84 protein-coding genes, 1 tRNA gene, 1 pseudogene and 2 riboswitches are annotated in these 86,967 nt (G+C 58.9%); of the genes and pseudogenes, 54 read left to right on the forward strand and 32 right to left on the reverse strand.

Annotation, left to right across the window (positions count from 1 at the left end):
- Window positions 1-119: 119 nt before the first annotated feature.
- The 4 genes from GOX66_RS17555 to GOX66_RS17570 are packed head-to-tail and all read right to left on the reverse strand — an operon-like array spanning window position 120 to window position 3,858.
- A complete protein-coding gene (locus tag GOX66_RS17555; RefSeq protein ID WP_170764047.1) occupies window positions 120-1,154 on the reverse strand; it encodes a TRAP transporter substrate-binding protein in 1,035 nt (344 codons plus the stop codon).
- A gap of 51 nt (window positions 1,155-1,205) precedes the next feature.
- Window positions 1,206-2,525 carry a TRAP transporter large permease gene (locus GOX66_RS17560; protein ID WP_170764048.1) on the reverse strand — a complete coding sequence of 440 codons (1,320 nt, stop codon included), beginning with the start codon at window positions 2,523-2,525 and terminating at the stop codon, window positions 1,206-1,208.
- A complete protein-coding gene (locus GOX66_RS17565; protein WP_336509499.1) occupies window positions 2,522-3,106 on the reverse strand; it encodes a TRAP transporter small permease subunit in 585 nt (194 codons plus the stop codon). Before GOX66_RS17565 ends, GOX66_RS17560 begins: the two co-directional genes overlap by 4 nt.
- Window positions 3,103-3,858, reverse strand: a complete 756-nt coding sequence (locus GOX66_RS17570; protein ID WP_170764049.1) for an N-formylglutamate amidohydrolase — start codon at window positions 3,856-3,858, stop codon at window positions 3,103-3,105. Before GOX66_RS17570 ends, GOX66_RS17565 begins: the two co-directional genes overlap by 4 nt.
- A 136-nt stretch (window positions 3,859-3,994) precedes the next feature.
- Between GOX66_RS17570 and GOX66_RS17575 the strand changes: the two genes are divergently transcribed.
- Together GOX66_RS17575 and GOX66_RS26320 are read left to right on the forward strand one after the other, a co-directional pair.
- Window positions 3,995-4,882 carry a MurR/RpiR family transcriptional regulator gene (locus GOX66_RS17575; protein WP_170764050.1) on the forward strand — a complete coding sequence of 296 codons (888 nt, stop codon included), beginning with the start codon at window positions 3,995-3,997 and terminating at the stop codon, window positions 4,880-4,882.
- Between the two features lie 77 nt (window positions 4,883-4,959).
- Window positions 4,960-5,715 (forward strand): annotated as a pseudogene (locus tag GOX66_RS26320) (hypothetical protein); the annotation flags it as partial.
- Between the two features lie 7 nt (window positions 5,716-5,722).
- On the opposite strand, the gene GOX66_RS17585 reads toward GOX66_RS26320, so the two are convergent.
- Window positions 5,723-6,397 (reverse strand): TIGR04283 family arsenosugar biosynthesis glycosyltransferase, encoded by a 675-nt coding sequence (locus GOX66_RS17585; protein ID WP_170764051.1) that lies wholly within the window; start codon window positions 6,395-6,397, stop codon window positions 5,723-5,725.
- A gap of 73 nt (window positions 6,398-6,470) precedes the next feature.
- Here GOX66_RS17585 and ygfZ point away from each other — a divergent pair, with 73 nt between their 5' ends.
- Both ygfZ and GOX66_RS17595 read left to right on the forward strand, forming a co-directional pair.
- Complete coding sequence (gene ygfZ, locus GOX66_RS17590; protein ID WP_170764052.1) at window positions 6,471-7,208, forward strand: CAF17-like 4Fe-4S cluster assembly/insertion protein YgfZ; 738 nt, start codon at window positions 6,471-6,473, stop codon at window positions 7,206-7,208.
- A 106-nt stretch (window positions 7,209-7,314) separates the two neighbouring features.
- Window positions 7,315-8,259 carry an ABC transporter transmembrane domain-containing protein gene (locus GOX66_RS17595; protein ID WP_170764053.1) on the forward strand — a complete coding sequence of 315 codons (945 nt, stop codon included), beginning with the start codon at window positions 7,315-7,317 and terminating at the stop codon, window positions 8,257-8,259.
- Window positions 8,260-8,316: 57 nt separating this feature from the next.
- Here GOX66_RS17595 and efp read toward each other — a convergent pair whose 3' ends face one another.
- Window positions 8,317-8,880 carry an elongation factor P gene (gene efp, locus GOX66_RS17600; RefSeq protein ID WP_170764054.1) on the reverse strand — a complete coding sequence of 188 codons (564 nt, stop codon included), beginning with the start codon at window positions 8,878-8,880 and terminating at the stop codon, window positions 8,317-8,319.
- Between the two features lie 218 nt (window positions 8,881-9,098).
- Between efp and GOX66_RS17605 the strand changes: the two genes are divergently transcribed.
- Window positions 9,099-9,419, forward strand: a complete 321-nt coding sequence (locus GOX66_RS17605) for a DUF6280 family protein (protein ID WP_037310273.1) — start codon at window positions 9,099-9,101, stop codon at window positions 9,417-9,419.
- A 66-nt stretch (window positions 9,420-9,485) separates the two neighbouring features.
- Here the strand turns inward: GOX66_RS17605 and GOX66_RS17610 are convergent, their stop codons facing one another.
- The gene (locus GOX66_RS17610) at window positions 9,486-10,055 is read right to left on the reverse strand and encodes a cobalamin biosynthesis protein CobQ (RefSeq protein ID WP_170764055.1); all 570 of its coding nucleotides are present in this window, start codon (window positions 10,053-10,055) and stop codon (window positions 9,486-9,488) included.
- Between the two features lie 61 nt (window positions 10,056-10,116).
- Here GOX66_RS17610 and GOX66_RS17615 point away from each other — a divergent pair, with 61 nt between their 5' ends.
- The gene (locus GOX66_RS17615; RefSeq protein ID WP_170764056.1) at window positions 10,117-11,574 is read left to right on the forward strand and encodes a cobyric acid synthase; all 1,458 of its coding nucleotides are present in this window, start codon (window positions 10,117-10,119) and stop codon (window positions 11,572-11,574) included.
- Between the two features lie 3 nt (window positions 11,575-11,577).
- Here the strand turns inward: GOX66_RS17615 and GOX66_RS17620 are convergent, their stop codons facing one another.
- From GOX66_RS17620 to GOX66_RS17630, 3 genes are all read right to left on the reverse strand, one after another.
- The gene (locus GOX66_RS17620; protein ID WP_170764057.1) at window positions 11,578-12,360 is read right to left on the reverse strand and encodes a hypothetical protein; all 783 of its coding nucleotides are present in this window, start codon (window positions 12,358-12,360) and stop codon (window positions 11,578-11,580) included.
- 74 nt (window positions 12,361-12,434) lie between these two features.
- Window positions 12,435-13,856, reverse strand: a complete 1,422-nt coding sequence (locus tag GOX66_RS17625; protein WP_170764058.1) for a TolC family outer membrane protein — start codon at window positions 13,854-13,856, stop codon at window positions 12,435-12,437.
- A gap of 95 nt (window positions 13,857-13,951) precedes the next feature.
- Complete coding sequence (locus tag GOX66_RS17630; protein WP_170764060.1) at window positions 13,952-14,605, reverse strand: protein-L-isoaspartate O-methyltransferase family protein; 654 nt, start codon at window positions 14,603-14,605, stop codon at window positions 13,952-13,954.
- A 228-nt stretch (window positions 14,606-14,833) separates the two neighbouring features.
- On the opposite strand from GOX66_RS17630, the gene GOX66_RS17635 reads away from it, so the two are divergent.
- Window positions 14,834-14,907: transfer RNA gene (locus tag GOX66_RS17635), tRNA-Cys, on the forward strand.
- A 43-nt stretch (window positions 14,908-14,950) separates the two neighbouring features.
- Here the strand turns inward: GOX66_RS17635 and GOX66_RS17640 are convergent.
- Complete coding sequence (locus tag GOX66_RS17640) at window positions 14,951-15,907, reverse strand: NAD(P)-dependent oxidoreductase (protein ID WP_170764062.1); 957 nt, start codon at window positions 15,905-15,907, stop codon at window positions 14,951-14,953.
- A 115-nt stretch (window positions 15,908-16,022) separates the two neighbouring features.
- Here GOX66_RS17640 and GOX66_RS17645 point away from each other — a divergent pair, with 115 nt between their 5' ends.
- The 8 genes from GOX66_RS17645 (at window position 16,023) to cobJ (ending at window position 25,256) form a co-directional block, all read left to right on the forward strand.
- Window positions 16,023-16,907: a LysR substrate-binding domain-containing protein gene (locus tag GOX66_RS17645; protein ID WP_170764064.1), complete on the forward strand. Its 885-nt coding sequence runs from the start codon at window positions 16,023-16,025 to the stop codon at window positions 16,905-16,907.
- Between the two features lie 72 nt (window positions 16,908-16,979).
- Window positions 16,980-17,188, forward strand: a riboswitch (cobalamin riboswitch).
- A 94-nt stretch (window positions 17,189-17,282) separates the two neighbouring features.
- Window positions 17,283-17,657, forward strand: coding sequence for a DUF1636 family protein (locus GOX66_RS17650; protein WP_170764066.1), 375 nt, complete (start codon window positions 17,283-17,285; stop codon window positions 17,655-17,657).
- A gap of 4 nt (window positions 17,658-17,661) precedes the next feature.
- Complete coding sequence (gene cobW, locus GOX66_RS17655) at window positions 17,662-18,717, forward strand: cobalamin biosynthesis protein CobW (RefSeq protein WP_170764068.1); 1,056 nt, start codon at window positions 17,662-17,664, stop codon at window positions 18,715-18,717.
- A 6-nt stretch (window positions 18,718-18,723) separates the two neighbouring features.
- Complete coding sequence (gene cobN, locus GOX66_RS17660; RefSeq protein ID WP_170764071.1) at window positions 18,724-22,017, forward strand: cobaltochelatase subunit CobN; 3,294 nt, start codon at window positions 18,724-18,726, stop codon at window positions 22,015-22,017.
- The gene (locus GOX66_RS17665) at window positions 22,014-23,141 is read left to right on the forward strand and encodes a cobalamin biosynthesis protein CobG (RefSeq protein WP_170764073.1); all 1,128 of its coding nucleotides are present in this window, start codon (window positions 22,014-22,016) and stop codon (window positions 23,139-23,141) included. Before cobN ends, GOX66_RS17665 begins: the two co-directional genes overlap by 4 nt.
- On the forward strand, window positions 23,141-23,770 hold the full coding sequence (locus tag GOX66_RS17670) for a precorrin-8X methylmutase (RefSeq protein WP_170764075.1): 630 nt from the start codon (window positions 23,141-23,143) through the stop codon (window positions 23,768-23,770). Before GOX66_RS17665 ends, GOX66_RS17670 begins: the two co-directional genes overlap by 1 nt.
- Entirely contained in the window at window positions 23,767-24,495 is a 729-nt protein-coding gene (locus GOX66_RS17675) for a precorrin-2 C(20)-methyltransferase (protein ID WP_170764077.1), read from the forward strand. The genes GOX66_RS17670 and GOX66_RS17675 overlap by 4 nt, the downstream gene beginning before the upstream one ends.
- Window positions 24,492-25,256 (forward strand): precorrin-3B C(17)-methyltransferase, encoded by a 765-nt coding sequence (cobJ, locus tag GOX66_RS17680; RefSeq protein WP_170764079.1) that lies wholly within the window; start codon window positions 24,492-24,494, stop codon window positions 25,254-25,256. The genes GOX66_RS17675 and cobJ overlap by 4 nt, the downstream gene beginning before the upstream one ends.
- Here cobJ and GOX66_RS17685 read toward each other — a convergent pair.
- Window positions 25,247-25,978 (reverse strand): cobalt-precorrin-6A reductase, encoded by a 732-nt coding sequence (locus GOX66_RS17685; RefSeq protein ID WP_170764081.1) that lies wholly within the window; start codon window positions 25,976-25,978, stop codon window positions 25,247-25,249. The genes cobJ and GOX66_RS17685 overlap by 10 nt on opposite strands.
- Here GOX66_RS17685 and cbiE point away from each other — a divergent pair.
- The 9 genes from cbiE to GOX66_RS17730 all read left to right on the forward strand — a co-directional run bounded on the left by cbiE (window position 25,977) and on the right by GOX66_RS17730 (window position 32,822).
- Window positions 25,977-27,176 carry a precorrin-6y C5,15-methyltransferase (decarboxylating) subunit CbiE gene (cbiE, locus tag GOX66_RS17690; protein WP_170764083.1) on the forward strand — a complete coding sequence of 400 codons (1,200 nt, stop codon included), beginning with the start codon at window positions 25,977-25,979 and terminating at the stop codon, window positions 27,174-27,176. The two genes, GOX66_RS17685 and cbiE, sit on opposite strands and share 2 nt — an antisense overlap.
- Window positions 27,173-27,541 carry a cobalamin biosynthesis protein gene (locus tag GOX66_RS17695; RefSeq protein ID WP_170764085.1) on the forward strand — a complete coding sequence of 123 codons (369 nt, stop codon included), beginning with the start codon at window positions 27,173-27,175 and terminating at the stop codon, window positions 27,539-27,541. Before cbiE ends, GOX66_RS17695 begins: the two co-directional genes overlap by 4 nt.
- A complete protein-coding gene (cobM, locus tag GOX66_RS17700) occupies window positions 27,538-28,332 on the forward strand; it encodes a precorrin-4 C(11)-methyltransferase (RefSeq protein ID WP_170764087.1) in 795 nt (264 codons plus the stop codon). Before GOX66_RS17695 ends, cobM begins: the two co-directional genes overlap by 4 nt.
- Window positions 28,325-29,641 (forward strand): cobyrinic acid a,c-diamide synthase CobB, encoded by a 1,317-nt coding sequence (locus tag GOX66_RS17705; RefSeq protein ID WP_170764088.1) that lies wholly within the window; start codon window positions 28,325-28,327, stop codon window positions 29,639-29,641. The genes cobM and GOX66_RS17705 overlap by 8 nt, the downstream gene beginning before the upstream one ends.
- Window positions 29,638-30,366, forward strand: a complete 729-nt coding sequence (cobA, locus tag GOX66_RS17710) for a uroporphyrinogen-III C-methyltransferase (protein ID WP_170764090.1) — start codon at window positions 29,638-29,640, stop codon at window positions 30,364-30,366. The genes GOX66_RS17705 and cobA overlap by 4 nt, the downstream gene beginning before the upstream one ends.
- A complete protein-coding gene (cobF, locus tag GOX66_RS17715; protein WP_170764092.1) occupies window positions 30,359-31,102 on the forward strand; it encodes a precorrin-6A synthase (deacetylating) in 744 nt (247 codons plus the stop codon). The genes cobA and cobF overlap by 8 nt, the downstream gene beginning before the upstream one ends.
- Before the next feature lie 43 nt (window positions 31,103-31,145).
- Window positions 31,146-31,353: riboswitch (cobalamin riboswitch) on the forward strand.
- Window positions 31,354-31,389: 36 nt separating this feature from the next.
- Window positions 31,390-31,560, forward strand: a complete 171-nt coding sequence (locus tag GOX66_RS17720) for a CbtB domain-containing protein (RefSeq protein ID WP_170764094.1) — start codon at window positions 31,390-31,392, stop codon at window positions 31,558-31,560.
- Window positions 31,561-31,564: 4 nt separating this feature from the next.
- Window positions 31,565-32,263 (forward strand): CbtA family protein, encoded by a 699-nt coding sequence (locus GOX66_RS17725; RefSeq protein ID WP_170764096.1) that lies wholly within the window; start codon window positions 31,565-31,567, stop codon window positions 32,261-32,263.
- Window positions 32,264-32,327: 64 nt separating this feature from the next.
- The gene (locus tag GOX66_RS17730; RefSeq protein ID WP_170764099.1) at window positions 32,328-32,822 is read left to right on the forward strand and encodes a hypothetical protein; all 495 of its coding nucleotides are present in this window, start codon (window positions 32,328-32,330) and stop codon (window positions 32,820-32,822) included.
- On the opposite strand, the gene GOX66_RS17735 is transcribed toward GOX66_RS17730, so the two are convergent.
- Window positions 32,819-33,163: a DUF1636 family protein gene (locus GOX66_RS17735; protein ID WP_174822784.1), complete on the reverse strand. Its 345-nt coding sequence runs from the start codon at window positions 33,161-33,163 to the stop codon at window positions 32,819-32,821. The genes GOX66_RS17730 and GOX66_RS17735 overlap by 4 nt on opposite strands.
- Before the next feature lie 140 nt (window positions 33,164-33,303).
- On the opposite strand from GOX66_RS17735, the gene GOX66_RS17740 reads away from it, so the two are divergent.
- The 7 genes from GOX66_RS17740 (at window position 33,304) to mdoH (ending at window position 42,798) form a co-directional block, all read left to right on the forward strand.
- Entirely contained in the window at window positions 33,304-33,762 is a 459-nt protein-coding gene (locus tag GOX66_RS17740) for a DUF302 domain-containing protein (protein WP_170764101.1), read from the forward strand.
- Window positions 33,763-33,841: 79 nt separating this feature from the next.
- Window positions 33,842-35,461: a thiamine pyrophosphate-binding protein gene (locus GOX66_RS17745; protein ID WP_170764103.1), complete on the forward strand. Its 1,620-nt coding sequence runs from the start codon at window positions 33,842-33,844 to the stop codon at window positions 35,459-35,461.
- Entirely contained in the window at window positions 35,448-36,632 is a 1,185-nt protein-coding gene (locus tag GOX66_RS17750; RefSeq protein ID WP_170764105.1) for a CaiB/BaiF CoA transferase family protein, read from the forward strand. The genes GOX66_RS17745 and GOX66_RS17750 overlap by 14 nt, the downstream gene beginning before the upstream one ends.
- 181 nt (window positions 36,633-36,813) lie before the next feature.
- Window positions 36,814-38,184, forward strand: coding sequence for a tetratricopeptide repeat protein (locus GOX66_RS17755; RefSeq protein ID WP_170764107.1), 1,371 nt, complete (start codon window positions 36,814-36,816; stop codon window positions 38,182-38,184).
- A gap of 32 nt (window positions 38,185-38,216) precedes the next feature.
- Entirely contained in the window at window positions 38,217-39,434 is a 1,218-nt protein-coding gene (locus tag GOX66_RS17760; protein WP_170764109.1) for an OpgC family protein, read from the forward strand.
- The gene (locus GOX66_RS17765; protein WP_170764111.1) at window positions 39,431-40,930 is read left to right on the forward strand and encodes an OpgD/OpgG family glucan biosynthesis protein; all 1,500 of its coding nucleotides are present in this window, start codon (window positions 39,431-39,433) and stop codon (window positions 40,928-40,930) included. The genes GOX66_RS17760 and GOX66_RS17765 overlap by 4 nt, the downstream gene beginning before the upstream one ends.
- On the forward strand, window positions 40,927-42,798 hold the full coding sequence (mdoH, locus tag GOX66_RS17770; protein WP_170764113.1) for a glucans biosynthesis glucosyltransferase MdoH: 1,872 nt from the start codon (window positions 40,927-40,929) through the stop codon (window positions 42,796-42,798). Before GOX66_RS17765 ends, mdoH begins: the two co-directional genes overlap by 4 nt.
- Here mdoH and GOX66_RS17775 read toward each other — a convergent pair whose 3' ends face one another.
- On the reverse strand, window positions 42,799-43,614 hold the full coding sequence (locus GOX66_RS17775) for a CE1 family esterase (RefSeq protein ID WP_170764114.1): 816 nt from the start codon (window positions 43,612-43,614) through the stop codon (window positions 42,799-42,801). It lies immediately after the preceding gene.
- Window positions 43,611-44,072 (reverse strand): rhodanese-like domain-containing protein, encoded by a 462-nt coding sequence (locus GOX66_RS17780; RefSeq protein ID WP_170764115.1) that lies wholly within the window; start codon window positions 44,070-44,072, stop codon window positions 43,611-43,613. The genes GOX66_RS17775 and GOX66_RS17780 overlap by 4 nt, the downstream gene beginning before the upstream one ends.
- A 235-nt stretch (window positions 44,073-44,307) precedes the next feature.
- Between GOX66_RS17780 and GOX66_RS17785 the strand changes: the two genes are divergently transcribed.
- From GOX66_RS17785 to selD, 7 genes are read left to right on the forward strand one after another with little or no spacing between them, the layout of a single operon-like run.
- Window positions 44,308-47,178 (forward strand): monovalent cation/H+ antiporter subunit A, encoded by a 2,871-nt coding sequence (locus GOX66_RS17785; RefSeq protein ID WP_170764116.1) that lies wholly within the window; start codon window positions 44,308-44,310, stop codon window positions 47,176-47,178.
- Window positions 47,178-47,537 (forward strand): Na+/H+ antiporter subunit C, encoded by a 360-nt coding sequence (locus GOX66_RS17790; RefSeq protein ID WP_170764117.1) that lies wholly within the window; start codon window positions 47,178-47,180, stop codon window positions 47,535-47,537. Before GOX66_RS17785 ends, GOX66_RS17790 begins: the two co-directional genes overlap by 1 nt.
- Window positions 47,534-49,078 carry a monovalent cation/H+ antiporter subunit D gene (locus tag GOX66_RS17795; RefSeq protein ID WP_170764118.1) on the forward strand — a complete coding sequence of 515 codons (1,545 nt, stop codon included), beginning with the start codon at window positions 47,534-47,536 and terminating at the stop codon, window positions 49,076-49,078. Before GOX66_RS17790 ends, GOX66_RS17795 begins: the two co-directional genes overlap by 4 nt.
- Window positions 49,078-49,575: a Na+/H+ antiporter subunit E gene (locus tag GOX66_RS17800; RefSeq protein ID WP_170764119.1), complete on the forward strand. Its 498-nt coding sequence runs from the start codon at window positions 49,078-49,080 to the stop codon at window positions 49,573-49,575. Before GOX66_RS17795 ends, GOX66_RS17800 begins: the two co-directional genes overlap by 1 nt.
- The gene (locus tag GOX66_RS17805) at window positions 49,572-49,841 is read left to right on the forward strand and encodes a K+/H+ antiporter subunit F (RefSeq protein ID WP_170764120.1); all 270 of its coding nucleotides are present in this window, start codon (window positions 49,572-49,574) and stop codon (window positions 49,839-49,841) included. Before GOX66_RS17800 ends, GOX66_RS17805 begins: the two co-directional genes overlap by 4 nt.
- A gap of 7 nt (window positions 49,842-49,848) precedes the next feature.
- Entirely contained in the window at window positions 49,849-50,235 is a 387-nt protein-coding gene (locus GOX66_RS17810) for a Na+/H+ antiporter subunit G (protein WP_170764121.1), read from the forward strand.
- 5 nt (window positions 50,236-50,240) lie between these two features.
- The gene (gene selD, locus GOX66_RS17815) at window positions 50,241-52,400 is read left to right on the forward strand and encodes a selenide, water dikinase SelD (RefSeq protein WP_170764122.1); all 2,160 of its coding nucleotides are present in this window, start codon (window positions 50,241-50,243) and stop codon (window positions 52,398-52,400) included.
- Here selD and mnmH read toward each other — a convergent pair.
- Together mnmH and GOX66_RS17825 are read right to left on the reverse strand one after the other, a co-directional pair.
- Window positions 52,391-53,443: a tRNA 2-selenouridine(34) synthase MnmH gene (gene mnmH, locus GOX66_RS17820; protein ID WP_170764124.1), complete on the reverse strand. Its 1,053-nt coding sequence runs from the start codon at window positions 53,441-53,443 to the stop codon at window positions 52,391-52,393. The genes selD and mnmH overlap by 10 nt on opposite strands.
- A 44-nt stretch (window positions 53,444-53,487) precedes the next feature.
- Window positions 53,488-54,153, reverse strand: coding sequence for an SOS response-associated peptidase (locus GOX66_RS17825; protein WP_170764126.1), 666 nt, complete (start codon window positions 54,151-54,153; stop codon window positions 53,488-53,490).
- Between the two features lie 55 nt (window positions 54,154-54,208).
- Here GOX66_RS17825 and GOX66_RS17830 point away from each other — a divergent pair, with 55 nt between their 5' ends.
- Entirely contained in the window at window positions 54,209-55,861 is a 1,653-nt protein-coding gene (locus GOX66_RS17830) for a tetratricopeptide repeat-containing sulfotransferase family protein (RefSeq protein WP_170764127.1), read from the forward strand.
- A gap of 62 nt (window positions 55,862-55,923) precedes the next feature.
- Here the strand turns inward: GOX66_RS17830 and GOX66_RS17835 are convergent, their stop codons facing one another.
- On the reverse strand, window positions 55,924-57,501 hold the full coding sequence (locus GOX66_RS17835) for a bifunctional metallophosphatase/5'-nucleotidase (RefSeq protein WP_170764128.1): 1,578 nt from the start codon (window positions 57,499-57,501) through the stop codon (window positions 55,924-55,926).
- 108 nt (window positions 57,502-57,609) lie between these two features.
- Between GOX66_RS17835 and GOX66_RS17840 the strand changes: the two genes are divergently transcribed.
- The 3 genes from GOX66_RS17840 (at window position 57,610) to arsC (ending at window position 59,529) form a co-directional block, all read left to right on the forward strand.
- Window positions 57,610-57,948, forward strand: a complete 339-nt coding sequence (locus GOX66_RS17840) for a DUF952 domain-containing protein (protein WP_170764129.1) — start codon at window positions 57,610-57,612, stop codon at window positions 57,946-57,948.
- A 184-nt stretch (window positions 57,949-58,132) separates the two neighbouring features.
- Window positions 58,133-59,191 (forward strand): quinone-dependent dihydroorotate dehydrogenase, encoded by a 1,059-nt coding sequence (locus GOX66_RS17845; protein ID WP_170764130.1) that lies wholly within the window; start codon window positions 58,133-58,135, stop codon window positions 59,189-59,191.
- Window positions 59,188-59,529: an arsenate reductase (glutaredoxin) gene (arsC, locus tag GOX66_RS17850; protein WP_170764131.1), complete on the forward strand. Its 342-nt coding sequence runs from the start codon at window positions 59,188-59,190 to the stop codon at window positions 59,527-59,529. Before GOX66_RS17845 ends, arsC begins: the two co-directional genes overlap by 4 nt.
- On the opposite strand, the gene GOX66_RS17855 is transcribed toward arsC, so the two are convergent.
- The 3 genes from GOX66_RS17855 to GOX66_RS17865 are packed head-to-tail and all read right to left on the reverse strand — an operon-like array spanning window position 59,526 to window position 61,788.
- Window positions 59,526-60,842, reverse strand: a complete 1,317-nt coding sequence (locus GOX66_RS17855) for an MATE family efflux transporter (protein WP_170764132.1) — start codon at window positions 60,840-60,842, stop codon at window positions 59,526-59,528. The two genes, arsC and GOX66_RS17855, sit on opposite strands and share 4 nt — an antisense overlap.
- 6 nt (window positions 60,843-60,848) lie before the next feature.
- On the reverse strand, window positions 60,849-61,367 hold the full coding sequence (locus GOX66_RS17860; RefSeq protein ID WP_170764133.1) for a PaaI family thioesterase: 519 nt from the start codon (window positions 61,365-61,367) through the stop codon (window positions 60,849-60,851).
- Window position 61,368: 1 nt separating this feature from the next.
- Window positions 61,369-61,788 (reverse strand): PaaI family thioesterase, encoded by a 420-nt coding sequence (locus GOX66_RS17865; RefSeq protein WP_170764135.1) that lies wholly within the window; start codon window positions 61,786-61,788, stop codon window positions 61,369-61,371.
- Window positions 61,789-61,904: 116 nt separating this feature from the next.
- Here GOX66_RS17865 and GOX66_RS17870 point away from each other — a divergent pair, with 116 nt between their 5' ends.
- The 8 genes from GOX66_RS17870 (at window position 61,905) to GOX66_RS17905 (ending at window position 69,882) form a co-directional block, all read left to right on the forward strand.
- Window positions 61,905-62,273: a MerR family transcriptional regulator gene (locus tag GOX66_RS17870; protein ID WP_170764137.1), complete on the forward strand. Its 369-nt coding sequence runs from the start codon at window positions 61,905-61,907 to the stop codon at window positions 62,271-62,273.
- A 291-nt stretch (window positions 62,274-62,564) separates the two neighbouring features.
- Window positions 62,565-62,966 carry a MerR family transcriptional regulator gene (locus tag GOX66_RS17875; RefSeq protein WP_170764139.1) on the forward strand — a complete coding sequence of 134 codons (402 nt, stop codon included), beginning with the start codon at window positions 62,565-62,567 and terminating at the stop codon, window positions 62,964-62,966.
- 46 nt (window positions 62,967-63,012) lie between these two features.
- Window positions 63,013-64,794 carry an acyl-CoA dehydrogenase C-terminal domain-containing protein gene (locus tag GOX66_RS17880; RefSeq protein ID WP_170764141.1) on the forward strand — a complete coding sequence of 594 codons (1,782 nt, stop codon included), beginning with the start codon at window positions 63,013-63,015 and terminating at the stop codon, window positions 64,792-64,794.
- A 54-nt stretch (window positions 64,795-64,848) separates the two neighbouring features.
- The gene (locus tag GOX66_RS17885; protein WP_005981899.1) at window positions 64,849-65,061 is read left to right on the forward strand and encodes a hypothetical protein; all 213 of its coding nucleotides are present in this window, start codon (window positions 64,849-64,851) and stop codon (window positions 65,059-65,061) included.
- Between the two features lie 276 nt (window positions 65,062-65,337).
- Window positions 65,338-65,976 (forward strand): glutathione S-transferase family protein, encoded by a 639-nt coding sequence (locus GOX66_RS17890; RefSeq protein WP_170764143.1) that lies wholly within the window; start codon window positions 65,338-65,340, stop codon window positions 65,974-65,976.
- A gap of 11 nt (window positions 65,977-65,987) precedes the next feature.
- Window positions 65,988-67,199: an acetyl-CoA C-acetyltransferase gene (locus GOX66_RS17895; RefSeq protein ID WP_170764145.1), complete on the forward strand. Its 1,212-nt coding sequence runs from the start codon at window positions 65,988-65,990 to the stop codon at window positions 67,197-67,199.
- A complete protein-coding gene (locus GOX66_RS17900) occupies window positions 67,199-67,684 on the forward strand; it encodes a cupin domain-containing protein (RefSeq protein ID WP_170764147.1) in 486 nt (161 codons plus the stop codon). The genes GOX66_RS17895 and GOX66_RS17900 overlap by 1 nt, the downstream gene beginning before the upstream one ends.
- The gene (locus GOX66_RS17905) at window positions 67,681-69,882 is read left to right on the forward strand and encodes a 3-hydroxyacyl-CoA dehydrogenase NAD-binding domain-containing protein (RefSeq protein ID WP_170764149.1); all 2,202 of its coding nucleotides are present in this window, start codon (window positions 67,681-67,683) and stop codon (window positions 69,880-69,882) included. The genes GOX66_RS17900 and GOX66_RS17905 overlap by 4 nt, the downstream gene beginning before the upstream one ends.
- 61 nt (window positions 69,883-69,943) lie before the next feature.
- Here the strand turns inward: GOX66_RS17905 and GOX66_RS17910 are convergent, their stop codons facing one another.
- Window positions 69,944-70,681, reverse strand: coding sequence for a Hint domain-containing protein (locus GOX66_RS17910; protein ID WP_237212661.1), 738 nt, complete (start codon window positions 70,679-70,681; stop codon window positions 69,944-69,946).
- A 360-nt stretch (window positions 70,682-71,041) separates the two neighbouring features.
- Complete coding sequence (locus tag GOX66_RS17915) at window positions 71,042-71,977, reverse strand: DMT family transporter (protein WP_170764151.1); 936 nt, start codon at window positions 71,975-71,977, stop codon at window positions 71,042-71,044.
- Window positions 71,978-72,124: 147 nt separating this feature from the next.
- Here GOX66_RS17915 and GOX66_RS17920 point away from each other — a divergent pair, with 147 nt between their 5' ends.
- Entirely contained in the window at window positions 72,125-73,141 is a 1,017-nt protein-coding gene (locus GOX66_RS17920) for a hypothetical protein (RefSeq protein WP_170764153.1), read from the forward strand.
- Between the two features lie 6 nt (window positions 73,142-73,147).
- Here the strand turns inward: GOX66_RS17920 and upp are convergent, their stop codons facing one another.
- The 7 genes from upp to GOX66_RS17955 form a co-directional block, all read right to left on the reverse strand.
- Complete coding sequence (gene upp, locus GOX66_RS17925) at window positions 73,148-73,780, reverse strand: uracil phosphoribosyltransferase (protein WP_170764155.1); 633 nt, start codon at window positions 73,778-73,780, stop codon at window positions 73,148-73,150.
- Complete coding sequence (locus tag GOX66_RS17930) at window positions 73,777-74,763, reverse strand: adenosine deaminase (RefSeq protein WP_170764157.1); 987 nt, start codon at window positions 74,761-74,763, stop codon at window positions 73,777-73,779. The genes upp and GOX66_RS17930 overlap by 4 nt, the downstream gene beginning before the upstream one ends.
- Window positions 74,760-75,971, reverse strand: a complete 1,212-nt coding sequence (locus tag GOX66_RS17935; protein WP_170764159.1) for a phosphopentomutase — start codon at window positions 75,969-75,971, stop codon at window positions 74,760-74,762. Before GOX66_RS17935 ends, GOX66_RS17930 begins: the two co-directional genes overlap by 4 nt.
- Window positions 75,968-77,275: a thymidine phosphorylase gene (locus GOX66_RS17940; RefSeq protein ID WP_170764161.1), complete on the reverse strand. Its 1,308-nt coding sequence runs from the start codon at window positions 77,273-77,275 to the stop codon at window positions 75,968-75,970. Before GOX66_RS17940 ends, GOX66_RS17935 begins: the two co-directional genes overlap by 4 nt.
- A 4-nt stretch (window positions 77,276-77,279) precedes the next feature.
- On the reverse strand, window positions 77,280-77,672 hold the full coding sequence (locus GOX66_RS17945; RefSeq protein WP_170764163.1) for a cytidine deaminase: 393 nt from the start codon (window positions 77,670-77,672) through the stop codon (window positions 77,280-77,282).
- 104 nt (window positions 77,673-77,776) lie between these two features.
- Window positions 77,777-78,874, reverse strand: coding sequence for a cupin domain-containing protein (locus GOX66_RS17950; protein WP_170764165.1), 1,098 nt, complete (start codon window positions 78,872-78,874; stop codon window positions 77,777-77,779).
- Complete coding sequence (locus GOX66_RS17955; protein ID WP_170764167.1) at window positions 78,843-79,541, reverse strand: hypothetical protein; 699 nt, start codon at window positions 79,539-79,541, stop codon at window positions 78,843-78,845. The genes GOX66_RS17950 and GOX66_RS17955 overlap by 32 nt, the downstream gene beginning before the upstream one ends.
- A 184-nt stretch (window positions 79,542-79,725) precedes the next feature.
- Here GOX66_RS17955 and GOX66_RS17960 point away from each other — a divergent pair, with 184 nt between their 5' ends.
- From GOX66_RS17960 to GOX66_RS17970, 3 genes are all read left to right on the forward strand, one after another.
- Window positions 79,726-81,999 carry an NADP-dependent malic enzyme gene (locus tag GOX66_RS17960; RefSeq protein ID WP_170764169.1) on the forward strand — a complete coding sequence of 758 codons (2,274 nt, stop codon included), beginning with the start codon at window positions 79,726-79,728 and terminating at the stop codon, window positions 81,997-81,999.
- Between the two features lie 276 nt (window positions 82,000-82,275).
- Complete coding sequence (prpE, locus tag GOX66_RS17965; protein WP_170764171.1) at window positions 82,276-84,165, forward strand: propionate-CoA ligase PrpE; 1,890 nt, start codon at window positions 82,276-82,278, stop codon at window positions 84,163-84,165.
- Between the two features lie 94 nt (window positions 84,166-84,259).
- Window positions 84,260-85,699, forward strand: a complete 1,440-nt coding sequence (locus GOX66_RS17970; protein WP_170764173.1) for an amidase family protein — start codon at window positions 84,260-84,262, stop codon at window positions 85,697-85,699.
- Between the two features lie 261 nt (window positions 85,700-85,960).
- Here the strand turns inward: GOX66_RS17970 and GOX66_RS17975 are convergent, their stop codons facing one another.
- The gene (locus tag GOX66_RS17975) at window positions 85,961-86,722 is read right to left on the reverse strand and encodes an NAD kinase (RefSeq protein ID WP_237212662.1); all 762 of its coding nucleotides are present in this window, start codon (window positions 86,720-86,722) and stop codon (window positions 85,961-85,963) included.
- 56 nt (window positions 86,723-86,778) lie between these two features.
- On the reverse strand, window positions 86,779-86,967 hold a 189-nt coding region (locus GOX66_RS25640), incomplete at its 5' end, for a hypothetical protein (RefSeq protein WP_214652683.1).

Genomic DNA, 86,967 nt, shown 5'->3' on the forward strand with positions numbered 1-86,967 from the left:
CAAACCAAAACCGTATCAACCAAACCCGCAGTAAACTGCGACTTCAAATCGTCGAGAGTCATATCAGCCTCATTCCCCAGTTTTCAGGGCAGGCGTAACCGCCCGCCCTGTGTCTTGAATTAGCCGTAGCGGTAAGGCCGACCGGCCTTGAGCATTTCGGCGTTGTAGCGCTTGAAGATGTCCACAACTTTAGCTTTGGTCTCGGATTCCGCCGCGATTTCGTCCCAGAACTTCACTGCGGCCTGTTCAACGGTCGCCCATTCTTCGTCCGGGATGGTTGTCAGTTGCATCTTGGTGCCATTGACACGCAGGTTGGCCTCGCCACCCCAGTACCACCACTGGCGGTAGTAATGGGACTGATCGCAGCAAACCTTGAACAGGGTCTGAAGATCCTCGGGCAGTTCGTTCCAGCGATCCATGTTGGCAAAGAAGTGACCGGCCCAAGCACCCGACACGTTATTGGTCAGGAAGTAGTTGGTCACGTCAGCCCAGCCAACGGTGTAGTCTTCGGTGATGCCCGACCATGCGATGCCATCCAGCTCGCCGGTTTGAACAGCGACTTCGATGTCTTCCCATGGCAGAGTGACCGGCACGACGCCGAACTGGCTGAGGAACCGGCCAGCTGTCGGGAAGGTGAAGATGCGTTTGCCCTTCATGTCTTCCAGCGAGTTGATCGGGTCCTTGGTGGCAAAGTGGCACGGATCCCATGCACCGGCGCTGATGTGCTTGACGCCGACCTTGGAATATTCCTCGTCCCAGATCTCGTTCAGGCCCCACTGATTGAACAGTACGGGCACGTCCAGAGAATAGCGCGAGGCAAAGGGGAAATAACCGCCGAACACGGTGACTTCGGTCGGCGACGCCATCGAGTCATCGTCGGATTGCACAGCATCGATGGTTCCCTTTTGCATGGCGCGGAACAGTTCTCCAGTCGGAACCAGTTGATCGGCGTAGAACAGCTCGATCTGCATACGGTCACCAGCGATCTTATTGAACATCTCAATCGCCGGGTCGATCACGTGTTCAGCCAGTGCCGGACCAGCGTAGGTCTGCATCCGCCATGTGATCGTGCTCTGCGCCAGAGCAGGCGCAGCCAGGGGCGCGGCTGCAACGCCCACCCCGGCTGTTTTCAAAAACTTACGTCTTGTCGTCATGTTAATCTCCTCTCCATTTAAGTTTGCGTGCCCGTTCACTGGGCATTCTTGTTAATTTCCATAAACATAACCGGGCAGCCAAAGGGCGATTTCCGGGACTGCCATTATGATAATCAGGGCCAGCACCATCACGCCGACAAAAGGGATGATCGAGCGGTAGATGTCCTTCAACCCGATCTCGGGCGGGGCCATCGCCCGCATCAGGAACAGGTTGTAGCCGAAGGGCGGCGTCATATAGGCGATCTGCGTTGTGATCGTGTACAGCACCCCATACCAGATGAGGTCGAAGCCCAGCGCGCCAACCAGCGGCACATAAAGTGGAGCGACGATGACCAGCATTGCGGTGTCGTCCAGAAACGTGCCCATGACGATAAAACTCAGCTGCATCAGGATCAGGATCATCCACGGCGAGAGACCCAGCTGCTCGGTGAACAAGTTCTCGATGGCTTTCACCGCACCCAACCCGTCGAACACGGCCCCAAAGCCCAGCGCGGCAAGGATGATCCACATGAACATGCAGGAAATCGCCAGCGTCTGCTTGGTGCAGTCCTCGAATATCTTCCACGTCATCCGACGTTTGATGACCGATACGACAAGGGCGGTCAGCGCCCCGATGGCCGAGCTTTCAACCAGCGACGTCCAGCCATTCACAAACGGCACCATCATCGCGGCAAAGATGATCAGCGGCAGTGCCCCTGCCCCCAGCAGCCGGATTTTCTCGGCCCGGGGCACCTCATGTGCGTCTTCCATCGCAGGCCCGAGTTCGGGCTGAATGCGGCAGCGGATCCAGATGTACAAGATGAACAGACTGGCCATCAACAGGCCGGGAAGGATACCCGCCAGCCACAACTGCCCGACCGGTTGACGTGCGATCATGGCATAGAGCACCAGAACCACAGAGGGCGGCACGAGAATCCCCAAGCTGGACCCCGCTTGAATGACTCCTGTCACCATGATCTTGTCATAACCACGCCGTAGAAGTTCCGGCAAAGCAATCGTCGCACCAATGGCCATGCCCGCAACGCTGAGTCCGTTCATGGCTGAAACCAGAACCATCAGGCCGATGGTGCCGATGGCCAACCCGCCATTCACCGGCCCCATCCAAACGTGGAACATCCGGTACAGGTCATCAGCCAGACGGCTCTCGCTCAGCACATAGCCCATGAAGATGAACATCGGCAGCGTCAGCAGCGGGTACCACTTCATCAACTTCATCGCCGCCGAGAACGTGATGTCCTGCCCGCCCGTACCCCACAGAGCCAGCGCAGCAATGGTTGCAACAGCGCCGATCGCGCCAAAGACACGCTGTCCGGTGAACAGCATCAGCATCATCAGAGCGAACATGAAGATGGCGATAAATTCCTGGCTCATGCCCGCCGCACTCCGATCTCCTGCCCGTTGATCCGGGCTATGTCTTTGAAAAATTCCGAGATCGCCTGCAGCAACATCAGGAAGAAACCGAACACCATGATGGTCTTGACCGGCCAGATATAAGGGCGCCATGCGGTCGAAGAGCGTTCCAGCCGTCCGATTTCCTCGCTGCCCGTCAGCAGGCCGATGAAATATGACACAGGCTCGTCGCCCCAATACCCCAGGCTATAGGCGGTTGATCCCAGTCCTCCATAGAACAGGACGCCCAGATAGAGGATCAGCAGGATAACTGTGAAGGCGTCGAACCAGGCTTTCTTGTGCGGGCTCCAGTTGTGGTAAAACAGGTCCATCCGCACATTCGATCCCAGCTGGATCGAATAAGGCCCGCCCACGATGTAATAGGTCACCATCGCGAACTGCGCCATTTCCAGCGTCCAGAGCGATGGCAGGAAAAAGGTCTTAGAGACTGAGGACCACAGCAGGATCCCCATCATCACGAACAGTCCCCACATCATCACCCGGCCAATCCTGTAGTTGACCGCGTCGACGACCCGCACGTATGTCGCCATCGCTTTGATCACACTGCTTCCCTTTCCCGAAGTCCCGCCAAAGTCCGGTCGATCCACGGAACAAGACACTCAGCCATAGTACTCTGTTGCTCGGGCGTGCGGATCAGATCGTTGCGAATTTCGATCATCACGTTCAGCAGCCCATTAGGCAACGCCTGTGTGTCCAGCGTATGCGCTACTCCGTCTTTGGCTGAGTACGGCTCGTTCAGGCGAGTATCGAATTGCAGTTCAGAGGGCGCTTCTTTCATCATCGCCAACGCGAACCGATCGTCGTGACCATGCAAAAGGCCCAGTTCAACCTCTCGTTTTTGACCAAGATAGGTTGGCGTAAAGCTGTGAATTGTAACCATCAGCGCCAGCGAGTCGCGGTGTTTACCAACCAAGCCGGACAGGGTTTGGGTAAAGGGTACGTAAATGCTTTCGACCCGCCTCAGGCGCTCTTCCGGCGACAAATCTACATTAGCGGGGATTATGTAGTGTTCGCTTTTGGAGGGCATGGCACCTGATGCCTCAGGTGGGCGGTTACAATCATAAACCAACCGCGAAACCCCGCCATAAACCAGAGGTGCTGACATACGGTTTGCCATCAGTTTTGCCACAGCCAAGGCCCCCGGATCCCACGCGATGTGGCTTTCCAGCGCGTCCGTCGTTAGCCCCATGTCCCCCAGAAAACCTGGGATGCGTTTAGACGCATGTTCACACACCAACACGACCGAAGGTGTGTCGCCGGATCTGTCCGTGTGAACAACTGTTCCAATGTCCAATGTGCCGCCCTGCGATTCCCCGAAACACGTTGTGGAAAAATTTCCACACGAAGCATTCACCTGTCAATAATTTTCCTGTACAAATTGCATCACCCTTGTTCAGCGTGAAAAAATTTTCACACTGCGCATAGAGCAGATGCAGGAGGACCAATTGGTGCGGGTAACGGACAGACTGCTGGCCCAGCGGGAAATGATGACACCGTCCGAGCGGCAACTGGTCAGCGTCCTGCTGGACGACTACCCCATGGCGGGCCTTGGCAGCATCACCGAGTTGGCCAGCGCGGCCTCGGTTTCGACAACTACCGTCGCCCGGATGCTGCAGAAAACCGGTTTCGACGGCTATCCTCAGTTTCAGGCTGCCCTGCGTAGTGAAGTCAAAGAGATGATCTCGGGGCCTGTCGCCAAGCGTGACCTCTGGCAGAACGACTTGCCGGAAGAGCATATCCTGAACCGGTATTCCCAGCAGACGCTCGCCAATCAGAAGCGAACCATTGATGAGGTCGACCCGGCGGAATTTGACAGCTTTTGCAACCTGCTCTGTGATCCCGACCGGCGCATCTTCATAACCGGGGGACGCATCACCGGCACCTTGGCGCAGTACCTTTACCTTCACTTGCAAATGATCCGCCCCGATGTCCGCCTGCTGCCCTTTGCGGCGTCCTGGACCCATGACCTGCTGGATATCCGCAAGAATGACGTTCTGATCGCCCTGGACGTGCGCCGTTATGAAAACTCAACCCTGCTGATCGGTCAGCTGTGCCACGAACGAGAGGCCGAGATCGTGCTGTTCACCGATCAGTGGCGCTCGCCGATTCACCGGCTGGCCAAACATACCTTCGCCGCGCGTATCGCCGTTCCGTCCGCGTGGGATTCCATGGCGTCCATTCTGGTGCTGATGGAATGCGTCATCGCCGAGGTGCAGGAACGACTTTGGGATTCAGTGAAAGAACGGACCGATGAGCTGGAACAAGCCTTTGACCGGACCAAACTATTCCGGAAATTTGGCCAAAGCTCGGGATCTTAACGCCTTTCAGCAGAAGAAAGGTACAACTGCACGTGAGGAGTGTTGCCAGCACGCAGGCGGGCGGTCACTTTGGTGTCATGACATTTGTAACCGAAAACCAGCTACTCTTGCTGATCCTGTTCTTTCTGATCGGGTCGGTCGGCACTGCGTTTCTGTTTCGAAAACCGGCGGGGCACCGGGCGTGGAAGCTGGCTGATCTGGTCTGGGTCGTTCTGGGTGGGATTGGCGCGCTGGTGGCGGTGTTGGCCGGGCTTTATACGTCTGACAGTTCGCGGCTGGACCGGCAGATCGACGTGGCCTATGCCGCGACGCTGGCCTTTGATCGGGACGCCGCGCGGTTTCGTCTGAGGTTTTGCGATCCGGCCTATGATCCTGACACGGCCGTTTTGTGCGACAAGGTCGAGTTTCTGTCTGCCTCGACCGCCAGCAACGCCGACCTGCCCCTGTTCATTGCCGTGACCAACGAGGTCGCGCCCCTGCAAGGGCTGCAATTCCTGTTCGGGCGGCAAGCGAAAGAAGAACAGGACGACATGCGGGCGATGGCGGCCAAAGCCGACGCCTTCAGTATCGACCAGTTTCTGGTATTCACGACGCTGGACGATAAAACTCAGGCGGCCATCGACAACATGCGCCGCAAGGTTCCCGCCATTGCCGGGGACTACCTGATCCTCGCTCAAAGTTATGATGATCTGGTGGAACAAGTCGGGAAACTGAAGGATGAATGGGAATATCTGCAGGCCAATGCACATATCTTGGTTTTGCAGATCATCGCCCTGTGTCTGGTCAGCTTTGCCGCGCCCTTTCGCCTGGGCAAATCTGTCGTCGAATTACGCGCAACACTCAGCGGCGATAGGTCTGCGCCAACCGCTCCGGATCTGCCCCCAGAAAATACCGCGTCAGCGTCCACAGATTCCGAGCCCCACGGCGCACCCAACCCGCCCGCGCATAGCGGTCCGCGCTCGTAATCACGCGCGCCTTCAACAACGTGATGCCCGACAAAGCGCGCACGAGTGCAACGTCCTCCATCAACGGCTGATCCTGATAGCCCCCCGCGCTCAAATAAGTCTGACGCGGAACCAATAGCCCCTGATCCCCGTAGGGCAGGCCAAACACGCGGCTGCGCAGATTGGCCCAGCCCGCCACCCATGTTGGCCCGAATCCCTTCGCACCAAAGGACAACCGAAAGGCGGCGGGCTTGCCGGTGTCCAAATGCTCACCGACCACTTTGCTCCACCCGTCCTGCAAGACGGTGTCGGCATGCAAGACCAGCAACCAATCGCCTTTGGCCGACGCACATCCCCGGCGCAATTGGCCCCCGCGTGACGGTTTTCCGGTTACGATCCCGGCCCCGGCCTCTTCGGCTATTTCCAATGTTGAATCCGTTGAGCCACCATCCGTGACAATCAGCTCCCTGATCAACCCGGCGTGCAGACCTTCCATCAACGCTTGCAATGTCGCAGGCAGGACCTCACCGGCATTCAGGGTTGGGATTACGATGCTTATTGGTGCATGCACGGTTGATACCCTCTGGTCATGGCGGCGCGATCTCCTATATCACGGGGCCAAGGGAAAAGACGAGGACCACCCCATGCCCAACCGCCGTATTTTGCGCCTCAGCGGCCCGGATACAGACAGCTTTCTTCAGGGTCTGGTCACAAACGATATTGACGGGCTGAAAAACGGGCTGGTCTATGCGGCTTTGCTCACACCTCAGGGCAAATATCTGGCGGATTTCTTTCTGAAACGCGATGGCGATGCGATCCTGCTGGATGTCGCCGAAGTACTGGCGGATGAACTGACCAAACGGCTGGGCATGTACAAGCTGCGGGCGGCTGTCAGCATTGAAGACAGCGGCCTGAACCTGCAACGCGGAACCGATGCCACCCCCGAAGGCGCCCTGCCCGACCCGCGTCATCCCGATATGGGCTGGCGGGCTTACTCTGCAGATGCCGAAAGCGATGACGACACAGATTGGGACGCGATTCGCGTGCGCCACTGCATACCTGAAACCGGCATCGAGCTGACCCCGGACAGCTACATCCTCGAATCCGGTTTTGAGACACTGAACGGTGTCGACTTTAAAAAGGGCTGCTATGTTGGGCAGGAAGTTACCGCGCGGATGAAGCACAAGACCGAACTGCGCAAAGGCCTGCGTAGCGTCCGGGTTGCCGGCACAGCCCCGGTCGGGACGGAAATCTCGTCCGGTGGAAAATCGGCCGGCACATTGTTCACCCAGTCAAACGGTTGGGGCATCGCCTATCTGAGACTGGACCGAGCCAAGGGGGACCTGAGGGCCGATGAGGCCGTAATCAGTCTTGAAAACTAACATGTCGCCAATCCGGCACGTGCGATTTGCCTGCTCCTCAAGTACCGTTTGAACAAGCCCTGCGGCGCTGCCACACTGGCCGAAGTTCAAGGAACCGGGTACGCATATGTTTCAGCTGTACAGAGCGATCTGGCGCGCCAGCGCCGGGCGGCAGATCATCCTTATTGTTCTATCCATCGCCATCGCGGCTCTGGCAGCGGTGCCGCTGGAGTTTCAGCGCGACATCATCAACCACCTCACCGCCGACGATGTTGAAACGGACCGGTTGATCTATTTGGGCATGGGGATGATGGCCGTGATCCTGCTCAGCCTCGGACTGAAGTGGCTGCTGGGCTATCGCGCCGGAACGTTGGGTGAGGATTTGATCCGCATGATCCGCCAAAGACTTTTGGTGCGTTCGGCCGACTTGAACGAATCGGGTGAAACGGTGCGTAAGGGCACCATGACCACCGCCATCTCGGCCGAGGCGGAAGAACTGGGCAAATTCGCCGGCGGCGCCTTTTCTGACCCCGTTGTACAGATCGGAACCTTGATCAGCGTGATCGGCTATATTTCCTCGACCCAACCAGGGTTGGGCATGATCGCACTATCCATGATCGTGCCCCAAATTATCATCGTCCTGATGTCACAGCGCAAAGTGAACATCTTCGTGGCTGAGCGCGTCCGAATTCTGCGCAGTTCCACTGACCGGCTGACAACCGAAGACATCAATGCGGTGGCGCGCGACGTCGAGGCTCAGTTTGACGATATCTACAACACGCGCCGCAGGATGTTCATCTGGAAGCTGTCGGCCAAATTTCTGCTGAGCGTCATCAACGGTGCCGGGACAGTCGGAGTTCTGATGCTGGGCGGTTATTTGGTTCTGAACGGCAGAACGGATGTCGGTACGGTGGTGGCCGCGACAAGCGGGCTTGGCCGTATTCAAGGCCCTACGGCGTTCCTGATCGCGTTTTACCGGCAGGTCAGCGCCAACCGTATCAAATATGAGCTAATGCTGGAACTGTTCGGCCCCAACCCCGAACAATATCGCCAACTAAAGAGGCGGAACTAAAAAAGACCGCGCAGCGCAGGCTGTCGCGGTCTCCTGATGGACTTCATAGGCGTCGAATTACGCGCGCTCGGAATATTCCATGGTTTCCGTGTTCACCACGATCATTTCATCCTGACCAATGAAGGGCGGCACCATGACCTTGACGCCATTGTCCAGAATCGCTGGCTTGAACGAGTTCGCAGCGGTCTGTCCTTTGACCACCGGCTCGGTCTCGACGATTTTACAGGTCACTTTCTGGGGCAGCGTGGCGTTCAGCGCCTCACTTTCGTAGAATTCTACCAAAATAGTCATACCGTCCTGCAAAAACGGGCGACGTTCACCCAGCAGTTCGGCAGGCAGTTCAATCTGCTCGTAGGTTTCGGAATCCATGAACACCAGCATCCCGTCGGATTCGTACAGGAACTGCTGATCTTTTTGCTCCAGCCGGACACGCTCGACCTTGTCGGCAGAACGGAACCGTTCGTTCAGCTTTGAGCCATTGCGCAGGTTGCGCAATTCGACCTGCGCAAAAGCGCCGCCTTTACCGGGCTTTACATGGTCGACCTTGACGGCAGCCCACAGCCCGTCGTTATGCTCAAGCACATTGCCGGGGCGAATTTCGTTCCCATTTATCTTGGGCATGACTTAAATCCTTCACAAACGGTTGATGCGTCAGTTCCCGACCCTATATCTGGCGGGACCACACCTGACAAGACAACGAGACCTAGTGCTGCACTTGCAGAAAGCTATGCAAATGACGCAACGCAACTATGCATTTCTGGTGTATCCGAATCACACCTAATAGGTCATAAGGACCCTCACGCCGAAAATGCAAGAGCAAGAACAACAAGGGAAACGAGATGAGAGATTTCGTTGACGGCACTGCCTTTAATAACGAACAAGGCAATCGTGCACGCAAACTTTTCGCGGCCGTTGTGTTGGCCGCACTTGATGACGCCATCGCCGATGACAAAAAGTACGGCAACGGCCCGGAACAAATCGCCCGCTGGGCGCGTTCGCGTGATGGTCGCGAAGTGCTATCCTGTGCCGGTATCGACCCGAACGAGCGCGTTGTCAGCGGACTGATGGAGTTTGTTGGCCGTGGCGTGCGTACTTCGGTTGCACTGTCGCGTGAAGAGAGCGAGCGTCGCAATGCCGCTCAGCAGGCAGAAGCCGCCTGATCCAAGGCGACCTCTGAAGGAAAAAGCGCGCTCCCGAGACCGGAGCGCGCTTTTCTTTTGGGCACTTCAAAAAAACAAAAGCCACTGGCGAGCCACCCAGACTTCTGCGCCTAAAAGCACTGCAAAGAACAGTTTGGCCGAGACCGACAGCCCTCTCCTCCATAGCACCAAGTAGGCGGCTGAACAGATCGCTATGGATGCCGGCACCACCCACAGCGCGTTATGTGTCCTGTCCCAATAGCTGACCGGACTGTGAAACACCCAATCGCTCAGCGGCCAGAACTGCGGCCGTCCATCGCCTGCATGCAGCAGGAAATCCATCCCCAGATGCAGAATCCCCGCGGACGCAGCAACCGTCAGAAAGTGCCAGGCGCGCCACACCCCCAGCAACAGTGCCAGTCCCCACAGGATAAATGAGTTGTCGATGGCAAATACTGTCTGCCACGCGGGCGAAAAATAGAGCTGATCGAAAACCTCCTGTGCCGGAATACCCAAAATGTACAGAGAAGTACCGGCCATTACATAAAGCGACAGATCAGGCAGCAATGACCCCAGCAGCGCGGCCCAAAGGGTCTGTCCCTTCGCGGGGCGCGCGAAAACGGTGGCACCGATCAAAAGATGCGCAGGAGTGTTCATCCGGGGCTTTCCCTTTGTCTTCAAATCAGGTCATCTGCGCGTCATCGTATAGGAGACACCCATGGTTCGCGCCATCATGATTCAGGGGACCGGCAGCAACGTCGGAAAATCGGTTCTGGTCGCCGGGCTGGCGCGGGCCTACACACGCCGCGGGTTGCGGGTTGCGCCGTTCAAGCCGCAGAACATGTCGAACAACGCGGCCGTAACCGAAAATGGTGGTGAGATCGGGCGCGCTCAGGCCCTGCAGGCGCGTGCGGCCAAGCGACCGACGCATACGGATATGAACCCGATCCTGTTGAAACCCGAGACTGATACCGGTGCTCAGATCATTATACAGGGTCAGCGCGCGGGAACGATGAAGGCGGGTGACTATCGCAAGGACAAGTCCAGGCTGCTTGGTGCTGCTCTGGAAAGCTTTGGCCGGCTGTGCAGCGACGCCGATCTGGTACTGATTGAGGGTGCCGGAAGTCCGGCCGAGACCAACCTGCGCAAAGGTGACATCGCGAATATGGGTTTCGCCCGTGCGGCCGGAGTGCCGGTGGTTCTGGTCGGCGATATCCACCGAGGCGGCGTGATCGCGCAGATAGTCGGAACACAGGCGGTTCTGGACAAAGATGATCTGACAATGATTCAGGGCTTTGCCGTCAACCGGTTCAAGGGCGACGTGTCCCTGTTCGACGAGGGTCGCGATGATATCGCCGTGCGCACTGGCTGGTCTTGTATGGGCGTTGTCCCGTGGTTCCAGGACGCATGGAAGCTCCCTGCCGAGGATATGATGGACATACGTTCCCATAGCGGAGGATCCTGCAAGGTTGTCGTGCCACAGTTGGAGCGGATGGCCAATTTCGACGATCTGGACCCGCTGTCAGCCGAGCCGGGCGTATCGGTCGAAATCATCCCCGCCGGTCGCCCCCTGCCCGGTGACGCCGACCTTGTATTGCTGCCCGGCAGCAAATCTACGATCGGCGATCTGAACTTTTTCCGGGCGCAAGGCTGGGACATTGACCTTTACGCCCATGTCCGTCGGGGCGGTCACGTTCTGGGCCTGTGCGGCGGCTACCAGATGCTGGGTAAAACCATCGCGGACCCGGATGGCGTCGACGGCCAACCGGGTACGGTAAAGGGCTTGGGCCTGCTGAATGTGACCACCATCATGGCGGGCAAAAAGCAGGTCACACTGCGAACGGCCCGGACAATTCCGAACGCCGAGCCTGTCACTGGGTATGAGATTCACATGGGCCGGACCGAAGGCCCGGATTGCGAACGTGCCTGGCTGGAGATTGAAAACCGGCCGGAAGGCGCCGCCAATCAGACTGGTCGCGTTCGCGGCAGCTACCTTCACGGTATTTTTTCGTCAGACGCGTTCAGAGCCAGCTATCTGGAACAGTTGGGCGCAGTATCAGACCTGTCTTACGAGGATGGGGTAGAGGATACTCTGGATGCGCTGGCGGATCATCTGGAACGACATATGGACCTGGATCGCCTATTGGCGACGGCCAGGCCTCCAAGTCGGTCGTAACGCTTATTCCAGTTTCTGTTCGGCCAGCGCCCGATAAATTTCTCGCCGCACCATTTTCCGAACATTGCGGGTAATGCGCTCGCCCAGCACGCCTTGCAACTCTTCCCGAACAACCTGCGCAATCAGTTCGCGCAACGCCTCTTTGTCCATGGCCGGTGCATCCGTCAGCGCTTGAACCTCAATCTGATCAGGGATTTCCTTCGCAGAAACAGCGGGATCACGAATAAAGGTCGCTGTGGTGACAGGCTCAGTTTGCCCTGTCTGCTTTGTCTCTTGCTTTGCCACCTTTGTTTCGACCACCGGATCGTCGTTTTCGCTGTTGGTGTCGACCAAGTCGAATTCCTGCTCCGAGGTCCACGCAAGTATCCTGTTAGGCGTACCTGCATAGGCATCATCACTGTCACCATCCGGTTCCCACTGATCTTCGGTTCGCGCAATGGCAGCTTCCAACGCTTCGATCTTGGCGCTCAGGCTTCCTGCAAGGCCTTCCTCGGGTTCGGGCTTTTTCTGTTCAGCGGCTGGTTCAGAATGCTGAACGATATCGCAGGCGCGCAGAACCATCGGCTTTACCGAATCTTCGGCCTTGTAGACCGTTTCTTCTTTTACTGGCTGAGACAGGTCTTTAGCTGCTTCACCGACGCGCAAGGCATCGGTCAGAACCAATTTGCTTCGTTTTCGAGAATTGGACGATAGTAAGTTTGGAATCTTTCGATCCTCTTCGCTTACTAAACGTTTAATCGAGGACAGGACGTCCTCGATTCCCGCGTTTACGACTTTTTCCGTCATTGTTCTCTACCGCTCTATCCACAAGATCGAGTGTAGCTAAACAAGTCAAACGTCACAACAGGTAGTATCAGCTCTTAGTCTCGGCGCAACGCTTTGAGAACGCGATCCAGGTCCTTGCTTTGCCTGCTGATCTGGGCCGGAGCCTTTTTTACCAGATTGTAGTAAAGGGTTGGATCGTAAATTTGAACCGCAAGTCCCAGACGTTCGGCAGTCAACAGGCCCTGTGCCTGAAGCAGCTGATACGCAGCCCGGGACCGTTCGGTTCGCGATGCAACTTCGGCCAATTGCGCGTCCAGCAAATCCTGCTGGGCATTCAGAACGTCCAGAGTGGTACGTGCGCCCAAAGTTGCTTCTTCACGAATTCCGTCAAAAGCAACCTGCGAGGCACGGACACGTTCTGTCGATGCTCTCAGGCTGGCTGTGGCGGCCTGAAAAGCGGCATAAGCGTCCGCGACCCCCTGAGTGATGTCTTTCTGTACGTTCAGCAGGTTAGCGCGCGACGCGTCCCGTGTCGCCATTGAGCGGCGGACACTGGCGGCTAGTCGACCACCGGCATAGATCGGCTGGTTAAAGTTCAGCGAAACTGACGCATCTTCGAGGTTGTCGTCATTGTCATAGCTTTCTCTGATCCCTGCATCGGCGTTCAGGCTGACATTGGGACCGAGGTTGGCGCGTTGTTGCTGAACTTGCAGGTCCAAAGCCCGCACCTCGTGCTGCGCGGACAGGATGGATGGGTGGTTGCGTTGGGCGAGACTGACCGCTTCGGCCTCGGACCGTGGCAGGTTGGGTAGGCTGGGTTGGCCCGCTGTCCGACCCGGTTGCTTGCCAACAGCGTTCACATATTCAGCCTGAGCGATGCTCAGATTACCCCGGGCGACAGCCAAATCCGCTTGCGAGCTGGCAAGTTGCGCTTCGGACAGTGCGACGTCTGTTCGTGTGACCTCACCAACTTCGAATCGATCTTGCGAGGCCCGCAGTTCTTCTGCCGACACGTCTACGTTGTTCAGCCGAATCTGTACGGTTTCTTCCTGCAGCAAAACACCAAGATAAGCTTCCGCTGCGCGAAACAGGACTAATTGTTCAATATCCAGCAGGTTCTGCCGTGTGGACAGAACGATTTCCTGCGCGGATTGTTTGCCCAAAACCGAAAACCCACCATCATAGATCAGCTGGCTCAGGGTAAGGCCCGTAAAAAAGTTCGACGGTTCATTCCTGGTTACGACACCACTGGTCGTTGCTCTGGTGTAATCCTGACTTACCTGCACCGTCCAGTTGATGATCGGCCGCAGTGCTGACAATGCGATTGCAACGTCTTCATCAGCGGCGCGCAATAACGCGCGGTTCTGTTCCAGCAAACCGCTTGTGTTATAGGCCCCGATAAATGCATCGGTTAAATTATCGGCCCAAACTGCTCGTCCTGGCAACGCACTGAGGGCGATCCCCGCCGTCACTACCAATGCTCTAACGAACTTCCTCCCAGTGCCCCTTGAACGCATAACAAATCCTTCTCAAACTAAAATTATGCTGCCCGGAGTATAGTTTGCGCGTTTGTCTTCAACTTATCAAGGTGCCACAAGAATACAGGGATAGATTATAGCAAAAATGCACACTCTGCAGAAAATGCCTGCAAAACCGGAGCATTAGCGTTAAACGCATGACGCCACGTCACCCGATTTCCGGATTTGTGCCCAATCCGAACGGTTCCAAGTTCACCTTCTACGAAGAGGCACGCGATGCGGCCATGATCCTTCAACTGTGCGATCAAAGCGTCCGGAACCTGCTCAACCCCACCTTGAATCATGATGACGTCATATGGCCCGTGCTCTGTTGCGCCCTGCTCCAATGGACCAATATGCACGATTGCGTTGTCGGCATCGGCCTCCATCAGAATTGCCTGTGCCTCTGAGGCCAGACTTTCATCCACTTCCACTGCCACCACCAGTTGCGCCATCCGGGCAGCAACAGCCGTGGAATATCCCAGTGCCGGAGCGATATCCAAAACCGCCTCATCATTGGAAATATTCAGCGCATCCAGCATTTTGGCCAGTGTCCGCGGCTCCAGCAGGCAACGCCCGTCACCAAGGTCAATAATGCCTTCAGCATATGCCGCTTCTCGCTGCGCATCCGGTACAAAATTCTCTCGCTGGACGGTCAGCATGGCATCAATGATGGGGAATTTCGTTACATCAGAGGGCCGGACTTGCGTATCAACCATCGTGCGGCGCCGGGTTGCGAAATCTGTCATTGGATCGCTCATGTTATTCCCAAGGATGTCCGGCTTGTGCCATATCCAGACGAAACCGGCAACGGCTCTGACGTTGAAAGTTTTGCCGGATCGCAAGAACTTGGGGCGGCATAGTGCCATAGGGCAGAAGCCGGGGTTGGATTTTTACAACCAACCCTCTGGACGCCTCAGTCGAAAGGTGTTAAAACGCCTGCCACACCACAGCAAGTATTTGATTTTACTTGAAAAGGCGAGTTGGCGGAGTGGTGACGCAGCGGATTGCAAATCCGTGTACACCGGTTCGATTCCGGTACTCGCCTCCACTCTCCTGAAATGGCGCCCGGTTTCAGCGACATGAGTACTGCGTCATTCAGCCCTACGTCCCTGAGGAATGACTTCGTAACCAGGCTCTTCCGGTTCGTCGTCAGCCATCTCGGCTGGAAAACCGGGTGCCGTGATGTCCAGACCCGTCGCATCCTCAAGCCTTTTGATGATGTTCGGCGACAGTTCCCGATCCCCATATCGGGCAATGCCGTCATCGAAGATGCTGATCATCACCGGGTTGATTTCCAAAGGCACACCGGCACGGTCGGCGACTTCCTGAAATAAACCAATGTCCTTTTTCACAAGGTCCATCGTGAATGAGATGTCACGCGACCCGTTCAGAATGACCTGGCTTTCTGTCTCATGCACAAATGAAGTGCCCGACGAAATCTTGATCGCCTCGTAAGTGGTGTTGAGGTCCATTCCCGCCGCTTTGGCAGTCACTAATGCCTCGGCGCAGGTGATCAGGTTGGCCGTGGCAAGATAGTTCGTCAGAACCTTCAGGACAGATGCCGAGCCCAGATCGCCTGTGTGCAGGACCCGTCGCCCCATGGTGGTCAAGAACGGTAGAATCCGCTCAAACGTTGCACGATCGCATCCCGCAAAGATCGAGATGTTGCCGGTTGCTGCCCGGTGGCACCCGCCGGATACAGGGCAGTCGACCGCAGCACCTCCGCGCTCGATCACCATGGCGCCAAGGCGTTTGACCTCGGCCTCGTCGGTTGTCGACATCTCCATCCAGATCTTGCCCAGGCTGACTTCGGGCAGCATCTCCTGCATCACAGCATCCGAGGCAGCAGGCGACGGAAGGCAGGTTATGACGGCTTCGCAGTCGCGCATCATCTGCGCCGGGCTTTCGGCTGCTTTGGCGCCTTTCGCAACGAACTCCGCCACCAGATTCGGGTCGAGATCGTGAACCGTCAGGTCGACCCCATTGCGCAAAAGCGAACCGGACAGCTTTGCGCCCACATTTCCCAAACCGATGAATCCAACTTTCATTTTTTTCCTCCTGCGGGACCAGTCCGATGCCCTTTCCCAGCCGAGTATTGATGTTGCGCTCAGGAAACTGAAATGAATAATAACGCGCATTATGGTCAATTTTTTTTGGTGATAGATGGATCGACTTCCAAACCCTGCTTGGTTGCGCAGCTTCGAATCCGCGGCGCGCCATCTGAACTTCACCACAACCGCGCGCGAACTTGGACTGACACAGACTGCGGTGTCCCTACACATCCGGTCACTGGAGGCCGAACTGGGGCAAAAGCTGTTCACCAGAAATGCGCGGCGGCTGGAACTGACAGAGCTTGGGCAATCCTATTCGCTGACGGTTCGGCGCGCGCTCGGGGATATCGCGCTGTCCACCAACAGCCTGTTCGGGCCAGCCTCTCGCCAAACCCTGACCATCAGGGCGGCGATTTCGACGGCGACCTACTGGGTGGCCGCAGAATTACCTGACTTTACCGCTCGGCACCCTGATATCCCTGTCCGGCTGGTGTCGCATATCTGGAACGACAACATCGCCCCCGAAGACGTGGATGTTGAAATTCGGCTGGGGTACGGCGACTGGCCTGCAGTGCATTCCGAAAAACTCACCGACGAGAAACTGGTTCCGGTTTGCAAAGCCGGGGACAGCATTCCCGCACTGAGCGCCCTTTGTAACGGTCCCTTGATCCACATCCTTGGATATGAGGACAACTGGGCGCGCTACTTTCAGGCCAACGACATCGTGCCCCCCGACCAGCCACCCCAACACTCCGTCGACACCTCGGTTGCGGCGCTGCAGCTTGTTATGGCCGGAGCAGGATACGCGACCATTCTGGAACGGTTCGCCCGAAACGCAATCCGGCAAGGTGCGCCCATCGCGATTGCTGGCCCTGCGATTCCTTTTGCTCAATCTCATTATCTGATCCGCACACACGGGGCTTCGCAGCCTACCGCTGCCGCCGGACTATTTTGTGCATGGTTGCGCGACAGGCTGGCCACAGATGCCGCTGACTGACATTGGCTGGTCGCTTTTCCGACCTCGTGGAAATCAACGCGCGTCTCGCGCTTGACAAGCCCCCCGCCCGTGCCGCATGTCCCATGCGTTGGTGTCCATCTTCAGATGGATGAAAAGGGAATGCGTCAGCGGTTTTCCGTCAAACGCAGCCGCCCCCGCGACCGTGACCGGAGAGGGTGCCCAAAGCCACTGGCCCACAAGGCCGGGAAGGCGGGACATCTGCCAGAGCCAAGCCTCTGACATCCGCAAGCCGGGAGACCTGCCAGCAGCCGAAGATGTAACCGGGCGGGGTGTTCCGGTGTCGGGTCCATGTGCAGACGCGTGGCCCGCATGAAACCCCGTCCCCCGCGAAGAGGATTTGGGGGGATGAGAGACATGACCGAGACCGCACCAGTCGAGTTGCTGGTCTGCACGACATGCCGTCGCGGGCAACCCGTCGAGGATGACGCACAGCGCCCGGGCACGTTGCTGCATAAAGCTTTGAAACAGGCCGATCTGCCTCAGGGCATCACCCTGAAGCCGGTGGAATGCCTGTCGAACTGCGATCAGGGCTGTTCGATCGTGCTGCGTGGTGGACCGCATCGCTGGACCTTTATTTATGAGAACCTGAACGAAACCGATCATGTCGACGTTATTGTCGAAGGTGCGACCAGATACCTGGCCACTGATGATGGGCTGGTAAAGTGGCGTGAGCGCCCTGAACATTTCCGCAAAAACTGCGCCTCGCGCATTCCCCCGATTGGAGCTTGAGATCATGTCGAACCTTGAAAAACTTCCCGTGACCGTGATCACCGGCTTTCTGGGCTCGGGCAAAACCACACTGGTGCGTCACCTGATGCAGAACCCTCAGGGCAAGCGTCTTGCCGTGGTGGTCAACGAGTTCGGTGATGTTGGCGTCGATGGCGATATCCTGAAATCCTGTGCCATCCCGGATTGCCCGGCGGAAAACATCATGGAACTGGCCAATGGCTGCATCTGTTGCACCGTGGCCGATGATTTCATCCCAACCATCGAGACGCTGATGGCGCTGGAACCGCGCCCCGATCACATCCTGATCGAAACCTCTGGTCTGGCCCTGCCAAAACCGCTCCTTAAAGCGTTCGACTGGCCCGATATTCGGTCGAAAATCACTGTGGACGGCGTAATCGCTCTGGCAGACGCCGAAGCCGTCGCCGCCGGTCGCTTTGCTCCGAATGTCGAGGCGGTGGACGCCCAGCGCTTGGCCGATGACTCGATCGACCACGAGACACCCCTGTCAGAGGTGTTCGAGGATCAGATCTCCTGCGCAGATATCATCCTGCTGACCAAGCCCGATCTGGCCGGTCCGGAAGGCGTTGCGAAAGCCAAAGAGATCATAGCTGCCGAAGCCCCGCGCCCACTACCCGTTGTAGAAGTCGCCGAAGGCGCCGTGGATGTGCGCGTGGTACTGGGTCTGGAAGCCGCCGCCGAGGATGACATGGACGCCCGTCCGTCGCATCACGATGGTCACCACGATCACGAGCATGACGACTTCGAAAGCATCATCGTCGAGTTGCCGGAACAGGCCGATCCTGCCGAGTTGGTCGCCAATATCGAACGTCTGGCAAATGAGCTGAACATCCTGCGCGTCAAAGGCTATGCCGCTGTTCAGGGCAAACCTATGCGCCTTCTGGTGCAGGCCGTTGGCGCCCGTGTGCGCCATCAGTACGACCGACCGTGGGAACCCGGCGAAGAACGCCGCTCGCGTCTGGTGGTCATTGCCGAGCATGACGACATCAAAGAGGCAGCAATCCGCGATATCCTCGTGGGCGTTGCCGAGGCCGCTGAGTAACCGCGCATGCACGTCGTCTTCCGCGAAAGCCACGGGTTAGAAGAAACCGAGACCCCGACCGATCTGGGTCAGAGCCCGGCGGATCTGGTGGTGCTGTCCTTTTCCGACAGTGACCTTGGCGCTTTTGCGGCAGGCTGGCATCGTGGTGGCGGGCCCGAAGGACGTATGCCGACCATGCGGCTGGCCAACCTGACGGCGCTTAAGCACCCTCTGTCCGTCGACACTTATGTCGAACAGACGCTGGACGGTGCCAGGGGCATCCTGATCCGTCTGATCGGCGGCGTGCCCTATTGGTCTTATGGCCTGCAGCAGGTTCTGGCACTGGCGCAGGCCAAAGGCATCGCGTTGGCCGTTCTGCCTGCGGACGGTCGCGAGGACACCCGGCTGGATGACTATTCCACCCTGCCCGTCTCGACCCTGCGGCGGCTTGCGAATCTGTGTGATACCGGAGGCGAGGTCGCGGCGCAGGCTGCATTGGCGCAGATGGCTCTGGCGGCTGGGCTTTACGCAGGCCCGGTTATGGGGGCCAAGACCCTGCCAGAATGCGGCGCGTGGTGCCCGGATCGCGGAGTGATACCGGCGGATACAGCGTTTGATGGTAACGCAAAAAGCATTCTTGTGACCTTCTACCGCGCCTATCTGACTTCGGCCGATACCGGCCCGGTTGCAGCACTGATCCGCAGCCTCAGGACACGCGGTTTCAACGCGGTTGGCCTCTTCGCACCCTCACTGAAGTCCCCGGTTGCCGCGGACTGGCTGCGTGAACAGGTCGTCAAGCTGGCTCCGTCGGCGATAATCAACGCCACCTCGTTCTCGGGTAAAAGCGCGTCGGGCACCTCGCCTCTGGACGCCGCAGGGGTGCCGGTGTTTCAGGTCGCCCTGTCGACCTCGCGGCGCAAAGCCTGGGCCGAGGCTGAGCGCGGGTTATCCCCCGCCGATCTCGCCATGCATGTGGTACTGCCCGAGGTGGACGGGCGGATTTCGGCCGGCATCGCCTCGTTCAAGGAACCGGGCAAGCGTGACCCCGATCTGGAATATTCCCGTTTCACCCACCGGCCTGAGCCCGAGCGGATCGAAGCCATCATCGACCGCGTCTCTGGCTGGATGAACCTGAGCGAAAAGCCCAAGACTGCGCAGGTACCGGTGCTGGTGCTGTCGACCTATCCGGGCAAGGACTGGCAGATGGCCCATGCGGTCGGGTTGGACGCACTAGCCTCAGCCGAGGCGATGCTGTCCGATCTTCAGGGCGATGGCTATGACACCGCGCCTGCCGAGCCGATTGCCGGCACGCTGCTGGACGCGCGGATTTCGTGGCCGCTAAAGGATTATCTCACAGCGCTGGCTGACCTCCCGGAAAAACTGCGTGTGGATCTTGAAACCGTCTGGGGCAAACCAGAAGACGATCCGGCATTCGCCGATGGCGTGTTCCATTTCACCGCCCTACGCCGCGGTAAGGCACTGGTCGCACTGCAACCCGAACGCGGCACGCCCGAGCTGCGCGAAGACGATTATCATGACCTCTCGCGCACACCACGCCATAGCTACGTCGCATTCTACCTGTGGCTGCGTAAAGGGTTGGGCGCGGATGCGCTGATACATATCGGCGCGCACGGGACGCTGGAATGGCTGCCCGGCAAGTCGGTGGCCCTGTCCGGCGCCTGTTGGCCCGAGGCGCTGGTCCGCGATCTGCCGGTGATTTACCCCTTCATCGTCAACGACCCCGGCGAGGCCGCGCAGGCCAAGCGCCGGATCGGCGCGGTAACGCTTGGCCACATCCCCCCTGCCCTGAAGGAAAGCGGCACGCTCGATCGGATGGTACGGCTGGAATCGCTGCTCGACGAGTTCTCAAATGCGGACGGGCTGGACCCCAAGCGCCGGGACCGTTTGCAAGAGGATATTCGCGAGGAGGCGCAGGCCATCGGGCTGGAGAGCGATCTGGGGCTCGATCAGGCCACCTGCACCGCCGAGGCGATCACCCGCATCGACCGGTTCGTCTGCGACATCAAGGAAAGCCAGTTCGGTGACGGCCTGCATGTGTTTGGCCGCGCACCTGAAGTGGCGGGCAATTTCGATGCCGCTCCCTCAGCCTGTGCCGAACGCAGCGCCCTGCTCGATGCGCTGGCCGGCAAACGGATCGAAGCCGGTCCTTCCGGCTCACCTTACCGGGGACGCTCGGATGTACTTCCCACGGGGCGGAACCTCTACACCACCGATCCGCGTTTGGTGCCGACCCGCGCGGCCTATACGCAAGGTGTGAAACTGGCAGAGGAACTGGTGCGTCGGCATTTGCAGGAGGAAGGCGACTACCCCAAGGGACTGATCGTCGATCTGTGGGGCTCGGCCACCATGCGCACAGCGGGTGAGGAATTCGCCATGGCCCTTCACCTTTTGGGTGTGAAGCCGGTTTGGGACAAAGGTTCGGAGCGGGTTTCAGGTATCGAGGTATTGCCGATTACCGATCTCAGCCGCCCGCGTCTGGACGTAACCCTGCGCGTCTCAGGCCTGTTCCGGGACGTCTTCCCGACGCTCTCGGCGCTTTACGGTCAGGCCGTTCGGGCCTTGTCCGCACGGGACGAAGCGCCGGATTGGAATCCTTACGCGGGGCAGGCCCCGGCCGCCCGCGTTTTTGGCCCCGCACCGGGCAGTTACGGCCTGAACATGACCCACTTGTCCGAGACATATACGGACGAAGCCCGTTCCCAGGCCGGTCAGGCATGGCTGGATGCGAGTTCTTTCGCGCTGGAAGGCGAATATATCGCCAGGGATGTCGACGGCATAACCCAACGCGTCGCCAATGCGGACAGTTTCGTGCACTTGCAGGACCTGACCGAGACCGACCTGCTGCTGGCCAATGATTATGCCACGCACGAGGCTGGGTTTGCGGCTGCCAAGAAAGTCACTGGCGGAACAGCCCAGCTATACCATCTGGACAACACCAACCCGGAAAACCCGCGCGCGCGCACTCTGCCCGAGGAAATCAGCCGTGTCGTTCACGCGCGTGCCGCCAATCCCGGCTGGATCGCGGGGATGCAGCGTCACGGGTTCCGTGGCGCCGCCGAGATCGCTGCAACGCTGGACCACATGGCCTCTTTCGCGCATCTGTCGGGCACGGTCGCGCCGCATCTGTTTGACCTCTACCACGACGCCACACTGGGCGACGCAGAGGTGGACGCCTTTCTGCAAGAGGCGAACCCACAGGCCCACCGGGCCATGCAGGACAGGTTCCGCGCATTGTTGGAGGCGGGGTTGTGGAGCACACGCCGGAATTCAATTCGCGCTGATCTGGAGGGTTTGAGATGATGGCGCCCATAGTTCAGGGTTGGTGTCCCGGTGCCCACCGCCCGATGATGTCGGGCGACGGGCTGGTTGTGCGTGTGCGTCCCCGGCTGGCGCGTCTCGACGCCGAGCAGGCTTTGGGCCTGTGTGATTTGGCCGATCAGTTCGGCAATGGCACTATTGACCTGACCAATCGCGCCAATTTGCAGTTGCGTGGCGTTAAAGAGGCTGAACATCAACCGCTGCTGCGAGAGCTTGCCGCGCTTAATCTTCTGGACGCAGAGCCGGGCATTGAAGTGCGGCGCAATATTCTGGTCTCACCGCTTTATAAGGCGGGTGACCTGACCGCTCGTCTGACACAGGCGCTGATCAATCGTCTTGGAGAATTGCCGGCGCTGCCGGCCAAGTTTGGATTTGCCGTTGATACGGGCCCAGCACGCCTGTTGTCGGCGGACTCGGCGGATATCCGGCTGGAGATCGGCCCTAACGGCCTAACCCTGCGGGCTGACGGAGCTGAAACCGGACGGAGCGTGACCGAGGCGGACGCCATCGACCACCTGATCTCGCTGGCGCAGTGGTTTTCACAGAACTACACGCCTGATACCCGCCGCATGGCCCGTTTGGTCACGGCTCTGGACCTGCCGCAAGACTGGCAAGGCAGCGCCCCTGGCCCCCTTGGCGATCCGATCCAACCCGGCATATGCGAATTGGGACCATTTTACGGCGCGGCTTTCGGCCAATTGCCTGCATCGCGCCTCTCAGACCTGATCAATGCCTCAGGCGCCTCTGCCCTGCGTGTCACGCCCTGGCGGCTGATCCTGCTGGAGGGCGGGGCAGAGATGCCCGCACCGGACTTTGTCACCGATGGATCCGATCCGCTGATGACAACCGACGCCTGCCCCGGCGCCCCATTCTGCCCGCAGGCGCAAGTTGAAACCCGCGCAATTGCCCGCTCTCTAGCCTCGCGCGTCAGCGGTTGCCTGCACGTATCCGGCTGCGCCAAAGGCTGCGCCCGGATGGGATCTGCGGATATCACTTTGGTCGGCCACAACGGACGATTTGATCTTGTCAAACAAGGCCGCGCAGGGGATGAGCCCTGCCAACGCGGGCTGACCCCCGAAACACTTATGACCATGGACCTGACCTGATGCCCTATGAATATGAAACCGATGGTGCAGCGATCTACAAAGAGAGCTTTGCCACCATCCGGTCCGAGGCCGATCTGGCCCGTTTCGACGCTGATGAAGAACAGGTCGCCGTCCGGATGATCCACGCCGCCGGGATGGTAGGGTTGGAAGAGTTTGTGCATTTCTCGCCCGGGTTCGTGACTGCCGCTCGCACCGCTCTGGAGAATGGCGCGCCGATCCTGTGCGATGCGCGCATGGTTAGCGAAGGTGTGACCCGGTTCCGCCTGCCTGCCGAAAATGAGGTGATCTGTACTCTGCATGACGAACGCGTGCGCCCGCTGGCTGCCGAGATGAGCAACACACGCTCGGCCGCCGCGCTGGAGCTATGGCGACCCTATCTGAAAGGTGCAGTGGTCGCCATCGGCAACGCGCCCACTGCCCTGTTTCACTTGCTGAACATGCTGGAAGATCCCGACTGCCCGCGCCCGGCTGCCATCATTGGCTGCCCGGTAGGTTTTGTCGGCGCGGTCGAATCGAAAGACGCCCTGTGGGAAGCGCAGCCAGTGCCGTCCTGCATCGTCAAAGGCCGTCTGGGCGGCAGCGCCATCACGGTCGCTGCCATCAACGCCATCGCGAGTCGCGCCGAATGAGCGCGGGCAAAATATATGGCGTGGGCCTCGGCCCCGGTGACCCGGACCTGATGAGTGTCCGGGCCGACCGCCTGCTGCGCAATGCACGCCACATTGCCTTTTTCCGCAAACCCGGCCGCAGTGGTCAGGCACGCAAAATCGTCAACGGCATGATATCCGGCGATGCGGTGGAGTTTCCGATGGAATACCCCGTCACCACCGAAATACCCGTGACTGATCCGCGTTATAACGAGCTGCTGTCGGCGTTTTACAAAGACTGTGCCGCGCATCTGAAGGCACTGTCAGACCGGGGTGAGGATGTTGTGGTTCTGTGCGAGGGCGACCCGTTCTTCTATGGATCATTCATGCATCTTTACAGCCGCTTACGCGACGAAACTGAAGTTGAAGTCGTTCCAGCGATAACCGGCATGTCCGGCGCATGGACGGCGACCGGCGACCCGATCACCTGGGGTGACGACGTTCTGACCGTACTGGTCGGCACCCTGCCAGAGGATGATCTGGCGCGGCGCATGGCACAGACAGATGCGCTGGTTGTGATGAAGATCGGGCGCAATATCGACAAGGTGAAACGGGCCCTGAAATCGGCTGGCCTCTATGACCGTGCCTGGATCGTCGAATTCGCCCAGATGCCAAACCAGACAGTGACAAAGCTGTCGGAGGCTTGCGAGAAGGTGACCCCCTACTTCTCAATCATCATTGTTCATGGCCAGGGGCGGCGGCCATGACCGGCTGGGTCAGGATCGCCGGCCTGGGGCCGGGCAACGAAGACCTGGTGACGCCTGAGGTTTCCGCCGCGCTGGCTGAAGCAACGGATATCGTCGGCTATATCCCTTACGTCGCACGCGTAGCGGAACGCCCCGGCCTGACACTGCACGCCAGCGACAACCGGGTTGAGATCGACCGATCCCAACACGCATTGCAAATGGCGGCCGAGGGCAAACGCGTGGTCGTGGTCTCCTCTGGTGATCCCGGAGTTTTCGCCATGGCGGCTGCGGTGTTCGAAGCGCTGGAGAATGGGCCGACCGAATGGCGGGACATCCCCATCGACGTGTTGCCCGGGATCACCGCGATGCTGGCGGCGTCTGCCCGCGCCGGTGCTCCGCTGGGGCATGATTTCTGCGCGATAAACCTCAGCGACAATCTTAAACCGTGGCCTCTGATCGAAAAACGCCTGCGTCTGGCCGCGCAGGGAGATTTTGCCATGGCGTTCTATAATCCGCGCTCAAAGTCTCGCCCGGAAGGATTTGTAAAGACGTTGGAAATCCTGCGCGAGGAATGCGAACCAGAGCGTCTGATCCTGTTCGCCCGCGCCGTCTCGCGGCCGGATGAAGCTATCCATATATCGACTCTGGCCGAAGCTACCCCGGACATGGCGGACATGCAGACGGTGGTGATCGTGGGCTCGTCCCTGACCCGAGTGATAGAACGCGACAGCGCACCGATCGTCTATACCCCAAGGTTCACCCCGGCCAAGGATCAGGAATGAGCCAGCCAGTCCAGAACCTGCGTCACACTCGACAATTCGGTCCGCTGCGGCAGAATCGGACGATCGATCATCAACACCGGCAAGCCCAGCGCCCGCGCGGCGTCCAGCTTGGCCCGCGCACCAGTGCCGCCTGCGTTCTTGGACACAACCAGTTCGATCCCGTGGTGCTGCATCAGGGCCCGGTCATCCGCTTCTGTGAACGGTCCACGCGAAACGATCACATCGCACCGCGGCAGGGGCAGAGACCCCGGTTCATCCACCAGCCGCAGCAGATAGTGGTGTTGGGGTTGAGCAGCAAAATCCTCAAGATGCATCCGCCCCACGGCCAGAAAGACACGCCGCGCCGGGCCGGACAGCGCGTCAACCGCCCGGTCAATGTCGGGTATGTGGCGCCATCGGTCACCTTCCTGTTCAGCCCACGCCGGACGGGTCAGCGCGACCAGAGGGACATCGGTTTCGCGGCATGCAGTGACGGCGTTGTTGCTCATCTGTGCGGCAAATGGATGGGTTGCGTCGATCACATGCGTAACCGCATGATCGCGCAGGTAGCGTGCCAACCCTTCGACGCCACCAAAGCCGCCGACTCGCACCGGCATTGGCTGAGGGCGTGGATTGTCGACGCGGCCGGCATAAGAGTAGGTCGCCGGGATGCCCTGCTCGGCCAGAGATTTGGCCAAGGCATTTGCCTCGGTCGTACCGCCAAGGATCAGGAGATTGGTCATGTCTGAAACTCCGTGGCTAACCGTTCTGGGCTTGGGCGAAGATGGCCTGGATGGCCTGCCGCCCGCAAGCCGTCAAGTGCTGGAGCGCGCCGAAATCGTCATGGGGCCGTCTCGGCATCTGTCGCTGATCCCCGACACCAGCGCTCAGCGGGTCGAATGGCCGGTGCCTTTTGCCGATGGTTTGCCGATCCTCACTGGATTCCGGGGTCGGCCGACAGTTGTTTTGGCTTCGGGCGATCCGTTCTGGTTTGGCGCCGGGTCGGTGATTGCACGCAATTTCAAGGCCGGAGAATGGGCCGCCCTGCCCGGTCAATCCACCTTTTCGCTGGCAGCTGCGCGTTTGGGCTGGCCGCTGGAAAGCACGTTGACCTTCGGCCTTCACGCAGCCCCACTAACTCGGTTGCGGCCCCATCTTGCGCCCGGCCTGAGCGCCATTCTGCTGTTGCGCAACGGCGCAGCTGTGGCCGAACTGGCAACTTACCTCAAAGAAACAGGCTTTGCGGACACGCGTTTGCACGTGATGGAGGCGCTCGGCGGTCCACGGGAACGATCACGCAGCGTGTCGCTGACCGAAGCTCTTCTGGGCGGTTTTGACCACCCGGTCTGCGTTGGGCTTGAGGTTGCGGGCAAAGGCCGCGCCTTTCCCAAGGCGTCGGGTAAACCGGATGAGATATTTGAGACCGACGGGCAAATCACCAAGCGCCCCGTGCGTGCATTGACCCTGTCGGCGCTGGCACCTCAACGCGGCGAGCACCTGTGGGACATTGGTGGAGGCACGGGGTCGATTAGCATCGAATGGCTGATGTGTGATCCAACCCTGACGGCCACGTCAATTGAACCCCTCGAAGATCGCGCCGAACGCATTCGTCGCAACGCGGATGCGCTGGGTCAGGAACGGCTGAACGTGGTTCACGGCAAAGCCCCCGACGCGCTGAGCGGCCTAACTTTGCCGGATGTGGTTTTCATTGGCGGCGGGCTGAGCGCTGATCTTTTGGAGTGGCTGCACAGAACTTTACCCGCTGGCACCCGACTTGTCGCCAATGTAGTAACGCTGGAAAGCGAAGCTCTGCTGGCCCAGTGGCACGATAAACTGGGTGGAGAGCTTCTGCGCATCGAACTGGCGCAGGCCTCGGCGCTTGGCCCCCGACGTGGCTGGAAATCTGCCTATCCCGTGGTGCAGTGGAGCGTGACCCTATGATCGTTGCTGGGTTGGGTTTTTCTTCGACGGCCACAGCGGGCAGCCTGCGCGCAGCATTTGAACGGGCCAGTGTTGGTCAGGATATAGACGCGCTGGCCACTGTTGCGGACAAAGAAGGCCATGCGGCGCTGGCTGAATTCGCCTATGCCACCGCGCTGCCCCTTCATTTTGTCGCGCCCGCCGATCTGGCGGGGCAGCGCACCCTCACCTGCTCGAACCGCAGCCGCGCCACATATGGCACCGGCAGCGTGGCCGAGGCATCCGCTCTTGCCGCCGCCGGACAGGGCGCGCGGCTAACCTCACCCAGACACATCTCGGACGACCGGCTTGCCACTTGCGCCGTCGCCATCGGAGGACAGACATGACCGTTCATTTCATCGGTGCCGGACCCGGCGCCGCCGACCTGCTGACCCTGCGCGGGCGCGATATCATCGCGTCTTGCCCGGTGTGCCTTTATGCCGGGTCGCTGGTGCCAGAGGAGATTCTGGGTCACTGCCCCGAGGGCGCAAAGATCGTAAACACTGCGCCGATGGATCTGGATCAGATCATGGCCGAAATCGAAGCGGCAAATCAGGCAGGTCAGGACGTGGCGCGTCTGCATTCTGGCGACTTGTCGGTCTGGTCGGCCATGGGCGAACAAATCCGACGGCTGAAAGAGATGGGCATTCCGGTCAGCGTCACCCCTGGCGTGCCTTCTTTTGCCGCTGCGGCGGCAGCTTTGGGAACGGAACTGACCTTGCCCGGGCTGGCGCAATCAGTGGTTCTGACGCGGACACCCGGCCGTGCATCGTCGATGCCCGAGGGTGAGACGTTGGAGAATTTCGCTCGCACCGGGGCGACTCTGGCCATCCACCTGTCGATCGGCAATCTGGACAACGTGATTGCTGACCTGACCCCGGCCTATGGTGCAGACTGCCCCGTGGCCGTGGTGTACCGCGCCAGTTGGCCGGATCAGCGGATCATCCGCGCCACTTTGGCCACACTGAAAGAAGCGCTGGATGAAAGCATCTCACGCACCGCGCTGATCATGGTTGGGCCGGCGTTGGCTGGTGAAGGTTTCGACGAAAGCTGCCTGTATTCAAGGGACTACGACCGCCGCTATCGCCCACAAAGCGCAGACAGCCCCTGGTCGAGCTGGAGCCACGGTGATGACTAACCCGCCGGGCCTTTTGATCTCGGCCCCATCTTCGGGCACGGGTAAAACCACCGTCATGCTGGGCCTGTTGCGGGCGCTGGCCGAGGACGGGCTGACCGTACAACCGTTCAAGAGCGGCCCCGACTACATCGACCCGGCCTTTCACCGGGCCGCCGCCGGTCGCGCTTCGTTCAATCTGGATAGCTGGGCGATGGCAGAGCCGCTGCTAAACGCGATTTCGGCACAGTCCGACGGCGTGGATATCGTGGTGGCCGAGGGTTCGATGGGACTGTTTGATGGTGTTGCCAAACCCGGAGAGCTGGGCCACGGCTCAAGCGCTGAAACCGCGCAACGGATGGGCTGGCCGGTGGTGCTGGTGCTGGATGTCGGCGGTCAGGCACAATCGGCGGCGGCGACGGCACTAGGTTTCCGGATGTATAACCCCGACCTGCCCTTTGCCGGTGTGATCCTGAACCGATGCGCAAGCCCTCGTCATGAGCGGCTGACCCGGCTGGGAATGGAACGCGCGGGTCTGCCAGTTCTGGGCGTGCTGCCGCGCCGTGGAGACCTGACTTTACCCGAGCGGCATCTTGGTTTGATTCAAGCTGTTGAGCATCCCGACCTGGAAAGCGCGATTGTCGACTATGCCGCCTTCCTGCGTGAACATGTGGATCTGGCCGCAATCAAACGGGCGGCTTCCTCAGGCCCCAGAGGGCCATCGTCAGCCGCGCTGCCGCGGCCTCCGGCGCAAAGGATCGCGTTAGCCCGGGACGCGGCGTTTTCGTTCACGTATCCGCACTTGCTGGAAGGCTGGCGTGCGGCCGGCGCGGAAATCCTGCCGTTTTCCCCGCTGGCTGATGAGGCTCCGGCAACGGATGCCGATCTGGTATGGTTGCCCGGGGGCTATCCGGAATTGCATGCAGGCACTTTGGCCTCAGCCGAGACATTTCTGACCGGGTTGCGCAAGCACGCCGAATCCAAGCCGGTGCATGGCGAATGCGGTGGATACATGGCGTTAGGACAGGCGCTGATCGACAAAGAAGGTGTTCAACACCAAATGGCGGGACTGTTGGGACTGGTAACTTCGTACGAAAAGCGCAAGTTCAACCTTGGCTACCGGAAGGCGGAATTGCTGGCGCCGATACCCGGATTTGCGGTGGACACAACATTGCGGGGGCACGAGTTCCACTATACCTCGATAGTGGAGCAACCCGACGCGCCGCTGGCACGGGTGTTTGATGCCGAAGGGGCCGAAGGGCCGCAAACCGGATCAGTGCGTGGCAACGTGACCGGTACGTTCTTTCATCTGATCGCGGAGGCTTCGGCATGAGCGGCTTCGTTTCGTTCATTGGCTCGGGCCCCGGCGACCCGGAATTGCTGACCCTCAAAGCCGTAGACCGGATGCAAAAGGCCGACGCGGTACTGTTTGACGACCTCAGCAGCGGTCCCATCCTGAGCCATGCGCGCGAGGACACCGATCTGGTTGGGGTCGGAAAACGTGCCGGACGCCCGTCGCCCAAACAGGATCACGTAAGCCGCCTGCTGGTGGACTATGCCAGGACAGGTGCCCGCGTGGTGCGGTTGAAATCCGGTGATGGCGGCCTTTTTGGGCGGCTTGAGGAAGAACTGGTCGCCTTGCGTGCCGCCGGAATCGAATACGAGATTATTCCCGGCATTCCTTCGGCCGTTGCTGCAGCGGCTGCGGCGGGCATCCCGTTGACCCGGCGGCTGACCGCGCGGCGGGTGCAGTTTGTTACTGGCCACGATGTCAGCGGCAAGCTGCCCGAAGATCTGAACCTGACTGCGCTGTCGGACCCCGATGCGACAACGGTTGTATTCATGGGCAAACGCACATTCCCATTGCTGGTCGAAGCATTGCACGAACACGGCCTGCCGTTGGAGACGCCCGCGTTGATGGCCGAGGCGGTCTCGACCCCTGATCAAAAGCTGCACCGCGCGACCATCGGCGCGCTGTCTGAAAAGCTGGCAGCCGAGGTCGGAACCGCCCCGGCCTTGATTTTGTACGGCCCGTTGGCAGAGTTCGACGATGTATGATCTGACCCTGATCGGTATCGGCACCGGCAACCCGGACCACGTAACTTTTCAAGGCGCAAAGGCCATTCAGGCGGCGGATCTGATCCTGATCCCGCGCAAGGGCGAGAACAAAGCCGATCTGGCCGGGCTGCGTGAAGAGATCATCGCCGCTGTGACCGATACCCCGCCACAGATCGCCTATTTCGATATCCCCAAGCGCCGTGCGGATGATGGTTATCTGCGTGGTGTCGATGAATGGCACGACGCAATTGCCCTGCGCTGGTACGAAGCGATCTCGGCCCACCCCAAGGCCCGCAATGTGGCCCTGCTGATCTGGGGAGATCCGTCGCTCTATGACAGTTCCCTGCGAATCGCCTCAAGGCTGGAGCCGCAGCCGAAAACGCGTGTGATTCCGGGCATAACGGCCTTACAGGCGCTGACGGCAGCCCATGCGATCCCGATCAACGATCTGGGCGCACCCTATGTCGTCACCACCGGGCGGCGCATCAGAGAAGAAGGCTGGCCGGAAAACGCCTCGAAAGTGGCAGTGATGCTGGACGGTGAGTGCTCGTTCCAAAGCCTTGATATGTCGGAGTACGACATTTGGTGGGGCGCATATGTCGGTATGAAACAGCAGATTCTGATCCAAGGACGCCTGAATGAGGTAGCCGAAGAGATTCTGGCCAATCGCGCCATGCACCGAGCCGCGCATGGCTGGATCATGGATATCTATTTGCTGAAAAAGCGTGGGATCTGACATAAAAGGTCGCAAATGACGATTGCGCCACCGCCGCCTTAACGGCTAAATGGAAGCGTCTGGTCCTGCCGGTGACATCCGGATGCTAAGAGGGAATTTGGTGCGACTGCCTGTACAGTCAACTCCAGAGCCGCCCCCGCGACTGTAAGCGGTGAGCCCCTGTTCAACCAGCCACTCCCATTCGTTGGGGGGAAGGCGAACAGAGGCATCGACCCGCAAGCCAGGAGACCTGCCAGGCATAAATTGAAACACCGGCCGTCGGGTGCGGCGGCAGAGGAGAACTAAAGATGGCAACACAAACAAAAACAGCATCCGCCGCGCGTACAGGCTTCGTTCCGGTCATGTTCGCAGTGGTACTGGGTCTGGGCATCGTCACGCTGACCGGTCACGTTCAGGCTGCAGCACTGCACGATGCTGCGCATGACGTACGTCACGCGACCGGCTTCCCCTGCCACTAAGACCATGTTCAGTCGTATACTGACCAGCGCGTTGTTCGCTGGTGCTGCAGCGGGGCTGATTGCCGCCTTGCTGCAGTTGGTCTTTGTGCAACCTGTTTTGTTGCATGCTGAACTGTATGAATCCGGTGAATTGGTTCATTTCGGAGCTGAGGCCGTATCGGCCCATCCGGAATTGCCCGGCATGTTCTCGGACCTGTTCCGCGATGCGTTGAGTGTCATCTTCACCATGCTGACCTATACCGGCTATGCACTGATGATGGTCGCGCTGATGTCCGTGGCCGAAGGCCAGGGCCACACGATTGACGGTCGCACAGGGGTTCTGTGGGGGCTGGCGGGGTTCATCGCAATCCACCTTGCACCCGGCTTCACTTTGGCGCCCGAAGTACCCGGCGTGGCCGCGGCTGACGTTTATGCCCGTCAGGTCTGGTGGTTCGCGACCGTCGCTGCCGCTGTTGTTGCGCTATGGCTGATTGCCTTCGGCGGCAACCTGATCAGCTATGTGATCGCCGCTGCTTTGCTGCTGGCTCCGCACCTGATAGGCGCCCCCGAGCCGGATGTTTTCACCGGCCCCGTCCCGACCGAAATCGGGGCACTCTTCGCAGCCCGCGCCTTTGGCATCGGCCTGGTGGCCTGGGTCTTGGTAGGTGCATTTGCCGGCTACTTCTGGCAGAGCGAGAGCAAACGCGCCGAAGCAACGGCCTGATCCCAACCTTTCAATCACGCCGGGTTTTGCCCGGCGTGATTCATTTTGTCTTCAAGGAAAAAAGATGGCACGCTCACTTGCCCTTTTTGCTATCGGTCTGGTGTTCGGCAGCGGTGCAGGATTTGTTCTGGCCGCCGCCAATGGCGTCACTTTCGACGGCCACGACCATGGCGACCCTGCACACCACGGTGGCTCGGCCGCCGAGACCGTGGCGCATGATCATTCCACAGCCGTGAACCTGCCGGCCGGTCCGGACGCACCCGGTCTGGAAATCGCGCTGACACAGGATCCAACGGCCGGGTGGAACCTGCACGTCATGCCGCAGAATTTTCGGTTCGCCCCGGAAAATGCGTCGGCGGCCGACAAGGATGGCGAAGGCCACGCCCACGTCTACATCAATGGCGAGAAACTGGCCCGGCTCTACGGCAACTGGATACATATTCCGGACCTGCCCAAAGGTGAAACCGAAGTCTCGGTCTCACTAAACGCCAACAGCCATAGCCCGCTGTTGGTTAACAACGTGCCGGTCAGCACGGCTGTTACGGTTCAGGTGGATTAAAGCGCCGGAATACGCGCGCGCAGACACATCCGAAGTCGCCCGCAGGGTCGGGCGTCTTCAATCCATCCCCCGGGACTGTTTAGAAAGGCCTTGCAGGTGGCGGCGATATCGTTGGCATCCGCAACGACATTGATCCCAGAAAACACGTATGACGCGCGCCCGGCAGATTGCAGCGCCAGCGCCGTCGGCTCAGTGCAACTGCTGAAACAGGCGTGATCGGCAACAGTGACCTGATCATCCAGCCCAGCGCGGATCAGGGCCGCCTGAACGGCCTGCCTTTCGGCTTCACGGTTGCGCGTGCCCGAACAGCTGTTGCAGATCAATAGGCGTATTTGGTCCAAACCCGGCCTCACATCCTGACGTTCGCACGTTTCTGCTGTTTTCCGACGGCCGGCGCAATCCTGAATACGCACAAGATTGTGAGTGCGCCGCACCGCCGTTTCTGGCAACAATCACACAGTCAATCCAAAGGAGACCGGGGATGAAAGCGCTATGGACTGCGGTTGCTCTGCTGGCCCTGCCCGCCTGGGCAGATGAACCTCTGTCCGGTTGGGCGGTTTATCCCACCGACAAAAGCTATGAAGATCTGGTCGCTGACACCAAGTCCGCCGTGAAGGAAAACGGGCTGATCGTGGTCACCCAGGCCGGGCCGACCAAGGCCGCTGCTGCGCGTGGCATTGTAATTCCGGGCAATCTGGTAATTGGTGCTTTCAACAACGACTACGCCGTGCGCGTTCTGGAAACCTCGGTTCACGCGATGATCGAAGCGCCGATCCGGTTCTATGTGACCGAGAACGAGGACGGCACCGCCACCCTCTCCTACAAGACCCCCAGCTATGTGTTCGCACCTTATGTTTACGAGGGCGGGGAACCCCTGAGCGAGATTGCCGTCGAACTTGACACAAAGTTTCAGGCAGTGGCGGAATCCGCAGTCAAATAGTCACACTGACGTGAAGCTGCTTGCGTCCGGGCGTGTCCTCCGCAATCTGCTGTGACGTATAAATTTCGGAGCATGACTAATGCAGGACCTCTCGCCGCGCGCTGCGGATCTTTTGGCCCAACGACTGTACGAGGCCGGATGCCGTCACGCCTTTGGTATGCCGGGTGGCGAGGTTCTGACGCTGGTGGACGCGCTGGAACAGGCGGGGATCACTTTTCATCTGACCAAGCATGAAAACGCCGCCGGTTTCATGGCCGAGGCGGTGCATCATCGTGACCGTGCGCCCGCCATTCTGGTGGCAACTCTCGGACCCGGCGCGATGAACGGGATCAACGTAGTTGCCAACGCGCTGCAGGATCGGGTGCCAATGATCGTACTGACCGGTTGCGTCGACGAGGATGAGGCGCTGACCTATACGCATCAGGTCATGGACCACGCGCAGGTATACCGCTCGATCACCAAGGGAACGTTCATGCTGACTGCGCAGGGCGCGGATATTGTCGCGGACAAGGCCGTTTCTCTGGCTAACCAGCCGCGCCCCGGGCCTGTGCATATCGATGTGCCGATCTCGGTCGCGGATACGCGCGTATCCGGTGTCAAACGCCGTCGCCTGGCTAAACCCGCAGTCGTCGCACCCGAGGGAAATTGCGTTGAAAAGGCCCGCCGCTGGGTGGCCGAGGCTGAACGGCCTATCGCGATTATCGGGCTGGATGTTCTCTATGACGACTCGCGCAATGTCGTGCAGGCGTTTCTGGAACATTTCAATATCCCGTTTGTAACCACCTACAAAGCCAAGGGCATCATTCCCGAAGATCATCCCCTATGCCTCGGTGGCGCCGGACTGTCGCCACTGGCCGACAAACATCTGGTGCCGTTGGTCGAACACGCCGATCTGGTTCTGTGCCTGGGCTATGACCCGATCGAGATGCGCCCCGGCTGGCGCGAAATCTGGGACCCCGAGGAAACGCGCGTCATCGACATTTCGGCCGTGGTCAACGATCACTACATGCATCAGGCCGGGCTGAACCTGGTGGCCCATACAGGCGCTACACTGGAAGCCATTGCCAAAGGCAACACCGCCCGTGAGACTTGGCCCGGGGGTGAGCCCGCGCAGGTCAAGGCCGCCTTAGCGCAGGCTTTCCCCGCCGACGACGAGTGGGGGCCTGCCGCCATCATCGCCGAGACACGCGCGACCCTACCTGCCGAAACATTGGCGACGGCCGACAGCGGCGCACACCGCATCCTGCTGAGCCAGATGTGGGACTGTTCCGAAGAACGTGGGCTGATCCAATCCTCGGCCCTGTGCACCATGGGTTGCGCGGTGCCGATGGCCATTGGCCTGAAACTGGCCGAGCCTGACCGCCCGGTTATCAGCTTCTCCGGCGATGCCGGGTTCCTGATGGTGGCCGGAGAGTTGTCGACCGCCGCGGAAATGGGTGGCAACCCGATCTTTCTGGTCTTCGTCGACGCCAGCCTTGCGCTGATCGAACTCAAGCAACGTCAGCGTCAAATGGGCAACAAAGGCGTGGATTTCGACCGTCACGACTTTGCCGCCATGGGCCGCGCCTTTGGAGGTAACGGGCACACCGTCCGCAATCGTGAAGAGTTGCGCGCGGCGCTGAATGACGCCATGAAGGCCGACACGTTCACCGTAATTGCCGCCGAAATCGACCGTGGAGGTTATGATGGCCGGATCTGAAGGACCGTTGAAGGGCGTCAAGGTTCTGGACCTGTCGCGCATTCTGGCAGGGCCGACCTGCACGCAATTGCTGGGCGATCTGGGCGCCAGTATCATCAAGGTTGAAAACCCGGCTACGGGTGGCGACGACACACGGCAATGGGGCCCTCCTTACGTTGAGGACGCCGAGGGCAACCGGTCCGACCTGAGCGCCTATTTCATGTCAGCCAACCGCAATAAGAAATCCGTCGCCATTGATATTGCCACGCCGGAAGGACAGGCCGAGATCAAGCGGCTGGCCTCGCATGCCGACATCCTGATCGAGAACTTCAAACCCGGCGGGCTGGCAAAATACGGCCTGGACTACGAAACCCTGTCGCGAGAGTTTCCGAGCCTCGTCTACTGCTCAATCTCGGGTTATGGCCAAACCGGACCCAATTCGTCCAAACCCGGCTACGACCTGATGGCGCAGGGGTATGGCGGCATCATGTCCCTGACCGGCGACCCTGATGGTGCACCGATGAAAGTGGGCGTTGGCATCGCCGACGTCATGTGTGGCATGTACGCAAGTGTCGGCATTCTGGCTGCGCTGCGCCACCGGGATCTGACTGGCGAGGGCCAGCAAATCGATCTGGCCTTGGTTGACGCGCAGATCGCGTGGCTGATCAATGAAGGCGTGAACTACCTGACTTCGGGCAGTGTGCCTCAGCGGCGTGGTAACGGGCATCCCAATATTGTGCCGTATGATGTCTATGAAACGTCAGATGGCCACGTCATTCTGGCCGTCGGCAATGACAGCCAGTTCCGGCGGTGTTGCGACTTCATCAATCACCCCGAACTGGCTGACGACCCGCGCTTCGCCACCAACCCGGCCCGTCTGGAACACCGTGACGCCTTGAACGCCGTGCTGCGCCCTGCCCTGCAAAACTATGACATGGCCACCGTCATTGCAGAGCTGGAGTCTCGCAAGGTACCCGTCGGTCCGGTGCAAACCATGGATCAGGTATTTGCCACCAGACAGGTCGCCGCCCGGCAGATGCAGATCGCAATGCAGGCTGGGCCCGGCGAGGTGCAACTGATCGGAAATCCGCTGAAATTGTCGCGTACGCCGGTCACGTATCGCACGGCTCCGCCCGAATTCGGGGCGGACACTCAGGCAGTTCTGAGCGCTGAAAACCCGTTCGAGGATTGAAACACTGCACCGATTTCGGCGGCATGTTGCTGAAACATGCCGTTGAATCGGCGGTTTTTTTCAAGTTTTCCACACACAGCCTTTCACCAATTCGAGAGCAAGGCCGATACTGATACGACGCCGCCAGAGTCTCTGCTAAATCGAATAGCGTAGAAATTCTCAATTGGATCGGACCACAGGCATGAAACAAGACGTTTTCGGACAGATGAACACCCTCAGCCAGCCGGCATGTGTCGAGGCGTGGAATGGTGTTCTGCTTGGGTTCATGGCGCATGCGGCCATCACTCCGCAGCATCTGGGCACCGTTCTTGAGCTTGAGCCTGACTTTGCCCTGGGTCATGCGGTCAAGGGGCTATTCATGGTTCTGCTGGGACGGCGAGAGATGACAGCAGTCGCGGTCGAGGCCCTGTCGGACGCACAGAGCGCGATGGAACGGCAGCCGGTCTCAGAGCGGGAAAGAAAGTATGTCGAGGCGCTGGGGCTGTATCTGGCTGATCTGCCCTCGCAGGCGGTGCAGAAGTTTGAGGAGATCCTGCGCTCTCACCCGCAGGATACTCTGGCGATGAAGCTCAGCCACGCCACGCGCTTTGTTCTGGGCGATTCCGCAGGCATGCGCCGGTCCATCGAACGAGTGATGCCTGCCTATGCCCCTGACCACGCAGGGCGCGGCTATCTGCTGGGCTGCCATTCCTTCGCATTGGAAGAAACCGCCGCTTATGAAAAGGCCGAAATCGCCGGTCGCCAGGCTTTGTGGATGGTATCGGATGATGCCTGGGGCCTGCATGCCGTGGCGCATGTGCATGAAATGACGGGCAACGCGCAATTGGGCCTGGACTGGCTGGCAGGGCGCGAGGATGCCTGGGCACATTGCAACAACTTTCGCTATCACGTCTGGTGGCACAAGGCGCTGATGCATCTGGATCTGGGTCAGGTCGATCAGGTGATGGAGCTCTATGACCAGTACATTCGTCAGGACAAAACCGACGACTACCGGGATATCTCAAACGCAACCTCGCTGTTGTCGCGGCTTGAGCTTGAAGGTGTCGACGTCGGCAACCGCTGGGAGGAACTGGCCGATCTCAGCGCTGCCCGGACCGAAGACGGTTGTTTGATCTTTGCCGATCTTCACTATTTGCTGGCGCTGACAGGCGACAACCGAACCGACGCAACCGGCAAGATGTTGCAGCGCATCCAGAAGGACGCGCAACGCAATCAGGGGGATACCCCGGTCCGCATGTCCGACCCGGGCGTTGCGGCGGCCAAAGGACTTGAGGCCTTTGGCGACGGCCTTTACGGTGCCGCCTTCGACTTTTTGTCGACCGCGCGCGGCTCTATGCAATTGGCAGGTGGCAGCCACGCCCAACGTGATGTTTTCGAGCGCATCACGATAGATTCCGGCTTGCGCGCTGGTCGACTGGATGCTGTCGAGCGCATCCTGGACGACCGCCGCGCCAAACGCGCCGGGGGCGAGGACAATTACGCCTTGGCACGCCGCGCACTGATTGACGCGGCACGCGACAACGGAGACGCACAAAGCGTCCCGGCCGAATAACAAAAACAAAGACCAAGAAGGACAGAAAACGTATGGCGACTTTATCGCCCGCTTCTGATTTTGCTCCGGTGACCGCTTCGGCGGCCGCCCCTGCTAGTACGCGCGATCCGCGACTGGATTTCTATCGCGGCATTGCGATGTTCATTATCCTGATCGCGCATATTCCGAATGACCCCTGGGCTAAATGGATTCCGGCACGGTTCGGGTTTTCCGATGCCACCGAGATCTTCGTGTTCTGCTCGGGCATGGCTTCGGCCATCGCCTTTGGCGGGGCGTTCATGCGTAAAGGCTGGTGGCTGGGCACGGCGCGTGTCTCCTTCCGCATCTGGCAGGTTTACTGGGCGCATATCGGCCTGTTCTTCTTTGTCGCCATGTCCATGGCGGCACTGGATCAGACCGGCCTGTTCGAGAAAACATATATTTCGTCCCTGAACCTGCAGCATTTCTTCAACGACCCGGCTCCGCAGATCATCGGAATGTTTACGCTGACCTACGTGCCGAACTACTTTGACATCTTGCCGATGTACCTCGTGGTTCTGGCGATGATGCCCTTGTTCATGGGCCTGTCGCGCATCGGATTCTGGGCGGTCGCTACGACGTCGGTCGCGATCTGGCTGGTCGCGCAAACCGGCGTACTGGCCCTGCCTGCTGAACCGTGGTCCGACCGTCAGTGGTTCTTTAATCCCTTCGGCTGGCAATTGCTGTTCTTCACTGGCTTTGCCTTCATGCGCGGCTGGATCCCTGCGCCTCCGGTATCGAAGACGCTGATCTGGGTGGCTGCACTGTTTCTGATCCTGTCTATGCCCTTCGGCTCGTGGAAAGTGTTCACTTGGGTCAATGCCGCCGCCCCTGACCTGGCGGTAGAAATCCGCAAGGCCTGGCCCCTCACAGAGGAATTCCGCGACAAGACCGATTTCGGTCTGTTTCGCTATCTCCATTTCCTGTCGCTGGCCTATCTGGGGTGGGTCGCAGCGGGTGAGCATGGCCATCGCCTGATCGCAACCGGTCATGGTGCGGCCGCCAAAGTCTGGCAGTTTCTGCTGACCGTGATCACCAAGGTTGGGCAGCAATCGCTGGCGGTATTCGTATTTTCGATGGCAGCAGCGCGACTTATCGGCGTCGGCCTGGACCTGAGCGGGCGGGATGTTGCCAGTGTTTTCATCGCCAACATGATTGGCTTTGCCATGATCATCGGCGTGGCTTATCTGGCCGCCTGGTTTAAGTCTCAACCCTGGAAGACGAAAAAATGAACTTTTCACGTCGCGCATTTCTGGCCACGACTTCGGCGCTGTTTTTCGCGCCAGCCACATTCGCCACTGGTGGCAAGGTCCCCTTTGCTCGCAACGACGTCATCGCGCTGGCCCGTGATCTGGCCAGCCGCCCCTATGCGGAACGCGAGATGGTTCCGCAGGAATGGCAGGACCTGACCTATCAGCAGTACCGCTCGATCCGGTTCCGGCTGGATCGCGCCCTGTGGTACGAGACCGAAACGCCATTCAACGTCGATTTCTTTACGCCGGGCTTGTACTTCCCGCGCACCGTTAAAGTGTCGATGGTTGAAGACGGGATGGCCTCGCCGGTGCCCTTTGACCTCGCGATGTTCGACAAGTCCGAGGACGTGCCCGAACTGCCCGTAGACGACACATTGGGATTTTCCGGCCTGCGTCTGCGCACTGAAATGCATCGCCCGGGCAAAACCGACGAGTTCTGCGTCTGGCAAGGGGCCAGCTATTTCCGTGCCATCGGCCTGCATGAGGTCTACGGTCTGTCCGCCCGTGGTCTCGCGCTGAAAACCGGAGATCCGGATGGAGAGGAATTTCCCGAGTTCATCCGCTTCTGGCTGGAACGTCCCGAACCGGGCCAGCGTGACATGGTGGTCCACGCGTTGATGGACAGCCCCAGCGTGACCGGTGCTTATCGGTTCAACGTGACAGCCGGCTCCGATTGCGTGATGGATATCGAGGCCACCCTGTTCCCGCGCGAAGAGCTGACCCATGTGGGCATCGCGCCTGGCACATCAATGTTCCTCTTTGATCAGACCAACCACAGCCGGTTCGACGATTTCCGCCCCTCCGTGCACGACAGCGACGGGCTGTTGATCCGCAACGGCGCAGGAGAGGTCCTGTGGCGGCCTCTGGCAAACCCGACACGCCTGCAGATTTCCTCCTTCGTCGACATGAATCCCCGCGGCTTTGGCCTGTTGCAACGGAAACGGGAATTCTCGGATTACGCGGATCTTGAAGCGAACTACCACAAGCGCCCGGGTCTGTGGGTTGAACCCAATGGCGACTGGGGCAAGGGATCAGTCACGCTGGTCGAAATCCCAGCCGATCAGGAAATCTATGACAACATAGTCGCCTATTGGCGCCCGATGGAACCGTACCCGGCAGGTAGCCAGGTCGAGTTGTCCTATCGCCTTATCTGGGGAGAAGAACCTCAGAGCACCCCCATGCCGCGCGTGATCAATACCGCAATGGGTGAAAACACCTTCGGCGAAGGTCGTCTGGCGGTCATCGACTTTGAGGCCAGCGAGCTGTTTGAAGATCCTGAGGCGATGACGATCTTTGTGAATTCGCCCCATGCCGAAACATCCGAAGGTGTTCTGCAACGCAACCCGGACACAGGCGGTCTTCGGCTGGCATTTTCATTCGAGCCCGGCGACCGGAACCATGTCGAGCTGCGCGCGCAGTTGCTGAAGGACAAACAGCCGGCCTCTGAGGTTTGGCTTTACCGTTGGACCTCATGAACCGGGATCTTCATATCATGCCGCCCGAGGCGCCATTGGCCATGCCCGCGCAGGATTTCAGCGCGGGGTTCCATGACGCGCAGGTGCCGGAGGCAGGCAAGCGGCGATCAGCCGGATTCTGGCGCGCGCTGGCATTTTCACCTGCGATGGCAGCTACGCTGGGCTTGTTCTGGATCATGACCGATTGGTTCGGAGCGGAAGGGATCAACCTGATCGAAGCCATCCTGTTGGCGCTGATCTCGTTCAACTTCTTCTGGATTTCCTTCACGGTCTGTACCGTCCTGCTGGGTATGATATCCCTGTCCCGACAGGAACAACCCAAACGCGCTGGCCGCCCGCATCCCCTGCGCGTGGCACTGCTGATGCCGGTGTATAACGAAGTACCCTGGAACGTGCTGGGCAATGCCCGCACCATGCTGGAAGAACTTCGTGTGCGAGGCGGGCAGCACCACTACGCCATGTTCATCCTGTCGGACACCCGTGATCCCGAGATCGCGGCGCAGGAGCAGGCCAGTATCGAGGCATTGCGCACGACCCTCGCGCCCGATTTGGAACTGTTTTACCGCCGTCGTGAACAAAACACAGACCGCAAGGTCGGAAACATCGCCGACTGGGTCAGCCGCTGGGGTGCGGATTGGGATGCGATGCTGGTGCTGGATGCCGACAGCCTGATGACCGGTCGGGCCATCGTGCGCCTAACGGATGCGCTGGCGCGCGATTCCGGCGCGGGCCTGATCCAGAGCTATCCGCAGTTGATCGGTGCTCAGTCGGTCTTTGCCCGGATGCAGCAATTTGCCAACGGCGTTTACGGCATCGCCTTTGCCGAAGGACTCGCCCGCTGGTGCGGCCAGGAGGGCAACTACTGGGGCCATAACGCCATCATTCGCACCACGGCCTTCGCCAATTGCGCGGGCTTGCCAAAGTTGCGAGCCCTCAATGGTCAGGAAAAGCTGATCATGAGCCACGACTTCGTCGAAGCCGGTCTGATGCGCCGCGCCGGATGGGGCGTGCGGTTCCTGCCCCGTATCCGAGGCTCATACGAGGAAACGCCGCCCACGCTGATCGATCATGCCCTGCGCGATCGCCGTTGGTGTCAGGGTAACCTGCAACACCTGAAACTGCTGGGCTCGGTCGGATTCCGCGCCGTGTCACGGTTCCACATGTTCCACGGAGCGGTCGGGTATCTGATGTCGCCGCTGTGGTTTGCGCTGCTGGTGATGTGGGCACTGATTGGTCAGGGCGAGGACGCCTCGGTCCTGCACTATTTCAGCCCCGACAACCCGATGTTCCCGCAATGGCCCGAGATGTCGGAAACCCGTCACGTGCTGATCATTCTGGTGATGTACGCCATGCTGCTGGCCCCCAAGGTACTGGGTGTTCTGGCCCTGCCGCTCAGCGGCGTGCGATACGCTGATTTTGGTGGTGCACCCAAGTTCCTGACCTCGTTCCTGGCCGAGGTTATTCTGTCGATCCTCTATGCTCCGATCCTGATGGTGCAGCAGATGATCGCCGTATTCCGCACCGCTCTGGGTCTCCAGAAAGGTTGGTCTCCTCAGGCGCGGGATGGCGGCAGATACAGCCTGCAAACACTGATCCTGTGCCACATGCTGGAAACCGTCAGCGGCATCGCGCTGAGCGTTGGCATCCTGTCCGGGCTTGTGTCGATCTGGCTGGCCCCGATTGCCATCAGCCTTGCGCTGGCAATTCCTCTGTCTGCACTCAGTGGCGTGTCAGCAGGTGCCGCGCGCCGCATGGTCGGCATGAAGGAAGACTTCCAGGAACCCGCGATCACCCGCTCGGCCCGGCGTCACCGGAATGAGTTGAAGCGGCTGATCGAGGGCAAAGGTATCATGACCCCTGCCGAGTGATCAGCCTCCCGGCAGGCCTTCGTACCAATCGACCATCATGTCCGCCCAGCCCTTGGGCACGCCATGTCCACCGGGAAACAGCGCGAATTCCAGCGCGCCGCCTTCGGCGCAGGCGGTCCATCTGCGGCGCATAAACTGACCTGTGGCGCTGAAGCCTGTGGGTTTGGTATCAACGCATTCGTTCGCCACACGCCAGATTTCAAGGCCGGCAAAGATATCGCCCTGATGAAAACGCCCTCCGCCCAGAATGCGCCCTTCCAGCGGTACAACGTTGTCGGTCCAGCCATGAGTGTGGAACAGGCGCACCGGGCCATCGCACGCTTCGGGATGCGGTCGCCAGAACCCGCCCGATACGGGCACGTAGGCTGAAAATGTATCCGGTGCTGCACAGGCGAGGTAATAGACCATGAATGCCCCTGCCGAAAAACCACCCAGAACAACACGATCCGCATCGATCCCGAACCGGTCCGAGGCGTCCTGAACCACCTCGATCAGAAAAGCCTTTTCGTCGCGCCCTTCCCATCCGGGAAAGAAGTTCCAGCTTTGGCGACCGTTGCGCTCCGACCCTTCCGGAGCCATCACCGCATAGCCGCGCGCCAGCAATGGTTCGACCATGCTTCGGTTTTTCAAGGTCCCGGTGGCCGTACCTCCGTACCCGTGCAGAAACATCACCAGCGGCGGATTTTCGGCCTCGGGCAGTTCGATGTGATATCCGCCCGATGCCGTTACACACATGCCGTCCTGATCGGCGCATGCCGCAAAGCCGGCTTGGCCGACCAGCGCAAGACCAGTCGCCAGAGTCAGTTCTCGGATCATCCTGCTCCCCCATTATCGAGCTGAACCGGCAATCCGGCTCGCACCCACCCCGGCCCGGCGGCCGAGCCCAGCATCCCTTCGGGCACGTCGATGACGTTTGTGAATCCAGCTTCGGTCAACCTGTTGCTCATCCGGGCAGAACGCACCCCGCGCGCGCAGATCAGCGCAACAGGAGCATCCCGGTTTCCACCGGTAAGCAGCACCAACGCCTGTATGAAATCATCCCGGCGCATATCCAGCGGGTGTGCGCCCTCGCCCACGCCTGTAGCCTGCCATTCCTTGGGCGTCCGAATGTCAACCAACAGAATGTCGCCCGACAAGGCCTGATTGTGTGCTTTGGCAACAGTCAGTTTGCCGCCTGTGTAGTCCGGAGGGATCAGGCGGTATTCCCGGACAGCAAAGCCACCGGCTAAAACGGCGCCGCCACCCAAAAGAACCCATCTTCGCGTTCGGATCACCTTATCTGCCTCACTAAACTCTGCTGTCCCGCAGTGATGCTTCTATCACAACCCGCGGCTCATTTCCGCGTCGAAATTCAGGCATCAGATCAAGTTCGCGTCATTTATTCCCACCCTAAATTCCGACCGGTCCATCGCCCAAATACGAAGTGAAAAACTTGCAATAGCTGGACACTTTGAAAATTATCCTTACAAAATCAATACCACTTTGACCGCCCAGAACGGAGTATCGCACTTGTCCCTATTCCTAATCGCGGCCCTTCCCTTTCTCGGCGCTGTGTTTCCAGCCCTACTGATCAGGGCAGGACGAAATGCAGCCGCTTCTGCGGCGGGTTTGACCACTTTTCTGGCACTTATGGGGTTGCTGATACACATTCCCGCAATCATGCGCGGTGAGGTTGTTACTGCTCGGTTCGACTGGATACCGGGTTTGGGTCTGAACGCGAACTTCATGCTGGATGGGCTTGGGTTCCTGTTTGCCGGGCTGATCCTTGGCATCGGGTTGCTGATTATCCTCTATGCGCGGTTTTACCTGTCGCGCGAGGACCCGATGGGGCAGTTCTTTACCTATCTGCTGTTGTTTCAGGGCGCGATGGTCGGAATTGTCCTGTCCGACAACGTCCTTCTTTTGCTGATTTTCTGGGAGCTTACGTCTCTAAGCTCATTCCTTCTGATCGGGTATTGGAAACACCTGCCCGAAGGCCGTCAGGGCGCCCGCATGGCGCTGGCCGTCACCGGGTCCGGCGGGTTGGCGATGATCGCGGGGATGCTGATCCTCGGCAATATCGTGGGATCATATGACCTGAGTGTCATCCTGCAGAACAAAGATCTGATTCAGGCCTCGCCCTATTACATGCCCGCTCTGATCCTGATCCTGCTGGGCTGTTTCACTAAATCGGCGCAGTTCCCGTTTCATTTCTGGTTGCCCCACGCGATGGCCGCACCAACGCCGGTTTCCGCCTATCTGCACTCGGCCACGATGGTGAAGGCCGGGCTGTTTCTGATGGCGCGGATGTGGCCGGTTCTGGCGGGTACGGATGCGTGGTTCTATATTGTCGCGACCACCGGCCTGGTGACGATGCTGATCGGAGCCTGCATCGCCCTGTTCAAGGATGATCTGAAAGCACTGCTGGCGTTTTCGACCGTCTCGCATCTGGGGCTGGTGACGATGTTGCTGGGCTTTGGCACCAAGATTGCCGCAGTCGCAGCGATATTCCACATTATCAATCACGCGACTTTCAAATGTGCTCTGTTCATGACCGCCGGGATCGTGGATCACGAAACCGGGACCCGAGACATCAAACGTCTGGGCGGTTTGCGTCAGCTGATGCCCATCACCTTTACCATGGGAACAATTGCCGCTCTGTCCATGGCCGGGCTTCCTCCGCTGAACGGCTTCCTGTCCAAGGAAATGATGCTTGAGGAAACGGTCCACACTACATGGCTGCATTCTCATTATCTGGTTCCCGGTCTAGCCTTGCTGGCAGCGCTGTTCTCGGCGGCCTATTCCTTCCGCTTTGTCAGCCACGTGTTTCTGGGGCCGCAGCGCAACGACTACCCTGCGCATCCGCACGATCCTCCGGTCGGTTTGTGGCTCGCGCCTGCATTCCTCGTGGTATTGGTCGTCCTGATCGGCCTGTATTCGAACGCCATCGTTGGCCCTCTGGTCGCAGTTGTTTCCAGCGCTGTGATTGGCGGAGAGAAACTGCCCTATTATTCGCTGAAACTGTGGCATGGCTTCACACCTGCGCTGTACATGTCGGCCGTTGCGACACTGGGCGGCCTATTTCTGCTGGCGCTGCATCGTCGCGGCGAACAACTGTGGAATGCCCTGCCCCGGCCCGAAGCCAAGACGATCTTTGATGCCATTATCGGGGTCCTGACAACTCTCAGCCGCTGGGTAACCGACACGTTGCACAACGGCGTCATCAGCCGTTACGCCATCATCATGATCGCCTTCACGATCGGGCTGGGCTATTACGCTTACTCCACCGGTTCAATCGGCCCTGTTACGCGCGTGCCTCTGCCCGCGCCGATCATCCCGGTCATCGGCTGGATTTGCCTTGTGGGCGCAACGCTGGCGATCATGTGGTTCCACCGCAACCGGCTGTTGTCGCTGGTGCTGATCGGCGTTGTCGGCCTGATCGTTTCGATGGCGTTCAACTATCTCTCGGCCCCGGATCTTGCTCTGACGCAGATCTCGGTCGAGGTGGTTACGATGATCCTGCTGTTGCTGTCGCTGAATTTCCTGCCCACGGATACACCCTGGGACAGCAGCGCGGCGCGGCGTTGGCGCGATGCTGCAATTTCGGTCGTAGCGGGGATCGGTTCCGGCGCGTTGATATATGCTTTGATGATGCGGGATTTCGCGTTCCCAACGATCTCGGATTTCCATCTGGCCAATTCGTACAAGGGTGGCGGCGGCACCAATGTGGTCAACGTGATCCTCGTGGACTTCCGGGGCTTTGATACATTTGGCGAAATCATCGTTCTGGGCATCGCCGCACTGATCATCTTTGCCCTGACCGAGTCCGTTCTGGGCTCGAACGTTCGCGGCTATCTGCTGAACCGCAAACCGCATTGGCCGCAATCGGGGGACTCGCATCCGCTGATGATGGTCGTGGCGACACGGGTAATGATGCCAATCGCGCTGATGGTCGGCGCCTATATCTTTTTCCGGGGTCATAACCAGCCGGGCGGCGGGTTCATCGCCGGCCTGGTCGTCGCGATTGCGTTCCTGATGCAATACATGGCCAGCGGATATACCTGGGCCATTGAGCGGCAGAGATTTTACTATCACGGCACAATCGGCTGGGGTGTCCTGATTGCGGCTGCCACCGGTCTGGGCGCCTGGTTCAACGAACGTCCGTTCCTAACCAGTGATTTCGGCTACATCCACTGGCCGCCGCTGGAAGAGTTCGAATGGGCAACTGCCATCCTGTTTGACACCGGCGTGTTCCTCGCAGTTCTCGGCGCGGTGATGCTGGCGCTGGACAGCCTGTCGCGCTTTGCATGGCAGCCGGGTATGGCACAGGAATTCCCGATGGATATCAACCCGCTGCGGGACGATCCTCCGGAAGAAGAAAAAGAGAAGGAGCAGGCCTGATGGAAGCGCTCGTAGCCTCAGCCGTAGGCATCATGACCGCTGCAGGGATTTTCCTGATCCTGCGCCGCCGAACATTCCCCGTCATTCTGGGCCTGTCCCTGATCACCTATGCGGTGAACGTGTTCCTGTTCGCAACCGGACGGCTGGCGCTGGACGCGCCCGCAGTTCTGAACAAGTACGAAGAGGTCACATATACGGACCCGCTGCCGCAGGCGCTGGTTCTGACGGCCATCGTGATCTCGTTCGGGATGACAGCAGTGATCGTGATGATCGCGCTCAGCGCCTATCTGTCGTCGAAGGATGATCATATCGACATGACCGCGCATGACAGCGTAGACGGCGCAGGAGAAGACGCATGAACCACTGGATCGTTGCGCCGATCGTCTTGCCCGCGATCCTGGCCCCGTTCATCATCATGGTTCTGCGTTACCATCTGGACCTGCAACGCATCTTCTCGGTGGCGGGTGTAGTGGGTCTGCTGGGCATTGCCCTGACCATCACCGCGCAGGCTGCTGGTGGCGACATTCAGGTCTATGAGCTGGGCGACTGGCCCGCACCGTTTGGCATCGTTCTGGTGCTGGACCGTATGTCCGCCATGATGGTGCTTCTGACCGCCCTACTGGCCCTGCCCATCGTTTTATACGCCATCGCGTCCGGCTGGGACGACCGGGGCAAACACTTCCACGCATTGTTCCATTTCCAACTGATGGGCGTCTGTGGTGCCTTCCTGACCGGCGACGCCTTCAACCTGTTCGTGTTCTTCGAGGTTCTGCTTATTGCCTCATACGGTCTGATGACGCACGGGGGCGGCTCTGTTCGGCTCAAGGCTGGGGTGCAGTATGTGGCCTACAACTTGTTGGGTTCGACCCTGTTTCTGTTCGCTCTGGGCACGCTTTATGCGGTGACTGGAACGCTGAACATGGCGGATATGGCAGTGCGCGTGGCTGAATTGCCTGCCGAGGATACCGCGCTGCTGCGCGTGGGGGCTGTGCTGCTGCTGTTGGTGTTCTGCATCAAGGCCGCCGTTCTGCCGCTACATTTCTGGCTGCCTGCCAGCTATGGCAATGCGCCGTTGCCCGTCGCTGCCCTGTTCGCGATCATGACCAAGGTCGGGGCTTATTCGATCCTGCGTATGTACACGCTGGGCTTCGGCCCCGAGGTCGAGGCAACGCAAGGCCTCGTCGGCGCGTGGCTGCAACCGGCCGCGATAGTGACTCTGGCCGTTGGAACAATCGGCATTCTGGGCGCGCAGCACATCGCGCGGATGGTGGCTTTTTGCGCCATCGCCTCAATGGGCACCCTGCTGATTGCGATTTCGCTGTTTACCGAAACTGCGACTGCTGCCGCGCTGTACTACATCTATCATTCGACACTCGCGACTGCGCTGTTGTTCCTGGTGGCCGACCTTGTGATGGAACGCCGTGGCGGTGCCATCACCCCCAAGGCACCGATGCCGCAGGGCGGGCTGATTGCGGCCCTGTTTTTCGTCGGTGCAATCGCACTGGCTGGAATGCCGCCGCTATCGGGGTTTGTCGGTAAGCTGCTGGTGCTGGATGCTGCGCGCAACGCGCCGGACGCGAATGCAATCTGGGCGGTGATCCTGATCGGCTCGTTCGTCACCATCGTCGGTCTGGCGCGCGCTGGTTCACTGATCTTCTGGAAAAGTCACGACGCGCAACACAACACCGAAATGGACCCGGAGAATGACGAAGGCGTTGCTGCAATACCCGCACCCGAACCGCAACCGGGTCTTGCGTTCACTGCCGTATTCGGCACCGTTCTGGGCCTTGTTCTGCTGACCCTGTTCGCGGGACCCGCACTGAACTACGCTAGCAAAACGGCAGAACAGTTATATACGCCTGAAAACTACATCTCGGCCGTATTGGGAGGAGAGGAGTAATGAGACTACTGCATCGGATATTCCCCCACCCGCATCTGACTATCCTGCTGACGCTGGTTTGGATGCTATTGGCGAACGCGCCTTCGCTGAATTCTCTGGTCTTCGGGCTGATACTCGGGATCATCATTCCCTTCATCACCCAACCCTACTGGCCTGACCGACCTAAGCTGCGCAATTGGCCGATGATCGTCGAGTATATTCTTGTGGTGCTGTGGGACATCGTAATAGCCAATATTACGGTCGCCCGGATCATCCTGTTCAAACGGGATGCCGACCGCCAACCCAACTGGGTCTGCGTTCCGCTGGAGCTACGAACGCCCGAGGCGATCACGGTTCTGGCCGGGACCATCACCATGACGCCCGGCACAGTCAGCAGTGATCTGTCAGCACACGGGCACAATCTGTTGGTCCACTGCGTCGACGCGCCCGATCCCGACGCGGTGCGTGATCAGATCAAACACCGCTATGAGCGTCGCCTGAAGGAGATATTCGAATGATCACCTTTGCAATCTGGTTTGCCTTTGCCTGTTTCGGCGCCGCCATCATGATGTGCCTGTGGCGGATTATTACCGCTGATGGGGTCGGCACACGCGTTCTTGCCCTGGACACAATGGTCATTAACACCATTGCCCTGATAATCCTCTACGGATTGGCGCTGGGAACCGAGATATTTTTCGAATCCGCTATGATCATCGCCATGCTGGGCTTTGTTTCAACCGTGGCTTACGCGCGCTTCATGCTGCGCGGTAACATTATCGAGTGAGGGCGACATGAGTTTCATATTCGAATTCCTGATCGCGTTCTTCTTGATCGTGTCCGGCATTTTCGGCTTTGTCGGATCCTATGGGATGATCAAGCTGAGAGACCCGATGTCCCGACTGCATGCGCCCACCAAAGCGACGACGCTGGGTGTGGGGGGAGTATTGCTGGCATCGATCTTCCATTCAATACTGATCGAACAGCATCTTTCTCTGCATGAACTGCTGATCACGCTGTTTCTGTTCCTGACTGCCCCGATCACGGCCCTGTTCATTGCCAAATGGCATATTCACCGCCATGAATTGCCCAGCGATCTGCCGGATGCGGGCAAGGATGAGCTTTGGGCCACCCATGCAGTCGAGCAGGTCGAAGATGTCCCTGACCACAGCAAGACCTGAATTCCATGCACCAACCTCCGCTACCGCTGACCCGTGATCTGGTTCTGATTGGCGGCGGGCACACACATGCGCTTGTATTGCGCAAATGGAGTATGAACCCTCTGCCCGGCGCGCTGGTGACTGTGATCAATCCAGGTCCAACCGCCCCCTACTCTGGGATGCTGCCAGGTTTTGTCGCCGGGCATTACGACAGGTGGGAGCTGGACATTGATCTTGTGCGGCTGGCCCGTTTCGCAGGCGCACGGGTTATTCTTGGTCCGGTCGAGGGGATCGACACAGACCGCCGCCAAGTTTATGTGCCAGGTCGCCCTCCGGTAGAATTCGATGTCGCCTCGGTCAACGTGGGGATCACTTCGGACATGCCAGCCCTGCCCGGGTTTGCCGATCACGCGGTCCCGGCCAAACCCCTTGGTGCCTTCGCGGCGCGATGGGCTGAATATCTGGAGGGCACCGGCCCTGCCTCGGTCGCTGTGATCGGCGGCGGCGTCGCGGGCGTCGAACTGGTCATGGCCATGGCCCATGCCTTGCGCACCAAAGGCCGGACAGCGCAGGTGACGTTGATCGACAATGCCTCGGCCTTGACTGCGACCGGGGCAAAGGCGGCGGCGACCATCCGCCGGGCGATGGCCGATCTGGGCGTGGACGTGATCGAAAACGTCGCCATTGCACGTATCGGTGAGGATCATATTGCCCTGACGGATGGCCGCGAGATTCCGGCCTCGTTCGTGACCGGTGCCGCCGGAGCCCGCCCGTACGATTGGATCACCCGGACAGGGCTTGATCTAAAGGATGGGTACATTCGGGTGAACGGGCATCTGCAATCCAGCGACCCTGCGATCTTTGCAGCAGGGGATTGTGCCCACTTGTCCGAAAACCCCAGACCCAAGGCCGGCGTATATGCAGTACGTGAGGCGCCGGTCTTGTTCGATAACTTGCGCGCGGCATTGGGAGCCGGGCGAATGCGCCGGTACAGGCCTCAGAAGGATTACCTGAAACTGATATCGCTGGGCGGCAAATCGGCGCTGGCCGAACGTCTTGGCACATCTTTCAGCGGGCCGTTAATGTGGAAATGGAAGAACCACATCGACCAGACATTCATGAACAAATTCAGGGACCTGCCGCAGATGACGCGCCCTGACCTTCCACGGCACCATGCGGCAGGATTGCATGAGGCATTGGGCGAAAAGCCCATGTGCGGCGGATGCGGCGCAAAGGTCGGGCGTAATGCTCTGCAAAACGCACTCAGAGATCTGCCAGCGCCGCGGCGCACAGACGTCACTCAACTGCCCGGGGACGATGCTGCCTTGCTGACAACCGGCGGCGTGCAACAAGTCATGACCACGGACCATCTGCGTGGCTTCACCAATGATCCTGTTTTAATGGCACGTATCGCCGCCGTTCACGCACTGGGGGATATCTGGGCAATGGGGGCCTGCCCGCAGGCCGCGACCGCGACAATCATCCTGCCGCGCATGTCGCCCGAATTACAGCACCGCACAATGGCTGAGATCATGACCACCGCCAGTGAAGTCATCGACGCGGCCGGGGCCGAGATCGTGGGCGGGCACAGTTCGATGGGTGACGAGATGACCATCGGGTTTACCCTGACCGGCCTGTGTGAGGGCGATCCGATCACGCTGTCGGGCGCGCGACCGGGTGATGCGCTGATACTGACCAAACCTCTTGGCAGCGGCGTGCTGATGGCCGCCGAAATGGCGGGTCATGCCGATGGAGCCTGGATTGCCGATGCTTTCCGCCAAATGGTGCAGCCGCAGGGTGAGGCGTCCCGCATTCTGGCCGGTGCCCATGCGATGACCGATGTGACCGGCTTTGGTCTTGCCGGACACCTGCAGGGAATATGCGAAGCCTCAGGGTGTGGGGCCACGCTCGATTTGGATACAATTCCGTTGATGGCCGGGGCGTTGAAGCTTAGCGCGCAGGGCGTACGGTCGACCATTTACAACGATAACCGCTCGGTCGTGCCTGAACTGCCACATGGCGACAAAGTCGATCTCCTTTTCGATCCGCAAACCGCCGGAGGGTTGCTGGCCGCAGTCGCTGCAGATCAGGCGCATGGGTTGTGCGAAGACTTGAGGCAAGCGGGTTATCCGGCGGTTATCATTGGCCATTTTACCGACACCCCGGGGGTGCGCCTTCAAAGCTGATCCAGAACGCGTTCAATATCCGCTGCGGTGTCTTGCAGCCCTGCCGCATCTAGTGTCGGCGCATCAATCCGGGCAATAACTTCTGCAGTTCTAGAACGGCTGGATTTTGCATAGGCCGGGTCGTAGTGCTGCTCCATCAGAGCCCGGGTCAGACCCTGCTTATCGTCAGCGTCAATCAAGGCAAGCCAGCCATCTACGACTTCATGTCCCCTGTGAAACCGCAGCGGAGACAGGCGGTCTCGTAACCGGTCTGCGTCCGACAGGATATCGTCATAGGCGTTCACCAGGTAAGCCATGCGCGCTTCGATAGGTGCGTTGATCTGAACACGCGGCGCGACGCGCAGAGCAGCCCAAAGGCTCGGCGGAAGGATCAGCGAACCGATCTTGGAAGATTCCGCCTCGACGACCACCGGGCGCGCGCTGTCCAAAAGGCACAATGTGGCAGCCAGCGCAGACTCGAACGCCTTCTGACTGGGTTGCCCGCCCGGCATTTCCCCCAGCAAAGACCCGCGATGGTTGGCGATCCCTTCGAGATCCAGTACCTGAACTCCGCGCGCCTTCAGATGGGTTAAAAGATCCGTTTTGGCCGTGCCCGTATAACCGTCCAACGCGATCATCCGATACGGCAGGGAATTGTCGTAGAGAAATTTTTTCACCAGCCGGCGATAGGTGCGGTACCCGCCCTCAACAACCTCCGCTCTCCAGCCGATTTGTTGCAGCATCCAGGTGAAAGAGCCTGACCGTTGCCCGCCACGCCAGCAATAGACCAAAGGTTTCCAGCCGCCTTCGTGATGAGCTAGGCTGTTCTCGATGTGATAGGCGGCATTACGAAACACCAGCGCCGCGCCCAGTTTTCGCGCCAGAAATGGGCTTTGCTGAACATAGATCGTCCCCACGTGCGCGCGTTCTTGATTGTCCAGAACCGGAAGGTTGATGGCACCCGGCAAATGGTCTTCGGCAAATTCCGCCGGGCTGCGCACATCGATAACCGTGTCAAAATCATGCGCGTAAAGGCTGGGCAGGTCAGTGAATTTCAGAGCCATGTCAGTGGTCTATCCTGCGTGGGCCCAATTGAAAAGGCGCTCCGTCAAGCCGGGACAGGCTCAATCAGGTTCGAGCCGCTGGCCCGGTTTGAATTCACAGCAGGGTCAACGCGGTAAAACTCCAACACATCCTCGGCTCCGGGCTGCAACAAACGTGCGGCTCCCCTACCCACTTCACCCAGCCAAAGCGGCCATTCGTCGGGCTCCAGGATCAGCGGCATCCGGTGGTGAATGACGCTTAGATTGCGGTTGGCAGCCGTCGTTACGATGGCACAGGTTCCTTGCCGCGCATCGTCTTTTCCCCAATCCTGCCATACCCCGGCAAAAGCAATCGGCGCGCCGTCTTTGCGATGAATATACCACGGTAGTCGAGCGCCTTGCTCTGTCTTTGTCCATTCGTAAAATCCGGTCGCAACGATCAGGCATCTCCGTTCGCGGCAGGCAGCGCGAAAAGCAGGCTTGTCGGCCAGTGTTTCGGCGCGCGCATTGATCAACAATGGCCCGGCGGTCTCGGATTTATACCAATGCGGCAGAAATCCCCAACGCAGCGGATTCAACCTACGCCCGGAATCTCCGGCGCGCACCACATGCACTTGATTTGTCGGACAAACATTGAAATTGGGCACTGCAGGCAGCGTGTTCGCCGGTCGCGCAGAAAACAGCTGTGCCATCGCGTCATTAGGAAGGGTTATTGCAAACCGTCCGCACATGGGTAAAAAACCTTCAATAATCGTTGCAAACAGGCACAGGGTGTCACGGGGTCATATGCAAAATCAAACAGCGAAAACCCTAAAAAACAAGGCGGTGGCTGCTCTGGACGCGGGCAAGCTGCAGCAGGCGTTGAAAAAGGCGCAGCTCGGGGCCAAAAAATTCCCCAAGGATTCCGATTTCCATGCCATATCGGGCTTTGTCCTTACCGAAATGAAGCAATACAAAAAGTCCATACCGTATTTCGTTGAAGCATCCCGGATGAAACCGGATGATCCGCAATTCGTGGAAAACCTTGCAAATGCCCTGATGCAGACCCGCCAGATTTCGAAGGCGCTGGAGTATACCGAGCAAAAGCTGGAACAATTCCCCAACAACAAAGAGTTGAACCGCGTCCTCGATGAGATCCATTTGAAGGGCCACAATTGGCGTAACATGATCGAACACGCGACCCAAAAGCTGGAAAGCGATCCGGAAAATGTAAGCCTTTTGACTAAGCGGGCTCGCGCTTTCGGGAAGATCGGATTTGTTGATGACAACTCGCGCGATATCTCACGCGCCTATAAGTTGGCGCCAGACGATGAAAAAATTGCCTTTTTGAAGTCGGTGAACCTGCACCAGAGCGGTGACAAAATGGGGTCGACGACGATTTTGCGCAAAATTCTAGCCGAAAACCCTGAGCACGTGTCAGCCCTGCTGCAGCTGTCGACGATGATAAGCAAAGAAGACGCTCCGGAACTCTTGGAAGCAGTCCAAGCTGCAATCGAAAATAGTGAAGAACCGCATTCGGAACTTGAATTTGCCAAGGCGCATGCGATCGCAAAAAACGACGGGCTGGGCGCGGCCCTGCCGCAGTTTGCCCGGGCCAATTCACTGCAGCATGAATCGCTTCCGTACGACTTCGGGGAAGAAGAAGAAAAACTGCGAGTTATCACCAGCCTGTTTCCTGTCGGGGCCGAGATACCGGACTCCGGGCTAAACGAGTTGCCACTTCCGATTTTCGTTTTGGGTCAACCCCGCTCGGGCACGACCCTGATGGAAATGATGCTGAGTTCCGCACCTGACATTGCTGGTTGCGGAGAGCTTACGGTCGGGGCCGATTTGTCGCGTGATTTCGAGAAGAAGGGGCAGGCCTTCGACGCCACAAACGCCACCGAGTTCGCGCAGGAGTTTCGCAAGCTGATGCCTCCGATCCCCGAAGGATCTGCCGCGTTTGTCGACAAGATGCCTCACAACTTTCAGCGCGTGGGCTTCCTGTTGTCGGCCTTTCCCAATGCGAAGGTCATCAACATGCTGCGCGACCCCCGCGATGTCGGCTTGTCCAAATGGATAAGACGATTCCCGGCGGGCGGGATGCGCTATGCGTCGAACCTCAAATCCATCGCCCACACGGCGAACTTGTACCGCCGCTACATGGCCCATTGGGATGCCGTCTTTGGCGACAAAATTCTGACGGTCCCCTACGAAAAACTGGTGGCCGATCCAAAAACCTACAGCCAACAGGTTGCCGCGTTCTGCGAAATCGAGTGGAACGAGACAATGATGCGCCCGGAAGAGAACACCAAGCAGGTGAGAACAGCCAGTATCGACCAGGTTCGCAACAAAATCTCAACCAAATCCGTTGGTGGTTGGCAGAGTGTGTCCGAGCATATCCAACCGATGTTGGAAGGTTTCGACCCTGCGCTCTGGCCAGAATATAAAATGGGTTGAGTGAGTTCTGAAAAAAAGGCCGCATTCTTGGATGCGGCCTTTTTTCATTTCTTGGTACAGGCTTACTTTTGCTTGATACGGCCATCCAGATAGGGCTGGTACGGCGCGTTTTTCGCCAGGTATTCGGCTGTAACATCTGCCAGATCCGGCCCAAAGTCGTAAGCGTTCTTGTCCTCACCTTCGAACATGCTGTACCCGTCGCCACCGTTGCGAACGTAGTTGTTCGTGACCACCAGGTAGGTAGCCGAAGGATCAATCGGGACGAACCCGTCTCCTTCTGCGACCATGACCTCGGACACTCGTCCTTCGTTCGGCGCGACCGCGGGGTCCCAGGTGAAGGTCAGGCCAGCGACCTGCGGGAAACGCCCCTTGACCTCTTCGACCTGGCTGACACCGTTTTCCAGAGCGTCGATGACACCCTGCCCGCTGATCTCGAAGGTCGACAGCGTGTTCTGGAATGGCAGCACCGTCAGCACTTCGCCCATTGTCACGTCACCCGGATCAATCGAAGCACGCAAGCCACCCGAGTTTGCGATCGCTATCTGAGCGCCCTGATCCGCCACCCGCTCCAGCATGGCGTCTGCCACAAGGTTGCCCATCTCACATTCCTGCACGCGGCAGATGGACCGGTCTCCTTCGATAGAGTCAGCAGCGTTTGCGACCACCTTGTTGCGGATTTCATCCAACGGAACGGCAAGTTCCGCGATGCGGTCCAGTGCGGCCCGGTCTTCGGTCACAGCGTTGTCCATGATCAACGGCTCGCCTACCGCCTCGACCACATTGCCGTCGTCGTCAAATGTCACGTTCAACTCGCCCAGGAATTTGCCATAGGCATAGGCCTGCACGATCTGAACACCGTTGACTACGGTTGGGTAAGGCCCTGCGGCTTTGTCGGACGTGTTCGACAGGTAGGTATTCGAGTGGCCTCCTACGATCACGTCCACACCAGTCGTTTCCTGCGCTACGCGCTGGTCAACACCATAGCCCGAGTGGCTGAGTACGATGATCTTGTTGACCCCCTCACCGGTCAGTTTGTCGACCTCGGCCTGAACCGCCGGAACCGGATCCGAGAACGTGATGTTCGGACCGGGCGAAGCTATGTCATGGGTATCTTCTGGCGTCAGGCCGATCAGCCCGATCTTCTGCCCGCCCACTTCGATGACAGTGGATTTCTTGATCTTGTCGGTCAGCAGTTCTTCATCGGCAATATCGGCATTCGACATCAGCACCGGAAAATCAACAGAGTCGATAAAGCCGCGCAGGACCTCTGGGCCATCGTCAAATTCGTGGTTTCCGACTGTCATCGCATTATAGCCCAGCTTGTTCATAAACTCAGCCGCGACTTTGCCTTTGTAATAGGTGTAGAACAGCGACCCTTGAAACTGGTCTCCACCGTCCACAAGAATCGAGTTTTCGGCGCGTCCGCGCGCCTCATTCACTGCGGTCACCAGACGCGCGGAGCCGCCGAAGCATTTGCCTTCGGCGTTATCCTCGGCACCGCAACCGCTGTCGTATTTGTTGATCGGCTCAAAACGTGAGTGGAAATCGTTGGTGTGCAGAATCGTCAGTTTATATTCAGCGGCTGCCATGCCTGCGGTCAGGCCCAGAACGGCTGCTGAAGCCAATAAGCGCGTGAACATTTTGATACTCCCAGTTGTTATTGGCCGCGATGGTGCGACGTGTAATCCAAAGAGTCAAAGGGGGAAATCCGGGTTGATTCTACCCGGCGCGCGGGGCATCACGGCACCATGCTGATTTACAAGATTTTCCGGGCCGACGAATGGGCCACGTTGCAGGCTCAGGGAGCCTCGGACGGGGCACCGATAGATATTTCGGACGGGTATGTCCATTTCTCGACCGCCAAACAGGCCGCCGAGACCGCCACCAAGCATTTTTCGGGGGTCGAAGGTTTGACCCTGTTGGCCTGCGATGCGGATGCGATGGGCGATGACCTGAAATGGGAGGCTTCGCGCGGGGGCGCGCTGTTCCCGCATCTCTACCGCAAGATCCGCATGACTGATGTGGTGTGGTCGCGCCCCTTGCCCTTTGTTGGTGAAGTCCACCAATTCCCCAAGGAGATGAAGTGACTATTCTCATCAATCCCGACCGCGCCCAATTCGGGGCTTTCATCGCGCGCCACCCCACCGCGCACGCATTTCTTGAGATGGGCGCTGAGCCCATAGACCAGGCGGCAGCGAAACACAGGCAAGCGGCCGCAGAGACTTCACGGCTGAACCCCTGTGCACCAACTCAAGGCCGAGGTGCGTTCGGATGAAATTGACTGAGAAACTGGGCCTGGCTGTCCTGCACCGGATGGACCCCGAAACCGCCCATGGGATGTCGATAAAGGCGTTGAAGGCTGGACTTGCCCCTTCACCGGGACCCGTGACGTCGCCCCGCTTACAGACCCGTATTGCCGGGTTGGGCCTGCCAAACCCGGTTGGTCTGGCAGCTGGCTTTGACAAGAACGGAGAGGTTCTGACGCCTTTGTCGCGCTCGGGCTTCGGGTTCATCGAAGTCGGCGCCGTCACTCCACGCCCGCAGCCCGGAAATCCCAAACCCCGCCTGTTCCGCCTGACCGAGGACAAAGCCGCCATCAATCGCTTTGGCTTCAACAACGAAGGTATGGAGGTCATGGCCGACCGCCTGGCCAACCGTCCCAAGGATGCGGTGATCGGTCTGAACCTTGGTGCGAACAAGGACAGCGACGACCGTCCCGGTGACTTTGCCAAAGTTTTGGCCCATTGCGCCGCAAATCTGGATTTCGCCACGGTCAACGTCTCTTCGCCCAACACCGAGAAACTGCGGGACTTGCAGGGCAAGGCCGCGCTGGGTGCGCTGTTGGGCGGCGTGATCGAAACGCGTAATGCGCTGCCCCGTCCTTTGCCCATTTTCCTGAAAATCGCCCCTGATCTGACCGGGTCCGAGTTGCAGGACATCGCCGACGTGGCCGTCGAGACCGGGGTAGACGCCATTATCGCCACCAACACAACCCTGTCCCGCGAGGGCTTGCGCAGCGCCCACAAGAGCGAAACCGGTGGTCTGTCCGGCGCTCCTTTATTCGAAAAATCGACGCGGGTTCTGGCGCGTCTCAGCCAATTGACCGGCGGGAATATCCCTCTGATCGGTGTGGGCGGCATCAGCAATGCACAGCAAGCCTATACCAAAGTTTGCGCCGGTGCTTCTGCCGTGCAGCTCTATACCGCCTTGGTTTATGGCGGCATTTCTTTGGCAGCAGAGATCGCAAAGGGTTTGGATGAATTGTTGGCGCAGGACGGGTTCAACTCAGTCGCGCAAGCTGTTGGAAGTAAAAGAGAGGACTGGCTGTGATAGAGTACTGGCACAACCCCCGTTGTTCGAAATCCCGCGCCGGGCTGGCTCTGCTTGAAGAGAACGGCGCGGAGGTCGAGGTTCGTAAATACCTTGAGGATGCCCCCTCAGCCGACGAGCTTCGCGCCGTGCTTGACCAATTGGGCAGCGCCGCCATCGACATGGTGCGCACGGGCGAAAAGCAGTTCAAAGAACTGGGCCTGACCAAAACATCGCCCGAAGGCGACTTGATACAAGCCATGGCCGAGAACCCGATCCTGATTGAACGCCCACTGGCTATTTCTGGCGGCAAGGCGGCTATTGGGCGCCCGCCCGAGAACCTATTAGAACTGCTCTAGGCCACCTGCGCCTCAAGCCGGGGATAGCGCCACCCTAGTGTGACGCCGCGCGCGATGTTCAGAATCATCAGAGCGGCCCACAGTCCGTGATTGCCAAGGATCGGCACCAGAAGGAAAAGCGCCACCACATAGATCGCGACCGACTGAATCATTGCGTTGCGCATCGCGCGGGTCCAGGTGGCCCCGATATAGATGCCGTCGAACATCCAGCTTGCCACGCCAATTACCGGTGCCAGCGCCGCCCAGATCAGGTATTCCCGCGCCGCGATCCGAACGTCGGGCGATGTCGACATTAAGTCGATCAGAGCAGGCCCAGCAAGATAGAACACCATCCCCAAAGCAAGGGCCCCTCCCACGCCCCATTGCGAGGCCATGATCGACGCGCGCCGGACCTGATACCGGTCCCGCGCGCCGACCGCGCTGCCGACCAGTGCCTCGGCGGAAAAGGCGAACCCGTCCAGAGCGAAGGCGGTGATCTCAAGGAATTGCAGCAACACCTGATTGGCAGCAAGATTCACGTCTCCCAGATCCGAGCCCACGAACAGAAATGTGGTAAACGCCCCGGTCAGAAGGACGGACCGGATCATGATATCCCCATTCACCTGCATCATCCGCCGTAACCGTGCCGCATCGAAAATCCGGGGCCAGTCACGCCACTGGTTGCCGCCGAACGCGCGCCGACACAGCCACAGGCCCAGCGCCAGCCCGGTCCATTCAGCGATCAGGGTCGCAATGGCAACGCCTTCCACACCCCATCCGAGGCCAAGTACGAACCACAGATCCAACAGGATGTTCAGCCCGTTCATCCAAACTTGCAGAACGAATACGCCACGGGTTCGTTCGACCGCGATCAGCCAACCCGTCACGGCAAACAGTGCAATCGTTGCAGGGGCACCCCAGATTCGGATCTGCAGGTAATCCCGCGTCAGCGCCTCGACCTCGGGGCTTGCGGGTGAGAGGGCAAAAGCGCCCCAGAACACCCAGATCTGGGTCAGGATAAAGAACAGCCCCGCCGTGCCGCCAAGCAGTAGCCCGCGCATCAGCAGGGCTCCGGTTTCCGCCGTTTCCCCTGCCCCGCGCGCCTGCGCAACAAGACCGGTTGTTCCCATGCGAAGGAATCCAAAGATCCAATAGATGCTGGCCAGGATCACGGCGCCCATTCCGACGGCCCCGATTGGCGCCGCCAGACCCATCTGCCCGACCACGCCGGTATCTACTGCGCCCAGAATCGGTACAGTGGCGTTGGACAGCACGATAGGAACGGCGATTTTCAACACCCGCTTATGCGTGAGGGGTGCCGAGGCGACCTGCATAATGACTTACTCTTTTTCCGGTTTGGGTTGCGGCATCAAAAAATGACCGGTGGCCTGAGCAAACGGGCGCGCGTGATTGTCCTGCCATGTCTCGACCCGAACCGAGGCATAGCGTCGCCCCAACCGGCTGACAAAGGCCCGCGCATACGCATCACGTGGCAAACCAGACCGCAGATAATCGACTGTGAAATCGACGGTTTTCGGAAATCGCACGGTCTCGTCCCCGAAAATATCACTAGCGTCCAGTTCGCCGCTTTCGATGCGCGGAAAGAAGTATTCCCAACTCAACGTGATGACGGCAGTCACTTCGAGGAACGCCGCCGTCACCCCCCCGTGCAATGCGGGCAGCAGAGGGTTTCCGATCAGTTTCTCGTCAAAATTCAGCACGCCGGTCAGTTCATCCCCCCGACGGTCGAAACTGATATTGAGGAACCGGATATACGGAACACCTTCGACAATTGCGTTCAGGGCCGCATCGCGACGTTGCTTGACCACCTGCATGGGTTCGGGACGGGAGCGGGCCATATCACTTGCCCTCCACTGTGAACGCGCCGGAGGCTGTCGCGACCGGATTTTCCTGATCTTCGTCGCTGGCAGTAGCACGAACAAAGGCCACGTTTCGCGTGATATGATAGCAGGTCGCGCGGGTTGTGATGGTCTGACCCGGTGTCGCCGCACGCATGTAATCGATGCGCAGATCAATGGTTGCTGTGCTGCTGGGCGCGAACGGATGACTCATTACTGCTGCTCCGCAACAGGTGTCCAACATCGTGGATATGGCGCCGCCATGGATCACACCGGTCCGCGGGTCACCTATCAGAGCCTCGTTATATGACATGGTGATTTCCGCCTCACCATTGCCGATTTTGGTCAGCTCCAAACCCAACGCATTGGCATGCGGAATGGCTTCAATGAACTGACGCGCTATTTTCAATATGCCCGCCATATTGATGGCTCCTGTCGTCTGATCGCCTCTTTATGTGCCTCTGGTGGCGCAAAGGGCAAGCCCGACTGTTGCGCTTGCCGTCACGACGGCCTAACTTGCGATCAAGGAGGCCAGGAATGTCCGACAAACGTTTGTCATTCAAAGAGATGTGCGCCGAGTTCGAAGTGACTCCACGTACCCTGCGCTACTATGAATATATAGAGCTGCTGCAGCCAGAGCGGGAAGGCAGATCGCGTTTCTACGGCCCCCGCGAGTGCGCGCGGATGACACTGATCATGCGTGGCCGCAAATATGGATTTCCACTGGAAGACATCCGCCAGTGGCTGCTGATCTATGAGGATCAGGGGAATCAGGCGCAGATGGCGGCTTTCGTGGATATGGCGGATCAACAGGTGATCGAGTTGCATAAACAAAGGCAGCAGCTGGATGAGGCGATCGAAGCCTTGCAGGAAATGCGCGATCAGACCGCCAGGTCACTGACCTGATCGACCGACGGACCCTTATTACACGTAGTGCATTAGCTTAATTGAGCGGAGTTTCATGGCCCCGTTCCAGGTTTGTGTTTCGCGATAAGGCGCTCGGGCGCCTCACCCACCGAAATTCCGTTACGTAACGTCCCAAAAAGTAGGTAAACCGCACCTTGACGCGAGAGGATGCTACGTCAACTTATTTGTGACGTAGCGTTTGCATTACGTGAACGTCATCTCCGTGTTGTAACGTGCGCATCGACTGCGCAACTAACTTTGATAGACGCCAGTGACGAGAGTGCTGAAACCATGACCGAAGACCTGATGACCATACGTGAAATGTGCGAGACGTACGATGTTACACCACGCACATTGCGGTTTTACGAGGCAAAGGAACTTTTGTTTCCGATCCGTGAGGGGCAAAAGCGTTTGTTCACCAAACGTGACCGCGCGCGCCTGAAACTGATCCTGCGCGGCAAGCGCTTTGGGTTCAGCCTGGAGGAGATCCGGCAATTGCTGGATCTGTACCATGTCGGTGACCAGCAACTGACTCAGATGACCCGTACATATGAAATTGCGCGGGAACGTCTGGCAGACATGGAAACCCGCAAGGAAGAACTCACTCAGGCCATTGACGAATTGAAGGAACAGTTGCGTTGGGGCGAGAAAGTCATCGCCTCGATGAAACACGAGAAAAAGGCCGCCGGGTAACCCTCGCGGTCCCAACCCCGGACATCTGAAATTAAGGGAGCTTCATATGCCCGTTTACAACGCGCCTACCAAAGACACTCAGTTCATTCTGCACGATGTTCTGAAAGTCTCGAAATCGGATATTCCGGGGTACAGCGAACTGGAAGCCGAGTTTACAGGCGCCGTTCTGGAAGAAGCTGGCAAAGTTGCCACCAACGTTCTGCACCCGCTGAACGTGGTAGGAGACACAGAAGGGTGCCGGTTGGAAAACGGCATCGTGTATACACCCACAGGATTCAAAGATGCCTTCGAGCAGATGAAAGAAGGCGGTTGGACCGGCCTGGACATGCCCGAAGAGTACGGTGGCCAGAACATGCCCTATGTTCTGGGAACGGCAGTGGGCGAGATGTTCTCGGGCGCGAACCAGGCGTTTGTGATGTATCAGGGCCTGACCCATGGCGCGGCGTCCGCCATCCTGGCGCATGGCACCGACGAGCAGAAGAACAAATACCTGCCGAACATGGTTAGCTGCGAATGGACCGGCACCATGAACCTGACCGAGCCGCATTGCGGCACCGATCTGGGCCTGATGCGCACCAAGGCGGAACCGCAGGGCGATGGCTCCTACAAGATATCGGGCCAGAAGATCTTTATCTCGGCCGGTGATCACGACATGGCCGACAACATCATCCACCTTGTTCTGGCCAAGATCCCCGGCGGTCCCGAAGGTATCAAGGGCGTGTCCTTGTTTATCGTGCCCAAGTTCATTGTTAACGAAGATGGTTCACTGGGTGAGCGCAACGGCGTCTCGGTCGGCAAGATCGAAGAGAAGATGGGCATCCACGGCAACTCGACCTGTGTCATGAACTATGACGAAGCCACCGGCTGGCTGCTGGGAGAGGAGCACAAAGGCATGCGCGCCATGTTCACCATGATGAACGAAGCGCGTTTGGGGGTGGGCATGCAAGGCCTGTCTCAGGCCGAGGCAGCATTCCAGAACGCCTTGGAATATGCCAAGGATCGCCTGCAAGGTCGCGACGTGACCGGCGTGAAAAACCCGGACGGCCCAGCTGACCCACTGATCGTTCACCCCGATATCCGCCGCAATCTGATGGACCAGAAAAGCTTTACCGAAGGCGCGCGTGCGTTCATCCTGTGGGGCGCGACGATGATCGACAAAGCGCATCGTTCGAGCGACAAGGATGCGGATGGGCTGATCTCGTTGCTGACACCAGTCATCAAAGGATTCCTGACCGATCAAGGCTATGACATGACCGTTCAGGCGCAGCAGGTCTATGGTGGCCATGGCTACATCGAGGAATCGGGCATGTCGCAATACACTCGCGATGCCCGTATCGCCATGATTTACGAAGGCGCCAACGGCGTTCAGGCGCTGGATCTCGTCGGTCGTAAGCTGGCGCAGGATGGCGGCAAGCACGTGATGGCGTTCTTCGAGATGGTCAAAACCTTCTGCAAAGAGAATGGCGGCAAAGATGAAACCTATGACAAAGCCTTCATCGAACCGCTGAAAGCCGCCTCCAAAGACCTGCAGGCAGCTGGCATGTACTTTATGCAGGAAGGTATGAAGAACCCGAACAACGCCCTGTCTGGCTCTTATGACTTCATGCACATGTTCGGACATGTCTGCCTTGGTCTGATGTGGGCGCAGATGGCGAAAGCCGCGCAGGATGCTCTGGACGGAGGCGCATCCGACAAGGTGTTCTACGAGACCAAGATCAACACTGGTCGCTTCTATATGGCCCGCCGCCTACCTGCCACCGCCCTGCATCTGGCCCGGATTCGAACCGGCGCGGATACGGTCATGGCGCTGGAGGTCGCGAATTTCTGATCAGTACCCGGTTCCGGTGCCCGGTACCGGAACCGGTTCTGCAGAGGAGACGTTATGCCAAAACGATTTCGCCTGACCCGCCGCTTTCCGGTCGCAATGACCGAAGATGGCTATCGTAAACTCAAAGGGTTCGCGCGCGAGGCCGGGTTGGATGAAGGCGAGGCCCTGTCCTTTCTGTTCGAAAACTTCAATAGCGTCATTGACGAGGAGAATCTGACCCACCGCCTACGTATTTTCAATTCCGAGCTTGAGGCCCGCAAACGGTAGGGAATGCACACCACCCCTAAGTTGGCGCCGGCCTTAAGACCAGATGCCTCCGGCGGGAGTATTTTTGAAAAGATGAAATGAGATGCGTCCCTGCCACCGGGCGCGCTCGCCATCAGGACAGGGACGACTTCACCTTTTGCGGCCATCGGCTCTCCAGCCTGTACCGCCTGACAACTAGAGCAAAGGAATGTTGATCAAAAGTTACCGTATGAGCTTCATCTTTTCACAAATACTCATTTCCGACCTAACAACACACGCCACGGGAGGGGCGTTCGCATGACCATAAAACTTCATTGCTTCGGAGAAAGCGGGAATTGCTACAAAGCGGCGCTAGCTTTGGAGTTGTCAGGGTTGGAATGGGAGCCAGTCTTTGTTGATTTCTTTAATGGCCAGACTCGGACGCCGGAATACCGGACAGACGTGAATGACATGGGTGAAGCGCCCGTCATGATCGATGGCGATTTTCGAACCACGCAGTCTGGCGCAATTCAGGCTTATGCAACTGAAAAATCGGGAAAGTTTGGCGGAAAGGATCGCGACGAAAACTATGAGATTTTCCGTTGGGTATTGTGGGACAACCACAAGCTCAGCTCAATGGCGGGAGTGACCCGTTTTCTGATAAACTTTCTGCCAGAACAGCACCGCAACCCTGACGTCATTGCTTTCAATCAGGGTCGGCTGAAGGCGGCTTATCAGGTGCTGAACTCGCATCTGGACGGCCGCGATTGGGTTGTTGGTGATGGGCTGACCAACGCTGACCTCAGCTGTTGCGGATACCTCTATTACCCCGAACCATTCGGCTTTGACCGTGCCGACTGGCCCCATATCGACGCCTGGCTCACGCGCCTGTCTGAGCAGCCCGGCTGGAAACACCCCTATGACCTGATGCCCGGCAAACCGTCGGATCGAGCTTGAGGAGAGAACCCATGACCGAAGCCTATATCTATGACGCCCTGCGCACCCCGCGCGGCAAGGGCCGCAAGGATGGGAGCCTGCACGAGGTAACCTCGGTGCGCCTGTCCGCCGTGACCCTGAACGCAATGAAAGAGCGGAACAATCTGGAAGGCCACGCCGTTGAGGATGTGATCTGGGGCAACGTCACGCAGGTGATGGAACAGGGAGGCTGCCTGGCGCGCTCGGCGGTTTTGGCATCTGACCTGGACCAATCGATCCCCGGTCTGGCGATCAACCGGTTCTGCGCCTCCGGCATGGAAGCGGTGAACCTGGCCGCGAACCAGGTCAAGGGCGGTGCGGGCGAGGCTTACATCGCCGGTGGTGTCGAGATGATGGGCCGCGTGGCCATGGGCAGCGACGGTGCAGCGATTGCGGTTGATCCTTCCCTGGCGATAGAGACCTATTTCGTCCCTCAGGGTATCTCGGCCGATATCATTGCGACCGAGTACGGTTTCGACCGTGATCAGGCCGACGCGTTGGCAGTGGAATCCCAGAAACGAGCGGCAGAGGCATGGGCAGATAACCGGTTCAAAAAGTCGGTGATCACTGTCAAAGATCAGAACGGCCTGACCATTCTGGACCGGGATGAGTACATGCGGCCCGGTACTGACATGCAGAGCCTTGGCGCGCTGAACCCCTCGTTCGCAATGATGGGCGAGCAGATGCCGGGCTTCGACAAAGTCGCCATGCTGAAATACCCGCATCTGGAAAAGATCAACCACATCCACCACGCGGGCAACAGCTCGGGCATCGTGGATGGTGCGGCGGCCGTTCTGATTGGCAACAAGGAATTCGGTGAGAAATACGGCCTGAAACCGCGCGCCCGCATCAAGGCCACCGCGAAAATTGGCACCGACCCGACCATCATGCTGACCGGCCCGGTTCCAGTAACCGAGAAGATCCTCGCGGACAACGGCATGAAGATCAGCGATCTGGACCTTTTCGAAGTGAACGAAGCTTTCGCCTCGGTCGTGTTGCGATTCCAGCAGGCGTTTGATGTCGAACCCGAACTGGTCAACGTTAACGGCGGTTCCATCGCAATGGGTCACCCGCTTGGCGCAACTGGCGCGATCATCATCGGCACCCTTCTGGATGAGCTGGAGCGTCAGGACAAGGAAACCGGTCTGGCCACACTCTGCATCGCATCCGGGATGGGTGCGGCAACCATTATCGAGCGCGTCTGATGCCCAAACTTGACATTTCTCAAATCCCGTTTCAGGGCGGCTCGGGTTACCCCGGCAAGCTGGCCAAGGCAGGCGACGGCCGCTTTGTCCAGCGCATCGGCGACGCTGGCGGATTGACCCAGTACGGGGTCAACATCGTGAGGCTCGAACCCAACGGCATGTCCGCCCTGCGCCACTACCATTTGGAGCAGGACGAGTTCGCCATTGTCCTCAGTGGAACCTGCACGCTGATCGACGACGATGGAGAGCATGAATTGCAGCCCGGTGACTGCGCCACATTCCCGGCAGGTGAGACCAACGGTCATCACCTTGTGAACAAGACCGATGCTCCCGCGACCTTTTTGGTGGTGGGCACACGGACCCCGACAGAAACCGCCTATTACAGCGATTTAGATATGATGGTGAAGTTTGATGCCGACGGCTTTCGCTTCACCCGCAAGGACGGCAGCCCGCTGACGGCTGACCAGATTGGAGAAGACGAATGACCGAGTTTACTCTGACCAAAGACGCCGATGGTGTAGGCATCATCACTTGGGACGTACCCGGCAAAACCATGAACGTGATGTCCTTTGACGGGCTGGCGCAACTGAGCGACTGCATTGATCAGGCGCTGGCTGATGACGAGGTCAAAGGCATCATCATCACATCGGGCAAGGACGGCTCTTTCGCCGGCGGCATGGACCTGAACTTGCTGGCCGTGATGAAGGAACAGGCGGGCGACGATCCGGCCAAGGGTCTGTTCGAGGGCACGATGCAGATGCACGCCCTGCTGCGCAAAATCGAATTGGCCGGCATGGACCCAAAAACCAAGAAGGGAGGCAAACCGATTGCCACCGTTCTGCCCGGCACCGCTGCGGGCATCGGGATGGAACTGCCGCTGTCCACGCACCGTATCTTTGCCGCCGAGAACCCCAAGGCGAAATATGGCCTGCCCGAGATCATGGTCGGCATCTTCCCCGGCGCAGGCGGCACCACGCGCATGGTCCGCAAGGTCGGCGCGATTGGCGCGGCTCCGCTGTTGCTGGAAGGCAAGATGCTGGACGTGAAAAAAGCCAAGGGTGCAGGTTACATCGACGAGATCGCGGCAGACCCGATGGCTGCGGCCAAAGAATGGGTGCTGAACGCCAAGGACGCTGATCTGGTCAAACCGTGGGACGCCAAAGGCTACAAAATGCCGGGCGGTGCACCCTACCATCCTGCCGGCTTCATGAACTTCGTCGGAGCCTCGGCGATGGTGAATGGCAAAACTCAAGGTGCGTTCCCAGCCGCTAAGGCGCTCTTGAGCGCTGTTTATGAGGGGGCTCTGGTCGATTTCGACACCGCACTGAAGATCGAGGCGCGCTGGTTCACGTCCGTGCTGATGAACCCGTCCTCGGGTGCCATGATCCGGTCACTGTTCCTGAATAAGGAAGCGTTGGAAAAAGGTGCCGTGCGTCCGCAGGGCATTCCAGATCAATCGGTCAAGAAGATCGGCGTTCTGGGTGCAGGCATGATGGGTGCAGGTATCGCGCTGGTGTCCGCACAGGCCGGCATGGAAGTGGTTCTGATCGACCGCGATCAGGAAGCCGCCGACAAGGGCAAGGCATACACCGAGACTTATCTGGACAAGGGAATCAAGCGAGGCAAGGTCACGCCTGAAAAGAAAGAGGCCATGCTGGCCCGCATCACCGCAACGCCAGACCTGGAGAGCCTCAAAGGCTGCGACCTGATCATCGAAGCAGTCTTCGAGGATATGGGCGTGAAGGCTGAGATGACCCAAAAGGTCGAGGCGATCATCCCCGACGATTGCATCTTTGCGTCTAATACCTCGACGCTCCCAATCACCGATCTGGCCAAGGCGTCAGTACGTTCAGATCAGTTCATCGGCATCCACTTCTTCTCGCCCGTCGAGAAGATGTTCCTGGTCGAGATCATCAAGGGCAAGGAAACCGGGGATCGTGCGGTCGCAAAGGCGCTGGACTATGTGCGCCAGATCCGCAAGACACCGATCGTGGTCAATGATGCGCGCTTCTTCTACGCGAACCGTTGCATCATCCCCTATATCAACGAGGGGGTGCGCATGATCGCCGAGGGCGTCAGCCCCGTGCTGATCGACAATGCCGCACGGCAACTGGGTTTCCCGGTTGGACCGATCCAGTTGACGGATGAGACCTCGATCGATCTGGGCGCCAAGATTGCGCGGGCAACCAAAGCTGCGATGGGCGATGCCTATCCGGAAAGCCCGGCGGATGATCTGATTTTCTGGATGGAGGAACAGGGTCGTCTGGGCCGCAAAGCAAATGCGGGCTTCTTCGACTATGACGACAAGGGCAAGCGCACCGAATACTGGAGGGGCCTGCAGGACAAGTATCCGTTGGCCGAAGATCAGCCTGACCTGATCGAGGTGCAGGAACGACTGATGTTCGCGCAGGTTCTGGAAGCAGTGCGTGCACTTGAAGAAGGTGTTCTGGAAGACATCCGTGAAGGCGACGTCGGTGCCATTCTGGGTTGGGGCTTTGCGCCGTGGTCGGGTGGCCCGCTTAGCTGGCTGGACATCATCGGCGCGCCTTATGCGGCCGAGCGCTGCGATCAACTGGCCGAGAAATACGGCGACCGCTTTGCCTGCCCGCCCCTGCTGCGTGAGATGGCCGAAGAGGGTCAGTCCTTTTACGGACGCTTCGGCCCCGAGGCGAAAGCGGCCTGATAAAAAAGCTGGCGCATGATCCTATGCGCCAGCTTTCTTACGTGTCAGTCGGACCAGCAGGTTAGATCATCGCGACTGGCCGCCCCGGGCGCCCCGGGCGACGGTTGCCTCTGATCGGCCTAATCGGGATGATCGGATGCTCCATAATCGGCGCAGGTAACGCACCCAGCGAATTCGCCAGAATGGAAATGTCCTGGCGGTGCGCGGTCTTACAGATCAACTCGGCGGCTGCTTCGCCTCCGATAACCTCGTAAGACGCATTTCCCGCAACATTTCGCGACCCGAAGCGACCGGAGGGGCAATATGCCCGAAACCCACCTTCGATATAGATCACTTCGTCCTGATCGAAAAACAGGGAGCAAATGTCAAAATAGGATGACGGTGTATCAGAAGTGATCCGGAAAATACCGCTCAGCACTCTTGCAGGGACAACCGGCAGACTGACCGGAATGTTCGTCGGCGCGGGATCGAACTTGGTGTTGTCCAAAGCCACGCCCTGTTCTGGCATAAGCCAGACGGGACGTCCGTTATACACCGCGTGAGACGGCACGCGGACCGGCAAGTTTTCAACATTGGTTTCATTGGACGGAACTACGATGCAGTCCGTAGCCACGCGGCAAACTTGTTGAAACCCATTGTCCAAAGTACGCACTTGATCGCCCGGAGAAAGCTCTTCGACCAATTTCCAGCCGCCTTTCGTCGCGACTTTGGTTCCATACACAAATCCACCTCTGCGCGCGTTCAACGCAACCTGAGGATCACCCTTCTCCGCGTAACCCGGACGCTTTGAAAAACCCAATACACTCTCTACTTTCACCAAGGAACGAACTCACTACTGACACACAAGAACTACGAAATACGATTAACACATGATGAATGATCAGGACTTATTTTTGACACAATGAAGCCCAATTTGGCCCGCTAAAGCCTTAAATCTCAGCGCATTTCAGAACAACGCTACAGGCAGAGTCTCAATTAGTTGATATTTGGAAACTATGGACGGTACGGCGGATCAACCTCATACCCGAATCTTCGAATAGTCGTTGATACATCTCGCCCCCTTCCGCGCGGGCACCTTAGCTTCGCGACAAACATCGCAAGAATGATCGCGCCGTGTCGGGGTTCGGAACGAACACGCAACAACAGCCGCACCGAGCTTTCACACCGTGGCCTGCCGTTCTGTTGCCCGCCTGGATCGCCGGCCAAGCAGTGCACCAGCCGAGGCGATCAATCCGATCCCGGCGACCTGCATGACACCGATCGCCTGCCCGAGCGCGACCCAGGCGAATAGCGGGCCAAAAATCATCACCGAATATTCAAAAACGGCAACATACGAAGGCTCACCAATCTGATAGGCTTTGATCAGCATGAAGACAGCAATGGTCGACCCGACCGCCTGCACCACGATCCAGGGCAGCGCGGGTTGCATTTGCCAGACCCAACCTCGGGTCACAAACCCGTCTGGACCATCAGGAACCGACAACGGTAAGGCAGTGAACACCGCCAGGCCTATGGCCCCGGCCAACCCCAACGTGATGACCATGGCCGCCAACAGCGCTACGGTGCTTTCTTCGGAACAGTGGCTGCGCGTGATGATGGCGCCCAAGGCATAGAACAGTCCCCCGGCCACCGGCAGCAGCGTTTGGACATCGAATTCGTAGGGGTTGGGTTGCAATACCAAAAGGATACCGGCGAATCCAATCAGGACCGCAAGTATGCGCCAGGGCCCGATGCTCTGCCCCAACGCAAGGGCTGAGATCAACAGCACGAAGATCGGCGACGTGAACAGGCCAGCCAGCGCCTGTGCAATCGGCATCAGGGCCAGAGACGAAAAGTAGAACAGCATGGCCAGCGTGATCAGCACGCTGCGCAGGATGACCGGCACAAGGCGTTTCGGACGCAGCCCGCCCAGACCCAGAAGCGACAGGCCGAAAACCAGCGGCAGCATCAGAAGGGCGCGGCTCATATGGAATTGCCACAACCCGATATTTTCGGCCAGCAGGATCACCACATTGTCGACTATTCCGATGATCGCCATTGCACTGATCATCAGCACAGACGCCAAAATCGGTGAGGTCTGAGTGTCCGCCTGCATTCTGCGCCCCGGTTCTGAAAGGACACGGGCAAACTAAATACCCGCGTCATGGTATCCAGCACAATTTTCAAACAGGGCGCAACAGGTTTGCGCCTTTGGAAATTACCATGCTAAGCTGAATCAAAATAATCACGAGCATACCTCACCTTGAAGACGGCACTGAAACAGTTCCAGCGGATCGAAGCGACCGGTCTGTGGCGATCCTCGCCTGACGTACAGCGGCGTGAGGTCGTGGTGTCGATTGGCGAAGCCACGCTAACAATCTCAGATTTCAATGAACAGGCTTTGACGCATTGGTCTCTGGCGGCATTGGAACGTCAAAACCCGGGCGCGTACCCCGCCATTTTCAATCCGGACGGCGATCCGGATGAAACCCTGGAACTGGCAGAAACCGAAACCACGATGATCGAGGCCATAGACCGGTTGCAACGCGCCATCGACCGGGCGCGGCCACATCCTGGCCGCTTGCGCTGGTTGAGCGTTGCGGGTGTCGTGGGCGCCGTTGCCGCGTTGTTGCTGCTTTGGATGCCTGCTGCTCTGCAAAACCATGTCGTCTCGGTCGTTCCCGATATCAAACGCCACGATATCGGCGATGCGATTCTGGATCGGATCGAACGGGTGTCAGGCCGGGCCTGTGCCACCGAGGATACTCAGGCAGTGCTTGAAAAACTCGCCGCACGAACCGGCGTGCAGGAGATCGTTATCCTGCCCGCCGGGGTGCAAAGCAGCCTCAGCCTGCCCGGCGGAATCTTTCTGCTCAACCGGTCTCTGGTAGAGGATCACGAAGACCCGACGGTCGCCGCCGGATACATCATCGCCGAGCGCGCGCGCTCCGAGGCGCAAGACCCATTGGACGACTTGTTGGACCGCACCGGAGCCACAGCAGCGTTCCGCCTGTTGACGACCGGAGAACTGACGCCCGAGATTGTCGATTCCTACTCTGAGCAGGTGTTGTCCGAACCGCGCCCTTCGGTGCCGGACGAAGATTTGCTGGCCATTTTCGCGCAAGTCGCGCTGCCGTCTACGCCTTATGCCTACGCGGTGGATGTCACTGGCGAGACAGTATTGGCCCTGATCGAGGCCGACCCTATGGCGGGTCGCCCCCTGCAACAGGTACTGCCGGACCGCGATTGGGTTCGACTGCAGAACATCTGCGGCGAGTAAGCCAGATTACTTTGTCCCAAACATCCGGTCGCCAGCGTCACCCAAGCCGGGCATGATGTAGCCCTTGGAGTTCAGCTCGCGGTCCAGCGCTGCCGTCACGATATGGACGTCAGGATGCGCCTCTTTCATACGCTCCACTCCTTCGGGTGCCGCCAGCAGGCAGAGGAAGCGGATATCGGTGGCTCCGGCTTCTTTCAGCAGATCAATCGCCGCCGCCGAGCTGTTGCCGGTGGCCAGCATCGGATCAACGGCGATGACCAGACGATCCTTCAGCCCTTCAGGTGCCTTGAAGTAGTATTGTACCGGCTTCAGCGTCTCTTCATCGCGATAAAGCCCGACAAAGCCAACACGGGCCGAAGGGATTAACTCCAGCACCCCGTCCAGCATTCCGTTACCCGCCCGCAGGATCGAGACCAGCGCCAGTTTCTTGCCTGCCAGAATGGGGGCATCCATCTCTTCCATTGGTGTTTCAATGTGGCGGGTGGTCAGTTTCAGTTCGCGCGTAACTTCATAAGCCAGCAGCAAGGTGATTTCACGCAGCAACTGACGGAATACGGCGGTCGAGGTGCCCTTGTCCCGCATGAGCGTCAGTTTGTGCTGGACCAGCGGGTGGTCGACGACGGTCAGATGTTCGCTCATGTTCTCTCCAGTCTTTTCTTGACCCGCGCGCGGGTATCCTCATCACAAAAGGCCGCATTCAGGGCCGTGTCATTCAGGGCAGCGAAGTCCTCGGCATCCCAGCCAAAGGCATTGCCCAGCATCTCATATTCTCGCCGCATGGTGGTATGGAAAAACGGCGGGTCGTCGGTGGAAACGGTGACGTTGACGCCATGGTCACGTAACCGCGCAATCGGGTGCGCGGTAAAATCGGGAAACAGCCCCAGTACCACGTTCGAGCCCGGGCAGACCTCGAGCGTGACCTCCCGGTCAATAAGCTCGCGGATCAGGTCGGCGTCTTCGATAGCGCGGACGCCATGACCGATCCGCTCGACGCCCAGCTCACGAACCGCTTCACGTACGCTTTCCGGCCCACCGAACTCGCCGGCATGGGTGGTCAATCGCAAACCTGCCTCACGCGCGCAGTCAAAGGCCCATTTGTAATCGCCCTGGGTGCCAATGGATTCATTGCCGCCCATGCCAAACCCCGTGACCCATTCACCGGCGGTTTCGGCGGCGCAATTAGCACTGCGCTTTGCCTGTTCTGGTCCAAAGTGCCGGACACAAGTGACAACGCCGCGCAGCGTGATATCGAGCTTGCGTTCCGCCTCGTCCGCCGCGTCCTGAATGGCGTTCAGGTAATCCTTCCATGCGTGCAGGTCACCACCACCACAGAAATCTGGGCTGAGGAATGTTTCGGAATACACCACGCCGTTTGCGGCGCTTTCCTCGAGGATCGCCAAGGTCAGACGGCGGAAGTCCTCGGGCGTCTTCAGGACTTCGCAGGCGGCCTCATAAACGCTGAGGAAATGCGCGAAATCGCGAAAGTCATATTTGCCATCGGGCGTGAATATCCCGCTCAGATCAATACGCTTTTCATGCGCAAGTTGACGGATGAATGCTGGCGGGGCTGCGCCTTCGTGGTGCAGGTGCAGTTCGATCTTGGGCAGTTCTGCGACGGTCATAGAAAGTTCCTTCCCGACCCCTGTGCCGGAATGTTCAGATGGTGCGCGATGCTGGCGGCGACATCGGCGAAATTGACTGTGCCAATCTGGCCCGCACCCTGCCCGGCGATCAGCACGGGCACCTGCTCTCGCGTGTGGTCAGTTCCGATCCAACTGGGATCGTTGCCATGATCCGCGGTCAGCAACATCAGGTCGTCGGGGCGCAGCTTTTGAAGGATCGCTCCGATCTCGCGGTCGAACCATTCCAGAGCGCCAGCATAGCCGCTTATATCACGGCGGTGGCCATAGAGGCTGTCGAATTCAACGAAATTTGCGAAAGTCAGGCTGCCCTCTTCTGCCTCATCGACGAGATCAGACAGGTGTACCATCAAATTAGCATCCGAGCCTTTGCGCAGTGAATCGATCCCCTGCATCGAGAAGATGTCGCCGATCTTGCCCACCGCATGCACCGTGCGCCCCGCATCCTGCGCCCAATTGGTCAGAACCGGCGCGGGCTGCAGGATGGCGAAATCCTTGCGATTGGTGGTGCGGGTGAACCCGTCTTCGGGCGTGCCGACAAAGGGCCGCGCGATGACGCGCCCTACTTTCATCTCATGCAAGCGCGGCGCAAGCGACCGGCACATGTCCAGCAGACGGTCAAGGCCAAAGGTCTCCTCATGCGCCGCGATCTGGAACACGCTGTCGGCCGAGGTGTAGCATATCGGCCAGCCGGTCCGCATATGCTCCGCCCCAAGCTCGGCAATGATTGCTGTGCCCGAAGCATGGCAGTCGCCAAGGATACCGCCGGTACCAGCTGCCTCCGCTGCGGCGCGGTTCAGGTCCGCCGGGAAGGATGGCGTGGTGTCCGGGAAGTAATGCCAGTCCCACGGCACCGGCAACCCTGCCAACTCCCAATGGCCCGAGGGCGTGTCCTTTCCCGGCGAATGCTCGCGCGCGCTGCCCCAGAGGCCCGAAGGCGTTGCCGTCAATCCGGGCGTTTCCGCGCCAGAAGCCAGACGAGTGGCAGCGCCCAGCCCAAGCGCATCCAGATTGGGAAGATGCAGCGGCCCGGATCGCCCCTCTTCGGCTTTCCCTACGGCACACGCCTGCGCGATATGGGCCAGCGTGTTTGCGCCGGTATCAGGGATTTCGCCATTAAAGAATTGGTCTGCATCCGGTGCGCCGCCGATGCCGACCGAGTCCATCACAACAAGAAATGCGCGGGTCACGGTGTGATCCTTTCATGAACGAGCGTGGGTTCCCTGGGCGTGTCAGGGCCGATCGTGACTGCCTTTCGGACGGCTTCCGCCGCCCGTCGTGCTGCGTCTTCGCGCGCGGCGTGAACAACCGCCAACGGCATGCCTTTGTCGACCTTGTCGCCAAGCCGAACAATGCCCGACAGACCAACCGCTGGGTCAATCACGTCATCTTCGACCTGCCGCCCACCGCCCAGAGAGACCACGGCAAGGCCCAGCGCCTCGCCATCTATCGCGGTTACGTAACCACTGGCCGGAGCGGGAACCTCGAGGATCACACTGGCTTCGGGCAGATAGCGGGACCAATCGTCGATAAATTGCAAAGGCCCGCCGACCGCCGCCATCATGCGCCCGAACCGTTCGGCAGCACGGCCATCGCGGATGACTTCGGCGACCTTGTCGCGCCCCTCATCTGCGGTTGCGTACATTCCGGCATCAACCAGCAGAACCCCTCCCAGCTCAGCCGAGATCTCGGTCAGCGGCGCGTAATGCGCGTGGGTCAGGACGTTCATCACTTCGGCCACTTCCAGCGCGTTGCCGAGCGCCGGGGCCAAAGGTTGATGCATATCGGTAATCACTGCCGACGTCCGGCATCCCGCCGCATTCGCCGTCTCGGTCAGGGCCTTTGCCAGTTTGCGGGCATCTTCCAGCGTTTTCATGAACGCACCGCTGCCAACCTTGACGTCGAGCACCAGAGCCTCGGGGCTGGCGGCCAGTTTCTTGGACAGGATCGACGCGGTGATCAGGTCCAGGCTTTCAACTGTCGCCGTCACATCGCGGATTGCATAGAGCCGCTTGTCCGCAGGCGCGATCTGACCCGTAGCACCGACAATAGCCGCGCCGGTTTCACGCAGAATCTGAGTCAGACGGTTCTGCCCAATCTGCGTGCTGACGCCCGGAATGGCCTCGAGCTTGTCCAGCGTACCCCCTGTATGCCCCAACCCACGGCCCGAAATCATCGGGACATATGCCCCTAACTCGGCCAGCGCGGGCGCCAGCACGAGACTGACACAGTCCCCGACCCCACCGGTCGAATGCTTGTCGATCACCGGGCCGTCAAAATCCCACGTCAGGACATCGCCGCTGTCGCGCATGGCAACCGTCAGATCGGCACGTCCCCGCGCGCCCAGCCCGCCCATGCAGACCGCCATGGCAAAGGCCCCGGCCTGTGCGTCACTGACCCCGCCGTCGGCGAGACCTTGCGCGAACCAATTCAGTTCTTCGCCGGTTGGCACTTGGCTCCGGCGCAGTTTTGCGATGATCGAACGCGCGTCCATGGGCTCAGACGTCCTCCATATGCGAAGCGTCGAAGGCACCGGGCAGAAGGTCACCGATTGTGGTTTCCAACTCGGCACCATCCGCTGTCGCCAGAGTCACTTTCACCCCGCGCTTGCCAAACTCAGCCAACTTCTGGCGACATCCCCCGCAAGGCGGTACCGGCTGCGGAGATGAGGCGACCACATAGACCTCGGCCAATTCCTGTTCACCTGCGGCGACCATGGCGGCGATGGCACCAGCCTCGGCGCAGGTCCCCTCGGGATAGGCAACGTTTTCAACGTTGCAGCCGGAATAAACCACGCCAGTCGACGACCGGATCGCCGCGCCAACTTTGAAATTGGAATAGGGTGCGTAGGCTTTTTCCCGGACAGACAAAGCTGCATCTTTCAAAGTCATAGCGATTCCCCAATTTTTGATCATCTGGTCAGAAAGTCATACCCTAAATGAAAGCACCCGGGGAGTTGAAGCCCCGGACGGAAGTTTCCTGGGCCGAAATCCTCTTAAACCAACGTCGTGTTGAAGGTGCCCGGCAGAGTAACCTCGAGCAGTTCGACATCATCGGAAGGATCGGCCAGTCGCGTGCGCATTCCCGGCGGGATGACAAAAGCATCGCCTTGCTCCAGGCGGAACGGATCTCGCCTTTCGCCCTCAAGCGTGACTTCTCCGTTCATGACAAAGGTGAAATGGATATCCGTGTCGTGCGTAGCCCAGACCGGCTCGCCCTGCCCTTTTCGTACGACCTGAACACCGGCAACGCCTTTGGTATTCTCACCTATCGTCGTGTCGCGGCAGATATAACCCGGCAGGCGGAACGGCACCCATTTGGCACCTTCGGCCTGATTGTAGACAAAGCGCTGCCCCTGCCATTCCCGATCCGGACGATAATGAGGTGTCGGTAGCTCCATCTCATGGTCAATCTCGGTGACATGCTCAGCCGGAACTCCGATTTCGATCACCTGCACATTGTCGGACGCCTCAAGCACGCGGTGACGAATCTCGGGCGGCTGGATAAAGCAATCTCCGGCGGTCAGGCGCATCTTTTCGCCCTGATCTTCGTAAACCACATCAACCCAGCCGTGGATGCAGAAGATCAGCTGAAACCCGACCTTGTGAAAATGCACCATGTCAGGCACCGGACCGCCGTCAGGGATACGAATATGACTGGCGATGATCGACCCGCCCAGCCGATCCGGCACCAGATCGCGGTAATGCATCCCGGCTCGCCCGATGATCCACGGGGCCTGATCCTTGAGCCTGCGCACCACAAAGGAATGTACCGTTTCCGGCATGACCAGCGGCGGATTCAGCTCTTCGATTTCAACCCGTGTTCCATTCGGAGCCACAAGACTGCGCTGACCATTCGCGAAGCCTTCCGGGTCATCCGTATGAATGCGCAACGTACCTGCCGCTTCGGGCGCGTCTTTTTCGATCCGCAACCGAAGGCCATGGCCCGAGAATACGGCAACTCGCGGGTCGTCAGCGGGATAGATCATGTCCATCCGCATACCCAGAGTCCTGGTGTAAAATGGAATGTCGTTACGCAGCTCCTGCGTCGGCAGGCGAATCTCAGCGCGGGTCTGGCTTTGCGATTTCGTCATGATAGTTCTCTTCGGTCCTGGATTTTGGCCATCCGATCAGAACGGCGGCCAAAATGCCAATCGAAAAGAACATCTCAAGCGTTTCTTCCAATACGAACAAACGCACCATCATCACCTGGGAAAGATCTGCGCTGAACATTCCCGACACTTCTTCAAGAAGTTGGGCGATTACCGCAAACATGCCCGCAAGAACAAACACAAACAGAAATGGAGCGCGTTGTTTGAGTGCCCGCCATGCGTTCGGCATCCCGTGCCAGACGACACCCCCGACCACGACAACCGCCAGCACCACGCGTACAATCGTCATGTCCAGCAACGTGTCCAGCCCGTTCAGTACCCAGAACGGTATGCTGCCCACAGCGTAAATATCCGCCTCCAGCTCTCTTTCTGCCAACAGTAAGCACACCAGCCCGATATAAAGGCGTGTCGCACCGGGAAATCGGTAAAGCGCCGCCAGCCCCGCCGCCAAGAGCGCAGCAGCCGAGATTGTTTCAAACGGCCCGCCCTCCTGGTTAAGGGCCGAAGCCTGAATTGGCCAGATTGTAACGGCGGTCAGAATCAGCGCCGCCGTGACAAGCACTGCGCGGAATGCAAACCGATCCGTGCCAAAAGACATGCTTTCTGCAGGCAGAGCGTTCTCTGCCTGAAATTCGTCCTTATAGCTCATTCCGGAATCCGTGCTCGTTGCCGTTGCCTGAGTTTTCGAAGTTGACGGAACTTAGTTGTTTTGCGCGGAACTTCAACTAACGGGCAAAAGTCGTCGCAAAACTGTTGCAAAATGACGCAACGTAGCCAAGCCACCAGAAATAGTTTAACCCTCAATCAATATTTGGAATGGAGTTGAATCGCTGATGTCAGACACACCTAACCTGCGGCAGGCCGCGCTGGATTATCACGCCCATCCAAAACCCGGAAAGCTTGAGATCAAAGCGACAAAGCCGATGGCCAACGGCCGTGACCTGGCCCGCGCCTATTCCCCCGGCGTGGCCGAAGCCAGTCTTGAGATCAAGGCCGATGCATCCAACGCCGAGCTTTACACGGCACGTGGCAATCTTGTTGCGGTTGTCTCGAACGGCACGGCGGTTCTGGGGCTGGGCAATATCGGCGCGTTGGCCTCGAAACCGGTGATGGAGGGCAAGGCCGTTCTGTTCAAGAAATTCGCCGGGATCGATTGTTTTGACATCGAGGTCGATCAGCCCGATCCCGAAAAGCTGGCGGACATTGTGTGCGCACTGGAGCCCACTTTCGGTGCAATCAACCTGGAAGACATCAAGGCGCCTGACTGCTTTATTGTCGAAAAGCTGTGCCGCGAGCGCATGAACATCCCCGTCTTTCACGACGACCAGCACGGAACTGCCATCGTGGTGGGTGCTGCTGTCAAAAACGCTCTGCATGTGGCGGGAAAGAAATTCGAAGACATCAAGGTAGTTTCGACCGGTGGCGGCGCGGCCGGGATCGCCTGCCTCAATATGCTGGTCAAGCTGGGCGTTAAGCGTGAGAACATCTGTCTGTGTGACATTCACGGGCTGGTCTATGAGGGCCGGACCGAGGACATGAACCCGCACAAGGATCAGTTTGCCCAGAAAACGGACCTGCGCACCCTGGACGACGTGATTGGCGATGCCGACCTGTTCCTGGGCCTCAGCGGACCCAATGTCCTGAAACCCGAAATGGTCGCAAAAATGGCCAAGCGCCCGATCATATTCGCACTGGCCAACCCGACGCCGGAAATTCTGCCGGACGCGGCGCGCGAGGTGGCTCCGGACGCAATTATTGCCACGGGGCGCAGCGATTTCCCCAATCAGGTCAACAATGTATTGTGTTTCCCCTTCATCTTCCGAGGCGCTCTTGACGTGGGCGCAACAGAGATCAATGACGAAATGCAGATCGCTTGCGTGGACGGCATCGCCGAAATGGCCCGCGCCACAACCAGCGCTGAAGCCGCTGCAGCCTACAAGGGCGAACAGCTGACTTTTGGACCGGACTACCTGATTCCGAAACCGTTTGATCCGCGCCTCGTTGGCGTTGTGTCGTCTTCGGTCGCCAAGGCCGCGATGGACAGTGGCGTTGCCAGACGCCCGATTGACGATATCGAAGCCTACAAGGAACGCCTGAACCAGACCGTGTTCAAGTCCGCCCTGCTGATGCGGCCGGTATTCGAGGCCGCAGCCGTTGCCTCTCGCCGGATCGTTTTTGCCGAGGGCGAGGACGAGCGGGTCCTGCGCGCGGCTCAGGCCATTTTGGAAGAAACCACTGAAACGCCCATTCTGATTGGGCGCCCAGAGGTGATCGATGCACGGTGCGAACGGCTGGGTCTGACAGTCAGACCCGGTGAAGATTTCCAGATCGTGAACCCTCAAGACGACCCCCGGTACTACGACTACTGGAGCTCGTATCACGACATCATGCAGCGCCGCGGTGTGACCCCGGATCTGGCCAAGGCGATCATGCGTACGAACAACACCGCTATTGCAGCTATCATGGTGCATCGCGGTGAGGCAGACAGTCTGATCTGCGGGACTTTCGGCGAATATCGCTGGCATCTCAACTACGTTGAACAGGTACTGGCAGACGGCGATTTGCGCCCCCACGGTGCGTTGTCGCTGATGATTCTGGAAGACGGGCCTCTGTTCATTGCCGACACGCATGTGAGGCAATTGCCGACTCCTGAGGAACTGGCCGAATCCACTATCGGAGCGGCCCGCCATGTGCGGCGCTTTGGGATCGAGCCCAAGATCGCATTTTGTTCGCAATCGCAATTCGGCAATCAGGTAGAGGGTTCGGGCAAACGGCTGCGGGCCGCTCTCGACATACTCGACTCTGAAACGCGCGATTTCACTTATGAAGGCGAAATGAACCTCGACCTGGCACTTGACCCCGAATTGCGGTCGCGGATTTTCCCGAATTCTCGAATGGCAGGACCGGCTAATGTGCTCATTTTTGCCCATGCAGACGCAGCCAGCGGTGTGCGCAATATCCTGAAGATGAAAGCCGACGGCATTGAGGTTGGCCCGGTCCTGATGGGAATGGGCAATAAGGCACATATCGTAACCCCGTCGATCACCGCGCGGGGATTGCTGAACATGGCGGCCATCGCCGGAACTCCGGTGGCACATTACGGGTAAAGTTCCCGTACACTTTCGATCAGGTGCCTCGTCGGGCACCTGATCTCAATCCGAGAGCTGGTGATTCTTTGCACGCCAAGATTTGCAGATTTGCAAAAACCGGCAATTGGTGCAGCTGAATTTACCCCAGATGATCAGTTTGCAAAAATTTGCAGGTCAATTCAGCTAAATCTGCAAATATTTTGCGATAAAGTGACGCCCCGTTATGTCCCTCGCTTGTGTGCTGCCCCCCAGCCGCCCTACACACAGCGAAAGGAATTCAAGGAGGAGATCAAAGTGGCCTATCAGGACGTTTACGAAAGCTGGAAATCCAATCCAGAGGCATTCTGGATGGAGGCCGCAAAGGGGATAGATTGGGTTCAACCTCCGACCAAAGCGCTGTTTGACGACAACGCTCCGCTTTACGAATGGTTCTGTGACGCCAAGGTGAACACCTGCTGGAACTCGGTGGATCGGCATGTGGAAAATGGCCGCGGAGAGCAGACGGCCATTATATACGACAGCCCGATCACCCACACCAAACGCGAAATCTCGTATGTCGAATTGCGAAATCGCGTGGCTACACTGGCCGGGGCGCTGCGCGCCAAGGGGGTCGAAAAGGGCGACCGCGTCATCATCTATATGCCGATGATCCCCGAAGCGCTTGAGGCGATGCTGGCTTGCGCTCGTCTTGGAGCGGTACATTCAGTGGTGTTTGGCGGGTTTGCCAGCAACGAATTGGCAGTACGGATCGACGACGCGAAACCCAAGGCGATCATCGCTGCGTCCTGCGGGATGGAGCCGGGCCGCGTCGTGCACTATAAACCCCTGCTGGACGGTGCCATCGACATGGCCAGCCACAAACCCGATTTTTGCGTGATCTTCCAAAGGGAACAGGAAGTGGCAAATCTGGTCGAAGGGCGCGATTTCAACTGGCACGGCTTCCAGTACGGCGTCGAGCCGGCGGAATGCGTTCCGGTGGACGGCAACGATCCGGCCTACATCCTTTATACATCCGGCACCACGGGCGCGCCTAAAGGTGTCGTACGTCCGACCGCAGGACATCTTGTGGCGCTGAACTGGACGATGAAGAATATTTATGACGTTGACCCCGGAGACGTGTTCTGGGCGGCGTCGGATGTCGGCTGGGTCGTGGGGCATTCCTACATCTGCTACGCCCCGCTGATCCACGGAAACACCACCATCGTCTTTGAGGGAAAACCGGTAGGCACCCCCGATGCGGGCACATTCTGGCGGGTAATTTCCGAGCATAAGGTCAAAAGCTTCTTCACCGCCCCCACCGCCATTCGGGCCGTCAAACGCGAGGACCCGAAGGGCGAGTTGCTGGCGAAATACGACCTTTCGAAATTACGCGCCCTGTACCTGGCCGGGGAACGCGCCGACCCCGACACGATCGAGTGGGCGCAGGCAGCACTGAATGTTCCCGTAATCGACCACTGGTGGCAGACCGAGACCGGTTGGGCCATTGCAGGTAATCCCTTGGGGATCGAGGAACTTCCGGTCAAGCTGGGTTCACCCGCAAAGGCGATGCCGGGATATGACGTGCAGATCCTGGACGAAGGCGGCCACCCGATGAAACCCGGTGAGCTTGGCGCGATTGCAGTCAAACTGCCGCTGCCACCGGGCACCCTGCCGACGCTTTGGAATGCCGAAGAGCGGTTCAAAAGCTCCTACCTGAACCATTTCCCCGGATACTACGAAACCGGTGACGCGGGCATGATCGATGAGGACGGATACCTCTACATTATGGCGCGCACCGATGACGTGATCAACGTCGCGGGCCACCGGCTGTCCACCGGCGGGATGGAAGAGGTTCTGGCCGCCCATCCCGATGTGGCCGAATGTGCGGTGATCGGCGTGACGGATCAGCTTAAGGGGCAGATGCCCGTGGGCTTTCTGTGCCTGAACGCGGGGTGCGATCGGGATCACGGCGAGGTCGTTCAGGACGTCGTCAAACTAGTGCGCGAAAAGATCGGCCCGGTCGCCGCCTTCAAGCAGGCCGTTGTCGTGGATCGTCTTCCCAAGACACGGTCGGGCAAAATCCTGCGTGGGACGATGGTGTCGATAGCGGACAGCAAAGACTACAAGATGCCCGCAACCATCGACGATCCGGTCATTTTGGACGAGATCACCGTAGCGCTGAAATCCATCGGATACGCCCAATAAGCGGCCTGCGGGCGGTCTTTGGCCGCCCGCGCCTCGCCTTTCTCTTGCAACCAGAAACAGGGCCCCTACTGTCTGACCAAGACAGTGAGGCTTCATGACCCAAACAGACATCTGGCGCCTGAGCGCCACAGAGTTGACCGCACTCACCCACAGCGGAGAGCTGAGCGCCGAAGATGTAGTGCAAGACGCGATCACGCGAATGCATCAGGTCAACCCGAACCTGAACGCCGTGGTCGAGGATCTGAGCGATGAAGCGCTGGAGCGGGCACGCAATCTGGATAAAGCCAAAGCGCAAGGGACAGCAATCGGTCCGCTGCACGGGGTGCCGGTCACCATCAAGATCAATGTCGATCAAAAGGGTCACGCAACGTCTAACGGCGTTGTGGCGCTAAAAGACGTGATCGCGCCCGACGACGCCCCCGTCGTGCGCAACCTGCAAAACGCCGGGGCTATCGTGATCGGTCGAACAAATACGCCCGAGTTTTCGTTCCGCGCAGACACCGACAACCCGTTGCATGGTCGGACCCATAACCCATGGGGTCGCCACATTTCACCCGGCGGGTCTTCGGGTGGCGCAGGTGCGGCCGTTATGTCCGGCATCGGAGCGCTGGCCCATGGCAACGACATCGGCGGCAGCCTGCGGTTTCCGGCCGCCGCCAACGGGGCTGTCACCGTTAAACCGGGCCTTGGCCGCGTGCCTGCCTGGAACCCCAGTCAACAGACCGAGCGCGGGATTCTGGCGCAGTCCATGTCGGTGCAGGGCCTGATCACACGCTCTGCCGCGGACCTTCACCGGTCGATGCCCAGCTTGATTGCGGAAGACCCACGCGATCCGTTTCACGTCCCGATACCGTGGCGCGGTGAAAACATGGAAGGCCCCGTCAAGGTCGCCTTCACCAAAAACACTTTTGGTTATGCCCTGCACCCCGAGGTCGAAAAGGCGCTGGACTCAGCGCGCGATGCGCTGGTCGACGCCGGATATCTTTTAGAGGAGATCGATCCGCCCGATGTCTTTGAATGCGGCCGCTCCGGATATCGCGCGCTGATGGGCGAAGTTCTGACCTTGATGAAGGGCGACATCGAGGCAGCGGGCTCACAAACTATCCGCGATATTTTTGAAGTCTATTTTCAGGAATTTCCGCCGATTCTGGAAACCGAACTGATCAGGATGCTGGCAAAACGCAGCCATTTTGCCCGGGAATGGTCGCTGTTCATGGATGACTACCCTCTGGTTTTGTCGCCATTCCTGCCACAGCCGTTCTTTAAACCGGACCGGGATACCGAAGGCGCCGAGGGCGTGCACGAGGTTCTGGGCTGCGCTGTCTACTCCTATGCGATGAATTTCCTCGGGTTGCCTGCCGCCTGCGTTCCCGCGCGGTTGGCCGACCTGCCAAACGGGCCGCAACCGATCAACATTCAGATCGCCGCCCGTCGCTGGCGCGAGGACATGGCGGTCGATGCCGCCGCCGCGATTGAGGCGCGCGTAGGTCAAATGTGTCTGCCGTTATGGGATATGATGGGGACGACCACATAAGTCGCCCCGGCCAAAGAAATAGACCCCGGGTTTTTTGTGCCCAGGGTCCGCTTGCTTAAATAAACCCGGAAATTTGATAACGAGCGTAGCACCACCTACCCTCGCCAGCGCGAAATTTGCGCAATCATTCGACAACGCCGTCTGGTGGCCACTCACTCCCACCTAGGCGTGTATTCCGGGCATACTCAGACTAACAAAAGATGAATCGAACTCCTGTGAACTGGTTCACATAAGGCGAAAAAACCTTCGATGTTTCGCGATTTAGGTGAATTGTTCCGAGATCAGCCGTTCTTCCAACCCGTGCCCCGGATCGAAAAGGATGCGGTGTTCGATGGACGGTTCTGACCGAATCTCGACCCAATCTATATCTTCGAAGGAAACCGAGTCTGCATCCGCCATGACCGGTCGTTTATCTGCGTCCAGTACATCGAAGCGAACCTTCGCTATCTTGGGCAGCAGCGCACCGCGCCAACGGCGCGGGCGAAAGGCGGCAATTGCCGTCAGCGCAAGCACGTCCGAGCCGATTGGCAAAATGGGACCGTGTGCCGAGTAGTTATAAGCAGTCGATCCGGCTGGCGTTGACAGCAATGCACCGTCGCAAACCAGTTCGTCCATCCGAACCCGCCCGTCGACACTGATTTTGAGACGCGCCGCCTGCGGCCCGGCCCGCAACAGCGACACCTCGTTGATTGCCAGCGCCTCATGCAATTTGCCCGCCTGGTCCATGGCCCGCATCGCCAATGGGTTGATGACCTCTTCCTCCGCGGCGGCCAAACGCTCCAAAAGGTCTGCCTTGTGAAATTCGTTCATCAGGAATCCGATGGTGCCGCGGTTCATGCCATAAACGGGCGTGTCGAGATGTTGCATGTTGTGCATCGTGTGCAGCATGAACCCGTCGCCGCCCAACGCGACCACAACATCCGCATCCCGAGGCGCAACATTTCCATACAGTTTCACCAGGCTGTCCCGCGCGGTTTGCGCCACTTTGATGTCGCTGGCGAGAAATGCGATTCTCTTTGTCATCTTTTTCGGTTTCCGGTGCTGCACATTTGGTTCCGAAACAAACATACCTTTCCCCATTAGGCCAGTCTTGACGCCACAGCGGGCCAAATCGTCGCTTTACTGCTTTTGCATATGTACCGTTTCCGATAGGAAATCCGCGAGATAATCCCCAGCCATGTGGAGCCCCAATGAACGCCAATCTTCGTGATACCGGTTTTTTCACCCAGTCCCTTTCCGACCGTGACCCAGAGCTTTTTGGCTCGATC

This window comes from Ruegeria lacuscaerulensis, assembly GCF_013031245.1.
Classification (GTDB): Bacteria; Pseudomonadota; Alphaproteobacteria; order Rhodobacterales; family Rhodobacteraceae; genus Ruegeria; species Ruegeria lacuscaerulensis_C.

Excerpts from the sequence above, each read along its gene's own strand:
- GOX66_RS17560 (WP_170764048.1), bottom strand. The coding sequence starts at position 2,525 with ATGAGCCAGGAATTTATCGCCATCTTCATGTTCGCTCTGATGATGCTG.
- GOX66_RS17765 (WP_170764111.1), top strand. The coding sequence starts at position 39,431 with ATGAACTTTTCACGTCGCGCATTTCTGGCCACGACTTCGGCGCTGTTT.
- GOX66_RS17960 (WP_170764169.1), top strand. The coding sequence starts at position 79,726 with ATGTCAGACACACCTAACCTGCGGCAGGCCGCGCTGGATTATCACGCC.
- GOX66_RS17970 (WP_170764173.1), top strand. The coding sequence starts at position 84,260 with ATGACCCAAACAGACATCTGGCGCCTGAGCGCCACAGAGTTGACCGCA.
- GOX66_RS17645 (WP_170764064.1), top strand. The coding sequence starts at position 16,023 with ATGGATCGACTTCCAAACCCTGCTTGGTTGCGCAGCTTCGAATCCGCG.
- GOX66_RS17740 (WP_170764101.1), top strand. The coding sequence starts at position 33,304 with ATGAAAGCGCTATGGACTGCGGTTGCTCTGCTGGCCCTGCCCGCCTGG.
- selD (WP_170764122.1), top strand. The coding sequence starts at position 50,241 with ATGCACCAACCTCCGCTACCGCTGACCCGTGATCTGGTTCTGATTGGC.
- GOX66_RS17835 (WP_170764128.1), bottom strand. The coding sequence starts at position 57,501 with ATGTTCACGCGCTTATTGGCTTCAGCAGCCGTTCTGGGCCTGACCGCA.
- GOX66_RS17705 (WP_170764088.1), top strand. The coding sequence starts at position 28,325 with ATGACTAACCCGCCGGGCCTTTTGATCTCGGCCCCATCTTCGGGCACG.
- GOX66_RS17555 (WP_170764047.1), bottom strand. The coding sequence starts at position 1,154 with ATGACGACAAGACGTAAGTTTTTGAAAACAGCCGGGGTGGGCGTTGCA.
- GOX66_RS17750 (WP_170764105.1), top strand. The coding sequence starts at position 35,448 with ATGGCCGGATCTGAAGGACCGTTGAAGGGCGTCAAGGTTCTGGACCTG.
- GOX66_RS17860 (WP_170764133.1), bottom strand. The coding sequence starts at position 61,367 with ATGGCCCGCTCCCGTCCCGAACCCATGCAGGTGGTCAAGCAACGTCGC.
- GOX66_RS17775 (WP_170764114.1), bottom strand. The coding sequence starts at position 43,614 with ATGATCCGAGAACTGACTCTGGCGACTGGTCTTGCGCTGGTCGGCCAA.
- GOX66_RS17755 (WP_170764107.1), top strand. The coding sequence starts at position 36,814 with ATGAAACAAGACGTTTTCGGACAGATGAACACCCTCAGCCAGCCGGCA.
- GOX66_RS17725 (WP_170764096.1), top strand. The coding sequence starts at position 31,565 with ATGTTCAGTCGTATACTGACCAGCGCGTTGTTCGCTGGTGCTGCAGCG.
- ygfZ (WP_170764052.1), top strand. The coding sequence starts at position 6,471 with ATGCCCAACCGCCGTATTTTGCGCCTCAGCGGCCCGGATACAGACAGC.
- GOX66_RS17610 (WP_170764055.1), bottom strand. The coding sequence starts at position 10,055 with ATGAACACTCCTGCGCATCTTTTGATCGGTGCCACCGTTTTCGCGCGC.
- GOX66_RS17730 (WP_170764099.1), top strand. The coding sequence starts at position 32,328 with ATGGCACGCTCACTTGCCCTTTTTGCTATCGGTCTGGTGTTCGGCAGC.
- GOX66_RS17930 (WP_170764157.1), bottom strand. The coding sequence starts at position 74,763 with ATGACCGTCGCAGAACTGCCCAAGATCGAACTGCACCTGCACCACGAA.
- GOX66_RS17905 (WP_170764149.1), top strand. The coding sequence starts at position 67,681 with ATGACCGAGTTTACTCTGACCAAAGACGCCGATGGTGTAGGCATCATC.
- GOX66_RS17665 (WP_170764073.1), top strand. The coding sequence starts at position 22,014 with ATGATGGCGCCCATAGTTCAGGGTTGGTGTCCCGGTGCCCACCGCCCG.
- GOX66_RS17695 (WP_170764085.1), top strand. The coding sequence starts at position 27,173 with ATGATCGTTGCTGGGTTGGGTTTTTCTTCGACGGCCACAGCGGGCAGC.
- GOX66_RS17880 (WP_170764141.1), top strand. The coding sequence starts at position 63,013 with ATGCCCGTTTACAACGCGCCTACCAAAGACACTCAGTTCATTCTGCAC.
- GOX66_RS17595 (WP_170764053.1), top strand. The coding sequence starts at position 7,315 with ATGTTTCAGCTGTACAGAGCGATCTGGCGCGCCAGCGCCGGGCGGCAG.
- GOX66_RS17760 (WP_170764109.1), top strand. The coding sequence starts at position 38,217 with ATGGCGACTTTATCGCCCGCTTCTGATTTTGCTCCGGTGACCGCTTCG.
- GOX66_RS17895 (WP_170764145.1), top strand. The coding sequence starts at position 65,988 with ATGACCGAAGCCTATATCTATGACGCCCTGCGCACCCCGCGCGGCAAG.
- cobA (WP_170764090.1), top strand. The coding sequence starts at position 29,638 with ATGAGCGGCTTCGTTTCGTTCATTGGCTCGGGCCCCGGCGACCCGGAA.
- GOX66_RS17915 (WP_170764151.1), bottom strand. The coding sequence starts at position 71,977 with ATGCAGGCGGACACTCAGACCTCACCGATTTTGGCGTCTGTGCTGATG.
- cobM (WP_170764087.1), top strand. The coding sequence starts at position 27,538 with ATGACCGTTCATTTCATCGGTGCCGGACCCGGCGCCGCCGACCTGCTG.
- cobF (WP_170764092.1), top strand. The coding sequence starts at position 30,359 with ATGTATGATCTGACCCTGATCGGTATCGGCACCGGCAACCCGGACCAC.
- GOX66_RS17870 (WP_170764137.1), top strand. The coding sequence starts at position 61,905 with ATGTCCGACAAACGTTTGTCATTCAAAGAGATGTGCGCCGAGTTCGAA.
- GOX66_RS17675 (WP_170764077.1), top strand. The coding sequence starts at position 23,767 with ATGAGCGCGGGCAAAATATATGGCGTGGGCCTCGGCCCCGGTGACCCG.
- GOX66_RS17950 (WP_170764165.1), bottom strand. The coding sequence starts at position 78,874 with ATGACGAAATCGCAAAGCCAGACCCGCGCTGAGATTCGCCTGCCGACG.
- GOX66_RS17625 (WP_170764058.1), bottom strand. The coding sequence starts at position 13,856 with ATGCGTTCAAGGGGCACTGGGAGGAAGTTCGTTAGAGCATTGGTAGTG.
- efp (WP_170764054.1), bottom strand. The coding sequence starts at position 8,880 with ATGCCCAAGATAAATGGGAACGAAATTCGCCCCGGCAATGTGCTTGAG.
- GOX66_RS17825 (WP_170764126.1), bottom strand. The coding sequence starts at position 54,153 with ATGTGCGGACGGTTTGCAATAACCCTTCCTAATGACGCGATGGCACAG.
- GOX66_RS17620 (WP_170764057.1), bottom strand. The coding sequence starts at position 12,360 with ATGACGGAAAAAGTCGTAAACGCGGGAATCGAGGACGTCCTGTCCTCG.
- mdoH (WP_170764113.1), top strand. The coding sequence starts at position 40,927 with ATGAACCGGGATCTTCATATCATGCCGCCCGAGGCGCCATTGGCCATG.
- cobN (WP_170764071.1), top strand. The coding sequence starts at position 18,724 with ATGCACGTCGTCTTCCGCGAAAGCCACGGGTTAGAAGAAACCGAGACC.
- GOX66_RS17630 (WP_170764060.1), bottom strand. The coding sequence starts at position 14,605 with ATGACAGATTTCGCAACCCGGCGCCGCACGATGGTTGATACGCAAGTC.
- GOX66_RS17790 (WP_170764117.1), top strand. The coding sequence starts at position 47,178 with ATGGAAGCGCTCGTAGCCTCAGCCGTAGGCATCATGACCGCTGCAGGG.
- cobW (WP_170764068.1), top strand. The coding sequence starts at position 17,662 with ATGTCGAACCTTGAAAAACTTCCCGTGACCGTGATCACCGGCTTTCTG.
- GOX66_RS17640 (WP_170764062.1), bottom strand. The coding sequence starts at position 15,907 with ATGAAAGTTGGATTCATCGGTTTGGGAAATGTGGGCGCAAAGCTGTCC.
- cbiE (WP_170764083.1), top strand. The coding sequence starts at position 25,977 with ATGTCTGAAACTCCGTGGCTAACCGTTCTGGGCTTGGGCGAAGATGGC.
- GOX66_RS17975 (WP_237212662.1), bottom strand. The coding sequence starts at position 86,722 with ATGACAAAGAGAATCGCATTTCTCGCCAGCGACATCAAAGTGGCGCAA.
- GOX66_RS17855 (WP_170764132.1), bottom strand. The coding sequence starts at position 60,842 with ATGCAGGTCGCCTCGGCACCCCTCACGCATAAGCGGGTGTTGAAAATC.
- GOX66_RS17890 (WP_170764143.1), top strand. The coding sequence starts at position 65,338 with ATGACCATAAAACTTCATTGCTTCGGAGAAAGCGGGAATTGCTACAAA.
- GOX66_RS17955 (WP_170764167.1), bottom strand. The coding sequence starts at position 79,541 with ATGAGCTATAAGGACGAATTTCAGGCAGAGAACGCTCTGCCTGCAGAA.
- GOX66_RS17805 (WP_170764120.1), top strand. The coding sequence starts at position 49,572 with ATGATCACCTTTGCAATCTGGTTTGCCTTTGCCTGTTTCGGCGCCGCC.
- GOX66_RS17845 (WP_170764130.1), top strand. The coding sequence starts at position 58,133 with ATGAAATTGACTGAGAAACTGGGCCTGGCTGTCCTGCACCGGATGGAC.
- GOX66_RS17745 (WP_170764103.1), top strand. The coding sequence starts at position 33,842 with ATGCAGGACCTCTCGCCGCGCGCTGCGGATCTTTTGGCCCAACGACTG.
- GOX66_RS17575 (WP_170764050.1), top strand. The coding sequence starts at position 3,995 with ATGCAGGAGGACCAATTGGTGCGGGTAACGGACAGACTGCTGGCCCAG.
- GOX66_RS17670 (WP_170764075.1), top strand. The coding sequence starts at position 23,141 with ATGCCCTATGAATATGAAACCGATGGTGCAGCGATCTACAAAGAGAGC.
- GOX66_RS17885 (WP_005981899.1), top strand. The coding sequence starts at position 64,849 with ATGCCAAAACGATTTCGCCTGACCCGCCGCTTTCCGGTCGCAATGACC.
- GOX66_RS17940 (WP_170764161.1), bottom strand. The coding sequence starts at position 77,275 with ATGGACGCGCGTTCGATCATCGCAAAACTGCGCCGGAGCCAAGTGCCA.
- GOX66_RS17810 (WP_170764121.1), top strand. The coding sequence starts at position 49,849 with ATGAGTTTCATATTCGAATTCCTGATCGCGTTCTTCTTGATCGTGTCC.
- mnmH (WP_170764124.1), bottom strand. The coding sequence starts at position 53,443 with ATGGCTCTGAAATTCACTGACCTGCCCAGCCTTTACGCGCATGATTTT.
- GOX66_RS17720 (WP_170764094.1), top strand. The coding sequence starts at position 31,390 with ATGGCAACACAAACAAAAACAGCATCCGCCGCGCGTACAGGCTTCGTT.
- GOX66_RS17605 (WP_037310273.1), top strand. The coding sequence starts at position 9,099 with ATGAGAGATTTCGTTGACGGCACTGCCTTTAATAACGAACAAGGCAAT.
- GOX66_RS17900 (WP_170764147.1), top strand. The coding sequence starts at position 67,199 with ATGCCCAAACTTGACATTTCTCAAATCCCGTTTCAGGGCGGCTCGGGT.
- GOX66_RS17650 (WP_170764066.1), top strand. The coding sequence starts at position 17,283 with ATGACCGAGACCGCACCAGTCGAGTTGCTGGTCTGCACGACATGCCGT.
- GOX66_RS17840 (WP_170764129.1), top strand. The coding sequence starts at position 57,610 with ATGCTGATTTACAAGATTTTCCGGGCCGACGAATGGGCCACGTTGCAG.
- GOX66_RS17800 (WP_170764119.1), top strand. The coding sequence starts at position 49,078 with ATGAGACTACTGCATCGGATATTCCCCCACCCGCATCTGACTATCCTG.
- GOX66_RS17795 (WP_170764118.1), top strand. The coding sequence starts at position 47,534 with ATGAACCACTGGATCGTTGCGCCGATCGTCTTGCCCGCGATCCTGGCC.
- cobJ (WP_170764079.1), top strand. The coding sequence starts at position 24,492 with ATGACCGGCTGGGTCAGGATCGCCGGCCTGGGGCCGGGCAACGAAGAC.
- GOX66_RS17830 (WP_170764127.1), top strand. The coding sequence starts at position 54,209 with ATGCAAAATCAAACAGCGAAAACCCTAAAAAACAAGGCGGTGGCTGCT.
- GOX66_RS17875 (WP_170764139.1), top strand. The coding sequence starts at position 62,565 with ATGACCGAAGACCTGATGACCATACGTGAAATGTGCGAGACGTACGAT.
- GOX66_RS17945 (WP_170764163.1), bottom strand. The coding sequence starts at position 77,672 with ATGACTTTGAAAGATGCAGCTTTGTCTGTCCGGGAAAAAGCCTACGCA.
- upp (WP_170764155.1), bottom strand. The coding sequence starts at position 73,780 with ATGAGCGAACATCTGACCGTCGTCGACCACCCGCTGGTCCAGCACAAA.
- GOX66_RS17865 (WP_170764135.1), bottom strand. The coding sequence starts at position 61,788 with ATGGCGGGCATATTGAAAATAGCGCGTCAGTTCATTGAAGCCATTCCG.
- GOX66_RS17685 (WP_170764081.1), bottom strand. The coding sequence starts at position 25,978 with ATGACCAATCTCCTGATCCTTGGCGGTACGACCGAGGCAAATGCCTTG.
- GOX66_RS17615 (WP_170764056.1), top strand. The coding sequence starts at position 10,117 with ATGGTTCGCGCCATCATGATTCAGGGGACCGGCAGCAACGTCGGAAAA.